The 86,802-nt window shown below is 46.0% G+C and carries 67 protein-coding genes, 1 tRNA gene and 1 pseudogene (1 of these 69 cut by a window edge); 31 read left to right on the top strand and 38 right to left on the bottom strand.

Annotated features, from left to right (window positions below; genetic code table 11):
• Window positions 1-912 carry the 3' portion of a tRNA (N6-isopentenyl adenosine(37)-C2)-methylthiotransferase MiaB gene (gene miaB / locus ACLHG7_RS07585; RefSeq protein ID WP_410210450.1) on the top strand. 540 nt of this gene lie to the left of the window's left edge, so the window shows 912 of its 1,452 coding nt (coding positions 541-1,452); its start codon lies off the left edge, out of view; the stop codon is at window positions 910-912.
• 121 nt (window positions 913-1,033) lie between these two features.
• Here the strand turns inward: miaB and ACLHG7_RS07590 are convergent, their stop codons facing one another.
• Both ACLHG7_RS07590 and ACLHG7_RS07595 read right to left on the bottom strand, forming a co-directional pair.
• Window positions 1,034-1,909 carry a pirin family protein gene (locus ACLHG7_RS07590; RefSeq protein ID WP_410210451.1) on the bottom strand — a complete coding sequence of 292 codons (876 nt, stop codon included), beginning with the start codon at window positions 1,907-1,909 and terminating at the stop codon, window positions 1,034-1,036.
• Between the two features lie 175 nt (window positions 1,910-2,084).
• Window positions 2,085-2,843, bottom strand: coding sequence for an alpha/beta hydrolase (locus tag ACLHG7_RS07595; RefSeq protein ID WP_410210452.1), 759 nt, complete (start codon window positions 2,841-2,843; stop codon window positions 2,085-2,087).
• 290 nt (window positions 2,844-3,133) lie between these two features.
• Between ACLHG7_RS07595 and ACLHG7_RS07600 the strand changes: the two genes are divergently transcribed.
• Both ACLHG7_RS07600 and ybeY read left to right on the top strand, forming a co-directional pair.
• The gene (locus tag ACLHG7_RS07600) at window positions 3,134-4,231 is read left to right on the top strand and encodes a PhoH family protein (protein ID WP_410210508.1); all 1,098 of its coding nucleotides are present in this window, start codon (window positions 3,134-3,136) and stop codon (window positions 4,229-4,231) included.
• A 63-nt stretch (window positions 4,232-4,294) separates the two neighbouring features.
• Window positions 4,295-4,837, top strand: coding sequence for an rRNA maturation RNase YbeY (gene ybeY / locus ACLHG7_RS07605; protein ID WP_410210453.1), 543 nt, complete (start codon window positions 4,295-4,297; stop codon window positions 4,835-4,837).
• A 54-nt stretch (window positions 4,838-4,891) separates the two neighbouring features.
• On the opposite strand, the gene ACLHG7_RS07610 is transcribed toward ybeY, so the two are convergent.
• A complete protein-coding gene (locus ACLHG7_RS07610) occupies window positions 4,892-5,845 on the bottom strand; it encodes an energy transducer TonB (RefSeq protein WP_410210454.1) in 954 nt (317 codons plus the stop codon).
• Between the two features lie 226 nt (window positions 5,846-6,071).
• Here ACLHG7_RS07610 and ACLHG7_RS07615 point away from each other — a divergent pair, with 226 nt between their 5' ends.
• The gene (locus ACLHG7_RS07615; RefSeq protein WP_410210455.1) at window positions 6,072-6,788 is read left to right on the top strand and encodes a hypothetical protein; all 717 of its coding nucleotides are present in this window, start codon (window positions 6,072-6,074) and stop codon (window positions 6,786-6,788) included.
• A gap of 51 nt (window positions 6,789-6,839) precedes the next feature.
• Here the strand turns inward: ACLHG7_RS07615 and ACLHG7_RS07620 are convergent, their stop codons facing one another.
• Together ACLHG7_RS07620 and ACLHG7_RS07625 are read right to left on the bottom strand one after the other, a co-directional pair.
• Window positions 6,840-8,114: an MFS transporter gene (locus tag ACLHG7_RS07620; RefSeq protein ID WP_410210456.1), complete on the bottom strand. Its 1,275-nt coding sequence runs from the start codon at window positions 8,112-8,114 to the stop codon at window positions 6,840-6,842.
• 184 nt (window positions 8,115-8,298) lie between these two features.
• Window positions 8,299-9,129, bottom strand: a complete 831-nt coding sequence (locus tag ACLHG7_RS07625) for an SDR family NAD(P)-dependent oxidoreductase (protein WP_410210457.1) — start codon at window positions 9,127-9,129, stop codon at window positions 8,299-8,301.
• A 143-nt stretch (window positions 9,130-9,272) separates the two neighbouring features.
• Here ACLHG7_RS07625 and ACLHG7_RS07630 point away from each other — a divergent pair, with 143 nt between their 5' ends.
• Window positions 9,273-9,935, top strand: a complete 663-nt coding sequence (locus ACLHG7_RS07630) for an SOS response-associated peptidase family protein (RefSeq protein WP_410210458.1) — start codon at window positions 9,273-9,275, stop codon at window positions 9,933-9,935.
• A 45-nt stretch (window positions 9,936-9,980) separates the two neighbouring features.
• Here ACLHG7_RS07630 and ACLHG7_RS07635 read toward each other — a convergent pair whose 3' ends face one another.
• Complete coding sequence (locus ACLHG7_RS07635; RefSeq protein ID WP_410210459.1) at window positions 9,981-11,189, bottom strand: iron-containing alcohol dehydrogenase; 1,209 nt, start codon at window positions 11,187-11,189, stop codon at window positions 9,981-9,983.
• Between the two features lie 415 nt (window positions 11,190-11,604).
• On the opposite strand from ACLHG7_RS07635, the gene ACLHG7_RS07640 reads away from it, so the two are divergent.
• Window positions 11,605-11,988 (top strand): hypothetical protein, encoded by a 384-nt coding sequence (locus ACLHG7_RS07640; RefSeq protein ID WP_410210460.1) that lies wholly within the window; start codon window positions 11,605-11,607, stop codon window positions 11,986-11,988.
• A 558-nt stretch (window positions 11,989-12,546) separates the two neighbouring features.
• On the opposite strand, the gene ACLHG7_RS07645 is transcribed toward ACLHG7_RS07640, so the two are convergent.
• Both ACLHG7_RS07645 and ACLHG7_RS07650 read right to left on the bottom strand, forming a co-directional pair.
• Entirely contained in the window at window positions 12,547-13,287 is a 741-nt protein-coding gene (locus ACLHG7_RS07645) for a hypothetical protein (protein WP_410210461.1), read from the bottom strand.
• 985 nt (window positions 13,288-14,272) lie between these two features.
• A complete protein-coding gene (locus ACLHG7_RS07650; RefSeq protein ID WP_410210462.1) occupies window positions 14,273-15,214 on the bottom strand; it encodes a Dyp-type peroxidase in 942 nt (313 codons plus the stop codon).
• A gap of 338 nt (window positions 15,215-15,552) precedes the next feature.
• Here ACLHG7_RS07650 and brnQ point away from each other — a divergent pair, with 338 nt between their 5' ends.
• Window positions 15,553-16,845, top strand: coding sequence for a branched-chain amino acid transport system II carrier protein (brnQ, locus tag ACLHG7_RS07655; RefSeq protein WP_410210463.1), 1,293 nt, complete (start codon window positions 15,553-15,555; stop codon window positions 16,843-16,845).
• Between the two features lie 512 nt (window positions 16,846-17,357).
• Here the strand turns inward: brnQ and ACLHG7_RS07660 are convergent.
• Window positions 17,358-17,444: transfer RNA gene (locus ACLHG7_RS07660), tRNA-Leu, on the bottom strand.
• A gap of 120 nt (window positions 17,445-17,564) precedes the next feature.
• Between ACLHG7_RS07660 and queA the strand changes: the two genes are divergently transcribed.
• Both queA and tgt read left to right on the top strand, forming a co-directional pair.
• On the top strand, window positions 17,565-18,602 hold the full coding sequence (gene queA, locus ACLHG7_RS07665; protein WP_410210464.1) for a tRNA preQ1(34) S-adenosylmethionine ribosyltransferase-isomerase QueA: 1,038 nt from the start codon (window positions 17,565-17,567) through the stop codon (window positions 18,600-18,602).
• A gap of 118 nt (window positions 18,603-18,720) precedes the next feature.
• On the top strand, window positions 18,721-19,884 hold the full coding sequence (gene tgt / locus ACLHG7_RS07670) for a tRNA guanosine(34) transglycosylase Tgt (protein WP_410210465.1): 1,164 nt from the start codon (window positions 18,721-18,723) through the stop codon (window positions 19,882-19,884).
• A gap of 73 nt (window positions 19,885-19,957) precedes the next feature.
• Here tgt and ACLHG7_RS07675 read toward each other — a convergent pair whose 3' ends face one another.
• The 4 genes from ACLHG7_RS07675 to ACLHG7_RS07690 all read right to left on the bottom strand — a co-directional run bounded on the left by ACLHG7_RS07675 (window position 19,958) and on the right by ACLHG7_RS07690 (window position 25,425).
• On the bottom strand, window positions 19,958-22,672 hold the full coding sequence (locus ACLHG7_RS07675; RefSeq protein ID WP_410210466.1) for a M1 family metallopeptidase: 2,715 nt from the start codon (window positions 22,670-22,672) through the stop codon (window positions 19,958-19,960).
• Window positions 22,673-22,951: 279 nt separating this feature from the next.
• Window positions 22,952-23,716: an ABC transporter substrate-binding protein gene (locus ACLHG7_RS07680; protein ID WP_410210467.1), complete on the bottom strand. Its 765-nt coding sequence runs from the start codon at window positions 23,714-23,716 to the stop codon at window positions 22,952-22,954.
• A 113-nt stretch (window positions 23,717-23,829) separates the two neighbouring features.
• Complete coding sequence (locus tag ACLHG7_RS07685; protein ID WP_410210468.1) at window positions 23,830-24,021, bottom strand: hypothetical protein; 192 nt, start codon at window positions 24,019-24,021, stop codon at window positions 23,830-23,832.
• Window positions 24,022-24,147: 126 nt separating this feature from the next.
• Complete coding sequence (locus ACLHG7_RS07690) at window positions 24,148-25,425, bottom strand: MFS transporter (protein WP_410210469.1); 1,278 nt, start codon at window positions 25,423-25,425, stop codon at window positions 24,148-24,150.
• A 99-nt stretch (window positions 25,426-25,524) separates the two neighbouring features.
• On the opposite strand from ACLHG7_RS07690, the gene ACLHG7_RS07695 reads away from it, so the two are divergent.
• A complete protein-coding gene (locus ACLHG7_RS07695; protein WP_410210470.1) occupies window positions 25,525-26,415 on the top strand; it encodes a LysR family transcriptional regulator in 891 nt (296 codons plus the stop codon).
• Between the two features lie 7 nt (window positions 26,416-26,422).
• Here ACLHG7_RS07695 and arsB read toward each other — a convergent pair whose 3' ends face one another.
• From arsB to ACLHG7_RS07710, 3 genes are all read right to left on the bottom strand, one after another.
• The gene (arsB, locus tag ACLHG7_RS07700; RefSeq protein ID WP_410210509.1) at window positions 26,423-27,448 is read right to left on the bottom strand and encodes an ACR3 family arsenite efflux transporter; all 1,026 of its coding nucleotides are present in this window, start codon (window positions 27,446-27,448) and stop codon (window positions 26,423-26,425) included.
• A gap of 95 nt (window positions 27,449-27,543) precedes the next feature.
• Window positions 27,544-28,044 (bottom strand): arsenate reductase ArsC, encoded by a 501-nt coding sequence (locus ACLHG7_RS07705; protein ID WP_410210471.1) that lies wholly within the window; start codon window positions 28,042-28,044, stop codon window positions 27,544-27,546.
• A gap of 26 nt (window positions 28,045-28,070) precedes the next feature.
• Window positions 28,071-28,421, bottom strand: coding sequence for an ArsR/SmtB family transcription factor (locus ACLHG7_RS07710; protein WP_410210472.1), 351 nt, complete (start codon window positions 28,419-28,421; stop codon window positions 28,071-28,073).
• Window positions 28,422-28,909: 488 nt separating this feature from the next.
• On the opposite strand from ACLHG7_RS07710, the gene ACLHG7_RS07715 reads away from it, so the two are divergent.
• From ACLHG7_RS07715 to secF, 5 genes are all read left to right on the top strand, one after another.
• Window positions 28,910-30,304, top strand: a complete 1,395-nt coding sequence (locus ACLHG7_RS07715; RefSeq protein ID WP_410210473.1) for a cytochrome ubiquinol oxidase subunit I — start codon at window positions 28,910-28,912, stop codon at window positions 30,302-30,304.
• Window positions 30,301-31,296, top strand: coding sequence for a cytochrome d ubiquinol oxidase subunit II (locus tag ACLHG7_RS07720; protein ID WP_410210474.1), 996 nt, complete (start codon window positions 30,301-30,303; stop codon window positions 31,294-31,296). Before ACLHG7_RS07715 ends, ACLHG7_RS07720 begins: the two co-directional genes overlap by 4 nt.
• Window positions 31,297-31,694: 398 nt before the next feature.
• Window positions 31,695-32,027 (top strand): preprotein translocase subunit YajC, encoded by a 333-nt coding sequence (gene yajC / locus ACLHG7_RS07725; protein WP_410210475.1) that lies wholly within the window; start codon window positions 31,695-31,697, stop codon window positions 32,025-32,027.
• Window positions 32,028-32,244: 217 nt separating this feature from the next.
• Complete coding sequence (secD, locus tag ACLHG7_RS07730) at window positions 32,245-34,116, top strand: protein translocase subunit SecD (RefSeq protein WP_410210476.1); 1,872 nt, start codon at window positions 32,245-32,247, stop codon at window positions 34,114-34,116.
• A 107-nt stretch (window positions 34,117-34,223) separates the two neighbouring features.
• A complete protein-coding gene (gene secF / locus ACLHG7_RS07735; protein WP_410210510.1) occupies window positions 34,224-35,147 on the top strand; it encodes a protein translocase subunit SecF in 924 nt (307 codons plus the stop codon).
• Between the two features lie 74 nt (window positions 35,148-35,221).
• On the opposite strand, the gene ACLHG7_RS07740 is transcribed toward secF, so the two are convergent.
• Window positions 35,222-35,455: a DUF2789 domain-containing protein gene (locus ACLHG7_RS07740; protein ID WP_410210477.1), complete on the bottom strand. Its 234-nt coding sequence runs from the start codon at window positions 35,453-35,455 to the stop codon at window positions 35,222-35,224.
• Window positions 35,456-35,719: 264 nt separating this feature from the next.
• Here ACLHG7_RS07740 and htpX point away from each other — a divergent pair, with 264 nt between their 5' ends.
• Entirely contained in the window at window positions 35,720-36,613 is an 894-nt protein-coding gene (htpX, locus tag ACLHG7_RS07745; protein WP_114899441.1) for a protease HtpX, read from the top strand.
• 73 nt (window positions 36,614-36,686) lie between these two features.
• Here the strand turns inward: htpX and ACLHG7_RS07750 are convergent, their stop codons facing one another.
• From ACLHG7_RS07750 to ACLHG7_RS07760, 3 genes are all read right to left on the bottom strand, one after another.
• Complete coding sequence (locus tag ACLHG7_RS07750; RefSeq protein ID WP_410210511.1) at window positions 36,687-38,849, bottom strand: TonB-dependent siderophore receptor; 2,163 nt, start codon at window positions 38,847-38,849, stop codon at window positions 36,687-36,689.
• A 36-nt stretch (window positions 38,850-38,885) separates the two neighbouring features.
• Window positions 38,886-41,021 carry a TonB-dependent siderophore receptor gene (locus tag ACLHG7_RS07755; RefSeq protein ID WP_410210478.1) on the bottom strand — a complete coding sequence of 712 codons (2,136 nt, stop codon included), beginning with the start codon at window positions 41,019-41,021 and terminating at the stop codon, window positions 38,886-38,888.
• A gap of 527 nt (window positions 41,022-41,548) precedes the next feature.
• On the bottom strand, window positions 41,549-42,379 hold the full coding sequence (locus ACLHG7_RS07760) for an rRNA pseudouridine synthase (protein WP_410210479.1): 831 nt from the start codon (window positions 42,377-42,379) through the stop codon (window positions 41,549-41,551).
• A gap of 413 nt (window positions 42,380-42,792) precedes the next feature.
• On the opposite strand from ACLHG7_RS07760, the gene ACLHG7_RS07765 reads away from it, so the two are divergent.
• From ACLHG7_RS07765 to ACLHG7_RS07785, 5 genes are all read left to right on the top strand, one after another.
• On the top strand, window positions 42,793-43,995 hold the full coding sequence (locus tag ACLHG7_RS07765; protein WP_410210512.1) for an SfnB family sulfur acquisition oxidoreductase: 1,203 nt from the start codon (window positions 42,793-42,795) through the stop codon (window positions 43,993-43,995).
• A 100-nt stretch (window positions 43,996-44,095) separates the two neighbouring features.
• Entirely contained in the window at window positions 44,096-45,304 is a 1,209-nt protein-coding gene (locus tag ACLHG7_RS07770) for an SfnB family sulfur acquisition oxidoreductase (RefSeq protein ID WP_410210480.1), read from the top strand.
• The gene (locus tag ACLHG7_RS07775) at window positions 45,304-46,722 is read left to right on the top strand and encodes an LLM class flavin-dependent oxidoreductase (RefSeq protein ID WP_410210481.1); all 1,419 of its coding nucleotides are present in this window, start codon (window positions 45,304-45,306) and stop codon (window positions 46,720-46,722) included. Before ACLHG7_RS07770 ends, ACLHG7_RS07775 begins: the two co-directional genes overlap by 1 nt.
• A gap of 74 nt (window positions 46,723-46,796) precedes the next feature.
• A complete protein-coding gene (locus ACLHG7_RS07780; RefSeq protein ID WP_410210482.1) occupies window positions 46,797-47,636 on the top strand; it encodes a MetQ/NlpA family ABC transporter substrate-binding protein in 840 nt (279 codons plus the stop codon).
• Window positions 47,637-47,695: 59 nt separating this feature from the next.
• The gene (locus ACLHG7_RS07785; protein ID WP_410210483.1) at window positions 47,696-48,346 is read left to right on the top strand and encodes a methionine ABC transporter permease; all 651 of its coding nucleotides are present in this window, start codon (window positions 47,696-47,698) and stop codon (window positions 48,344-48,346) included.
• Window positions 48,347-48,452: 106 nt separating this feature from the next.
• On the opposite strand, the gene ACLHG7_RS07790 is transcribed toward ACLHG7_RS07785, so the two are convergent.
• Together ACLHG7_RS07790 and ACLHG7_RS07795 are read right to left on the bottom strand one after the other, a co-directional pair.
• The gene (locus ACLHG7_RS07790) at window positions 48,453-48,815 is read right to left on the bottom strand and encodes a hypothetical protein (RefSeq protein ID WP_410210484.1); all 363 of its coding nucleotides are present in this window, start codon (window positions 48,813-48,815) and stop codon (window positions 48,453-48,455) included.
• Window positions 48,816-49,063: 248 nt separating this feature from the next.
• Window positions 49,064-50,044 (bottom strand): malate dehydrogenase, encoded by a 981-nt coding sequence (locus ACLHG7_RS07795; protein WP_410210485.1) that lies wholly within the window; start codon window positions 50,042-50,044, stop codon window positions 49,064-49,066.
• 167 nt (window positions 50,045-50,211) lie between these two features.
• Between ACLHG7_RS07795 and ACLHG7_RS07800 the strand changes: the two genes are divergently transcribed.
• From ACLHG7_RS07800 to recQ, 3 genes are all read left to right on the top strand, one after another.
• Window positions 50,212-51,156 carry a DUF1853 family protein gene (locus ACLHG7_RS07800; protein ID WP_410210486.1) on the top strand — a complete coding sequence of 315 codons (945 nt, stop codon included), beginning with the start codon at window positions 50,212-50,214 and terminating at the stop codon, window positions 51,154-51,156.
• 165 nt (window positions 51,157-51,321) lie between these two features.
• Window positions 51,322-51,462 carry an entericidin A/B family lipoprotein gene (locus ACLHG7_RS07805; RefSeq protein WP_114899455.1) on the top strand — a complete coding sequence of 47 codons (141 nt, stop codon included), beginning with the start codon at window positions 51,322-51,324 and terminating at the stop codon, window positions 51,460-51,462.
• Window positions 51,463-51,642: 180 nt separating this feature from the next.
• Window positions 51,643-53,817, top strand: coding sequence for a DNA helicase RecQ (gene recQ / locus ACLHG7_RS07810; protein WP_410210487.1), 2,175 nt, complete (start codon window positions 51,643-51,645; stop codon window positions 53,815-53,817).
• Between the two features lie 91 nt (window positions 53,818-53,908).
• Here recQ and ACLHG7_RS07815 read toward each other — a convergent pair whose 3' ends face one another.
• The gene (locus ACLHG7_RS07815; RefSeq protein WP_410210488.1) at window positions 53,909-54,901 is read right to left on the bottom strand and encodes a putative solute-binding protein; all 993 of its coding nucleotides are present in this window, start codon (window positions 54,899-54,901) and stop codon (window positions 53,909-53,911) included.
• A gap of 242 nt (window positions 54,902-55,143) precedes the next feature.
• On the opposite strand from ACLHG7_RS07815, the gene ybcJ reads away from it, so the two are divergent.
• The 3 genes from ybcJ to dapE all read left to right on the top strand — a co-directional run bounded on the left by ybcJ (window position 55,144) and on the right by dapE (window position 57,216).
• On the top strand, window positions 55,144-55,356 hold the full coding sequence (ybcJ, locus tag ACLHG7_RS07820; protein ID WP_410210489.1) for a ribosome-associated protein YbcJ: 213 nt from the start codon (window positions 55,144-55,146) through the stop codon (window positions 55,354-55,356).
• 78 nt (window positions 55,357-55,434) lie between these two features.
• Window positions 55,435-56,058, top strand: a complete 624-nt coding sequence (locus ACLHG7_RS07825) for a hypothetical protein (RefSeq protein ID WP_410210490.1) — start codon at window positions 55,435-55,437, stop codon at window positions 56,056-56,058.
• 30 nt (window positions 56,059-56,088) lie between these two features.
• Window positions 56,089-57,216 (top strand): succinyl-diaminopimelate desuccinylase, encoded by a 1,128-nt coding sequence (gene dapE, locus ACLHG7_RS07830; RefSeq protein ID WP_410210491.1) that lies wholly within the window; start codon window positions 56,089-56,091, stop codon window positions 57,214-57,216.
• Between the two features lie 82 nt (window positions 57,217-57,298).
• On the opposite strand, the gene ACLHG7_RS07835 is transcribed toward dapE, so the two are convergent.
• From ACLHG7_RS07835 to pilG, 9 genes are all read right to left on the bottom strand, one after another.
• Window positions 57,299-57,793 (bottom strand): hypothetical protein, encoded by a 495-nt coding sequence (locus ACLHG7_RS07835; RefSeq protein WP_410210492.1) that lies wholly within the window; start codon window positions 57,791-57,793, stop codon window positions 57,299-57,301.
• Between the two features lie 29 nt (window positions 57,794-57,822).
• The gene (locus ACLHG7_RS07840) at window positions 57,823-59,022 is read right to left on the bottom strand and encodes a chemotaxis protein CheB (RefSeq protein ID WP_410210493.1); all 1,200 of its coding nucleotides are present in this window, start codon (window positions 59,020-59,022) and stop codon (window positions 57,823-57,825) included.
• Window positions 59,023-59,036: 14 nt separating this feature from the next.
• Window positions 59,037-66,311, bottom strand: a complete 7,275-nt coding sequence (locus ACLHG7_RS07845) for an Hpt domain-containing protein (RefSeq protein WP_410210494.1) — start codon at window positions 66,309-66,311, stop codon at window positions 59,037-59,039.
• Window positions 66,308-66,595: a hypothetical protein gene (locus ACLHG7_RS07850; protein WP_410210495.1), complete on the bottom strand. Its 288-nt coding sequence runs from the start codon at window positions 66,593-66,595 to the stop codon at window positions 66,308-66,310. Before ACLHG7_RS07850 ends, ACLHG7_RS07845 begins: the two co-directional genes overlap by 4 nt.
• On the bottom strand, window positions 66,579-67,463 hold the full coding sequence (locus ACLHG7_RS07855) for a CheR family methyltransferase (protein ID WP_410210513.1): 885 nt from the start codon (window positions 67,461-67,463) through the stop codon (window positions 66,579-66,581). The genes ACLHG7_RS07850 and ACLHG7_RS07855 overlap by 17 nt, the downstream gene beginning before the upstream one ends.
• A 28-nt stretch (window positions 67,464-67,491) precedes the next feature.
• Window positions 67,492-69,639 (bottom strand): methyl-accepting chemotaxis protein, encoded by a 2,148-nt coding sequence (locus ACLHG7_RS07860; RefSeq protein WP_410210496.1) that lies wholly within the window; start codon window positions 69,637-69,639, stop codon window positions 67,492-67,494.
• A gap of 209 nt (window positions 69,640-69,848) precedes the next feature.
• Entirely contained in the window at window positions 69,849-70,373 is a 525-nt protein-coding gene (locus ACLHG7_RS07865) for a chemotaxis protein CheW (RefSeq protein WP_410210497.1), read from the bottom strand.
• Between the two features lie 70 nt (window positions 70,374-70,443).
• Window positions 70,444-70,809, bottom strand: coding sequence for a PleD family two-component system response regulator (locus ACLHG7_RS07870; RefSeq protein ID WP_114899468.1), 366 nt, complete (start codon window positions 70,807-70,809; stop codon window positions 70,444-70,446).
• A gap of 21 nt (window positions 70,810-70,830) precedes the next feature.
• Window positions 70,831-71,223, bottom strand: coding sequence for a twitching motility response regulator PilG (pilG, locus tag ACLHG7_RS07875; RefSeq protein ID WP_410210498.1), 393 nt, complete (start codon window positions 71,221-71,223; stop codon window positions 70,831-70,833).
• Window positions 71,224-71,709: 486 nt separating this feature from the next.
• Between pilG and ACLHG7_RS07880 the strand changes: the two genes are divergently transcribed.
• From ACLHG7_RS07880 to ACLHG7_RS07895, 4 genes are all read left to right on the top strand, one after another.
• Complete coding sequence (locus ACLHG7_RS07880) at window positions 71,710-72,345, top strand: hypothetical protein (protein WP_410210499.1); 636 nt, start codon at window positions 71,710-71,712, stop codon at window positions 72,343-72,345.
• Between the two features lie 283 nt (window positions 72,346-72,628).
• A complete protein-coding gene (trxB, locus tag ACLHG7_RS07885; RefSeq protein ID WP_410210500.1) occupies window positions 72,629-73,588 on the top strand; it encodes a thioredoxin-disulfide reductase in 960 nt (319 codons plus the stop codon).
• Window positions 73,589-73,641: 53 nt separating this feature from the next.
• On the top strand, window positions 73,642-74,403 hold the full coding sequence (gene aat, locus ACLHG7_RS07890; protein ID WP_410210514.1) for a leucyl/phenylalanyl-tRNA--protein transferase: 762 nt from the start codon (window positions 73,642-73,644) through the stop codon (window positions 74,401-74,403).
• 84 nt (window positions 74,404-74,487) lie between these two features.
• On the top strand, window positions 74,488-75,282 hold the full coding sequence (locus ACLHG7_RS07895) for an arginyltransferase (protein WP_410210501.1): 795 nt from the start codon (window positions 74,488-74,490) through the stop codon (window positions 75,280-75,282).
• A gap of 11 nt (window positions 75,283-75,293) precedes the next feature.
• Here the strand turns inward: ACLHG7_RS07895 and rimI are convergent, their stop codons facing one another.
• The 6 genes and pseudogenes from rimI to ACLHG7_RS07925 form a co-directional block, all read right to left on the bottom strand.
• Window positions 75,294-75,767, bottom strand: coding sequence for a ribosomal protein S18-alanine N-acetyltransferase (gene rimI / locus ACLHG7_RS07900; protein WP_410210502.1), 474 nt, complete (start codon window positions 75,765-75,767; stop codon window positions 75,294-75,296).
• Between the two features lie 185 nt (window positions 75,768-75,952).
• Window positions 75,953-80,179: a DNA-directed RNA polymerase subunit beta' gene (gene rpoC / locus ACLHG7_RS07905; RefSeq protein ID WP_114899474.1), complete on the bottom strand. Its 4,227-nt coding sequence runs from the start codon at window positions 80,177-80,179 to the stop codon at window positions 75,953-75,955.
• A gap of 188 nt (window positions 80,180-80,367) precedes the next feature.
• Window positions 80,368-84,459 (bottom strand): DNA-directed RNA polymerase subunit beta, encoded by a 4,092-nt coding sequence (rpoB, locus tag ACLHG7_RS07910; RefSeq protein WP_410210503.1) that lies wholly within the window; start codon window positions 84,457-84,459, stop codon window positions 80,368-80,370.
• 823 nt (window positions 84,460-85,282) lie between these two features.
• Window positions 85,283-85,654, bottom strand: coding sequence for a 50S ribosomal protein L7/L12 (rplL, locus tag ACLHG7_RS07915; protein WP_410210504.1), 372 nt, complete (start codon window positions 85,652-85,654; stop codon window positions 85,283-85,285).
• Window positions 85,655-85,699: 45 nt separating this feature from the next.
• A complete protein-coding gene (rplJ, locus tag ACLHG7_RS07920; RefSeq protein WP_410210505.1) occupies window positions 85,700-86,206 on the bottom strand; it encodes a 50S ribosomal protein L10 in 507 nt (168 codons plus the stop codon).
• A gap of 344 nt (window positions 86,207-86,550) precedes the next feature.
• Window positions 86,551-86,802: pseudogene (locus tag ACLHG7_RS07925) on the bottom strand (50S ribosomal protein L1); the annotation flags it as partial.

Raw genomic sequence — 86,802 nt, forward strand, 5'->3', positions numbered from 1 at the left:
AAAGTGGAAGGCTTCAAAGCCTTTGTATCGATTATGGAAGGCTGCTCAAAATATTGCTCTTTCTGCGTTGTTCCGTACACCCGCGGTGAAGAAGTCTCTCGCCCGCTGGATGATGTGATTGCAGAAATCGTTAGCCTCACCTCACAAGGTGTGCGTGAAGTAACGCTGCTGGGTCAAAATGTGAATGGCTATCGCGGTGAGATGCATGATGGCGGCGTCTGTAATTTTGCTGACTTGCTGCGCTTGGTTGCAAAAATCGAAGGTATTGGTCGTATCCGCTATACCACCAGTCACCCGCTGGAGTTCTCCGACGAACTCATCAATGTCTATGCGGAATTGCCACAATTGGTCTCACATCTGCATTTGCCAGTACAAAGCGGTTCAAACCCCGTTTTGGCCGCGATGAAGCGTAACCATACGATTGATGTCTATATTGAGAAAATCAAAAAACTGCGTGCAGTACGTCCAGATATTCATCTCTCCAGTGATTTTATCATTGGCTTCCCCAATGAAGGCGATGCTGAATTTGAAGATACGCTGCAATTCATCCGTGATTTAGACTTCGATCACTCTTATAGCTTTATTTACTCAAAACGTCCGGGCACACCAGCCGCGGAACTGCCTGATCACACCCCAGAAGATGTCAAAAAAGAGCGTCTGGCGCGTGTAAAAACCGTGATTAAAGCCTCTACCGTTGCCAAAACCGACGCGATGCTGGGTCAGACCTTAAAGGTGCTGGTTGAAAAGACTTCTGATCGTGAAGAAGGGGCATTGATCGCCAGTGCAGACAATACCCGTCTCGTGCAATTTGTTGGTGATGCTTCACTGATTGGCCAGTTTGCTGAGGTCAAAGTCACTGGTATTCGCAGTATGAATTTGGTGCAGGCGGACTTGGTTGCGGTGCTGGGTTAAGTCAGGGCTAGAAATATAACCCTGAATAGAAACAGTAAGAAAGAGAATCACAAGAAGTGTTCAATTAAACGAGGTGTATATGGAAGCGATACACCTCATTTAGGAAATAACAGTAAGCGCTTTAGATCACGCCCATCCGTCCAGCATGATAGTCTTGGAATGCCTGCTCAAGTTCTGAGCGGGTATTCATCACAAATGGACCATAACGGACAATCGGTGCATCCAGCGGATCGCCACCGATCAGCAAAAGCTCTGCAATGCCTTCAGGATTGATGACATGAAGTGCATCTCCACTTGCCAATGTCGCAATTTGCCCAGCCTCAATGAATGGTCCAGACTCTCCGATCTGTACCCTGCCCGTCATCACATAAAGTGCGAGTTCAGAGGCTTGAGGAGTCGGGATCGTAAATTGCCCCTCTCCCAGAAAGCTTGTATGGGCAACAACAGGATGACCATTTGACCGCACTGGGCCAGTCAGGCCAGCAACTTGTCCAGCAACAACACGCGTCTTACTCTTTCCATCCTCGCTGACAAAGACAGGAATGACATCCGCACGATAGTGTTGGTACTCTGGCGCATCATGCTTTTTACCTTTGGGCATATTGAACCAGAGTTGTACGCCATGATTCCGCCCACCCGTTTTTAGAAGCTCTGGGTCTGGACTTTCATCATGAATGATTCCTGCACCCGCGCGCATCCACTGGACTTCACCTGGGCGCATACTGCTCGTATTGCCCATGCTGTCCTTATGGACAGAACTGCCTTCTAAAAGAAGAGTCAATGTCTCAATCCCCGCATGAGGATGAGCTGACGCCCCTTTTGCTTCACCAGCCTTAAATTCGATAGGTCCAAAATGATCCAAAAAGATCACAGGACCGACAGACTCTTTGGTCTGCGATGGGATTGCGCGTAGTACATCAAAACCATCTCCTTCGATAGTTTTGAACGCATCAGTAATTTGCGCGATTGATGTCATTTTTTGAACAATATTAGTCATCATCATCTCCTAAAAATGAACCTGCCTATAGTGATAGATTCATTGCTTATGAAGCATGATACTCGCTAAAGATCATAAACATGGATAGGGTAACTGCAACGCGTCGTTGCAGTTTTAATCCCTTTTAAAAATAAAACACATGACTTTCAACAAATTTAGAACAACAACAATAGCGTTAATGCGTCTTCAACCACTCCGCCGCATACCCTGCCACATCCTGCCACCCCTTTTCATGCAAGACTGAATGCGTATGATCTTCGAAGACCTTATAAGCCGCGTTATATTTCTTAGCGATATGACGTACAACTGACTCAGGGACAATGCGATCAAGCCCTCCTGCGATCACAAGGACCGGACACGTCACTGCGCTTGTTTCTACGGAAGATGCTTTATTGCGATCCGCAATCCAGAATGCAATTTCAAATGCCGCCTGACCTGACTCAAAGGAATACTTGTCATAGGTTGCACGTTGCTCTTCTGGCGACAAGAGCGCCAAAATCCCATATTGGGCTTCTTCAAAGGTAATACGCATCGGCTTACGCCAAAATCCCCATTTCGTCAGGACAGACAGGAATGTTTTGGTTGACGATGGACGCAGTGCCAAGATACCTGCCGGTGGGGCGCTGGTCAGGAGTACCAATGACTCAGCCAATCCGCGGCTCGCCAAAATCTGAGCCAGCAAGCCACCCATCGAGTGCCCCATCAGAATCGGTTTTTCGTCCAGTGCGCGAATCTGAGCTTCTAAATCTGCGACATAATCCAGCAAGCTCAGGGTGCCTAAGGCTTCTGGTGCAACCGTACGATACTGCTCTTCATGGAAGCGTAACGTCGGCGTAATCACGCGATAGCCTTGTGCTTCAAAGAAGGGCTTGTAATGATCCCAGACGTGTCCCCCACCCCACATGCCATGAATCATAAAAATTGTTTTAGCCATTGCGCGATTCCCTTTTCTTAAAATAATCGACTGAAAAATCAGCCCATGATAGATGCACGATAAAGTAAATCTAGATTGCCGTCTAGCAATGGATAATGAATGATCAGTTCGCCAAAAATATTTCCTTGTCAATCCAATCGTTGCTAATTTTATGCATAATATTATCGCGAAAACCACAAAAAAGACGCGCTGACCATGCTATAACATGCATGAATGTTGCATCATAAAAGATGTCACCAGATGCAATGATTGTGATCTTCCTCATCACTCATTTAGTAAAAGGAAATGCCTTGGTCGCATCCATCAGTCGTACCGTCGAATTCTCTGGCATTACGCTAGAACGCCTCAAAGCCATGGTTGGTGGGTACAACGCCCACCTTAAACTCATCGAACAACGTATAAACGTCAAAATATCCCATCGTGGTAGTTTGTTCGTCGTTGAAGGCGAATTAGACGCGGTGGAACGAGCGGAAAGCTTACTCGAACGGCTGTATCAAGAAACTGAAGAAACCCGAAATCTGACGCCTGAGCACTTGCACCTCCTGATTCAAGGCAGTCAGACGGATCGGACTTCACACGTCGATGAAGATGACGACGATGAAGATCCAGAGGTTTTCCTCAACACGCGTAAAGGTAAGATTCTGCCGCGCGGTGCAAACCAGCGTCGCTATGTACAGCGTATCTTAGAAAGTGACATTTCTTTCGGTATAGGTCCAGCAGGAACGGGGAAAACCTATCTTGCTGTGGCTTGCGCCGTTGATATGTTGGAGCGTAATGAAATCCAGCGCATTCTTTTGGTGCGACCCGCCGTTGAGGCAGGTGAAAAACTGGGTTTCTTGCCAGGCGATCTTTCACAAAAGATTGATCCTTACTTACGCCCGCTTTATGACGCGCTTTATGACATGCTGGGCTCTGAGAAAGTCGCAAAGCTGATTGAGCGACAGGTGATTGAAGTCGCTCCGCTCGCCTACATGCGCGGTCGCACATTGAGCCATTCATTTGTGATCTTGGATGAAGCACAAAACACTACGCCCGAACAGATGAAAATGTTCCTGACGCGGATTGGTTTTGGTTCACGTGCCGTAATCACTGGCGACATTACTCAGGTCGATTTGCCACGTGGACAAATGTCAGGTTTAGCGCATACGTTAAAGGTCATTGAAAACATCGAAGAGATTCATATCACCCGTTTCCACTCACGCGATGTGGTCCGTCATTACCTCGTACAGAAAATCGTTGAGGCCTATGAAGACCACGACCTGAATGAAATGGGCGAAAAAATCTCTGCACGACGCGAGCGTTTGGCACTGCAAAAAGCAGCGATTGATGCCAATGACAAAGCCAGCGATGCACAATACCAAGAGCTCCTTGAAGAGCCCGTGGTATGAACTGAAGGCGCCGTCCTGTGTCATAATGCAAGACGGCACCTTTATGCAACGAGCGCTTAATCGATGAAAGCAAAACGTAAAGACGTCAGCACGAAAGACCGTGCCTCTAAACGTCGAAACAAAAAACTCAATATCTTACTGCAACGGGTATGCGAATCCCCTGCGCTAACTGTGCGCAAGCGTGATTTACAAACTTGGATATGGGAAACGTTGTCTGTCGTCGGCATCAAGAAAAAGCGCAAATGCGAAGTGGCCATTCGTATTGTGGATACGGCTGAAAGTCAGCAATTAAACTTCGCTTACCGTGAAAAAGACAAACCCACCAATGTCCTCTCCTTTCCCTCAGACCTTCCTGAAGAAATTTTACTGATCCTGCCCAATAAGCCACTGGGGGATCTGGTGATCTGCTTACCTGTGGTACTGAGTGAAGCGGATGAACAAGGCAAGACCCCGAAAGAACATCTGGCTCACCTCGTAGTGCATGGTGTCTTACATCTACTCGGTTATGACCATGAAACCAGTGAAAAAGATGCGGCAGAAATGGAGACGCTTGAAATTAAAATCATGCATCACCTGCACTTCCCTGACCCATACGCAGATCGCTAAATAAAAAATATCAATCGACATCAAGAATGGGTAAGTTATTCCCCATTTTGATCATCAAGTACCTACATCAAGCTCATTTTCATCAGAAAAGCGCCATGTGCGAATAATATGCAACTGGCTATAACCTTTCATGGCATCATCAAAACGACCGTAGGGTGCGCCTTCTCGTACCGAAGCTTTAGCGGCTTCATCAAGGATGTGGTAACCCGAAGTCTGCATTAAGCGAATCGCCCGAATTGAGCCATCACGCTCCAGAACCACCATCAAGCGGACATCACCTTTGATTCCCTTGTTTCGCGCTTCAAGCGGATAATTATGGTTACCAATTTTTTCAACTTTCCGGCGAAATTGGTTGAGATAGACCGCGCTGGGATCCCCTTTAGTCGAGACACTGTCAACGGTATGGATCGAACTGATCTTGCTGTATTCTTGCTTCTGGGTCGCATATTGCGCCTCAAGAGTAGCAATCATTGACGCTGTAGACGACGATGATTCTTTTTGCTTTTGCGCTTTACGCATGCGGCGATTTTTCTCTTCCTGAGTCTCTGCTTTCCAGCTTGCTGCCGTTGTTACAGTACGTTCTCCCGCTGCACTGGGGGTTAATTCTTCTTGTTCTTCTTTGATGATCTGAATCGTTACGTTTTGCGCTTGAATCGACTGATTCTGATTTTGAACCTGCGCGGGACTGGTGAGACGATGTGCAGAGCGTAATACGCCAGAACCTTCCTGATTTGCTTGTGCAAGATAATCAGCATCAGGATTATCTTTTTTTGAGTCAGTCACTGCCAGCGCAATATCCTGCATCACCGCTTGGTCATCATGCGGGGCAGAAAAGGTAATGGCAAAAATAAAGAAAACATGCACAGCAACAGCCGCAAGAACGGATATCGTTAAAATGCGATCAGTACGGCCCTTTTCGATCATTTGAGACATCAGTTCAGAACACCATTGCCCCATGATCTGGATTGGCTTTGATGAATAAAAACGCTTTAACTGCAGCTCAACCATGATCTGCCCTTCCAATTGGCTATTTACTGAATCGATTTAATCAGAGTGAATTAATTTGGCACTAATATAGGCGATTTCTGAATGAATCTACACTCACAAATGCATCCTAATGTGTAAAATCGTCCTAAGTGAGTTCAATTTCACCTTTTTCAGACACTTGATTATGCTAAATTCATATACAGTTTAACCAACCACGGAAAGAAACAAGATTGATGAAGAGCGTGCTATGTTAAATTTTCTGCAGAAACTGGTTGATGGTGTGAAAGACATCTACCAGAAAGCTGAAGACATTCTTGAGGAAGAGCGCGAACTTCCGCTTTCTCAAAAACTACTCAATGATACCATTGAGCGCTATGTCACCAATAATGTTGATCAGATTCAAGACCTTCATGCTGAGATTTATGATGGTTGGCTACGCCTTTTTGCGACGATTCATGTCAAGGGTGTGAGCGCTCAGCTCTATGTGGACCTCTACCTTGCCCAACTGCAACTCAATAGAAATATTCAACAACTCGTTTTTGAACAAAAAAGTGAAACCCATGTGGTCCGTGTCGATTTTGATAAAGTACTCAAAAAAGTCGCCTTCCAAATGGTGGTTTTATATTACAAGTTTAAAGGCACTGACCCACTCGGAGATATCCTCAGCAGGCTCGGGATTATCACGGTACATAACGGACTGCTTTATTTAGATCTGGGCAAATATCTGGCGGATAATCAAAAGGTCATGCGTGTACTCCGTCGCGTTGAAATCAATCGTGCTGAATTACGCGAGAATTTATTTGTCCTGCAAGCAAACTTAAATTTACGCGCATTGTTCGGCAGGAATGCTGAACGGCTCATTGATGAATTCACGAATGATGGTGATGATCAAGAGGAAGTGGACATCACCATCATTGAAGGGCAAGTACGAACTATTCATCCTGAAGACACCGATTTAAAATAACCCTCACCAACAAACATACCAACCCCATGCCTATTGGTGAGGTCATAGGCATTAATCCTCATTCTTAACCACATGTGCCTTCGCTGAAGCTACATCGACAGCGAGCAAGTCTCGTGTCCGCCACCAAGTCAGAGCTAGAATAATCATCGTCAGTGAACCGCCAAAAATCACCGATGGAATGGTTCCCATGAGGCGTGCCATCACGCCGGATTCAAAAGCACCGAGCTCATTACTCGACGACACAAACATGCCATTCACCGCAGCGACACGACCGCGTAAGTTTTCCGGAGGGAATACTTGCAAAATCGTCTGACGAATCACGACGCTGATGCTGTCAAATGCGCCAATCAATGCCAGTGCGGTCAACGACAACCACATGACTTTGGACAATGCAAAGACCAGAGTAAATACGCCAAAACCAGCGACAGCAAGAAGCATATTACGCCAGGCATGATGGGTGGGTGGATAACGGGTCAAGACCACCATCATCAGCAATGCACCCACGGAAGGTGCCGCGCGCAGTAGCCCTAAGCCTTCTGCCCCCACCTTCAAAATATCATCCGCAAAAATCGGCAATAACGCGACAGCCCCGCCAAAAAGTACCGAGACCAAATCCAATGAAATCGACCAGAAAATGATTTTAGTTTTAAATACAAAATCAAAACCTTCTTTTAAATTGAGCAAAATACTGTCGTGATGCACCGTTGGAAACGTTCTCTTCTTAAGCACCACCAAGACCGCAGAGCAGAGAAGCAATAAGATAAAAACCAGATATAAGGTATCGTGTAAACCAAATGCCGCATATAAGAAGCCTGCGCTGACAGGGCCCAATACAACGCCTGCATTCCAGGCCACCGTGGTCCATGTTGCGGCATTGGTGTAAATCTCACGAGGCACAAGGAAAGGCTTCAAAGAGCGCGATGCAGGGCTATAGAATCCTTGCACCATGCCGAGGATAAAAATCACCCCATAAGATGACCAAACCAATTGAGCTTGACTGAGTAGGCCCGCTTCATGCGCTGTAAATAATCGACTAAAAATCAGCGGCAACGGCAAGGTCAACACCAGACAGATTTGCATGACCCGCTGACGGTTAAACTTGTCCGCAACGTAGCCACCCCACAACGACAAAAGGATAAATGGGATGGCCTCTGCCAATCCAATCATCCCCAGCGTCAAAGGATCATGAGTGAGTTTATAGAGTGAATATGCCACCACGATTTCCTGAATCAAAATCGCAACAGCCATACAAAATTGATTGATCGTCACCAAGGTAAAATCACGATGACGTAATGCGGCAAACGCATCATGTTGCTGAGTAGACATGCGGTGAGTCAACAAAATAGCGGATGGTAAGACTATCAATTATCGACTAGAAAGTCATGATTAACGACAATGTGTATTTTGCAGTTAAACAGAAAAGCATATGAAGAAATGCTGTAAAAAAGCCCACAACAATGTGGGCTTTTTAAGATTCAAATCACTAAAACTTGGAACTCGGCTATCCGAATTAGATTGAAAATTTACTGCCGAGAGTGAACAAGCGCTGATACGCTGTAGGGAATAAACGCTGCAAGCCATCCACCGCATACGCTTCGGGTCCAATCAAGACACGACGCTTATTCGCTTTGACACCATCCAGGATAATCTGTGCAGCTTTAGATGCAGGTATGCGCATCACTTTATCCGCCATGGCTTTTGATTTTTGGGTATTGATTCCCAGTGACGCCACGTTCTCACTCATCTCGGCAGTATGAGCAATATTGGTTTTAATACCACCCGGATGAACACAAGTCGCACTGACGCCAAATTTGCCCATATCGAGTTCTTGACGAAGCGATTCGGTAAAACCACGGACAGCGAATTTACTGGCGTTATAGGCACTTTGCGTCGGCTGTGCAGTAAGACCAAAAATACTGGAGGTATTGATGATATGTCCATCACCGCTTTCTTTTAAGTAAGGTAAGAATGCTTTGGTGCCGTAAACCACGCCCCAGAAATTCACGGCCATCATACGCTCATAGTCGTCTATGCTATGCCCTTCAACCGTATTGGACATGGCGATCCCGGCGTTATTAAAGATTAGATTTACTTTACCATGTTCTTTTTTGACTTTATCCGCCCATGCATACACGGCATCTTGTTTAGCCGTGTTCACTACATCAACAGTGACTTTGACCTTATATGGCTTGAGGAGTTCTACTGTCTGCTCTAAACCAGTTTTGTTGATATCACTGATTGCAACATCGCAGCCAGCTTTAGCCAGTAGTACAGCCAACTGCTGCCCCATACCAGAACCCGCACCCGTAATTGCCGCAACTTTATTTTTAAACGTTTTCATATGGGTCTCATTTTGAATTTGTCATGCTGATACTACATTTGACAATATATATTGTCAAATTATACTCATCTGTTATTTGTGTTTTTTCCGATGAACCGTTAAAGTCTTTTTACCCCCCTCGTATCAGACCTAAAGCCAAATCGATGTGCGCTAATTACAAACCACCAAGCTCTCCGCAACTTTCCCTATTCGATTCACCATCTCCCACTTTTGATTCCGTGAGTGAGGCATTTCCAGGTGATATTTGCCCGATCTTGGTTTCAGGATCAGACCATGACTTTGCATGGCAGCAAGCGGTGTTTGGTTTAGTACCCGAGTGGGCTGATGATTTAAAGTTCTCAAAGCATACCTATAATGCACGTATGGAAACCGTGGCAACAAAACCAAGCTATCGTAGCGCTTGGCGTAACAACCAATTTGCACTGATTCCGATGCAATCTTTTTTCGAACCCTGCTATGAGTCCGGCAAAGCAGTACGACATAAGATTGAGAGACAGGACCTAGAGCCCTTTACCGTGGCTGCGATCTGGGAGCTTTGGTCTGATCATCTGGATCGCGTACATTCATTTTCTATGCTGACCATCAATGCAGATCACCACCCTTTCATGAAAAGGTTCCATAAACCTCAAGATGAGAAACGCTCACTGATCATCGTTCCACCGGATTTACGCAAGGACTGGATCAATGCGAATCACCGAACGGCTCAAGAGCTGATTTTTGAGATGTCTGCAGAACAGTTTCAGACCTCTCCTTTTCCTATCCCTATAAGACCCAAGCCCAGCTCATCGAACTGGGAGCTCTTCTAAAGTATTGATCTCTGCTTAACCGTCTCGTTGACACTGATGACATCATCATGACTTTAGCGCATGCAGGATTTTCTCCGCATCCAGAGTAGTCATGTACTTAGGCACCGCATAAATCCCATGTGCTTCTGCAAAAGCACCCTTGATGATGGCTGGAAAATCCTTACTGTCGATACGCGGTATACGACTATCAATTTCTAACTCATGCAGGAGGCTTTTTACCCGTTGAATAAAAAGATCCGTCGCCTGAGCTGAGCTGAAGTGACCAATAACGACACCTGCTCGCTCAGCAAGTAGCGCTAAACGTTTTTCAGATGCTTGGCGGTTAAACTCAAGGATGTGTGGCATAACTATTGAATTTGCCCGACCATGCGGAACGCCATAATAAGCACCCAATTGATGAGCGATAGCATGGATATAGCCCAATGCAGTCTGATTCATCGCAAGGCCAGCATAGTGGGAAGCTAATGCCATCGCTTCCCGTGCGGCAAGGTTACGGCCATCCGCCCATGCCGTAGGCAAATTCTCAAAAATCAACCGTACTGCCGCACCCGCATAGAAATCAGACTCTGATGAGGCAAATTCGCTCATCCACGCCTCAAGGGCATGTGTTAGGGCATCCAGACCTGTATCTGCTGTCACGCTCTTTGGCATACCTTGCATAATGACCGGATCAAGGGCTGTAGCAAGAGGCACAAGTTTGGTATCCAGCACCAAGCCCTTTTGATGCGTTTGATCATCAGAGACCACGGCCCCCGCTGATACTTCTGAGCCAGTTCCCGCAGTCGTGGGAATCACAAATAGTGGCAATGACGCTTTACGAGCTTTGAGTATGCCGACCAATTGCTGAGGTGTTTTTTGATTGGATGCAGACAATGCAATCACTTTTGCGGCGTCAATCGCTGATCCACCGCCAATCGCAAGGACGCTATCGCACCCTGATGATTTGAGCAGCACCAATCCTGCCTCAACCACACTAAAAGTAGGATCAGGAGTGACTCCCGAATAGATGGTCGTATTAATGCCATGCTGTTGCAGTTCAGTTTCGATAGGTTGAATCACGCCAAGCTGATACAAAACCGCATCCGTCACTACCAGAACACGCTTCACACCCAATTGGGCAATGGTTGCGCATAATTGCAGGGATGAATCAGCCCCGACCAAGACCAGCGGTCTGGGCGCAGGCATGACACGCATAATGACTTTAATAGCAGCAAGCTGTGCTTTTGCTTTAACGCGTGTGGTGATATCTGACATGATCCCAAGGCCCATTGAACTGATAAATGAAGATTGATTCTACCAAGAAGAACATTCACAACAATGTCTGATTTGATCAACGCTATTGACGTTTTTGACCTACGGCTCATTAAGCCTCTTATAAAAGATAGGCAACCGTTTATCTAAATTGTTTTATCCATTTGGTATAAAAATGATAACCTGTTCGCATATTTTGAGTGATTGAGTTAGGTTGTGAAAAGTAGCTGGTTTATTTTTGTCGTCTTACTACTGTTGTTCGTCGGATTGTTTTTTCTGTTCTCATTATCCGCAGACTTGTTTGTAAAGGGTTTATGAAATATAAGACTGCTTAGTCAATAAAAATACACAGTTATCTATTTGCTTTACAGTAACTTTCTGGCATTCTAAAATCTTTATATAACTAGGTTTTCAAGGAATGAAAAAGCTACTTATTGTCGTCCTTTTATCTTTGACGTCTTTAGCGCAAGCGGAAAAAATTACGGCTGCGCCAACATCGATTCCCGCTGCACCAAGCCAAACGGCCTCAAAAGCAGTCTATCTGATGAGTGTGGCCAATTACTTCAAAGCACTCACAAAGCAGCGTAAGTGCGGCATTTTGAACTTCGGTCAATACAATACAACCAACAAGCGACTTGAAAATGTGCGTGTGCGTTTAGTTGCACAATATGGCGAAGAGCTTTTCCCTGCCAACGCGCAAGTCACGACACCAATCAGAGGGGATGAGTGCGACCAAGGCACTTTAAACTCGTATACCACGCATGTTGAGGATGTCGAAAAGCTCTTAAACAGTGCAAGCTAATCCTTAAAGATTGGGCTTCCCCTTATATTTCGTCTCCCAAGAGTTAGGTATCAAGCAGCCAACTGTTGCTGATCTTGCGCTTTGAGCCTGTGATTAAGGTACTGCCTAGGTGATCTATACTCGTGTCCAATGCAATCGTTTACGGTTATAAAACACCTTATATATTCAAAGTATGCCGAGTTCATCGCAGCATGGGTTTTATAGCACCCCTTAAAGCTATTGAACTCCCCCCCTGCCAGCACGTTTGACATCTGCTTGCAGAGCTTGAATTGCGGCACTGTCAAACAATTGCGATGTGGCCACCAAGCACGGTAGCCGCTGATACTCACAGCTAAGGTATGAAAGGACTGCATCATTGATGCCGAGCTCATTGTCCGTGGCAGAGGGATTGACCATCTTTAGCACGCTGAGCGGTCAATTCCTTGAACTCTTGCGTACAGACTTGTCTAAAGATTTTTGCATATTGCTTCCTCCAAACTAGTATTAAGTTTAGCGTCCTTTGGAAGACTAAATTTCGGAGGAAGCTCACCTTCAAGATACTATAAAAACTCAGCCCAACTACTGGTAAACCTGACGTGTTATCCCGATTGAGAATGAGTTTCCAGCCAGTCCTTGGCACCAGCCCCCATATGCCTGGATATAATTCCATGAAGCATCACTATTTGGAGCCACCGTTAGATTCGCCTCCCTAGTTTGGCCAGCATGTTGAGCATCAGAGGCAGTACATGTCTTCGTCATTGTCACGTTGACTGTCCGAGGACAGGAGTTATGGTAGATCCAGGTATTAGTTGAGCCAGTCATGGTCTGCTTAACGCAGCCATCTGCGCTTTGCTGCGCTGGTACAGTTTGAGGTCTCACAGAATTTGACGGTGCTGGTACAAGCACAGGTTGAGGTCTCACAGGATTTGACTGTACTGGAGATGGGGGCATATCTGGAGGTGGCGGTGGAAAGCTATCAAAATCCCGTAAGTCTAGTTTTTGGTGAATATTCTTAACGACCCTACCAGCCAGTGCAGGACACTTTGCACTGCCTGCCGACTCCGCACCTACAAGCTTAATAGCATATTGATCAGCTTCGCTATACACTGTCAAGGAACCTAAACGATACCCCTTTGCACAAGCCACGAAAGTACTGCCTTGATTGCCTACAGTACGGCAATAATCCGATAAACCGTCACCATCCCTATCCGCATAAAAAGCCGAATTATCATATCCACAGTCAAAACGGCCGAGCATGTGAGCTTCGGACAAACCAGGACTTAGCCCTAAAATTAATGCCAATAGACTATTTTTTTTCATTTTTATCCCCTTTATTTATATTATGAGTTACGTCACGTAACACGAAAAAAAAATCGGCTTCGTTTACAGCCATGCAGTTTTCCGTAACTGATTGGCTAGTTTGTATCTATGCTTAAAGAGGCAAGTTAACTCCGCCAAATACGCCAAATACGCCAAATACGCCAAATACGCCAAATACGCCAAATTTGTCGCATTTTTTTGACTTTATCAAGTTCAATTGACACTTTCAATCACTGATGCAATGCTGCTACTGGTAATGCAAAATTTTTCTCTGGGTTTGGTCGCTTTGGTTGTGGATATGACTTTCGGACAAAAGAAATACCATCATGAAAACCACCGTGCTCTCTGCATCACACGTATCAAATCCTCGACTGCCTCTCCTCCTTTACTATTACTCGGGATCACCAAGCAAAACCTGCAGAGCCTTGCACAATCGCCTGAAATCGCCACGCAGCTAAACACTAGGATGTACAGTGGGGTCGTTCCAAGCGCAAACCAACCTATACTCCTGTGTTTGAGTAACCAGTTAAGCACTGTAGAATGACCTTATAAGTCGTAGTGTTTAGCGGCTTCGATATAAGTCATTTCACCGCGTTCAATTTAACGGATGACGCTTGATTTACAAGAAATCGCGCTGGGTGCGCTTAACTTATGGTCCCATTCGACACTCCTGAGCTAAGGCTCTTTTTGTTTCAACCTATTCTAGGACGGCACAACATAAAGAAAAAAGCTACTTTAACGCGGTTTTTTTTCGGGAGATTGTTATCTCTCTGAGTTATATTTAGCAATATTATTTAGAATGACAAAAACCAATTACAAACAATCCAAATTACTGTTTATATTTTATATTTAATTTGCCATTTGGTTAAATTAAGTGAATACCTTACTTTCCCCATGTATACATAAGACTTGCTTACCTTCTCCATCGGGGGTAAGAGCCTTTGCCCACGCTTGTTATGGTGGGCTTTTTTTTACTATCAGACAATCATTCCAGATCATCCAAAAAGTCGTAAGTCGGCACAAAAAATAAGGTCCCGCTTATCGGCGTACTAAAGTCGAGTAGTCTATCGACATAGCCTTCTTTACTACCCAAGAACATATGCTCAAGCATCTGTCGGGTTGTCTTAAAAGAACGCGCATAGCCGATAAAAAATGTCCCATACTCCCCTTTCGCTGGATTAGAAAACGGCATGTTTCCTCTGACAATCTTTAACTCGTTGCCGTCCTCATCAAAGGCTTTGCTCACCACATTATGCGCATTTAATGGCTTAACATCGTCTTCAAGCTCCACGTCATTAAACTTTCTTCTTCCGATCACTTTCTCTTGTTGCTCAGTCGTCAGGCCTGCCCATTTATCCATATTGTGCAGATACTTTTGGATAAACGCATAGCTGCCCCCTGTAAACTCAGCATCCTCACTTCCAACATAAGCATAACCTTGTGCAATCACGGCTTCAGGATTCTCCGTACCATCAACAAATCCAAGAATCGCTCGGCCATCAAAGTATCGGAATCCACTGGTTTCGCTGATACAGTAAGTCACCTCTTTAAGCTTGGCATTGATGATTGAAGCCAGTTCATAGCAAATCGCCACTTTATTAGCGCGAATATGAAAAAACAAATCACCTTCGGTTGATACCGCAGTATGCTTTTCACCTTTGATTTCTTGAAATTCAGTCAACTCTTTAGGCTTTGGTTGATTGGGAAACAACTGATCCCAAGCTTTAGAGCCGAACCCAAAAACAGCACCGAAATTTCCATCAGGGAATCGATTATTTAGACTTCGAGCCAAGGCGGAGAAATTCGCACAGAATTCTTTTATGGTTTCTAAAGACGTTTCACCACTGTTAATCCCTAACACGATGAATAAGGCATTTTCACTGGAGAGATTATGAATGACTGGCTGTAATCTTAATGGAGTTGTCATAAGCGTTACGTTCCTTCTAAAACAAAGTTCTAGATCAAAATAAGTTGGGATCGACTAATTACTGTTTGTATTTGATCACATTTCAATGGGTTCTATTTTTATGCCTATTCTCAATCTGAGTAAAGTAAAAAGACGTTGTCATTTATAAAAAGTTGTATTTCGATATAAACCAACACTCTTCTTAAAGTGATTAGGTCAACTAGGGTCGATGTAACAATGTGTCCCTTACTGGCTCATAGCATCTATAGTATGCGTCAGTAAAATCATCTCTAAGCTTAAAGCTTTGCAACCCTGTACATTTACATTAAAATTCGCCGTTTTACGACAACCTCCAGAATATGACCCATCTTCCTCGTCGAGATATTATTGCTTTAGGGCTTATGACTTTCGCTCTTTTTATCGGGGCAGGTAACATTATCTTTCCGCCTATTATCGCTCAACAAGCTGGTGAGCAAATATGGCTAGCGGCGGCGGGATTTCTGATTACGGCGGTTGGCCTACCCGTCATCACCATCATGGCCTTGTCTAGAATGCAAGGGTCTATTGAAAATATCAGCAGGCCATTAGGTCATGTAACAAGTCTATTATTTACTGTGGTTTGTTATCTCTCTGTAGGCCCTTTATTTGCGACACCACGTACAGCGACAATCTCCTATGAAATTGGTTTTTCATCCTATTTTGGCACGTCATCAAGTCATTTATTTATTTATAGTGCACTCTATTTTTTTGTAGTGGCATGGGTTTCGCTCTATCCCAATAAACTACTCGATAGTGTGGGACACATACTTGCACCCTTGAAAATTGTCTTACTTGCTATTTTAGGACTTTCAGCTGTCATTGTGCCAAGAGAATTGTTTGCACCTGCAATAGGTCATTATATCGATCACCCCGTTTCCGAAGGCTTTATATCAGGCTATCTGACAATGGATACTTTAGGTGCTTTGGTCTTCGGGATTGTTATTGTTCAAGCCATTCAATCTCGTGGTGTTTCTGACCCCAAACTCATTACCAAATATGCCGTTATTGCCAGTTTAATTTCTGGTGTCGGACTGACTTTACTTTACGTCAGCCTATTTAAACTAGGCATGCTGAGTCATGATATTGCACCAAATGCAGTAAATGGCGCGGTCATTTTACATGCTTATGTACAGCATGTTTTTGGCAATTTAGGGGGCCTACTTTTAAGCTCGCTTATTTTCTTAGCTTGCATGGTGACTGCAATCGGCTTGACCTGTTCTTGTGCTGAGTATTTTTCACAACTCACTAAAATATCATACAAATTATTAGTCATTGTTTTAATAATATTTTCATTTCTTATTTCAAATTTAGGTTTGACTAAGCTTATTACTGTTTCTGTCCCTGTACTCAGCACAATTTATCCACCCAGTATTGTCATTATTATATTAAGTTTTTTTTGGACTTTCTGGAATAAGCCTCAACATGTTGTTATTCCTGTCACGATCGTTGCTTTTATCTTTGGTGTTATTGATGGCTTTAAAGTAGCAGGATTCTCTAAACTATTGCCGGATTTTATTCAGCACTTACCGCTAAGTGAACAAAATCTAGCTTGGTTAATACCTTCGTTTAGTGCCCTGATCATATGTATAATTATTGATAGATATAACGATTAAACGAACGGATGAGCCTGAAAAGTAAATCTGACGGTCTAGAAAGGCAATTTTAAAAAAAATGAGACCGTCTAAAACGAACAAACCTAAAAATGAGCTTTATTTTCTGAAAAAAGGACAATATTCAACCGAATGAAATAATAAAATACAACTATGGTATAGTCATTGCTTAACCATTTGGTAAATATTCTTCGAATGAGTAAAGCTGATAATGGGCACATTCTTAGGGTTTATCTGTCAGTCTTGTGATGCAATGCAACCGGAATCTTTTGAATATCCGGCAGACTATCACCGGTTACATAGCACGTCCTGTACAGAATGCGGGCATATGATTTCGGTACGGGTCAAACAAAGTCAAATCAAAGATTATGAATACTCACAGTTACAGATTTTCTTTTCTGAAAGTTCTAGTAAGAAGAGTCTTAGTGATGGATGGGTATTTATTCCTTAAATTTCGAGCATAAAAAAACCCAACATAACGATGTTGGGTTTTTTTAAGCCCTAAGGCTAAATCTTGGTGCCGAGGGTCGGACTCGAACCGACACGTCATCTCTGACAGTGGATTTTGAGTCCACCGCGTCTACCAATTTCACCACCCCGGCAAGAATGATGTTGCAGGCGCACATCATACCTTCAAAGAATTTTGTGTCAACCCCTTCTTCGGTTTAGTTGTATTATTTGTTATCATATGGCGCCTTTCTTGAACTGATTGCTTATTTCGTATGCAACTTGCTGATTTTCACTACTTCCTCCCCGATGAACTGATTGCCCGTTACCCACTTGCTGGTCGTAGTGATTCACGTTTGCTGTGCCTCTCCCATCAAGGAGAGATCAGTGACCGCCAGATTGTCGACCTGCCCGACCTGCTGAACGCTGGTGACTTACTCGTACTCAATGACACCCGCGTGATCAAAGCGCGTCTGCATGGCGTACGCCCTAGTGGCGGCGCAGTCGAGGTGTTGGTAGAGCGCATCACGGATACGTATCATGGTCTGGCTCATGTCCGAGCCAGTAACTCGCCTAAATCTAGTGCAGTACTGACGCTTGCAGAGGGTCAAGTCAAAGCAACGGTAAAGGGTCGTAAAGACAATCTCTATATTCTCGAGTTTGATCAGCCTGTGCTGGAAGCGCTTGAGCAATATGGTGCACTTCCCATCCCACCCTACTTTAATCGTCCTGCAGAAGAGTCTGATGAGACGCGATATCAAACTGTGTTTCACGATCCAGAAAAATCCGCCAGTGTGGCCGCGCCAACTGCTGGCTTGCATATTGATGAAGCGCTGCTAGAACGTCTGCATGCCAAAGGCATCAAAACCGCCTTCGTAACACTGCATGTTGGTGCAGGGACTTTTCAGCCAGTACGTACGGAAAACATCAAAGACCACGTGATGCATGCGGAATGGGGTGAAGTGCCACAAGAAACCGTTGATGCCGTGCGTGCAACTCAAGCGCAAGGCGGAAAAGTGATTGCAGTTGGAACCACTGCTACACGGGCGCTAGAGAGCGCAGCACGCGCTCATGGCGGGTCGTTACAAGCATGGTCAGGTGAGACTGATATCTTTATCTATCCTGGTTATCAGTTTGCGGTTATTGATCGTTTGATGACAAACTTTCATTTGCCTGAATCGACACTACTTATGCTTGTATCTGCACTGACTGGACGCGACAAGATTATGTCTGCCTATCAGCATGCAATCGCTCAGAAATATCGCTTTTTCAGCTATGGAGATGCCATGCTGATTGATCGAGCAAACCCTTAAATTCCAGTAAACAAGACATCATCCTCTGTCAACTTCTCACGCTTTAAAGTTGGCAGATACATTGCACGGCATTCCCATTAAAACAATTGTTTTAAGCCTATTTATTGAAGGAAACCCCATGACCGCTGCTACACCCGCTCAGCCAGTGTTAAACGCGACTGACAAGCCGTTAATTTTTGAAAAACTCGCTCAGGATGGCTTGGCTCGTCGTGGTCGTGTGACACTGGCACATGGCGTCGTAGAAACACCTGCTTTTATGCCTGTAGGAACTTACGGCACGGTCAAAGGCATGCTGCCACGTGATGTCGAGGAAATCGGTGCGCATATCGTATTGGGTAATACCTTCCACTTGTACTTACGTCCGGGTCTGGAAGTGATTGCTGAGCATGGCGGTTTGCACAATTTCATGCAGTGGAATAAACCGATTCTGACTGACTCTGGTGGCTTTCAGGTTTTTAGCTTAGGTGCAAAAATTAAAGAAGAGGGCGTGACGTTCCGCTCGCCGATTGATGGCTCAAAAGTATTTCTGTCTCCTGAAAAATCCATGGAGATTCAGAAAACCTTAAACTCCGATATCGTCATGATTTTTGATGAATGTACGCCCTACCCAGCAACATACAGCCAAGCACGGATGTCCTTACAGCTTTCTCTGCGCTGGGCTAAACGCTGTAAGGTCGCCCATGAAGGCAACCCTAATGCCTTGTTTGGTATCGTCCAAGGTGGGATGTATCCTGAACTGCGTGATGAATCTTTAGAAGGTTTAACCGATATCGGCTTTGATGGTTATGCCATTGGTGGTTTGTCGGTTGGCGAGCCCAAAGAAGAAATGATCAAAATTCTGGATTATCTGCCGCGTAAGCTGCCAGCAGATAAACCACGTTACTTGATGGGTGTTGGTAAGCCTGAAGATATCGTTGAAGCAGTGCGCCGTGGGGTCGATATGTTTGACTGCGTAATGCCAACTCGTAATGCACGTAATGGTCATTATTTTATCAGCACTGGCATCGTACGGATTCGCAATAGCCAGTATCGTCATGATATGCGCCCACTGGATGCCAATTGCAATTGCTATACATGCCAGAACTTTACCCGCTCATACCTTTATCATTTGGACAAGACTGGTGAAATGCTGGGTGCGATGCTCGGCACGATCCACAACCTCGCCTACTATCAAACCTTGATGCAAGGGCTGCGCGCTGCCATTGAACAAGGTCAATTAGAAAGCTTTGTGCAAGCATTCTATGCCGCACGTGAAATGGAGGTCCCTGCTTTCGCAGGATAAGACGTCATACAGGCATAAAAAATGGCGTGTTACATGACACGCCATTTTTTTTAACTCTATTCAGGACTTAATCTTATTTAAGGATCGCAGCCGAAGGCTGTTTATCCACCAGTGCTTTACACAGCAATGCGTTTTCACGCGTCTGCTTAAAGCTACGCTCAGTGCCGACCAGTTCTTTAACACGTGGCTCAAAGAATGCTGCCAATTGATCTGCATCCTCTTGTGAACAGCCATTACCTCCAACTAGACCTGGGATGCGTCCGCTGGTATGGCTACCAGTACGTTTAAGTACTTTGTCATGATTACGTACAAACCAATCCCACGTTGCGGCACGGCCTTCACCGTACAGACGGCTTGAGTTCAATAGATAACGCATCTCACCCACTTTCACACGCTCGTCTATGGCGACATTACGGGCAACTTCCGCATCTTCTTTTTGGCTTGCAGCTCCTATCGCCGCAAGGAGCGAAAGACGCTGAGCAGGATCGCCATTACGTCCTAGCTCTTGGATCAACTGATCCAATACCTTGCGACCTTGCTCCTGCACAGCGACGCTTAAAATATCACCAAGCAGCTCAGCATTAACTACCTGTAAATTCAGCGTGCCTTTGGCGTTTGGTTTAAGTGTTTTTTCACTTTGTGACAGTAATGCACTGCGGACTTCTGGCAATTTAATGTCAAGTGCCAAGAAGTCAGTCAGAGTCGCACGGAGTAAACCGGCATCTTCTGACTCGCCATCATGACGCTCATAACCTAAAGCTTGCAAACGTGCCAAATACAAATCACGTGCAACCGCCGTAATCTGAGCGTGTTCCGCTGGGGTCTTTGCCAGATATTTATTCAACCAAGTCAGCGTCGGGATCAGCGCAGTAGCGACTTCACGTGTTTTTGAGGTTGCCAATTGCTTCGCCGCGGTCAATACCACTGACGCATCAATATCCCCATGCTGGAATGCTGAATCAATGGCATCGGCATAAGCCAACTGCTCGGCATCGGACAAGGTGGTCACTTGTGCATTCAAGCGCGCCCAATCATTATTGCTTAAACTAAAACGATAGTAGCCTGCTGCATCGGCATTGGGGATATACCAAGAAGATGCGGTAGCACCTTTAAGCACTATATCGCCTTCAGGTTGCTCGAGCAGCTCACACTGTACTTTACTATCTGCAATCGCAGCGGTTGGCTCGCCATAGCGTACGCAAACAGGGATACCCCATTGCTGGTTAACACTGCCTGTCGAACCATACGGCAGATAACGTTGTTGTTTAACATGCAATACGGTTTTGCCGTCTTTATTGCTTAAACTCGTTTCAACGAGTGGTACACCCGGTTGATCAAGGAAGCTCTGCATTGCTTTAACAAAATGCTCTCCTTGACCTGAGGTTTTAGCGAGTGTCGCAATCAGATCATCAGCGGTCGCATTACCGAACTGGTGCTGTTGCACATGGGCTTGAATGCCTTTACGGAACGTGTCGGCGCCGAGATAACGCTCAAACATGTTCAGCACGGCTGCACCTTTTTGATAAGTAATTCCATCAAATGCACTGTCGATATCACCATTATTAATAATAGGCTGACGAATACGACGCACACTGACCAAACTGTCGCTCTGCATCGCACCATTCGCGCCTTCAATCACTTCAAGATCGGCACGATATTCAGGATGGAGCTTCTGGGTGACTTTCTTTTGCATCCATGTGGCAAAGGCTTCATTCAACCAGATGTCATCCCACCACGGCATAGTGACGGTATCCCCAAACCATTGATGTGATATTTCATGTGCATTGACATTAAAGGAGGTCTGCACCAGCGATACCGGTGAGTCCTTGTCGAGTAACATATAGTAATCGCGGAAGGTCACCAGTCCCGGATTCTCCATCGCCCCTGCGGCAAAGTCTGGTGCGCCCAAGATATCCAGCTTGTCAAAGGGATAGCCAAATCCAAAATACTCTTCCAGTGTATGGACAATCGCTGGTGTCTCAGACAGTGCATGCTGCATTTTTTGGCCTGTGCCATGCGGCGAGATACCACGAAGTGGGGTGACATGATCACGCCATGCAGTTGGAGCAATATCAGGACCTTTGGTCACGTCCCAAGGACCCACAGCAAAAGCAACAAGATAAGTGGGTAATGGTTTAGTTGGTGCAAACTTCACAGTGCGCCAGCCGTCTTTCGTCTTTTGATCACTGACCTGTCGGGTATTGGCTACTGCAACCAGATCCTTCGGAACCGTTAGAGTCAACTCAAAGGGCGTTTTAAAACGCGGCTCATCAAAGCCGGGAAAACCATAACGGGCACTGATCGCTTCCATTTGCGTCATGACATAGGGTTGCCCTTGAAAAGACACCTTATAGACGCCTTGCAACTGCTGATTAAACTTCGTCTTGAACGACAGCTTCACTTGATAATGACCCGCTGGCAGTACCTGACCAAAGTTCAACACCGCCACGCCTTCTTTTTCTGCAGCGATAGCATATTTGGCCTTGATGGTTTTAGTCGGTGTCGTTTTTTGACCTACAGTCGCGACCTGAGCTTGGGTCACGGTCAGTTCTTCACCATGCAGCCAAATATGATCTGCTGGTTGTTTGAGTTCAATATCAATCAACGATATACCTGTGTAATCCTGTTTACTCGGATCAACACGAAAATCCAAATGGTAGGATAAAGGTTGCACCCAATCCGGAAGTTTACCTAATGGTGCAGAATCATCTGGGGTTAGAGCATGTGCAGTCAAGGGTAAACAGCTCATGGCAAGAGCGGTTAAAATGAAGCGGGGTATCGTACGCATTTCGGATTTAATCCTAACAAAATTAAATAAATAGCCAACACTGGATCGCAATGTGGTATTGAACTCAGCCCATGATTTAGCCTAAGTCATTCGGCAGACTGACTGATTTTTTCAATGAATCAGTGCGGTCTCTAGAGACGAATCAGGATAGCTTAAGCAAGGATTAAGCCATAAGCAGAATTAATGCAATACCTATCTGTAAAAAAGATAAGAAAAAAGCAGATGGTCAATTTGACCATCTGCTTTTTATGTAAAGCGATGTATTAAACCATTTGATGATTATTTACAGCGTACATCCTCAGCCGTGTATTTTTCAGAGATTTTTTTATAGGTTCCATCTGCCATCACTTCAGCCAAAGCCTTGTTATAGGCATTCGCGAGACTCAAATTATCTTTCTTTACAGCTACTGCCAGTTTTTCAACCAGTACAAAGCCACCGATTTTCAGCCCCGCTTGCGGCATGCTATTGACCGCTGCTTTGGCAGAGAAACGATCGCTGACCCATGCATCCACGCGCCCAGCCAGCAGTGCAGAGATAGCATCCGCATCTTTCGGGTAGTTTTTGATTTCTTTCACATTAGGAATCGCGCGTAAATTGGGTAAATAGGTTGTGCCCGTCTGCACCGCAATCACTTTATTTTTAAGCGTTGCAATAGAATTTACCTGTGGGTCCTTAGAGACAATGACCGCACCACTACAATACTCAGGATTGGCAAACGTCACCGCTTTGGCACGCGTTGGCGTGATGCCAATCGATGATACCGCCATATCCCAGCGATTCTGTGCTAAGCCCACGAGAAGGACATCGAAGGATAAGACCTGCCACTCAACTTTCACACCCATCTTTTTGGCTACCGCTTCCATGAGCTCAACATCCAGCCCTGTTCGCACGCCATTTTGAGTATAAGTAAATGGTGGATACGCAGTCTCTGTCGCGACAATTAACTTACCACTGGCTTTTACTTCCTCTATCGTTCGAGCTTCTGTAACGAGAGATATAGCCAAACTCGCACATAGAATGGAGAAACGAATCAGAGAGTTCATACGTGGTCCAACTAAAGAAGGGGAGAATTAAAATCAAGACATCGGTTTATGACCATAGGATCATATTGTATAAAAAAACCCGCCGGAGCGGGTCTTTTTGAATACGATAAAACTTAGCTTTTTGCAGCCATCGGCATGGACATTGCCATAGGCTTAGCTGCTGGAGCAGCATTCGCCACACATTTCCCACCTTTATGGTGTGCACCAGTACCGCCTTCCATATGCTGACCTTTAGGACATGCATTTGCAGCACCAGCACTTAAAGCAAAAACAACTGCAGTTGTCGCGATTAATAGCTTTTTCATAACATCCCATTCCTTCGATTAAATGAACTTGCAACCCGATAAATCAACCGCCTCTGTAAATTATGCCTGCTATCAGAATCTGTCAATAGCTTATATTGTAAACAGATAAGGGACTTAAAAATGTTACTAAATGGTTGATGCTTGCGTGAATCTGCGCATCACGATCGCCGCAACCAATGCCAGCATCAGTAGCACGCCTGTGAACTCAACCACAGATATCCAGGCGCCATGATCCCAAAACCAGCCACCGAAAGCCCCCATGACACTGGCACCCATGTAGTACGCCAATAAATACAATGACGTTGCGTGCCCTTTAGTTCCTATCGCCATGCGACCCACCCAAGAACTCGCAATAGAATGAGTGGTAAAAAAACCGATTGTCATCACGATGATTCCTATGACGATCAAAACTAAGACATGAGAAAGCGTGAGTCCAACTCCTAAAGCAGTCAGCAAGATACCCAAAATCAACACCGGATAGCGCCCAAATCGGTCAGCAACCTCGCCTGCTAATGATGAGGCGATGGCACCGAAGATATAGGCCATAAAAATAAAGCCGACTTGGGTTGCCGACAAATTAAAAGGCGAAGCCAATAAACGGAATCCCGCATAGTTATAGACAGTGACAAAGGCACCCATCATCAAGAAGCCGACGGCAAATAGCACCACCAGCTCAGGACGTAACAGATGACTGCGAAAGGCATTAATATGAAATGCCATTTTGAATTCAGTTTGACGTTTAAATTTTTTCGATGCCGGTAGCAATGCCTTAAAGACCAGTGCCAGCACTAAGCAGAGTCCACCCATCACCCCCATGGCGACTCGCCATGAACTGACTTCAGCCAGATAGCCTGTTGTCACCCGTGCCACCATACCGCCAATCGCATTGCCTCCGACATACAGCCCCATCGCAAGACCTAGGCCTTTCGGGTGGATTTCCTCAGCCAAATAAGCCATCGCTACAGCGGGTACACCGCCAAGCATAATGCCTTCAAGCGCACGCAACACCAATAGAATATGCCAGTTCGGTGCAAAAGCGGCCAATAAATTCAATACTGCTGCACCCAGCATCGACATGGACATCAGCTCTTTACGCCCAAAATTCTCAGATGCGGTGCCAAGCAGCACTATCGACAAGGCAACAAAACCCGTTGTCAATGACAACGCTAAGGCGCTCTCTGCCGCACTGACATGAAAAGTATGCGCAAACAAAGGCAGGATCGCCTGCACACCATACATTAACGAAAAGGTACAAAATCCTGCGGCAAATAAGGCAATATTGATGCGTCGGTATGCAGCAGATCCTTTGACGATACCGTGATCTTTGGACTGCGTTTTTTTAATCTGGGAAGTGGCAGGACTGATTGCAACGGGAGATGGCTGTACGCCAGCTTGAGCACGCATAATGATCTCTAAAATTAAATCATGGATGCATTTTAAAACTCACTGACCAAACAGTCTAATATATAATACTAGTCTTCTTCATCGCTTTTATATATACCTATGGACATACGCCATATTCGCTACTTTCTTGCTGTCGCCGAAGAACAGAACTTTACGCGCGCGGCAGCAAAGATGGGCATCGGACAACCGCCTCTCAGCCAGCAAATCAAGGATCTGGAGCATGAGATCGGCGCGCCTTTGTTTCATCGCTTAGCGCATGGTGCTGAACTGACTGAAGTCGGCAAGGCTTTTCAGCAAGAAGCTGTTCACGTGATCACCCAAGTTGAGCGTGCCAAAAGTGCAGCACAACGCGCAGCACGTGGGATTACCGGGCGATTACGAGTCGGATTTTCAGCATCAGCCATTTTTAATGCCATTGTTCCTACAGCAATTAGGGCGTTTCAACAGACTTATCCCGAAGTGAATCTCTCTTTAAACGAGAGCAATACTTCGCAGCTCCTCACAAAACTTGCCAATGAAGAACTCGATGTCGTTTTTATTCGTCCTGGATCGATCAAACTGGATAGTGTAGACTTTCAATTACTCGACGAAGAGCCCATGAAGATCGTTTTGCCCCATGAGCACCCGCTTGCGACTCACAGCGCACTGCCGCTGACTGCACTGCGAGATGAACCCTTTGTGATGTTCCCGCGCACAGTCGGTTTTAGCTTATACGATGAGATTATTATGACGTGTCGGCGAGTAGGGTTTGAACCCAAAATTGGACAGGTCGTCCCGCAAATTTCTTCAGTTGTAACGTTGGTAGCTGCGGGACTTGGGGTTTCCATCGTTCCAGGCTCTATCGCACAAGTCAAAATTCATGGCATTGAATACTTAGACATCGAAGGCGATGCACCCGTTGCTCGCTTGGCCATTGCATCTAGACGCCATGAGCACTCGATCATCGTGCAGCACTTTAAGACACTGACATTGTCTAGACTGGAATCATAAAACGGAATTAAGCGGAAGTTCCTTCATACCAGCCCTTGGATCGGTTCACGACTGACACAACCAGCAACATGATCGGTACTTCGATCAATACGCCAACCACGGTCGCCAGCGCTGCTCCTGAATGAAAACCAAATAGACTAATCGCAGCTGCCACCGCCAATTCAAAGAAATTGGATGCACCGATCAATGCCGACGGACAGGCAATGTTGTGCTTCTCTCCCACTGCCCGATTAAGCCAATAGGCCAGTGATGAATTGAGTATCACTTGAATCAAAATGGGTACGGCTAGCAAAGCAATGACCAGAGGCTGCTTAATGATCGCTTGCCCTTGAAAGGCGAACAACAGAACCAGCGTTACAAGTAACGCTGTTATCGACCATGGACCAATCTTTGCCATGACCGCATCAAATGCAGCCTGTCCCTTTGCAAGCAAAGCCTTACGCAAAAACTGGGCAATGATGACCGGAATCACAATATAGAGCACAACAGAGGTAACGAGAGTCGCCCAAGGTACGGTAATCGCCGAAATGCCGAGTAGTAATGCAACCAATGGTGCAAATGCTACAACCATGATGCTGTCATTTAACGCCACTTGGGACAGGGTAAAAAGTGGATCGCCATTGGTCAGGCGACTCCAAACAAACACCATCGCCGTACATGGCGCAGCGGCCAATAAAATCAGCCCTGCAATATAACTATCCAATTGATCCGCAGGTAAATAAGGGGCGAAAATCTGGCGAATGAACAACCACCCTAGAAAAGCCATCGAAAACGGTTTCACCAGCCAATTCACAAACAGGGTGACACCGATCCCTTTGACATGCTGACGAACTTCATGCAGTGCGGAAAAATCAACTTTGATCAGCATCGGAATAATCATAATCCAGATCAGCAAACCGACCGGTAGATTCACCTGCGCGATTTCCATATGGCCGATGGCTTGAAAGATATTCGGAAACAATTGTCCTAAACCTATACCAACAACGATACAGATAAAAACCCATACCGTGAGAAAACGCTCAAACACACTCATCGACTGGGTGGTATCTTTTACATAGCCATCTAAGGGGTTAGACAAAGGTAAAGCTCCTTATCATTTTTATCATACATAAGGTAAGCGTAAGTCTCTTAGACGGGCAAATCGCCGATAGCTTGCAACTCAGCTTCAAGCTCAGTACTGCTCAAGGTATCGATAGGTAGATTGACCAAGAGATTCACTTTGCCACGTATCTGAGCAAAGGTCTTAGTAAATGCAGCACGCTTATCCTCATCACTGCCATCGACATACGATGGATCTTCAAAGCCCCAATGAACCTTAATTGGACTACCGCGCCAGAGTGGGCAAGACTCCCCTGCCGCGCTACCACAGACGGTAATCACGATATCCATTTTTGGGGAGTCAGGTTGTGAGAATTCATCCCAGCTTTTGCTTCTGACATTCACCGTGTCATAGCCAATCGAATGTGCCTGCTCAACCGCAAAAGGATTTACGCGACCACTCGGTTGACTCCCCGCGCTATAGGCTAAAAAGCGGCCTTCTCCAAGAACATTGATGAGTGCTTCACTCATGATGCTGCGTGCTGAATTACCTGTACAAAGAACCAGTACCTTTGCAGCTTGATCAGACATATTGCTCTCCGGATGTGTCGTATCAATTAATGATTGGAACGTTCGCAACCCACGTCACCAACAGCACACGCCAGACTCTCCGGCATACACGGCTCACCCTGACAACAATTCTCAGTCAAAAAGGTAATCAGCGTATTCATCGTGCAGAAGTTGGCAGCGTAAATGACGAAGCGACCCTCCTGACGAGAAGTCACCATACTGGCGTGACTCATTTCCTTCAGATGAAAGGATAGCGATGACGGCGCAATCCCCGTTACTTCGCTGATCTTTCCTGCGGGTAGCCCTGTAGGACCGGCCTGTACCAACAAACGAAAGATGGTGAGACGGGACTCTTGGGCCAATGCGGCTAAAGCCGATACAATCGATTTAATTTCCATATTTCAATTATTATTGAAGTATGGAAATTATGCAAATACTTTATGTTGATCCACTTTGATAACCAATACTTATCAAACCTTCCAAGTAAATGATTAGACTGGCTGAGATCGCTTAGAGTATGTTGCTCTGAACAATGAATAAAACCAATAATTGATATAAAGATGATGCATCAGCCAGAACTTGCACAGCTGACATAAATCTGAAAAAACATGAAATAGAAATGCACCATATCAGTCTTAAGCATAAGCCAATTCGGAATTACCCATGCCTTTTCGCCTCAAAACTGTGCAAAAACCGAGTCTGCATGCACAAAATCGAAATGAAAAGGCGTATGATTAAGACCAAGCGGTAAAACCCTACATCATGTGACGTATGACACGATAAGTTGCTGTTGAAAACACTGCATAAATATAAAAGCAATAAAATCCCGCAGTCTTTGAAAACAGTACTTTGTGAATGAATTCTTAGCCTTGTAGAGGACGTTGTAATGGATGCTCTAATCTTGAGTCGAATCCAGTTTGCACTGAATATGAGCTTTCATATTCTGTTTCCCACCATTTCCATTGCCCTATGTTGGGTACTACTCTTTTTTCGTCACCGCTGGGTGAAAACCCGTGAACAATCATGGCTCACGGCCTATCGCTTCTGGACCAAAGTTTTCGCTCTGACCTTCGCTTTGGGCGTGGTCAGCGGCATTACTATGAGCTTTCAGTTCGGCACCAACTGGCCTGGTTATATGGAGCGCGTTGGTAACATCGCAGGTCCCTTGCTCGGTTATGAAGTGCTGACTGCTTTCTTCCTTGAAGCAACCTTCTTGGGTGTGATGCTGTTTGGGCACAATCGTGTGAGTGAGCGGGTTCATCTCTTTGCAACCTTTATGGTGGCTTTCGGTACCACACTTTCTGCTTTCTGGATTCTAGCTCTGAACTCATGGATGCAAACACCGCAAGGCTATTGGGTCGACCCACAAGGCATCTACCATGTCGCCAGCTGGATTGAGGTGATTTTTAACCCCTCCTTCCCGTACCGTTTTGTACATATGGTCACTGCATCATTCCTGACCGTGGCCTTCTTACTGTGTGGCCTGAGTGCTTGGCAAGTCATCAAAAAAACGGCCGATGAAGCAACACCTAAAGTGCTCAAAACCGGCTTGATCTTGGCAGCAATTCTGATCCCTATTCAAATCTTTGTTGGTGATCAGCACGGTTTGAATACGCTGCATCATCAACCAGAAAAGATCGCCGCAATTGAAGGCATTTGGCATACAGAGAAAGGTGCTCCGCTGCTGGCTTTTGCATGGCCGAATAAAGACACGCAAACCAATGACTATGCCATTGAGATCCCCAAAGGCGCTTCATTGATTCTCACTCATGAGCTCAATGGCGAACTCAAAGGATTGAATGAATTTGAGGTACACCCTCCTGTTGCACCATTGTTCTTTGGCTTTCGCATCATGGTGGCGGTAGGTATGTTAATGCTTGCTGCAAGCTGGTTTGGCGTGTATCAGCTACGCCGCACCAAAGGTGATGTATTGAAGTTCCCTCGTTATTTCCTCTATGGCCTAGCCAGTATGACCTTTGCGGGATGGCTAGCGACACTTGCAGGCTGGTATGTCACTGAAATTGGTCGTCAGCCTTGGATTGTCCATGGGTTGATTAAACTCAGTGAAATTGTGACCCACACCCCGCCTGCCAATATTGCATTCACACTGACGATGTATGTCGTGGTCTACGTGGTGCTCATCATTTCTTATGTGGGTGTACTGAAGTATATGGCGGAGCATCCTAAAAAAACCGAAGCCGAACCCACTGCTGGATCAGGTGAAGCGATTGCGATCGTAGCGAACGAAGCCATTGATTCAACTTCAGGAGAACAAAAATGAGCTGGGCACAAATTATTCCCCTGATCTTTATGGGCTTGCTGGGTTTTGCATTATTCGTTTATGTGGTCTTAGATGGATTTGATTTGGGTGTCGGGATGCTGATGCATCGTGCCAACACCGAGGAACGCAATACTATGGTTGCCTCCATCGGTCCCTTCTGGGATGCCAATGAAACGTGGTTAGTGCTGGGAATCGGAATTTTGCTGATTGCCTTCCCTAAAGCCAACAGCATCATTTTAGGCAATCTTTATATTCCTGTGGCTTTTATGCTGATTGGTTTGATCATGCGCGGCGTGGCCTTTGACTTTCGTGTCAAGGCACGTCTAGAGCACCAGTTAGGCTGGAACTATGTGTTTATTATTGGTTCAGGTTTAGCCTCCGCAACCCAAGGCTGGATGCTGGGTCGCTATGTCACCGGCTTTGCTGAAGGTTGGCAATTTACTTTGTTTGCATTGGCGATTGCACTGGCTGTCCCTGCGACCTACACCCTGCTTGGCGCTTGCTGGTTACTGCTGAAAACCGAAGGCGAACTGCAAGCAAAAGCAACACGCTGGGCAAAAATCGCATGGGTGCCTGTGGTACTCGGCATGATCTTGATTTCACTGGCTACGCCATGGGTCAGTACTGTGGTGCGTGATCGCTGGTTTGCCCTGCCTCAACTCATTGGTTTACTGCCGATTCCTCTTGCGACTGGTGCAGCATTAATCGCGTTACGCTGGATACTCAATAGCCCGCGTGTTCGTGCTGATTTGTGCTGGTTGCCCTTTGTACTCTTAATTGGCTCACTGGTTATGGGCGCTCTCGGTCTGGCCTATAGCTTGTACCCTTATGCCGTGATTGGACAAATGACCGTTTGGGATGCAGCAAGCTCAACGGAGGCACTCAATGTCATTTTGATTGGTGCCGCTGTTGCGATTCCTGCGATCTTTGGCTATACCATTTTTGCGTTCTGGGTCTTTAGGGGCAAGGTACGCGAACTCACCTATGGCTGATGGGTGTCATTGATGAAAAACTTGCGCTAATTCCGATGGATTAGCCTTGAAAGATCGAAAGATAGCCTCATGGAAGTCCTGATGAACGCTTAATCACCGATTAGGCATTTCATCAGGACATTTTTTATGGCTGTTCATGGATGGCGTAAGCCATCTGCATGCAACAGTGCGCGTTAAGGGAACTTCTTTTCGCTTGATAAAACTTTTACCGAATTCTTTATAGAATCTTACACAGCAGATGATCTGCGGTTTGATTCGTCATGGATAAAAAGGTACATTGCTACCCTAGTTTTTTATGAATGCGCTATAAATCTAATTGCGCTGCATTTCTTTAGGGTTTGCCCCATATAAAGATGCCGTAGATTAGAAAATATTTTTTATTTTTAGGAATTTGCATCATGAGTTTGTTTATTGCTTCCGCTTACGCCGCGCCAGCAGCTGCCGCAGGTCCTCAATCGGCTTTACCATCTATTTTGATGATGGTCGGCTTTGTGGCTATTTTTTACTTCCTTATCTGGCGTCCACAATCTAAACGTACCAAAGAACATCGCAACATGATTGAAAGCGTAGCGGTGGGTAGCGAAGTGGTTTTTGCGGGCGGACTCATGGGCCGTATCAAAAAAGTTGAAGGGGAATATGCTGTAATCGTGATTGGTACTGGCGTTGATGTCAAAGTCCAAAAATCATCGATTGTTGCTGTATTACCTGAAGGCACACTGGCAGGGCTTTAAGTCCGGCCTGATGGGAGGTGGCAGCATCTCCGTCAAACCACAACACAGTGAATGTCGTCGTGGTTCTTGCTTGATCAAAAACATGTGACAGGGCACGTCACATGTTTTTATCATATTCATGGTTTGAGTTTTAGAAACTTTTCAAAGAAGCTTTTTCAAAGAATCTATTGGCGAAAAATCTAAGTTTAAAGATCTCTATATTTAAAGAAGAGCACAGATGCGTTATCCAGCATGGAAATATGTGGTAATCCTACTGGTTTTGGTAATTAGTACACTGTATGCGCTACCAAACCTTTATCCTGATGAACCCGCGATTCAGATCACAGGCGCTAAAGCAGGCTCGCAAATTGATCAAAGCGTGCTCACTCAAGCCGAATCTGCACTAAAAGCAGCGAACATCACCTCTCATGGTGATAGTTTCGACGGCAAGACGGCCCTGCTCCGCGTACGGACCAGCGATGAACAACTTAAAGCACAAGACGTGGTTCGTCGCGCACTGGGTGATAACTTCGTTGTCGCCTTGAACCTTGCACAAACCACACCAAACTGGTTACGTTCAATTGGTGCAGCGCCTATGAAATTGGGTCTGGACTTACGCGGTGGTGTGCACTTCTTGCTTGAAGTCGACATGTCCAAAGCCATCGAACAGCGCCTTGATACAGCGACTACGGATATTCGCCGTGAACTGCGCAGTGAAAACCTCATTTTCCGCACTGTGCAACAAAGCGCAAATGGCATTAATGTGGTCTTCGATCAATCTGCGGATCGTGATGCGGCGACCAATGTTTTACGTCGTAAATTCCCCGACTTTAGCATTCAGCAATTGGCTGTGGGCGACGGCTTCGTCGATGCACTGACCTATACCCCTGCCAAGATTCAAGAAATCAACCAATACGCTGTTGGTCAGAACTTAACAACTCTGCGTAACCGGATTAATGAATTGGGTGTGGCTGAAGCACTGGTCCAAACCCAAGGTAGTAACCGCATCGTTGTGGACTTGCCTGGCGTACAAGATACCGCCGAAGCTAAACGTGTTCTAGGCCGTACCGCCAATCTTGAATTCCGTATGGTTGCTGACGAAGCAGCCGGCTATAACGGTGGCCCAGTGCCAGCGGGTGCAGAAAGCTTCCCATTTGAAAAATTGGATGGCCCACCTGTACTGCTGAAACGCCAGCGTATCCTGACTGGTGAGCGTGTCCAAAATGCTCAATCTGGTTTTGATCAAAATGGCTCTGCATCCGTCAATATCACACTGGATAATGCTGGCGGTAAGCTGATGAACGATGCCACACGTTCTTCTGTTGGAAAACAAATGGCGGTATTGTTTATTGAAAATAAACAACGCATCAGCTATACCACAGATCCTGCTACGGGCAAGTCGGTTGAAACTCGTACACCATACACTGAAAAAGTCGTCATCAACCGCGCAACGGTTCAGTCAGTGCTCGGTTCACAGTTCCAAATCACTGGCATAGGCAGCCCGCAAGAATCTGCTGAGCTTGCCCTACTCCTCCGCTCCGGTGCCTTGGCTGCGCCGATGTACTTTGTTGAAGAGCGCACGGTCGGTCCATCACTGGGTCAGGCCAACATTGATAAAGGGATCTTGTCGACCCAAGTCGGTTTTGCTGCTGTTGCACTGTTTATGCTGGTGTTCTACCGCCTATTCGGTTTGATCGCAAACTTTGCATTGTTCGTGAACTTAGCCATGATCCTTGCAATTATGTCTGCGATTGGCGCTGCGCTCAGCTTACCGGGTATTGCGGGTATCGTGTTGACCATCGGGATCGCGGTTGACGCCAACGTCTTGATCTGTGAACGGATACGAGAGGAGCTACGTCACGGTGCCAAGCCCATTACCGCCATTGTGCTCGGTTATGATCGCGCATTTAGCACCATTATCGATGCGCACGTCACGACTCTTATCGTTGCGGTGATTCTATTTGCCGTGGGTAGTGGTCCAATCAAAGGCTTTGCCGTCACGCTGTCTATCGGGATTATCTGCTCGCTATTTACCGCGATCACCGTAACCCGTGGTGCTGTTCAATTGATCTATGGTAACCGTCGCCATGTTACAAAACTCAGTATTTAAGGGGAATCATCATGGCTAATCAAACACCATTAAATCAACAGGCTGCCAATACAGATCCAACAGAAACGATTGAGCAATACCAGCACGATGAGCTTGTGATTCGCTTTATGCGGTTCCGTAAACCGCTAGCGCTCCTCTCTATGCTGCTAGTGATCATTGCTCTTGGGTCTATTATGACCAAAGGTCTGCATCTGGGTCTCGACTTCACCGGCGGTATTGCGGCTGAAGTTAACTATACCCAAGCCGTACAACAGACAGACGTCCAAGCTGCGCTGACCAAAGCAGGTTTTCATGATCCTGTAGTCCAGTACTTAGGGACTCAACGTGACTTGCTCGTGCGTATGCCTGCACAAGAGAAACCACCAGCGGATGTTTCAGCGTATATCCTACAAGCGGTGCAATTGCTGAATAACAGCGCTACCGTACAAAAAGTGGATGTGGTCGGCTCACAAGTCGGTAGCGACTTATACCTCCACTCTTTAGGTGCAATCGGTTTGTCACTGCTACTGATGATGACTTATGTTGCGATCCGCTTTCAGTTTAAGTTTGCGGTTGGTGCTGTTATTTCATTGTTGCATGTGACGATACTGACTGTAGGTGCTTTCTCTGTGTTCAACTGGCCCTTTGACCTCACTGTTTTGGCGGCAGTTTTAGCCTTGATCGGTTACTCACTGAATGACACAATCGTGGTTTTTGACCGTATTCGTGAAAACTTCCGCAAGATTCGTGGGGCTACGGCCATTGAGATTGTCGATATCTCCTTGACTGAGACATTCCGTCGTACCGTAATGACCGTTGCAACCGTTGCTTTGGTTGCACTGGCGATGCTGTTCTTGGGCGGTGATGGCCTGTATTGGTTCTCTGTCGCATTGCTCATTGGATTGGTCGTGGGTACCTACTCGTCCGTCTATATTGCGACTGGCTATGCCATCTTTATGGGTTTAAGCCGTCAGGACTTTATTGTCAATGTTAAACCTGAGTTTGAAGAAGAAGTCGTGGTCTTCAACGATCCCAAAGCGCGCAGCAAATAACGCGCTCTGATGAAAAAAAATCCCATCGCATGATGGGATTTTTTTATGGCATTATTTTTGTGATTGATAACCCATTACTCATGCAGCAGTGCATTCAACTCATCAACAACCTCAGCCCAATCCGCATCTTCATCCAGTGACTCTTGAATGAATTGCAACTGTCCTTCATTCCAAAAGGGCGCATCAGCGATCTGCACATCCGCGGATAAGTGATGGCTCTTAATAAACGCACTAATCGCTTCTGGGGTGTTTGCCAATCCCAACTGGGCAAACAAATTTTCGATGGTGTAGCTGTCTAATATATCCATGTCCACTCTCCTGCGGTTTACTTAAAAAATCTGATCAATCCAGCAGACTCGACGAACAAGCCCGATGCTTTTGATTGTATGCTTTTCTAAATATTGTACAAATGCCTTCATGTATTTTTTCATTAAACAATCAATCTATCACCTTGTATCAACACGTTGCAAATTGCATCTATTTACTCATCTCTCCTTGAAAACCCTTAACTCATCGCTATTATGAATTGATCGGGTCAATTCTGACCTCGACTTATTAAAGAGGAATTTTCCATGTTGCGGATTGGTCTTTTTTTATTGACTAACCTCGCGGTGATGGTTGTGGTCGGCATCGTGCTTTCCATATTAGGCGTGGGAGCTACGCACACAGCGGGCGGATTAAATTTAGGCAACCTATTGGTCCTGTGTTTTGTATACGGGATGGTTGGTTCTGCCATTTCTCTATTTCTGTCTAAGCCATTAGCGAAATGGAGCACCAAAACACAGATTATTGAGCAACCTTCTAACCAAGCAGAAGCATGGTTATTGCAAACAGTGAATGAATTGTCACAGCGTGCAGGCATCAAAATGCCTGAAGTGGGTATATTCCCTAGTTATCAATCCAATGCTTTTGCAACAGGTTGGAATAAGAACGCTGCACTTGTCGCAGTATCGACGGGTTTACTTGAGCGCATGAATCAGGATGAATTGCGTGCCGTATTGGCTCACGAGATTGGTCACGTTGCCAATGGCGACATGGTGACCTTGGCATTGGTACAAGGTGTGGTCAACGCCTTCGTGATGTTCTTTGCACGCATCATCGGTAACTTTGTTGACCGGACCGTGTTCAAGAATGAAAGTGACAGCCCAGGCATTGCCTACTTTGTCACCAGCCTTGTGATGGATATTGTCCTTGGCATTGCAGCATCAGCAATCGTCATGTGGTTCTCACGTCTACGTGAGTATCGTGCCGATGAAGCCGGTGCACGTCTGGCCGGTAAATCTGCCATGATCAATGCACTACTGCGCCTGCGTCAGGAACAAGAACTCCCTGATCAGATGCCGGCTGAGATGAAGGCTTTTGCCATCAGCTCTGGCCGTGAAGAAAGCTTTAGTATTGCGGCCTTGTTCCACTCTCACCCGAGTATCGAACAGCGCGTTGAAGCTTTGCAAAAACTCAATGTCTAATCCTTGCTGCAATAAAAAAGCCCGATAATTCGGGCTTTTTTTTGGTCTAAGTCATCATATCAAATCATGTTCCTTAGTATTTAAAGGTCATCCCTACCGTGTAATTGGCAGGTGCACCATAGAAGCCTTCCCCATCTGGGAAGCTGTTTAAATACTTCTTATTGGTGATATTGTTGCCATTCAGTTGTACAGCAATATGATTATTGACCTCATAACTCGCCATCACGTTAACTAAAGCATAGCTGGACTGGCGAATCGTTCCTGAGAATGGGACTGCCTCGCCGCCCACATAGGCCGTACTGACAATATCCTGATAGGTTTTATCTTGCCATGTCAGGCCTGCTCCCACTTTTAGAGCTGGTAATACAGGCACTTGATAGGTCGCTAAGACATTGAAGATTCGGGATGGTAAGTAGGTACGCGCCTTGTCTCCGGAGGTATCATCTTTCATACTGATCTGAGTAAAGCCAAAAATCAGATTTATGTTTTCAGTTACCCTACCAGCTAAATCAACTTCATAGCCCTTGGTATTGAGATCCCCAACACTGTATCTTTTGATAATGGATGCAGAGTCAGAAGCCCTGAGTGGATAGTTGTTTTGCTTGGTGCTAAAGAGTGCTATTGAACCAGTCAAACGATCTTTCAGCCAGCTGCCTTTCAGACCTACTTCATAGGCATTACCCTCTACAGGTGCAAGCGCATTGCCACTGGTATCAAGCCCGGACTGTGGTCTAAAGATCGTGCTATAACTCGCATATGCCGTGGAATTCGGGGTGAGATTGTAGGTGACCCCGACATAAGGCATGGTCTTAGACTGATCATAGTCGGTCTTGCTACCATAATTGTTCCCTGCATTAGACGCTTGGGTATAATTCACACCCAGCAATAGCCGCAAATCTTCGTTTAAATGTAAGCGCGTCGCGGCATAGGCTGTTTTCATTTCCTGCACATAATCCGCTGTCGAGCTGTCTGCATTGTTAGGAATAAAATGAGGCTGGGCAAACTGACCATTCCATGTATACCAGTTAAACTCTGGAATACTATCCGCGTCAGCAGAAGCCTGCTTCTCTTTGTTCTTCGACCAGCTTGCGCCTACGACTAGCTCATGGCTATACCCGAGAAGAGGGAAACTGCCTTTGAGGTTAATATCTGCAAGTTGCTGAGTTTGATGATCGGTATAGGCAGAAGGGAGTATCGACACGCCCTTGCCACTTTGATCAGGTGCCCCGTAGTAGTAGACCAGCGCACTGTTCTCATCGCTTTTGATATAGTTATAGGTGACATTCAACACCCAATCATCTGCCAGCTTCTGCTTGAGTTCAATAAAGCTATTTTTAGTGGTTTTATCCCACTTCGCCCACTCTGGAACGGGATTATAAGAACGGGCATAACTCAATTGCTGACCATCGGTATTCAGCAATGGTAATGCTCCCCAATTATTGCCTTTCGGCTGATTGCGCTGCTCATAGTGCCCTACGGTCAAGAGCGTATTGTCTGTCAAATCTGCCTCAAGTACTCCTGAAAAGATATTCTTTTTCGATGAATAATGATCGAGATAAGAGTCGCCTTGCTGACCCGCTGCGACTAAGCGACCACGGACGGTTCCCGCATCATTTAGCGTACCCGAAATATCGCCTTCTATACGCTTGGTATCCCAAGAGCCGTCACTGATGCCTGCCGACGCTTGAAACTCTTTAGTCGGACGCTTGCGAATAAAGTTCACTGTCGCTCCCGGATCACCGAGTGAAGCGGTTAATCCATTGGCGCCTTTGATGACTTCAACCCGATCATAGATAGAGGTATCAATGTCTCCATTTTGATAGTTATAGCCATCGTATGGCATCCCTAAGCCATCCACTTGAAAACTAGAGATTTCTGAACCACGTGAGCTATAGCTGGTACGGTCAGTTTCCTGATTTTGCACAATGATGCCGGGTGTTGCTGCCAGTGCAGCTTTGGCATTATTTAAGCCAAAGTCTTCCATTTGTTGACTGGTAATCACGTTGATTGTTTGTGGCGTTTCTTTTGTCGAAATATCGAGCTTGGTCGCACTTGAGCTTTTTTTAACGATATAAGACTTACTTTTTTCCGTAGTGCTTTCTTCACGTGTAGCCGTCACCGTAATGGTATTTAAGGTTTGTTCTGATGACGCAGAATCTGCAGCGTAGAGCTGCTGGGTCACACACGCGGCCAGCGTGGTGAGGGTGAAACCTAAAAGACGCATATCTACTCCTATTACTCAACAAATCTCATCTATGACTAAACCGAACGACTACCAGCGATAGCTCACTGAACCCACCAGACTTCTGCGTGTGCCCAACCAACAATCACCGCGACCTAAACAGGTCGCGACATACTCTTTATCAAAGAGATTTTTGGCATTCAGTGAAAATGACCATTTATCTTGGGTATAAGACGCGAGTGCATCGACCAATGTAGTCGCAGGCACATCGATCACAGCGCCTTCCCCCCAATTTCGCCCGAGATAGCGGACTCCTGAACCGACACTAAATCCAGAAATATCAGCTAAAGCAAAGCTATATTTCGCCCAAAGTGAGGCAGAATGCTTAGGGATTGATTCAAGCTGAGTGCCTTTAACTGGACCTGTGGTATCTCGTGCGTTGGTATAGGTATAGCTGCCCAAAACCTCAAGATTCTGATAGCGAGCATTCCCCTCAAGCTCAAAGCCTTTCACCGTGACTTCACCAAGTTGAAGCTGGTTTTGAGGATTATTAGGGTCAGTGGATAGACGGTTTTTTTCTTTAAGCTGGAAAGTGGCGATAGACAGCATGTAGGGCTTGCCTATAGGAGACCATTTCACGCCGGCTTCATATTGCTCACCGCGTTTGGGCTTAAAGGTCTGTCCATAAAAGTCGGTGCCCGCTAGCGCTTCAAACGATTGGCTATAACTGAGATAGGGTGCAAGTCCATGATCGGCCAAATACACTAAGCCAAAGCGTCTCGACCATGCACTCTCATCCACCCCTACACTCGCTGAATCATCAACCGTCACCTTGGCATGGTCATGACGCAGACCGGCAACAAATACCCAGCGATGATCAAACTTGATTTGATCTTGTACACTGATCCCCACTTGTGTCGTACGCGTCGGCGAAATCACACCAAAATCCGCAACGGGTTCAGCAAAGCGACCATAGACTGGAGCATATAAATCGAAGGGCGTTGGATCAAGACCGCTCACGCTAGGATTGGTGCTCCGCTCCTGTGCTGAGTCAACACCAAAGAACAGCGTATGTTCGAATCGAGCAAAGTTCAGCTTTCCCTCAAGCTGTAAATCTGCAGAAGTCACATCGGAAGTCGGCTGACCCGCATACCACACACGATTGACGGTACGATCACTCGGGCGGGGACCCATCCAGCCACAGCAGTCGGCATACATCGTGGTGTAGTGACCATTGGCATTATCGTGACGCAGGTTCTGGCGTAGCGTCCAATCATCACTGAGCTTGCGTTCAAAGCTATAGCCGATACGCGTACGCTGTCCACCATAACTGTCCCAGTCTGGCTCGCCGATAAACAAACGACTTGAAATCTTCGGGTAACCACCTGGCGCATCTAGACGTGTACCTGCCCATGGCAGGAAGGCATTGGTGTTACCGCTTTCATCTTTTTGATATTGACCATAAATCGTCAGCTTTGTTTTGCTGTCAGGCAACCATGTCAGCGACGGCGCAATATAATCGCGTCTGACCTTGGCATACTCGACTTGTCTGCCACTGTTATTGGTCAAACCCACAAATCGATACAGCAGCGTGCCGTCTTGATCAAGAGGCCCGGTAAAGTCCACGGCGACTTGACGATGATCATTGTTACCGCCTTGGATCGCAATCTCATGTTGCGCGGTTTTTTGGGGTTGCTTGGATACCAGATTGACGAGGCCTCCAGGCGGGTTCTGCCCATAGGTCACAGCTGAAGGCCCTCGAATCACCTCCACACGCTCAAAAGCATAAGGCTCATCATGCACACTGCCCCATGAGCCTATCAGCGGTAAGCGTAAACCGTCTAAAACCACTGATCCCGAGCTTCCCCCACGGAGTGCATAATAGTCTCCGCGGTTATCTACCCCATACGGCTCGGCGGTTACGCCAGCGCTATAGCGCAGAGCCTCCGAAATGCTCTGGGCATTTTGATCTTTGATTTGATCTGCAGTAATCACCGAAATAGACTGCGGAATTTCAAGCAATGCGGTATCTGTTTTAGTACCTGCGCTACTCCGCTTCGCAACATAGCCTTTCACCGCACTGGATGCGGTTTCCTTAGTTCCAATCACCGTAATGGTTTGTAAGGTCTGTTCACGGCCCGTTTCTGTCGTGTCTTCCTCCGCCTGCAAATACGGTGATGTCGCCAAAGCCAGTGTTGTTAACGTGAATAATTGTGCAGCGCGCATGGCACCTCCCCATGGTTAGGATAAAAAGAGTGATCCAAAATCTTGATGGCAACTTCTTAACTGCATAAACCCATGGCCTGTAATGCATGGATAGGCAATCAAATACTCACCAGAAACATATCGACTCGACAACCATTAAATGATAACGATTATCGATATCATTATCAACATATCTTTACACTGCATTTATATTTTCTTACCGGGCACAATACTTTTATGATTAGAAAGGAATAGAATAAATACAGAGAGAAAGAAATCTAAAAAAGGATAACTAATAGCTTAAATTTTCTTAAAAGATATCAAGACGACAACTCAGTCAAAGACTCAAGAATAATGAAGAGAAAGAGGCCCAATACAGACCCTAAACATCGCAGATCGCATGCGTTTTGGCTAAGCAAATATATGGGGAAATATCATAATTGTCGGAAAATGGAATTATCAAAACCTAGAACGCAGGACAAAAAAAGCCAACTTGAGAACTCATCTCTCAAAGTTGGCTTTCAATGTTTTAACTGTTTGAGAAACTCTTAGAATCGCTCATATCCTAAAAGATAGCGCCACTCACCGACCGCTAATTTTGACATGGAAATACGCCCGATACGGATACGCTTCATGGCAAGTACTTTTAACCCAACGCCTTGGCACATTTGTTCGATCTGATCGATTTGCACATTTTTAAGCGCAAAGCGTAGATTATTTTCGTTTTGCCAGCTCACCTTTGCTGCTGGCATCAGCACACCTTTGTGATAAAAGCCTTGATTTAAACGTTTTAAATCCTGCTCAGACAACACTCCCTCGACTTGAACAATAAATTCCTGCTCGACCCGACTTGCATCGTCAATCAGCTTACGAGCCACACTACGATCTTGAGTATAAATCACCAAGCCACTCGCCGCACTTTCCAGCGGTAACGTCGGGGTCAATTTATGAAAGTGCGAATGCAGGGGACGAATGCCAGTACGGTCGCCCTTCTCCTGTGTCTCTAATGTCAGAAATTGCAATGCATCGTATTTAATCAGATCCGCTTTGGTTTCCTCATCAATTTCAGCAACCGCTGCTTGAGTACTATCAGTCTTGACTCGACGCTTGGTCGTATTGAGTTGATGTGTGAGGCCAAAATCATAACCCGCTGGCTTATGCAACAGAATCGTAACCGGTGCAGGTGGCTTAAGATTAGCTTGCTCATGCAAAGTTACGACCTGATCTTGAACCATAAAATTGGGTTGTTCGACCACTCGTCCATCCACCAAAACCCAGCCGCCTGCGATATAGGTTTCCGCATCACGGCGTGAACACGCCATTAAATCACTGACCCGCTTTGCGAGACGTACAGGTTCTTGTTTGGGGACTAATGTCATAACCACTACCATTTTTTCATAAAATTAAGGCTAAAAACGGGGATATTGAATATCACTCACGTCAATTGTGTAGTGTAGTCGAGTTCACGCCTGATTGGTGCGATCTTTGACATTATCCCCTCAATGACAATCTGTTTTGAAAGAGTGATTTGAGATGAACATGCACGCAGACCACCACCCATACTGTTGATAGAGCAACACCCATTCAACACTTCTGCCAAATTACACGCAACACTAAATGTCATTAAATATTTTACCATTTGGTTTTGTTGATGTTTTTAAATGGCATGCACCTTGCAAACTTGCTGGCACTGATGATTTTCATTACCCATGACAGTCATTCCATTTAAGCATTTGAATGCACAAGGTAACCCACTATGTCCATCCATGCCGAGCTATCACCAAAATCTGATATCGCACCAAAACTATTAAAAACCCGCATCATTACTACTGATCAAGAAGCACTGGACGCCGCACAAGAAGTTGCAGAGTTCGCCAAACTTGATGCCCAGCAGAATGACCTAAATCGAGTCCTTCCTTGGAAAGCCGTCGAGAAATTTACCACGCTTGGACTCGGCGGCATTCGAATCCCTAAGCAATATGGCGGTGCACGTGTCTCCCACAAAACATTGGCAGATGTCTTTAGGATCATCAGTAAAGCAGACCCGTCAGTGGGTCAAATCCCGCAAAATCAAATCAGCCTACTCAATGGTATCGAGATCATGGGGACGGAGGAACAAAAGCGGCTCATTTTCGCAGGAATTCTACAAGGTAAGCGCCTATCCAATGGCGGGCCTGAACGGAATACCAAGACATCACTTCTTATCGATACTCAACTTGAACAGCAGGGTGACCTCTATACAGTCACGGGTAAGAAATTCTATTCTACTGGGGCTCTCTTCGCCCATTGGGTCGCTATTAAAGCCATGAACAAGGCGGGTGAAGTCGTGCTCACTGTCGTTGAACGCGGTACGCATGGCCTGCAGATCATTGACGACTGGAACGGTTTTGGTCAGCGTACAACTGCCAGTGGAACCGTCACGCTCAATCACACCCCCGTGATTGATGGGTTCATTTTTAATGAACATATATTAGGTCAGATTCCCAGCATTCGCGGAGCGTTTTCTCAACTCATCCAAGTCGCTATCGATGTCGGCATTGCCGAGGCTGCGTTAGAAGATACGCTCGGTTTTATCCGCACGCGCGCTCGACCTTGGATGGATGCTCAAGTAGATCAGGCTGCGCTTGAACCTTACCTCATCGCAGAAGTGGGACGTCTAAAACTTAAACTCAATGCTGCAATCAGTGTATTGGACGATGCTGCTTCCCTACTTGATGCATTTGACCGATTAGATGCGGTTACCGAAACCCAAGCTGCTGAGGCATCAATCGCAGTCGCAGAAGCTAAAGTGCTTGCCAACAATATCTGCTTGCTTGCCAGTGAAAAACTCTTTGAGCTGTCAGGCAGCCGCGCGACATTAGCGGAATTCAATCTGGATCGACACTGGCGTAATGCCCGTGTACACACCCTGCACGATCCCGTGCGCTGGAAGATTCACGCCATTGGTGACTATTACTTGAATAATCACCTACCTGCTCGTCATGTCTGGATCTAAGCAGATTACATAGCGCATCCACTGTTGCAACCAGCGTCATTGAACATTTATTCGCGCCCATCGAATCGATTGAGGTCGCACCGAAAAATCAGGTTTTGTTATGACCCATTTAATTGAAAATGCCCATCCCAGCGTCGATGTGATCAAAGATGATCAGCAAGCAATCAACGTTGCAACTCGCTTGGCGGAACAGTTCGCTTTAAGTTCCGCAGAACGGGATATTGAACGCATCCTTCCTTTTGTAGAGCTAGATTTGCTCAGTCATTCTGGACTGCTGGCCATTACAGTGCCCAAGCGTTTTGGTGGTGCTGAAGTTTCCGCACAGACCCTTGCCACAGTCATCGCCTTATTAAGCGCGGCTGACGGTTCAATCGGACAGATTCCACAGAATCACTTTTATGCGCTGGAAGTTCTGCGCGTCAATGGTACCGATACTCAGCAAAAGAAGCTCTATGCTGAAGTCCTTGCAGGACAGCGCTTTGGCAATGCCTTAGCAGAATTCCACACCAAGGCAGCAAATCTACGTACATCCCGCCTCGTTTTTGATGGCGCGAACTACTCCATCACGGGTCAGAAGTTTTATTGCACGGGTGCACTTTACGCCCATCGCATTCCGACACTGGTGAGTGATGAACATGGTCAAGATTTTTTAGTCTTTGTTGATCATCGCGCAGAAGGGGTCAAAATTATTGATGACTGGTCGGGCTTTGGCCAACGGACAACCGGCAGTGGTTCAGTCTATTTTGATCAGGTCAAAGTTGATCCAATAGACATCGTCCCTTTTAATACCGCTTTTGAACGCCCGACGACCGTCGGCCCTTTTGCCCAGTTGATGCACGCGGCAATTGATACCGGTATCGCCCAAGCCGCCTTGCATGAAAGTATCGAATTTATTCGTACCCGTGCACGGGCTTGGATTGATGCACACGTCGAGCAAGCCCAACATGATCCATTAACCATCTATGAGATTGGCAACTTGTCTGTTGAGGTTCGCGCCACCCAAAGTCTACTTAATCGTGCTGCGCGGCGGGTGCAAATCGCGCAGCAGAACCCAACCATTCAGACGATTGCAGACGCCTCTATCGCCGTCGCCGAAGCACGTGCGCAAAGTACCGAAGTGTCACTGCTCGTAGGATCCAAACTCATTGAACTGGGCGGCAGCCGCGCCAGTCAACGTAGCGATAATCTCGATCGATTCTGGCGTAATGCCCGCGTGCATACCTTGCACGATCCCGTACGCTGGAAATACCACGCGATTGGCAATTACTATCTCAACAATGTCCTTCCACCGCGCCGAGGAACATTGTAATGAGTGACGTAAAAACACCCAAACAGATCATCATGAATGCCTTCGACATGAACTGTGTCGGGCATATCAATCATGGTCTATGGACGCATCCGCGTGATCGCTCTACAGAATTTAACCAGATACAGCATTGGACTGAACAAGCACAATTGCTCGAAAAAGGACTGTTCGATGGTTTATTTCTGGCGGATATCGTCGGTGTCTATGATGTCTATCAAAATAATATTGATCTTACTCTCAAAGAGTCCATACAGCTTCCCAGCCATGATCCTTTGCTGCTGATTTCTGCTATGGCGGCAACAACTCAACATCTGGGCTTTGGCGTTACAGTGAATTTAAGCTACGAATCGCCATATTTACTCGCACGCCGTTTTTCAACGCTTGACCACCTCACGCAAGGACGGATCGGCTGGAATATCGTCACGGGTTATTTGGATAGTGCTGCCAAAGCGATGGGTTTTACGGAGTTACTTGCCCATGACCTCCGTTATGACCAAGCCGAGGAATTTCTTGATGTCGCCTATCAGCTGTGGGAGTCCAGCTGGGAAGACGATGCCGTGCTAATCGACAAGACCCAGCGCATTTACGCCCAGCCTGCTAAGGTCCACAAGATTAAACACCAAGGACCCTATTATCAGGTTGAAGGTTATCACTTAAGCGCCCCTTCTCCGCAGCGCACACCGCTACTCTTTCAAGCAGGTGCATCCAGTCGCGGTACTGCATTTGCAGCGCAACATGCCGAATGTATTTTTATCAGTGGCAATGAAAAACACATTACTAAACAGCAAGTGGATAGCATTCGTGCTCAAGTCCAGACCACAGGACGAGATCCTGATCAAGTCAAAATTCTGATGGGCATCAATGTCATCGTGGCCGAGACCGAAAGTCAGGCGCATGAGAAGTATCAAGAGTATTTGCGCTACTCAAGTCCCGAAGCTGGACTCGCCCACTTCTCAAGCTCCACAGGTATCGACTTTGCCCAATATGGTCTAGACGAAGCCATTCCCTACCGCAGTAGTAATGCCATTGCCTCGGTCAATGATCGCTTTAAGCACGAAACCATTACCCCGCGAGACCTCCTTGAACAACATAAATTAGGCGGCCGATATCGTCTGATTATCGGTTCCGCCAGCCAAGTGGCTGAAGAACTGATTGATTGGATTGATCAGACAGGCATTGATGGCTTCAACCTTGCGCGCATTGTCACTCCGGAAAGTTATGCCGACTTTATCAAATGGGTCGTACCTGAATTGCAACAGCGCAAGCGCTATAAGACCGCCTATGAATCAGGAGTCTGGCGAGAAAAGATCTTTAATACTCAAGCGCCTTATCTCAATGCACCACATCCAGCAAGCGCATGGCGGACGCGAAATAAGGATGTTCATCAATTGCCAGCAACTCAAGAGAGTGAGCTCATTTAAAGCGAGTTCAACTTCACTATCGCTAAATATTTATCCAACTTAAGACTTAGAAAACCAAATACGGGGAGTTATTTATGAGCAACAGTTCCAGTCAAAGTACAAAGCGAAAAAAAGTCATTATCTATGGTGCCATCGTCGTCGTGATTTTAATCGTCGCTGGTGCATTCTATAAAATTCATCATCAATCTCATCAAGTCTTGAAAATTGGTATTACCTCCTCTTTTGCACATCAATTTGAAGTTGCTGCTGAAGAAGCCAAAAAGCAAGGAATCAATGTTGAAATTGTTGAATTTTCCGATTGGAATACCCCCAATTTGACGCTTGAACACGGTGATATCGATGTCAACTATTTCCAGCATCAACCCTTCCTCACCAATGCAATCAAAGAAGGTCATCTGCACCTGAAGCCTTATGCGATTGGCAACGTCTCGAACGTTGGCTTATATTCCAAAAAATATGACCGTTTAGATGCGCTGCCTGCACACGCAACCATTGCCATCCCAAATGATCCGGTCAATCAGGGACGCGCATTGTTGTTATTACAGCAAGGACAACTGATTAAGTTGAATCCTGATGCCGGTTATCTTGCAGGTTTGCACGACATCACAGACAACCCCAAGCAATTCAAATTCGTCGAAGTGGAAGGCGTGCAACTGGCGCGCGCGCTCAGCGATGTTGATTTAGCTTTTGGCTATCCGCACTACCTCGTTGTGTCTAAAGCTTTTGATCCCAATAAGGCACTGTTATTTGATGATATTAAAAACAGTAACTTATATGCCATTCAGTTTGTGGTAAATGACCAATTTAACGATGATGGCCGTTTAAAAAAATTTGTTGAGATTTATCGGACGTCCCCTGTCGTTAAGGCCGCTTTAGATCATGACTTTGGCAAACTTTATCACCCAGCGTGGTAAAGCTCTGTTTATGAATGCTTAACTCACACCAGCCTTAAGATAAAGCGAGTCTATACATCATGCTGTCCTATAAAATTGATCTCCTTTTACAAAGTACTATTGATACCTTGGCGATGGTGGGGGTCTCTGCGTTATTCGTTTTCATCTTCGGATTAATTCTCGCGCTGATCCTCGTGACCACAGATCGCCAGGGCATCTTCGCTGCTCCTAAAGTGAATGCTCTGCTGGGCTTTGTGATTAATACCACCCGCTCCATTCCATTCTTGATTCTGATGGTCGCTCTCATTCCCTTAACGCGATTGATTGTCGGGACCAGTTATGGGATCTGGGCAGCGGTTGTTCCTTTAACCATCGCCGCGATTCCCTTCTTCGCGCGAATAGCAGAGGTGAGTCTCCGTGAAGTGGATTCAACGATCATTGAAGCCGCTCAGTCTCTCGGTAGCAACCGTCCACGTGTGATCTGGCATGTCCTAATCCCTGAAGCATTGCCGGGGCTAGTCGCTGGTTTTACCGTTACCATTGTCACGATGATTAATTCTTCGGCGATTGCGGGCGCTATAGGCGCTGGAGGACTTGGTGACTTGGCTTATCGCTATGGGTATCAGCGCTTTGATGGCCAAATGATGCTGGCAGTGATTGTAGTGCTGGTGATTATTGTGATGGTGGTGCAGTTTTTAGGGGATATGCTGGCGCGGAGTTTAAGTCATTGAGTGTTTGAGGGGATTCGTCAGAATAATCATTTTATGATTCCTCAAAATAAAAACAGACCTGAAGGTCTGTTTTTATTGCTTTTCATTTTGCTAAGTAAATAACGCGTTAACCCTTGAATTTATTAAACAGGTCAGTTGCGGCTTTTTTGGCATCTTCCAGCTTATGGGCAGCTTCCGCTTTTAAATCATCAAATTTTGCACTTGCCTCATCGGTAAACTCAGCAACTTTACCTTTGGCTTCTTCAAACTTTTGCGAAGCATCGGTTTTAAGCTGGTCGAGTTTATCTTCAGCTTGTTGCAATGCACTTTGAGCATCGGTTTTTAGCTGCTGAGTCGTTGACTGTGCTTCTGATTTCAGTTCATCCAGTTTTGCTTGACCACCGGCTTTAAGATCAGCAGCTTTTTGTTTTGCATCATCAAGTGCGGCATTGGCTTGCTCTTTTAATGCATCAATTTTGTTATCTGACATCATCTATCTCCAGTTTTGTATTAATAGCAATGATATTGAATGAGAAAAGCTTAAGCCTTTTGAGCTTACCTAAAGAGACTACGCCACCTTAGGCAGTTTTCAAACGCATTTTTTGTATGATGTTTATACTTATAACTTAATTGGTCGTTGACTTCAGATAATTCTTGTCAGGATGTGTGTATTTGAATATGCCATAAAAAAAACAGACCCGAAGGTCTGTTTTTTACTGATCCAAATTGCCTAAGCAATTATGGGAGTAAGTGCTTAACACCATCACGCTCTTCAGCCAGCTCTTTTTCCGTAGCTGTCATTTTTTCGCGTGAGAAGTCAGAGATTGGTAAACCTTGAACGATTGACCAGTCACCATCTTTAGTGGTTACAGGGAATGAGTAGATCAGACCTTGTTCGATGCCGTATGAGCCATCGCTGTATACGCCCATAGAAACCCAATCACCCTCTTCAGTACCGAGAGCCCAAGTACGCATATGATCGATTGCAGCGTTTGCAGCAGAAGCAGCAGAAGATGCACCACGTGCTTTGATGATTGCAGCACCACGTTGTTGAACAACAGGAATGAATGTACCTTCGTACCATTGACGCTCAACCAGTCCTTCAGCAGCAGCACCTTTAACAGTAGCTTGTGAAATGTCTGGATATTGAGTCGCTGAGTGATTACCCCAGATGGTCATTTTTTTCACGTCGTTTACAGTTGTGCCAGTTTGCGCGGCAAGCTGGGCAATCGCACGGTTATGATCCAAACGGGTCATTGCTGTGAATTGACGTGGGTTGATGCTTGGCGCATTGCGCTGAGCAATCAAAGAGTTGGTGTTTGCTGGGTTACCAACAACCAATACTTTGATGCCGCGGCTTGCGTTGTCATTGATCGCTTTACCTTGTACAGAGAAGATCGCAGCGTTAGCTTCAAGCAGATCTTTACGTTCCATACCTGGGCCACGTGGACGTGCACCAACGAGCAATGCATAGTCTGCATCTTTGAATGCAACATTCGGATCATCAGTTTGTACGATGCCAGCCAACAATGGGAATGCACAATCATCCAATTCCATCGCCACGCCTTTTAACGCTTCGAGTGCTGGGGTGATTTCAAGCAATTGTAAAATGATCGGCTGATCTTTACCCAACATATCACCAGATGCGATACGGAACAGTAATGAATAGCTGATTTGACCAGCAGCACCAGTAATGGCAACGCGGACGGGTTGCTTCATCGTTTTTCTCCAGATTGGGCAAAGATTGGTTTTTTAAATATCAAGTCTCAGGCGCACCACTTTTAGCAGTGGTTCGTAGTGAGCGGACATATTGTACTTGAAGCTGCGAACTTGTGCGAGTAAGCTGATCACTGCGTAAGGTGGGTATTTACAATAGAGTACAAAATATGACGGTTTTAGAACCGCCCCAATCGACCTTTGAATGGCTTAATTTCAAACAACCTGCAGTTCGTGACCTCGCATTTGCGCTTGCTAGCCCACCACTTCTGGCACATTGGCCAGAAATGCTGGCACCAACACAAAGCATTGACTTGCCCAACTTCACCTTTTGGCAAGAGCATTACCACCGTTATCTTCCACGTTTACAAAAGCTTGATAATGACCCATCTGTATTAAATCAAGTCCTGACTGATCTTCCCAGCACCAGACTCGGTATCCGCTTTGAAGCCCTGTTAAGTTTCTGGTTAAAAGATCAATCGGACCCTTGGCATGATTTCGAACTTCTTGCACAAAACATTCAATTAAAAGACCATAAACGTACAATCGGTGAAATTGATTTTTTAATTAAAAATAAATTAACTGGTGAAATCGAACACTGGGAGCTCAGCCTCAAATTTTATTTGGGTGAAGGTCATCTTGAGCCTTTTGAATGGCGTGGACTGAATGATCGGGATACCTTTGGCCGTAAAATCAAGCATACCGTCGAACGGCAGTTTAACGTAAACGAAATTGAGCACGATGTGCTGGGCAAACTACTGATTCAGAAAAGACGTGCGGTCTTTAAAGGTCGTCTGTTTTATCCTGATACGGCTCTAAATTCAGGTGTAGCAACGCAGAACCATCTTGACTGGCTCCATCCTGCACATCTGCGTGGTAGTTGGGGCTATCAACTACCACACAATATCAATTGGCGACGTGCCGCGCGACGTGAATGGCTCACCCCAGAAGCCCAAGACCGTGATGACATGAGACCCCGTTTCTTAACACACGGACTTTATCTCGGTTATCCATTGGATTTGACGAATTCCAGCCTTACGATGATTCCTATTGAAAGAATGATTCGGCTGCCCATACGAAGAATTCCTTACCTTACTTCACTTTATAAACATTGATGCTATGAACTTTGAATCGAATCTTCACTCATCTAAAAAAGAGATTACTAAATTACATTCGCTTACTTCGCGTTACGTTGCAGCAACGCCACTACACTTGTGAGATAAGAACCCTTGTTATAATCTGGCTTTACACATTACAGTGTCATTTATTGGAGAATATCAATGATTAAAGTTATCGCTGCTGCTGCTTTGGCAACTATGCTACTGACTGGCTGTAACACCATGAAAGGTGTGGGGCAAGATGTTTCTTCAGCTGGACAAGCAGTAACTGGCTCCGCAGAAAAAACCCAAGACAAACTTTAATCCGTTGTCTTAAATAATAAGAACTCGCCTTAGTGCGAGTTTTTTTATGGCAAAAATAAGTGACCGTATAATATCAACAACATACTTAAGACATCATGATTGTGAGATGTTCAGTCCCTTACAATCAGCGTTATACTGAATCATCGCTAAATAGCATCTCATGACCCTTTATAAACGACTATGCCACAGCCCGACTTATCACAAACTTCCGCATTACAGATACTCTCTCAGACTTTCGGCTATGATCATTTTCGCGGTCAACAAGCCCAGATTATCGAAACTGCTGTGCAAGGTAAAAATGCCTTAGTTTTGATGCCCACTGGCGGTGGCAAAAGTGTGTGTTATCAGATTCCAGCGCTACTACGTACAGGCATTACCATAGTCGTATCCCCGCTCATCGCATTGATGAAAGATCAAGTGGATACTTTACGGGAACTGGGCATCCGCGCAGCGTACTTAAATAGTTCTCTGTCCATGAGTGAGCAACGAGATGTCGAGTCTGCACTCCAGCACGGTAATCTGGATTTACTCTATGTCGCTCCCGAGCGACTATTAAGTGAAAGTTTTTTAAACCGCCTTGATCAAACGCAACTGGCTCTATTTGCCATTGATGAAGCGCACTGTGTCAGTCAATGGGGACACGATTTTCGCCCCGAATATCAGCAACTGGGGTTGCTTGCGACACGCTACCCTCACATCCCGCGCATGGCGCTCACCGCAACGGCCGATGAGCGCACCAGAACAGACATTATTCAGGTCTTAAGCCTGCAAAATGCCCCTGTTTTCCTCTCCAGTTTCGATCGTCCCAATATTCGCTATAGCATTGTTGAAAAAGACAATGGACGCAAACAACTGATCGATTTTATCCAGCAGCAGCCCGAAGGCGCGGCAGGCATTGTCTATTGTCTTTCCCGCAAACGCGTTGAGGAAACTGCAGAGTTCTTACAAAGTAAGAACCTTCCTGCCCTTGCCTATCATGCGGGCTTACCTCAAGCCGAACGCGTCAGAGTGCAAGATGAGTTCTTGCTTGAAGAAGGGCGAATTGTTTGCGCGACGGTTGCTTTTGGTATGGGGATTGATAAGCCCAATGTGCGTTTTGTCGCACATTTAGACTTGCCGAAATCCCTTGAAGGCTATTATCAAGAAACGGGTCGTGCCGGACGTGATGGATTACCTTCAGAAGCCTGGATGGCGTATGGACTCGGTGATGTTGTGTCTGTACGCCGTATGCTGGCGATGTCCGATGCACCGCCTGAAGTGAAGCGTATTGAAGCCGGAAAGCTGGATGCGCTCTTGGCTTACTGTGAAACGGCCAGTTGCCGTCGCCAAGTCTTACTCACCTATTTTGGCGAAACAGGTTCACAGCCCTGTGGCAATTGTGATATTTGTCAGAATCCACCCAGCACTTGGAATGCTACGGTTGCCGCTCAAAAAGTCTTGTCTGCCGCAATTCGCACAGGAAATCGCTTTGGCGCGGCTCACCTCGTTGATGTGCTACTGGGCTCAGAGACTGACAAAGTCAAACAGTTTGGACATCATGAATTACCCACCTTTGGTATTGGACAAGACTTGTCCGAAGCAACATGGCGCAATGTGATTAGACAGCTCGTCGCTTTAGGTTATCTGTTGCCGGATTTGGAAGGCTTTGGCGGCTTGATGAGCAGTGAGAAAGCCCGTGACCTACTCAAAGGCAAAGAAACGCTCTGGTTACGGGAACTCCCCGCAGTGAAAGTCAAAGCCTCTCGCCAAGATCGGACATCGCCTAAAGCGGGTGATCTCCCTACTGATGCACAACTCCGCTTTGATGCATTGCGTGCCTTGCGCTTATCCTTTGCGCAAGCTCAGAAAGTCCCTCCCTATATTATTTTTAATGATGCGACCTTGCGCGAGATGGCACTCCTCGACCCAGATACCGCAGAGAAACTTAGACAGATTAGCGGGGTTGGTGAACAGAAACTGGCGCGCTATGGACAAGGTTTTCTGGATCGTTTAAGCGAAGTCCGCTCAGCCCCTACAGATCAACCGATGAACTACCCAGAGCCCGCGCAAGAAAAAGTCGATACATTGACTGCAACCCTTGAACTGGTGAATCGCGGTATGGATCGCGCTCAAATTGCAGAGCACAGAGGTCTTTCTGTTGATACGATCGGCGGGCACTTGCTCAAGCTGTATCATGCCAGCAAGGTGACAAAGCATGAGATTTTGTTTTTAGAATCACATGAGCTCCTTGAGATTCAAAAGACCGCCCAAGAACTTAACCTTAAACCCAAGCAGACTGCCACCAAAGCATTGAAAGAAGCCCTTAATCACCAATATGGGTATGCGGATTTAAATGTGGCACTGTGGTTGTGGTAAAGGTCATACGCTTCTCAACAAAAAGGCCAGAATAAATCTGACCTTTTTGTTGAATTTATTTGAGAGGACCTTAAAAGTCATTCATCAAAGATCACTCATCATTTAATGAACATTCAAAATTGGTTGGCTCCTGTCCACAACGAATTTTTTTCAAAATACTCATCATTTTCTTATTATAGATATCATCACGCGCAAGGCTTAAACGCGCTTCTCTTAAAATTTTGATATAGCCCAATTTGTCATTTGCAGGAAGATCCATCCAATAACGCGCATCGATGCTCTTTTCCACGCGCGCAACTGTTGCCATCTGACGGTCTAACTGTTCAGCAACCCATGTACGACTTTTTTGGCCATAGCCATCAGGAAATTTAGAGGGACGAATCAGAATATCACTGGTCACGTGTGCAACTGGGAAACGTACAATCGCCCCTTTAGTACCAATGCCTTTACTCAGTTCTAACGGTTTAAACGCCATCGCAGGAACAGCAACCACATCCACTTGCCCGTTATTAAACTTCCCACCGATGGAGGTTAAATCAACAGAAACAGGTTGGGCACCAACCTTTTGCACCAGAATATCTTCTGCCTTGTCGTAGTCTAAAACACCAAATCGCTTGCCCATGATTTTAAGCAACGAATTAATGCTCCGATCATTCACGACGATATACGCAGATCCTAGTGTAGAAACCCCTACGACCTCATAACCCTTATTCAGCATATAAGGTGCGACTTTAGGACTCGCCATTAATGCAATGACCGATCTTGCTGCATTATTATTTGGCAAGCCACCAGCCGCATCAATGGAACCCGTAAAGTTATTGAATTGACGCGCGCGTACACCTGTGATCGAAACACCATCACACTGCCCCGCTTTAAAATCTTCTGCTGCAATACGCTCATCGGTGTACGGTTTCAACGTAATATCTGCACCCCACTGTTTTGCAGCAAGCGCATAATCCTTCATCATGGAGTAAATATCGCCTTGCGTTCCGAGCGGATCAAAAACACAGACCTTTTGTGCATATGAGGAAGTTGCGAGGGTCAACAATGCCGCACCGGCAAAAAACTTGAATGGAGCCGTCATGAAAAATTCCTTTTATAAAAATCGCATATCTTCGAACAATCCTTGCCCGATAATAGATGCATCATCGTTTTTGCATCATGCAAACTATCAATACACATCATAAAACAACTCGGGGGTGTAGGAACAGAACTAGATGATCTTTTTTATAGATATCGGCCATATCAATTTAAAGCGGATAATTTCGCATAAATTGGCGGAACTGCTCTAAAATAAGCTAGACCGTTTAATTTAAAACTTATTTTATGAATACTTTTCACCTCGAAGGACGCTCACACGTCACCCTCAGCAATCTTTTGAAAATTGAAGGCTGGTGTGAAAGTGGCGCTGCTGCAAAACATGCCATTGACGAAGGCCGAGTCACGGTTGATGGACAAGTCGAACTGCGCAAACGTAATAAGATTGTCGCTAATCAAGTCGTCCGCTTTGCTGGTAACACAATTAAAGTTGTTGAATAATTTTTTTGATTGACGCCTTACTCGGCATAGAATAGTGTAGCCCTACAATTCCAGTGCGTACGTCGGTACGCCACTCTTATGTCCTATCGCTATATTGTTTCAAAAAAATCCTTCTTTTCTACCCTTACTAATGCCGCAGGAATGCTTGATAGCTTAGGAAGATTTTCTTCTCCTCAGCCTTTTACTAATCGATATCGGCTTTATACTATTCGAAGCTATAGCAAAGCTAATCCAGAGTTGTGGTTTAAGCAAACCTACATTCCTGACATTGCCGACTGGATGATCGGTTTAGAAAACGATCCATATACTGATTTAAAACCCGAATTTAGACTTACAAAATCAGACGTGTCGATATCCATTCGATCGGATCGCTTTATCAATGCCGAATCTTTTATCAAAACACAATTGAATACAGGACTTATTAAATTAGTGCCTGAAGCGGACCAGCGAGAGCGGTTCGAACACTCTAATGCGCTTGTTGCATGGAAAGTCTCTGACCAACTGATGTTCATGAGCGATGAGTGGAAATGGAATCTTCCAGCATGGTATATTTCGCTGAAAACGGCACGCTATGAATCACATATCATGTGCATCGCGATGAAATTCGGTTTAGTTTTTATAGACTTTTACTACCCAACAGCCAATCATACGCTCAATAAAGAAAGTCCTCGTGCACAGATTAATGTTACCCATTTACACTAAAATATAGCATCCTCAGAAAAGAAAATACTTATGTCCGCAACTTTAGATTTAACTCTTGACCTTATCCGCCGTCCTTCCGTCACGCCAATCGATGCAGACTGTCAAACCATCATGGCCGAGCGGCTTGCCAAGATTGGCTTTCATATAGAAAAGATGCGTTTTGGTGATGTCGATAATCTATGGGCAAGACGTGGAACGGAAGGACCGCTATTTTGCTTTGCAGGACATACTGATGTTGTGCCCACAGGTGACTTAGGGAAATGGTCATCTGCACCATTTCTGCCTGAAATTCGTGATGGACAGTTGTATGGTCGCGGTACTGCTGATATGAAAAGTGCGTTGGCAGCGATGGTCGTTGCCTGTGAACGCTTTGTTGAAGCACACCCAACACACGACGGCTCCATAGCCTTCTTGATCACCAGCGATGAAGAAGGCCCTTCAATCAACGGTACGGTCAAAGTGATTGAAACACTGGAAGCACGTCAGGAAAAGATCACATGGTGCCTCGTCGGTGAGCCGTCTAGTACGAAAACACTGGGTGACGTCATCAAAAATGGTCGTCGCGGCTCATTGAATGGCATTTTGACGATTCATGGCAAGCAAGGTCATGTCGCCTACCCTCACCTTGCCGATAATCCCATCCACCGTGCAGCACCTGCCATCACAGATTTAAGCCGTGAGGTTTGGGATCAGGGTAATGCCTTCTTTCCAGCAACTACCTTTCAGATTTCAAATATTGCAGCGGGCACGGGCGCCAATAATGTGATTCCCGCGGATATTGAAATTGTCTTTAACTTCCGTTTTTCAACCGAAGTCACCGCAGAGCAGCTCAAGGCCCGTACGCATTCGATTCTCGATCAGCATGGCTTAAAGTACACCTTGAACTGGTCGCTATCAGGATTGCCTTTCCTAACCGCAGAAGGTGAGCTCGTTGCCGCCGCACAAACGGCGATTCGCGATATCGCAGGGGTAGAAACAGAGCTGTCAACCAGTGGCGGTACCAGCGATGGTCGTTTTATTGCACCGACCGGTGCTCAAGTTTTAGAACTAGGTGTATTGAATGCAACAATCCATCAAATTGATGAACGCGTCGATGTCGCGTCCCTAGAACCCTTAACGGATATTTATCAGCGTATCTTAGTTGAACTGCTCACTTAGGCCATTTAAAGATATAAAAAAAGCCGGATGATTATTCGGCTTTTTTTTATATAAGAACATTCAGCATCATTGAATATATGGCTTAAACAGTTATCCCTTCTTTGAGCCCGCGCTCAATTAACTCTAAATCGGGAATCAACCACACTTGGTCTTCGTGCTGTACATACTGATAAACGACATGATTGGCCGCATGTTTCGCTAGAGCATCACTCACCGAATCAATATCTTTCATCGCGGAAATTCGGATCTTGCGCGCTTCAGGTGCAGCGGTCAGTGCAAAGGCATATTGCAAGTGATCCTCCATACCTTCAATAACCAATGCATGTGTTTTTTTCGCAGTAGATACAGAAACGAGAGGGATGTTTTTTCCCTGCCAGACCAGATGCTTTTGATTCGCCTGGGCAACGTCAAGCTCAATAATTTCAAGAACCAATGACTGGGGTAATACGCAGAGAATTCCGTCATCAAGTGCAAGCACATAAAGTTCAAGCGTGCCCGAAGTGGTAATCAAACTCATGGTTTGATTAAAATTCTGCCCTTGCGCTGATTTACTTCCAGCGGATTTCATCTCATTCATTATCGACTTCCTTGATAAACCACTCCAATTCAATCAATGGAAATGGATTGCTCACTAATAAACTGTTGTAAATGCTCGGCTAAAATTTCTGGTGTCCCATTAAAACTGACTTTGCCAGAGGCGCGTACATGATCGGGCTGGCTTGCACAAACACAAGATGATGCTGTTTGTGCCCAGATTACGCCGTGCACACTTTGAACGTCATCTACCGCATCACTGCCATCATCTCCCATGCCACTAAAGACGATCGTCATTAACCGTGAACCAAACGCTTCCGCAGCACGTCGCATGACCTCGTTAATCGATGGCTGATAATGCCCAGGCCACGGTTCATATTTCACGGGATCAGACTCAATTTGCTCAAAAGCGAATACTTCACCATTGGCCCCAAAATCAATTTGACGCGCTGCTGGTACTAAAAGTACGTGGCCCGCCTTCAGAAATAAACTCGGCTGCAATGATCCACTTTGCTCAGTAAAACTTTGCTCAGTATCAAACTGCCATGCATTATGACGACTTAAAACACGGGGTAATACTGACTGCATATTCGGATCGATATGCTGCACAAGGATAAAAGTCACGGGTACACTAACCGGTACGCGGTCAAGAAAACGCTTCACTGCCTCAGGTCCACCCATTGAGGCGGCTAAAATACAGACATATTGCCAGTCTGTTGATCCAGTATGATTCAGTTCACCTGTAGAATCACTGGCATGAGCATGCCCCTGATTTTTGGAATGACTGGGTACATGGACCTGTCCATGACTATTCATATGACGTGAAGGGCGGTCTTCCGCTCCCTCCATGATTACGAGTTGCGGCTCAACCTCACGCGATAATTCAACGATTCTTTGCTGTACGATCTCAGCCTCAGGCTCAAGTTCAATAATTTCTGTCAGTAAAGGCGGTGCATCACCCAAAAACTTAATGACCTTTTCACTTAGGGTTTTAACCCAATGTGCATAAGCTTTTTGATGGACGGGTGAAGGTGCTCGAGTAATTCCGATCATCAGCGGCGCATCGTCACCAATCATATCTAAAACGTAATCATCATGCTCCACATCCAAAAGCCATAAGCTAGGGAGTAGATGACAGTGTTCAGGCTTTAGGCGATTGGAATGAATATTATGGAGTACATCAAACCCACACTGCATCATAGCATCAGCCAAAGCAATTCGTTGTAGCGGATTGTCCGCTACAATAAAAAGCTGTGGTGAATCCGCATGCATCTTCAATACTCCAACTAAGCTATCGTATGAACTGACTGTGACTCAGCCAAAAGCTCAGCGATGTTCTCAAGCAGAATCTGCTCTTGGAACGGTTTGCCCATATAGCCATTCACACCCGCACTAAAAGCACGCTCACGGTGTTTTTCTCCCGTCCGTGACGTGATCATGATGATGGGCAGCTCCGACAACCGTGGATTATGACGAACTAGGTTTGCCACTTCAAAACCATCCATACGTGGCATTTCAATATCTAGCAGCATCAGATCTGGATGGACTTCTTCAAGCTTACTAATCGCATCGACGCCATCTTTGGCTTGTACGACTTGATAGCCCTGGCGTTCAAGCAGACGTGTTGTAACCTTACGCACAGTCACAGAATCATCGACAACCATAATGACTTTCTTCTGTTGCACAGAGGCCGACGACGTTTCAACCACTTCACGAGTTGTTGTGGTATTCATGCGGGGCTGGCTGGCAGCAATACGCGCAAGCGCGGCAAGATCAAGAATAATAACGACTGAACCATCACCCAGAATCGTCGCACCAGAGATACTGCTGACACTCGCGAGTTGTAAACCAACGGGCTTAATCACAATCTCTTCACGTGATCCCACTAATTGGTCGACTTGAATCGCAACTTGCTGACCTTCGTATTTCACAATCAATAACGGTAATGGAAGAATCTGCCCATACAAGGTCGGTGATGCCTGACCACCGATCAACTCACCCAGATAACGCAAGCGATAAGGCTTACCTGAAAAATCAAATAGCTCTTGTTGAGAACCATAGAATTTTGCCAGTTCATCTGGACTTACACGGACAATACGTTCAATTTGCGACAAGGAAATAGCAAAGATACGATCGCCAACGCGTACACGCAGTGCATCAGTCACAGCAACGGTTAAAGGTAAACGTAACGTAAATGTCGTTCCCTGCCCTTCAACGGAGTCAACAGTCACTACACCACCCAACTGACGGATCTCGCTTTGGACGACATCCATGCCCACACCGCGACCCGAAATTTGAGTCACCTGCTTGGCTGTGGAAAGACCGGCATGGAAAATTAACTGCATGATTTCATGTTCAGTCAATTCAGCTGAAGCATTAATAATGCCACGTTCAATCGCCCGATTTCGTACTGCCTCAACGTGAATCCCTGCGCCATCGTCTTGTAGCGTTAGAATGACCTCACTGCCTTCACGTTGTACTGACAACGTAATGGTGCCTTTCTCTGACTTTTTCTGTTTGATCCGGTCATCCGCAGATTCCAAACCATGATCAACCGCATTACGCAACATGTGTTCCAGAGGCGCAATCATCCGCTCCAGTACACTACGGTCCAGCTCACCTTCCGCATTTTGGATAACCAGATTAACTGACTTACCCAGCTCAGTTGCGGTCTGACGTACAACACGCTGCAATCGAGGAACCAGACGTGAGAAAGGTACCAGACGTGAGCTCATTAAGCCTTCCTGCAACTCTGATTGAATTCGAGATTGTTGCAGCAGTAAGCTTTCTGAATCCCGTGCTTTTTCAACAAGGGTATTTTTAAAATCAAGTAAGTCAGAAACCGATTCCGCCAACGACTTGGACAGCTGATTGATGGATGAGTATTGATCCATTTCCAGCGGGTCAAAGTCTTGATATTGACCACTGGAGAGCGATCCTAAATCTTCTTGGTGGCGCGCGATAATCTGAGACTCAAGCTCGCCATCCATCCGACGCAGTTGCTCAGCAATCCGCTTAATCGTGGCGCCCATTTCGTCAACGATCTGAGCGACTCCGGTGAGTCCCATTTCAATTCGCGCGCGGTTAATGGCATTTTCACCCACAAGATTGATCATCTTGTCCATTAGATTTGCGGAAACACGCACCATTTCTGATGACGAGACATCTAAGGTATCCAGTTTTGGAAAAGCCCCTTCGATTGGCGGTAAATCGGCTACTACACCACTATTCACTTTTGGTTCAGTAACAACGTGATCCGTCATGGATACTTTCAATGAAGCAACTGGCTCATCCGTGCGTACGTCAGCCTGAACATCATGGACATCGGCCTGAAGAACTTCAATCTTCGTACCAACCAGTGATGCTGGATTCTTACGGAATAAGCGTAACGCATCAATCAGTACTTGCGGGGTTTGAGGACGTTCACCACGGTCAAGGATCGTAACCGAATCCGCTAACCAGTCATGGCTTTGATTCAGAAGCTGGCCAATCTCAAGCGTGACTGGCGTCTTACCTAAAGCAAGATCCTCGTAAACAAACTCCATCTCGTGGGATAAGTCTCCGAGCGCAGTGACGCCCGCCATCCGCGCGCCGCCTTTAAACGTATGCAGATTACGCTGTAGCTCTTTCAACAATGACTTACTTTTTGGGTTGTCTTGTGCCTGACCCGACTCTGGGGACACGAGCGTAAGCCATTCAGTCAATTGCAGACTGGTCTGATTAATAATCTCTGCCGCTTCATCCAGAAAAATCTCGAGAACTTCTGGATCGGGTGCACTTCCTTCGTCCCATGCTTCTGCAAGCACTTGCATTTGACCCAAGCGTGGCGTCTCATCAACAGGCTTCATAACTGCCGGTACACTAGACGCTTTAGGGGCAGTTTTTGTAGAAGGTGTAACTTCAGGATTCGGTCTAACGACCGAGGCCACTTTTGATGCGACAGCAGAAACAACAGAAGCAACTATGGAGGGCTTTGCCGCAGTCGATTCAACCGGTTTCGGCGTTTCTTTTTCAGCAGCAGGCTCGTGCGATACAGCCACTTCTTGGACTTTAGATTCAGCTCCAGTGCTGTGGACTGGGATATCACTTGAAACTTCCTGCTTTTGAGTACCACCTAAACGGATCAATTCCAGCAGATCAAAATAGTCCTGTAAAACCTGCTCATTAGAGGACTTGATATATTCCTGTAATGTACGAGTTTCCGTCGGTGTAAAAAATGAATGCTGAAGCTGACTCAATTGGTCAACTTGTTGCGCCACCTGATCTTGTGCATGGCGTAAGAACTTCACAAGGATGTCCGAACTTTGAGTACGACCTTCAACCAAACGCTCATAAACCGTTTCAAGCTCGTGAGTGTAATCGCCCAAGCTCTGCACGCGTCCCATGCGCGCGCCACCTTTCAAGGTGTGCAAGTGACGTTGTAATGCTTTTAGTGGGGCGCTGTCACTTGGACTAGCAGCCCATAAGGAGAAACTTTCATCAATTTCCTGAATGAGCTCTTCAGCCTCTTCCATGAAAATCTCAAGCAATTCCGGATCATTTTCCTGATCAACGGGGTATTCTAAACTGGCAGCGACGCTAGATTGAGATTCTGTTGCAGCATCAGACAATACTTCCGTTGAAGCTTCAACAAGCTGATTCGGCTCAGGTAATTTAGGAAAATCTTGCGATTTTATCGCCTCTGCAGGCACATCCACTTTTCTTTGCCAATCGCGAAGCACATCAAGTACGTCAGACTCAGATTGCACCTCTTGACTTGCAGCAAGAGAGTCAAACATCCGTGTCAGAGTTCCATGCGCAGAAAGTAAATCATCAATCAATGCCTGAGGTGCGGCATCAACGATTGCAGGATAATCCTTTAAATGCTTGTAGGTCTGGTACAGCTCGATCACTAAGTCATTCAAAGGGGCAATGGGCACATGTACCACTGCTGAAGCCAAATGCTCTAACTGCTCATTCATAATGGCAATATAGGTGAGCGTATCGGGCTTTGAAAAATGATCTCTTAACGTCCACTCGGCATCCAGTACCTCATCGATTCCGATATCCATCAGCTCTGTGACTAGACCGGTGAAGACTGGGCTCGCCTCCCCAGCATGATCCTTTTGAGGACTCATCGCTTCAACATGATCAATAAAGGCGAGGCCCGTTGCATCGAGCTCAGGTATATGAGCAGATTTCAGCATCGACAACTGTGTATTGGTCAAACGAACCAACTCAATTAATGCATCGATATGATCATCATTAATCGGCAGATGCTCGCGCATCAAGCGCTTGCACTCATGCTCCATCACATGCGCAAGTTGATAAATGGATTCAATCCCTGTCATACCCGCACTGCCACGCAGCGTGTGTAATGCACGCAGCAACACATCACTCACCATGACTTGATCAGAATGTGCACTCATGGCTTGCATCGCAAACTGCTGAATATCGTGCAGATAGCCTTCGGCCTCCCCGACAAAGATCTCTAATAATTGTGGATCTAACTCATCAATAGAGATCTCTTCCGCCACAATGGCCGATGGAGTCACCTGTGCAGGAGGAGTTTGTAATGGGACTTCCGACTGAGCTTCAGAATCACTTAACAAGGCAGCCATTTGATCAAAGTCAGTACTCGTCGCAGTATCATCATCCAGCTCATCTGCCGATTGATCAACAGCATTTAAAACTGCAGATTGAACTTGTCCTGAACTTAAGGCGTGGCCATCACGTAATAGCCATGCCGCCTGAACAATCGGCAGAACGTTGATGCTTGGTGCACGCTGTGCAGAGAAGTCTTTAACCAGGTCAGGAATCAGAGCAATCACTTCGCCTAATAGCATTACCATGCTTTGATTCGCAGTGACGGTATGCTCACGGACGGCATTCAAGAGGCGCTCTATGGACCAAGACAACTCCCCAATCACATGAGCACCAACCATACGCCCCGAGCCTTTCAGGGTATGAAAGCTACGACGGATAATTTCAAGTGCCGATTGATTATCAAAATTGACTGCCCATAAAGGAAATTGCTCGGCGACCTCCTGCAGAACTTCCTCAGCCTCTTCTAAGAAAATTTCACGAACGGCATCATCATCACCAAAATAACTCACCAGATCATCCCTTGGGATCACTTGCGGAGCATGGCTATTCAACAAGGCCAACGGCAACGCTTCTTTCTTAAAGCGTGCACTCGACTTGGATACTACATTCTGAGGCTCAGGCTCAGCAACGGGGGCTTGGATGGCTGGCGTATTCTCTTTAGATTGATCTTCTGACAAAGATTCATCTGTAGATAAACTCTCATCCAATAAGAACTCATCTTCATCAGCAACAATTGCTTTGACTTGTCCTTGACTTGGCACTTGACGCTGTGTCAACACCTCAGCAGTTTGTATAGCGCCTAAAACGTGATGAATGATTTCAGCACTATTCAAACGCTTATTCGTATAACTGGTCACCAAAACTGGTAGGGTTTTGTACACATCATCAATCAACTGTGTGGCTTGATGGGAAGGCTCAATACTGCCCTCCAGAATCCGATTAAGCAAATTCTCGATAGACCACGCCAACTCGCCAACTGTACGTGCTCCAACCATACGACCCGACCCTTTTAGGGTATGAAATGCACGGCGCACTTCTTTAAGGGCATTTTCATTTTTAAAATCAAGCTTCCATTTGGGATAATGGACCGCGATGCTATCCAACACTTCATGGGCTTCTTCAATGAAAATGCTGCGAATTTCATCATCTTGACCAAAATCATCCTTATATGGATTTGGAGGAATCATAGTTTCATTGGCGACATCGGCATGGATATCATCAAGGCCGAAATCCTGACCGCTAGACGTCGCAGCAAGATGATTTGCTGCAGCACCAATGTCCTCAAGAACAACATTTTTCTGCGCATCAGAAGTTAATCCGTTCTCTAATTCTGGATTAAAGAGCGTATCGCCTTGCTCCTCGACAAAACCCAGCATCGCAAGCGTGGTTTCATCGTGATACAACTTTGCACCACCAACGGGTACAGGTTCAGCCTGACCTTGAGGCTGTTTAAATTCCGCCAAAGTTTTCTCAGCGACGTCAAGAATGCTTTCATCTTGATAATGTCCTGCGAGTTGATCCAGATAATATTCAATGGAAGAAACCAGCTCCGCCAACAAATCAACCTGCCGCCAATGCGGTTTGTAACCTACGACCAAAACAGTGGTTTGTATTGCAGAAACTGACGCAGACAATAGATTTGCAGCACGGGACAGGCCCAGTATTTCAAAAGCCCCGCGAACCAGGCCAAGCAATTCAGGCACTGGTTCTAAAGCGTCAACATCACCGCGGCTCTGATGATAGATGGCCAGTACAGACTTGGTCTTTTCAAGAGCAGCTCGTGACTCACGAACAGCGGCATGGCGGGCATTGTCCACCAAACTCTCATCGGAAACCGGACTGGATAGCACGGTCAAATCAATCGTGCGCTGTAATTGATCTGCAAACGCGGTAAGGTCAAGTGCAAGACCCTTAATCACTGCCTCATCAGACACATATTTAGCCAGCAGTGCATCCAATTGTGTCTGTGCATCGAGTGCAAGACTGGTCCAACCAGAGACATGAAGCAAACGAATAGATTCGCGAAGCGCAATGGCTGCTGTATCTCGATTAACCGATAAGCCTTCACGTGCATTCACCACCTGTCTGAGAGCTGAATCTAACAACAGGTGAGATGTTCCCTGATCCGCAGGTAACTCCATACCATAGAGCTGACGCAACTGTTGCACTCGTGGATCGCTCACCTGCTTGGGATCAAGCGCTTGTAGCAAATCCCCTAAGAGCAACTCTTCATCTTCAGCATGGGTACGGTCAAGTGGGACTAATGATCGTTCGAGTCGGATAAGCAAAGACCGCAGTTCATCATGATTCTGCAACTGCCCTGCAACTATCGCCTGATGGAACACATCAGCAACTTGCCATAATGCCGCTTGCTGTTTAGTTTGGGCACTCTGTTGAAGTAAACCTGCGACACGAGCCAATCCTTGCAAAACAGGAACAGACTGATCTCCTGCCAGCCATAGACTGAGAAAATGTTGGTAGGCTTGTGTCAGTTTGGTTTGAATTTCTAGACTTTGTGGCTGGACTACAAACTGCTCATCTAACAGAGAAAAGTCAGGCTTAAATTTTGCGTGACTGACAAGTGACACCGCATCAGCCGAGCGATGAATCAACAGCTTATTGATACCATCTACTTGTGCGAAGAGCGCAACACTCCGACTACTCTTCGTCCGTTGTAAGTGATCAAGCTCTTCAGTGAGCAGCGCAACCGATTCATTCATGACAGATTGAATACTTAAAAAAGAAATGCGACCTGATATCGCACTATCCAGTGCCCTTTCCAAGGTTTCGGATAATAGTAATGTATCATCCAACTGAGCCATGTGCAGTGTTCCACTGACTTGATGCAGGCCATTAAATGCATCGATTAATGCCTGTGGCGTAGCATCACGTAACGCAGAATGCACTTGAGCTAACGTTTCATCAAGTGCATCTTTAACCCAATCGAGGGCGATATAAGGCTGCTGAAGACTCATAATGTTTTGCTCTTGATGCGATTCGCCGCTGATAACACCAAATCTACTGCCTGATTGCGCAGGGTTTCACGATGATCGAAACAATGATTAGATGGGTGATGAATAATAATATTAGTCACATTAAACATTGATTTTAATCTTTGTTTTATATAATTTTTCTGAGTATAAGCCGTATAAAAAATCGATCGCATATTGAGCATTATCGTTTGTAAAGTCATCAAGAGAATTCGCCCAACCCCCATGCCAGCATACATCATGCTGACATCCCTATTTAATTCGTTCATATGCCAACGTCCCTGCATGTTTAATTCTCATCATGGCCGGATGATCCCAATCCGCCATCTCCCCAGGTCCAAGTACCAGCAGCCCGCCAATCTCTAAACGTTGCACCAACGCATCCAAAATATCTCGACGATCAAACTGGCGAAAATAAATCAAAACATTCTGGCAAAAAATGACCTGCAAACGCCGAAAGGGTACATGCCCACTGTCCATCAAATTCAAGCGATGAAAAAAAACATGTTCCCGCAGTGCATTACTGACTTGCCAATCCTGCCGTGAAAGCGCAAATAAATGCGCGACCGTTGCCTGTGTCGACTCTGGTAACGCAACACAAAACTGACGATAAAGCGCAGGTATCCTTTCAGACTTACGCCAAGAGTAACGCCCAACTTGTGCTGTCGCGAGTGCCGCATCACTGATGTCACTTGCCATCACACTATAGCCCTGCGTGACATGTGCCTCGGCAAGCATCGCGAGTGACCATGTTTCCTCGCCTGTCGCACAGCCCACACTCCAAATATGCACAACCCCCTTAAACAAAGGCAGCCTCTGCTCAAGAAGTTCAAATGAAGGTAAATGGCGAAAGAAAGCTGTTTCATGAACCACTAAATCTTCCACTAAACGCTGCCACTCTACCGCACTGGTTTGAACATACTGATAATAAGATGCTGAACTGAGATCGCATATCCGCATACGATCCCCGACACGCAGCTCAAACAAACCCCGTTGAATATCAGGTAGAACCATGCCTATCCGTGACTCAATCAACGAGCGCCAGAGTGCGTATTGCTCATCATCAAACTTTTCCCGAGCAGACCCAACAGCATGGCTGGGCTGAATGCTGAGGTTGGTCATTGCTGGCGTCATCATTGTTTTCACAAGTTAAGCCATCCACACATCAATGCACAGTCAGTTCATCAGGCAATTTAAAGCCTGATACGGACTCACGGAGATTTGCTGCCATTTCAGCCAAGTTACCGACCGAACGTGCAGTCGCCATAGTCCCTGCTGTTGTTTGTGTCGTAATTTCTTGAATGACATTCATGGTGTTCGAAATATGACCTGCTGAAGCCGCCTGCTGACGCGCTGCTGAAGAAATATTTTGAATCAAGTCAGCCAACGTTCTGGAAACCTTCTGAACATCATCCAGCGCAATACCCGCGTCTTGGGCAAGACCCGCTCCGCGCACCACCTCCGAGGTTGTTTGCTCCATGGAGATAACCGCTTCATTGGTATCACTTTGAATGGCTTTGACCAAACCTTCAATCTGCTTGGTCGCCCCAGCTGAACGCTCAGCAAGACGCTGAACCTCATCCGCAACCACCGCAAAACCACGACCGGCCTCACCAGCCATCGATGCCTGAATCGCCGCATTCAACGCCAAAATGTTGGTTTGATCCGCAATGTCGTTAATCAACGAAACGATATCACCGATTTCCTGTGAAGATTCACCCAAACGTTTAATCCGTTTCGCAGTTTCTTGAATCTGGTCACGGATGATATTCATCCCTTCGATTGAGCGTTGAACAACATCGCCCCCATTCACAGCAATTTCCACTGAACGTTCCGCAACGGCAGCCGATTCAATCGCATTGGCAGAAACCTGATCAATAGAAACCGCAATTTCATTCACCGCAGCTGATGCGCCTGCAATTTCTTGCGCTTGATGTTCCGATGCTTCTGCCAAGTGCATAGCGGTTTGCTGGGTATCTTGTGAAGAGCCCGCAACTTGAAGTGCTGTGGTGTTAATTGCAGAAACCAGCAAACGTAACTGGTCGATCGCAAAGTTAACCGAATCCGCAATCGCCCCAGTAAAGTCTTCAGAAACTGTGGCATTTGCAGTCAAGTCACCATCCGCAAGGTCACCCAGCTCATCGAGCAAACGTAAAATCGCAGTCTGATTACGTTCACTTTCAGCTTGAATACTGCGCGCACGTTCTGCTTCTTTTTGCGCATCAGCCATCGCGCGCTCCTGATCAATCCGGCCACGCATCATAAACATTTTGATCAAGGCATAACCGAGCCCAATCAAACCAAATAACATCAAAGCACTAGGGAGAATGGTCGGATATTTCGTTTGCACAGATCCCGATAAGGTATCAAGACGTTTTAGAAGATCTGCAGATGCTGCGTATAGATTTTTAGCTGAATCACGAACCTGAGTAATCTGTGGTGAACTGATAAACATTTTTACGGCAGAAGGATTCAATACATCGGTATACGATTTTTCAACTGCGGCAAGTGCAGTCCGTGCGGTTGGATCGGTAATGGCTTGAATGCCTAGACTAGCATCCCCTTTTAACTGACCTTGTAGCACTTTACCAAAGGTTTGCGCATCATCTGAGAATCCTGAAGCTGAAGAAATTGCCGTGGTATCACCAGACAAAACCACTGTGATCGATTTCAAAATACGTTCGGATAATAAAACCTGATTACGCGCAAAAACGACCTGACTAGCAGGTGCGCCCGACTTCACCATCTGATCCGTAATCGTGTTGTAATTGGTTTGAATGAGAGGCACCACATCACGCGTTTGCACACCGACATCATGCAAATTATTCACGAGATCCTGATTCGTCAAAATATCATTAACCCCGAGCTCTGTGCCTTTCCAAGCGGCAAGCACAGCTTTCATATCATCATTGCTGGATCCATAATTAGAAATTAAGCTTTCCAAACGATCATGGAATTTCTTTTTGGATATCGCCAAGCGCTTAAAGGCCTCATCCGAACTCCCCGTCGAAGCTTCACTCGCATTCTTTGAAATCTGCTCGGAGAGCACGCGTAACTCACCGACGTCCCGAACCATCTTGTTACTTTTGGGGACGGTATACGCCAAGTAAATGAGCGAAAACAAAAATAGAATTAAAGATAAAATAGCGAGTAGCAATAAAGGTTTGACCTTTTTCGCATCACCAAAAGACCCTGCGATCTGATCAATATACTGTGTCAAACGTTGCTTCGCTGTTGAGGCTTGATGACTCAAAGCATTCGTATTTATTTTCTTTTTGACATTAGTACTTACATTCGAACGACGAAAACTCATTGTCACTACTCCATATTTATCGCGTTGAGTTTATATCCATGACCCAACCGACGTGAACGCTAGAGCGCCGCTACGAACTTGCATTCGTATGATCGACGACGAAAATTTCATTACAGTCTAAATACTTAGGCTGATAAACCCCAAACGACTAAACCCAACAAATTCAACAATAACAAACGATCAAATCTTTATCTCATGTGCAGAGCACACTACAGACTCGCACTTAAAAATCGCGGATCTGCTGCTAATCGACTAAGCATAAATACATGCCAATGCTGCCCAGTACGAAAAAAACCACCTTGCACATACGGCGAAACGCCTACAGCGACATCAGTCACCTCAGTCTCATATGATGCTTTACTAAAATGCTGAATACCAAGAACTTCATCAACGATTAAACCACTGAACAAATCACCATGATCAATGACCATGACTTTACTCTGCAGACTATCGCGTGCCGTTACCCCCGTGAAACCTGCCAAATCCGTCAAAGGCAGCAAACGACCACGTACATTGGCAAGACCAAGTAACCAGCGCTGTACACCATGAACAGGGGAATAATCGGGTACACGAAGAACTTCCGCCACCTCACCCAGAGGCGCGACAAATCGTTGGCCTGCAAGCATGAAGGCAACACCAGACCAACGGTCTGACTGGCTTTCTTGATCTTGTTGAATCCGACGACGGCCTTTTTCTGAAAGACGTAGGAGCTGAATAAATCCTTTAGCAGCCATATTTAATCATCCTAATGATCCACCAACGCTAAAAGCGATGATCAATAACATCCCTATAGAAAACTCTTCTTTATCGAGGTAGCAACCCATCTATCACTTGAATTAACATCGCCTCATCCACTGGCTTGGTTAAATAATCCTTCGCACCCTGACGTCTTCCCCAGACACGATCCGTTTCCTGATCTTTGGTACTGACAATCACGACAGGAATATGGCTGGTTTCCACACCACGAGAAATTTGTCGCGTCGCCTGAAATCCATTCATGCCCGGCATGACCACATCCATCAGTACAAGATCTGGTTTTTCAGCAAGTGTCAGTGCCACACCATCAGCACCATTTGTTGCCTCAAGTACATCGTGACCATTGCGCTGCAACATCTCACGAAAACGAAACGTCTCCGTTGGGGAATCATCTACCACTAAAATCTTTGCCATCACACCACCCTTAAATGTTTTTTATGCGACGCCTGCAACGACGTGCTGACGAATTGCACTAAACAACTCTTCCTTGCTGAACGGCTTAGTTAAATAATCATCCGCACCAACAATTCGTCCTTTTGCCTTATCAAACAATCCATCTTTTGAAGATAGCATGATGACAGGTGTTTTTTGATACGCAGGGTTGTTTTTGATTAAAGCGCAAGCCTGATAACCATCTAAGCGCGGCATCATGATATCGACAAAAATAATATCGGGGCGTGTATCGGCGATTTTTGCCAAGGCATCGAATCCATCGACTGCGGTATAAACCGTGCATCCTGCTTTTTGTAAAAGAGTTTCAGCTGTTCGACGAATCGTTTTGGAATCGTCAATCACCATCACTTTCAGTCCATCAAAACTTTCTTCCATTTTAGTCATCTTCCTGATAGTACGAAGTTGCAAACTAGTACTCACTAAATCGCTATTCCTGACGGATTATGGACGATTAAGAGTATTATTTTGTGTAGCATAAAACGTTCAGAGAGACTAAACCAGTGTTTAAGTTATTTTTATTTTCACTCGCGACCTATTCTCACCCACCCCAATATAACTTTTACTGCGATTCTTACCTAAATCATAAAGATGCCCTTATTTTTAGTCATACCATAATTTAAAGTTTGGCTGCATAATTGCATCTACCCGCAATGGAATTGCGATTTATGATATTACTTCAGGACGAGAGCTCGGCACATGCCCACCACCTATAGCCCCAGAATAAAAGCACATTGTATGCCAACCGTATTTTCTGCTCGAAAATTCTTTTTCAATATATTCAGTTTGTTGAAAAAGCATTCTCAGCGTTCTGTGCAAGGTTTGGCACAAATATTACAATTACCGTCAGTTATGGACAAAAGATTGCTGACATCATGTGTGCTATGCGGGCTAACGCTCTTGTCTTTTTCAGCACTTGCCACCACCACTGCACAGGCTCGCTGGTATCGCTATTATGACAATGGGATCCCGACATTAAGCTCTTCGGTCAGTGAACAACACATGTCACATGGCTATGATGTATTGGATAATCATATGCAGGTCATCAGGCATGTCCCGCCTTTTTCTACGCAGCGCTATGATCAGCAGAAGGCGCAACGTGAGCAAGCGATCGAAAAACAAATTGCAGATCGTCACTTGGTAGAAACTTACACCTCTTCTGACCGTGCAGCACTACAACGTGATCGAGAACTCAGTGAAATAGACAATCAAATTAAACGCGGAGAACAACAAAGTCAGGAACTCACTACCGCCCTCAACAACAGTATCTCCTTAGCAGCAAGCTATGAGCGGAATAACAAACCGATTCCTGTCACCATCAAAACCCAACTGGACAATAATCGACGCTTACTCACTCAATCCACAACCAATGTTGCCTCACTCAAAACCAAGCGTGAGCAAGCGGCGAGACAGTTTGCAAATGACATTATCCAGTTGAAACGCATTGAACGACAACGCATGACTCCGCAAGAGGGTGCAATAGAATCAAACCCGCAATAGTTTTTTCCGATCATGAATATCATTATTTCCACGCTGGAAAAATTGCAAAACACCCCATTGATAAGTGTAGGATTGCATCCTACTTTTATGAATCACTTATGAACGGCTCATTGAGCTAAATGGTACTGATGTACATCGTGTCACTCACGACCACATTGATCTTTTGAACGTTTGAAACTTTCTGGTTACATCCTGTCAATCTTGACCAAAAGAACACTCAAGCTACCGTATAATCGACATAAATGATGATGCACCATATTTAACACACTTTAGGATGATTCTAATGAACACCGCCGTCAAAACACGTCATGTCCGCTTACTCATTTTAGGCTCAGGACCTGCAGGCTATAGTGCAGCCGTGTATGCTGCACGCGCTAATCTAAACCCAGTTTTGGTTGCCGGTTTACAAATTGGCGGACAGTTAACGACCACCAATGAAGTAGACAACTGGCCAGGCGACCCGCATGGTTTAACGGGCAATGCGCTAATGGAGCGCATGCAGGAACATGCTGAGCGTTACGGCACAGAGATTGTCTATGACCATATCAATTCTGTTGATCTTTCCCAGCGCCCATTTCGCCTGACTGGTGATATGGAAGAGTTCACTTGTGATGCACTGATTATTGCGACGGGTGCAACCGCACAGTACTTGGGACTTGAGTCCGAGCAGGCATTTGCTGGTCGTGGAGTCAGTGCTTGCGCAACGTGTGATGGCTTTTTCTATAAAGATCAACCCGTCATGGTTGTTGGTGGTGGTAATACTGCGGTGGAAGAAGCGCTCTATTTGGCCAACATTGCGAGCCATGTCACTTTGGTTCATCGTCGTGACAAGGTTAAATCCGAGAAGATCCTGCAAGACCATTTATTTGAACGTGAAAAAGAAGGTAAAATTTCTATTCTTTGGAACAATCAAGTCGATGAAGTCCTTGGCAATGATGCTGGTGTCACTGGTGTACGCATCAAGAGTACAACCGATGGCAGCGCTCAAGATGTTGACGTGCAAGGTGTATTCATCGCGATTGGTCACAAACCCAATACCGGTTTGTTTGAAGGCCAACTAGAGCTGCATAATGGTTACTTGGTTGTGAAGAGCGGTACTCAAGGTAACGCGACTCAAACAAGCATCCCCGGTGTATTTGCTGCGGGTGACGTGGCCGACCATATCTACCGTCAGGCGATCACCTCAGCGGGTTCGGGTTGTATGGCCGCGCTTGATGCAGAACGCTTCTTAGATGGTCTGTAATTGCCTCTAATTACGGCAAGCTCGCCCCTACTGCATCACCACGAGTGTGTGTGATGCAGCCCACTCGATTACCGCCAAGCCTTTGGCAATTCCCCGACCCTACTCAGGCTGACCCAGAAGGCGAAGGCTTAGTCGCTGTTGGGGCAGATCTTGCACCTGAAACTATTCTTGCCGCGTATCACGCTGGCATTTTCCCTTGGTTTAATGAAGATGACCCCATTTGCTGGTGGAGCCCAGAACCGCGCTGTATCATTATCCCTCATACATTTAAACCCTCAAAAACACTGATTCGCGCGCTTAAAAAGAATCGATACACCCTGACCCTAGATCACAGCTTTTCAGCAGTGATGCGTGCTTGCGCCGGGGTCCGTGCTTATGCCGAAGGGACATGGATTAATGAAGAGATCATCTCAGGCTATTGCGGACTACATGCTGCTGGCTTGGCTCATAGTGTGGAGGTCTGGGAGCAAACGGAGCAAGGTGATGCGACGCTAGTTGGTGGATTGTATGGCGTCCAAATTGGACAAGCATTCTTTGGCGAATCGATGTTTAGCTTACGCACCGACGTCTCCAAAATGGCGTTCACCTTTTTGATGAAACTCTGTATGGCATCTAACTTCCCCTTTGTCGACTGCCAGCTACCTAACGACCATCTGATGAGTCTTGGTGCAACCACACAGCCTCGTGCACAATTTTTGCTTCAATTAAAACAAGTTCTCGCTGAATCTGCCCCAGATTGGCATTTGTTACAGAATCGTCACTTTAACTGCGCCGAACTGTTGACCCCGGAACTTTTTTCGGGCTTGATTAAGTAAAGGATCCAAACGTTTTGGAATGATGAGCATTAGCCTCACATTATTTTCAAATTTTATTCAAATGGCACCGGAGTATGTCGCCTCATGTCTAACATGAAAAACATTCGGTTTTACATCACACCGCCTCATCCGTGTAGCTATTTGGATGACCGTGCTGCACGCATGGTTTTTATTGATCCTGTTCGTGATCTTGATTTATCAACACTCTCTGAACTTTCACGGCAAGGATTCCGTCGCAGTGGCGATTTTATTTATAAACCGGAATGTCATCACTGTCGTCAGTGCCTGTCCTCACGTATCCCTGCAGAAGAATTTCAACCAGATAGTAGTCAACGTCGCGCCATTAACCGCAATAAAGATCTGCGGATGGCGATACGTTCAACGCGACACGCCACTGATATTCACTATCGCCTTTACGCACGCTATATCATCGAGCGCCATGCGGATGGCGATATGTTTCCCCCGACACGTGAGCAATTCGAGAAATTTTTGGTCACTGGAGGCGCCAATAGTTTCTTTATTGAATTCTGGCTGAATGATCGCCTCATGGTCGTGGCAACCTGCGACCCTCTAGATGACGGTATCTCAGCGGTTTATACCTTCTATGATCCCGATGAAAACAAGCGTAGCCTCGGCACCTTTGCCATCATGCAGCAAATTGAATGGGCACGTGCCAACCGCCTACCTTATGTTTACTTAGGCTATTGGGTGCCGCAATCAGAAAAAATGCGCTATAAATCCAACTTCCTACCGATTGAAGTGCTTCTGGATGGGCGCTGGCAACGCATTTCCCGTCCGATGACGATGACTGAAATGGATATTCTCGTCAAACGATTATCTCGGGATGAAAGTATTCAGGATTATAAACGCCTGCGCTAAACATCAAGCGGTTAAGCAAAGGGATTACCCCGCGTCAGAGCCATCAAGACTGCGTCTTCTTTGCCACTGGCAAATTGGGCACGATCGGCTAGATAATAATTTTTGCGTATGCCCATTTGATGAAATCCCGCCTTTTGATATAAGCCAATGGCCGCTTGATTGCTTTGCCGCACTTCAAGAAAGATCATCACGCAGCCTTCGCCCAAACGCTCAATCGACTCTTCAAGTAGTAAATAGCCCAATCCCTGCCCCTGTAGGGCTGGATCAATGGCCATTAATAGTAAATTAGCCTCGTCAAGGACAGGCTGCAAAATACAAAAACCGACCACCTGCTGGCCATTGGTAATGACCGTGCAACGTTGCCCTGCGTTTAAACTTTCTTGAAACTGGTTCGCTGTCCATGGATGATATTCCACTTGTTGCTCAATCGCTGCGACTGCGGAGACGTCTTGTGCCTGCATCACACGAATAGCATATTTCGACATAGTGACTCCAATGGATATTGAATTTTAAAGCCTTTAATAAGGATCATTATAACAGGTCAATTTTAAGGCTTTAATCAAACCGACACAGGCCGACCACTAAACTTAAAGAACATCCATAAAAAAAAGAGGCTCATTTGAGCCTCTTTTTTATTTGAATTGCCGATCTAAGTACTTCGTCGAAGCCTTTAGATTTGCTCTTCGTTCAATGCCTGACTGAACGCTTGATCCACTTCAGAGAAGTCGGTCGCCAGTGTTGATAGTTCAACTTCAGCTTCCAAAGCTTCTTGCTGACGGCGTGCCAAGTGATAGGCCAGACCCGTACCTGCAGGAATCAAACGACCCACAACCACGTTTTCTTTCAAGCCACGCAGATCATCTTCTTTGCCCGTTACTGCAGCCTCGGTCAGAACACGTGTTGTTTCTTGGAAAGACGCCGCAGAAATGAACGAGTCAGTTGACAACGATGCTTTGGTAATACCCATCAGGATACGCTCAAAACGTGCTGGGAACTTACCTTGGGCCAGTAATGCTTCATTCTCTTCAGAGACGCGCGCGTATTCTGCTTGCTCGCCTTTGATGAACGATGAATCACCGCCTTCGATGATGTCCACTTTACGCAACATCTGACGAATAATGACTTCGATGTGCTTGTCGTTGATTTTAACGCCCTGTAAGCGATAAACGTCTTGCACTTCGTTGACAATATAAGTCGCCAATTGCTCTTCGCCTTTCAGACGCAGAATGTCATGCGGGTTCTGTGGACCATCACTGATCACTTCACCTTTCTCAACGTGTTCACCTTCGAACACGTTGATTTGACGCCATTTTGGAATCAACTCTTCATGCACTTCACTGCCGTCTTCTGGAGTGATCAGCAAGCGATTCTTACCTTTGGTTTCTTTACCGAAAGTGATCACACCGCTGACTTCAGCCAGAATCGCAAACTCTTTTGGTTTACGCGCTTCGAACAAGTCGGCTACACGTGGCAGACCACCGGTAATATCACGAGTACGTGATGATTCTTGTGGTACACGACCAATCACATCACCCACACCGATCACATCACCATCACGCACTGTCAGAACAGTTTGTGCAGGCAAGAAGTATTGAACTTGTTGATCAGTTCCTTCAACCATCAATGGCTGATCGTTCGAATCAAACAATGCGACTGAAGGACGCAATTCTTTACCTGATGCTGGACGGTCTTTCGCTTGAAGAATCTCAATGGAAGACATCCCTGTCGCATCTTCGGTTTTGGTCGTTGCAGTCACACCTTCGGTGATTTGAACGAACTTAACACGACCTGCAACTTCGGTGATCAGTGGATGTGTATGCGGATCCCAGTTAACAATAATCTGACCTGCTTCAACAGCTTGGCCATCTTGTACACTGATCGACGCACCGTATGGCAAGCGATAACGTTCACGCTCACGACCAATATCATCCGCCACACCAATTTCAGCAGAACGAGACACCGCAACCAAATGACCTTTATGGTGATTTACGGTTTTGATGTTGTGGAAACGAATCGTCCCTTTGTTACGCACTTGGATGCTGCTCACCGCAGAAGCACGGCTTGCGGCACCACCCACGTGGAACGTACGCATGGTCAACTGAGTACCTGGTTCACCAATCGACTGTGCAGCCATAACGCCCACAGACTCACCGGCATTCACCAAGTGACCACGTGCTAGATCACGACCATAACACTTCGCACATACACCAAAGCGTGTGCGGCAGCTAATCACTGAGCGAACTTTAACTTCATCCACACCAGCGACTTCTAAGGTATCAACCCATTTCTCATCCAGCAGCGTACCAGCAGGAGCCAGCACTTCATCGCTACCTGGTGTCAACAAGTCAACAGCGACCACACGACCCAATACACGGTCACGTAGCGGCTCAATCACGTCACCACCTTGAATCAATGGGGTGATGTAAATACCGTCATCGGTACCGCAATCTGGCTCGGTGATCACCAAGTCTTGTGCCACGTCAACCAAACGACGGGTCAAGTAACCAGAGTTCGCAGTTTTCAACGCCGTATCCGCCAAACCTTTACGCGCACCGTGTGTCGAAATAAAGTACTGGAGAACGGTCAGACCTTCACGGAAGTTCGCCTTAATTGGCGTTTCAATGATTTCGCCTGATGGCTTGGCCATCAAACCACGCATACCGGCAAGCTGACGAATCTGCGCTGCAGATCCACGCGCACCAGAGTCAGACATAATGTAAATCGAGTTGAACGATTTCTGTCTTTCTTCATCGCCTTTCTTATTAATGACGACTTCAGTAGACAGGTTGTCCATCATCGCTTTCGCAACTTGTTCGTTGGTACGCGACCAGATGTCGACCACTTTGTTATAGCGTTCACCGGCAGTCACGAAGCCTTGCTCGAATTGATTTTCGATTTCGCGAACTTCAGTATCCGCTTTACCGATAATCTCTTCTTTGTTTGGCGGAATCAGCATGTCTTCCATACCGACAGATACACCGGAGTGAGTTGCTTGCGCAAATCCGAGGTACATCAATTGGTCAGCAAACAATACTGTCGCTTTCAGACCCAAAGTACGGTAAACCGAGTTAATCAGTTTAGACACGTTCTTTTTAGTCATGACTTGGTTAACTTGATCGAAGGTCATCCCTTCTGGCAAGATTTTCCAAAGCAAGCAACGACCTGGTGTGGTATCAACCAAGAATGTGGTTGTTACTTTTTCGCCATTTTCATCAAATACGGTCTGGTTCACACGCACTTTAATGCGGCTGTGTACAGTCACGAACTTGGTTGCCAATGCACGATCCACTTCTTGCGTATCGGCAAATACCATGCCTTCGCCAGGTGCATTGATCGTGTCACGGCTAATGTAGTACAGACCCAAAACAACGTCCTGTGACGGTACGATGATTGGTTCACCGTTCGCTGGAGACAAGATGTTGTTAGTAGACATCATCAACGCACGCGCTTCGAGCTGTGCTTCAATGGTCAACGGCACGTGAACCGCCATTTGGTCACCGTCGAAGTCGGCGTTGAACGCAGTACAAACGAGCGGATGCAACTGGATCGCTTTACCTTCAATCAGGGTCGGTTCAAACGCTTGCAGACCCAAACGGTGAAGGGTTGGCGCGCGGTTCAACATCACTGGATGTTCACGGATGACGTGTGCAAGAACGTCCCATACTTCTGGGGTTTCACGTTCAACCATTTTCTTCGCAGCTTTGATGGTTGTTGCCATGCCTGAAGATTGCAGTTTTGCAAAAATAAATGGCTTGAACAGTTCCAGCGCCATTTTTTTCGGCAGACCACATTGATGCAGACGTAGTGTTGGTCCAACCACGATCACTGAACGACCAGAGTAATCCACACGCTTACCGAGCAAGTTCTGACGGAAACGACCTTGTTTACCTTTGATCATATCGGCCAAAGATTTCAGCGGACGCTTATTGCTACCAGTAATAGCGCGACCACGACGACCGTTATCAAGTAGCGCATCAACCGCTTCTTGCAACATACGCTTTTCGTTACGCACAATAATGTCTGGAGCAGACAGTTCAAGCAAACGCTTCAAGCGGTTGTTACGGTTAATGACGCGACGATACAAATCGTTCAAGTCAGAAGTCGCGAAACGACCACCTTCAAGTGGGACCAATGGGCGCAAATCAGGCGGCAAAACTGGCAGAATGGTCATAACCATCCATTCAGGCTTGTTGTTTGAATCGCGGAATGCTTCCATCAATTTCAAGCGTTTTGAAGATTTTTTCAGCTTGGTTTCTGATGTCGTATTTGGAATTTCTTCACGCAGGCGTGCAATTTCTGATTCCAAGTCGATGTCACGTAATAAGTCCTGAATCGCTTCAGCACCCATTTTTGCAGTGAACTCATCGCCATGCTCTTCCAGTGCGTTGAAATACTCTTCATCGCCGAGCAATTGGAATTTTTCAAACGGTGTCATGCCAGGATCAGTCACGACATAGCTTTCGAAATAGAGCACGCGTTCGATATCACGCAAAGTCATATCGAGCAGCAAACCAATACGGCTTGGTAATGATTTCAAAAACCAGATATGGGCGACTGGTGATGCGAGATCAATATGACCCATGCGCTCACGACGAACTTTTGCAGTCGTCACTTCAACGCCACATTTTTCGCAGATCACGCCTTTATATTTCATACGCTTGTATTTACCGCACAAGCATTCGTAATCTTTGATCGGTCCAAAGATTTTGGCACAGAATAAACCATCACGTTCTGGCTTGAACGTACGATAGTTAATGGTTTCTGGCTTTTTCACTTCACCGTGTGACCATGACTTAATCATTTCTGGTGAAGCAAGACCAATCCGAATACGGTCAAAGTTCGCTAGAACTTCATCCGAACCCGGTTTTTTACGCATAATATCGAGTAAGTCTTTCAAGTCATTTCTCCGTTGTCCGAGGTGTGTTCACTCGGAAGGGGTCATTTGTATACTGTCTAATGCGCTAAGCTCACTTGTCATACGTATGCAAGTAAGCTTCGCGAAAATTTCACACTTTCCCAATCAACTCATTGATCTTAAACAACCCTAAATCGATATCAACATCGATTTAGGGCTTTGGAAAAGGCTTAATCTTCGCCTTTTAACTCAATATTAATACCCAAAGAACGAATCTCTTTGGTCAACACGTTGAAGGACTCAGGCATGCCCGGATCCATGTAGTGATTGCCATCCACGATGTTTTTGTAGATACGGGTACGACCTTCGACATCGTCTGACTTCACAGTGAGCATTTCTTGCAAGGTGTAAGTTGCACCGTATGCTTCCAGTGCCCACACTTCCATCTCCCCGAAACGCTGACCACCGAACTGCGCTTTACCACCGAGCGGTTGCTGAGTAACCAGTGAGTACGAACCGGTTGAACGCGCATGCATTTTGTCATCAACCAAGTGGTTGAGTTTGAGCATGTACATATAACCCACGGTCACAGGACGGTCAAACTTGTCACCTGTACGTCCGTCAAACAGCACTTGTTTACCGGTTTCTGACAAGTCAGCCAAAGTCAACAATTGCTTGATTTGGCTTTCTTCTGCACCGTCAAATACTGGCGTTGCGATAGGAACACCGCCGCGCAGATTTTTAGCCAATGCCAAGACTTCGTCATCAGTCAGGCTTGCCAGTTCTTCTTGCTCACCGCCGACTTGGTTGTAGATTTGGTCCATGAATTTACGCAGATCAGCAACTTTACGCTGTTCTTGCAACATACGATCAATCTTTTGACCCAAGCCTTTCGCTGCCCAGCCCATATGGGTTTCAAGAATCTGACCCACGTTCATACGGGATGGAACACCCAGTGGGTTCAGCACGATATCAACAGGTTCGCCGTTGATGTCATAAGGCATGTCTTCGACAGGCATAATGACCGAGACCACACCCTTGTTACCATGACGACCCGCCATCTTGTCACCCGGTTGGATGCGACGTTTGACAGCCAAGTAAACTTTAACCACTTTCAACACGCCATGAGCCAGCTCATCGCCTTGGTTGATTTTGCGTTTTTTCTCAACAAATTTCGCTTCGATCTCAAGATCTTTCTCTTTCAAGTACTCTTGGATCTGGCTTAAACGTGCTGCGATATCATCATCAGCCGGTTGGATTTCAAGCAGTTGCGTTGTTTCTAAACCATTGATGGTTTCTTCATCCAGCACTACACCACGCTTGATACCGCCACCACCATTGACTTTCTGACCATTCAACAAGCGTTCAACACGATTACGCGCCGCTTCTTCGAAAGTACGGAACTCTTCTTTCAAGTCTTTGCGGTAAGCATCAAGCTCAGCTTTATCAATTGCAATCGCACGTTCGTCTTTTTCAAGACCATCACGGGTGAAAACTTGAACGTCGATAACGGTTCCTTTAGTACCTGATGGTACGCGCAAGGAAGAGTCTTTAACATCCGCAGCTTTTTCACCAAAAATCGCACGCAGCAGTTTTTCTTCTGGCGTCAGCTGAGTCTCACCTTTAGGAGTGACCTTACCAACTAGAATATCGCCAGCGCTGACTTCTGCACCGATGTAAACAATCCCGGCAGCATCCAGTTTTGACAACGCGGCTTCGCCAACGTTTGGAATGTCGCCAGTGATCTCTTCAGTACCCAGTTTGGTATCACGTGCAACACATGACAATTCCTGGATATGGATCGACGTAAAGCGGTCTTCTTGTACAACGCGCTCAGACAGCAAGATCGAGTCTTCGAAGTTATAACCATTCCAAGGCATAAATGCCACGCGCATGTTTTGACCCAGAGCCAACTCACCGAGATCCGTTGATGGACCATCTGCAAGGATATCGCCACGTGCCACAACATCGCCACGATTAACGATCGCATCTTGGTTAATACAGGTGTTCTGGTTAGAACGGGTGTATTTGATCAAGTTGTAAATATCAACACCAGCTTCACCCGCATGCATTTCAGACTCATGCACGCGCACAACGATACGGCTAGCATCAACATAGTCAATCACGCCACCACGACCCGCGACCACACACACACCAGAGTCACGTGCAACGTGACGCTCCATGCCCGTACCCACGAGTGGCTTGTCAGAACGCAGTGTAGGCACCGCCTGACGTTGCATGTTAGAACCCATCAATGCACGGTTCGCGTCGTCATGCTCAAGGAACGGAATGAGCGATGCCGCTACCGAAACCACCTGACGTGGTGACACGTCCATGTGGGTGACCTTCTCAGGGGTCATGCGAATGAATTCGCCATGATGACGAACGGACACGAGGTCATCAGTCAACTCACCTTTCTTGTTCAGTGGTGAGTCTGCTTGTGCAATCACAGTATCGGTTTCTTCGATCGCTGACAGATATTCGATATGGTCTGTCACCACGCCATTTTCAACACGGCGATACGGTGTTTCCAAGAAACCGAATTCATTGGCTTTAGCATAAACCGCCAAGCTGTTGATCAAACCAATGTTTGGACCTTCAGGGGTTTCAATTGGACAGACACGACCATAATGGGTTTGATGAACGTCGCGAACTTCAAAGCCAGCGCGCTCACGGGTCAAACCACCAGGTCCAAGGGCTGAAACACGACGTTTGTGCGTGATTTCTGACAATGGATTGTTTTGATCCATGAACTGTGACAATTGGCTTGAACCAAAGAATTCTTTGATCGCTGCAGCCACTGGCTTAGCATTGATCAAGTCTTGCGGTGACAAACCTTCCGTTTCAGCTTGGTTCAAACGCTCTTTAACCGCGCGTTCAACACGAACCAGACCAACACGGAATTGGTTTTCAGTCATTTCGCCAACAGAACGCACACGACGGTTACCCAAGTGATCGATATCATCCACTTCGCCTTTACCGTTGCGGATATCAACCAGCATCTTGAGGACGTCAACCACGTCATCATTGGACAAAATGCCTTCGATTTCACGGGTGGCTTGGTCAGTACCGACTTCGTATGGGCGACCCAAACGACGGTTGAACTTCATACGACCGACAGGTGACAAATCGTAACGTTCTGAGCTGAAGAACAGGTTATTGAACAAGTTCTCTGCTGCATCTTTAGTCGGTGGCTCACCTGGACGCATCACTTTATAGATTTCGACCAGCGCTTCTTCACGGTTACGTGTCGTATCTGCACGTAAAGTATCCGCAACGAATGATCCACGATCGATGTCGTTGGTGAACAACATGTTGAATTCAACAACACCTGCCTCAACCAGCTTCACGAGAACTTCATGAACCAGCACAGTGTTTGCTTCAACGATCAGATCGCCTGCTTTGTTATAGACGTTGTGCGCGAGAATACGGCCATACAAGTATTCATCAGGTACTGGCAGCTTGGTCAGACCAGCTTCTTCCATCTGACGAACATGGCGTGCGTTGATACGTTTGCCTTGTTCAACAATGATTTTGTTGCCTTTACCAACGATATCAAACTGCGCCATTTCACCCCGTAGACGCTCAGGAATCAAGTCGATCTGATAACCACCGTCTGCCAAATAGACAGGCACTTTCTCGTAGTACATATCGAGAATTTGTTCAGTCGTGTAGTTCAAGGCACGCAGCATAATCGTGGCAAGGAGCTTACGACGACGGTCGATACGAACAAAAACCAAATCCTTCGCATCAAACTCAAAGTCCAACCATGAGCCACGGTAAGGAATGATACGCGCGGAATACAGTACTTTACCTGAGCTGTGGGTTTTACCCTTGTCATGATCAAAGAACACACCGGGTGAACGATGTAACTGACTCACGATCACACGCTCAGTACCGTTGATCACGAATGTCCCGTTGTCAGTCATCAGGGGCATTTCGCCCATGTACACTTCTTGCTCGCGTACGTCTTTGATCGACTTGGTTTCACGATCATAAATGATCAGGCGAATTTTGACGCGCATTGGCGCAGCATAAGTTGAACCACGTAAAATACATTCGCGTACGTCAAACTCAGGCTTACCTAAATGATATTCAACAAACTCAAGTGCAGCATTACCCGAGTAACTGACGATAGGAAACACCGAACGGAAGGCTGCTTGCAGACCGAAGTCTTCGCGTTGCTTCGCAGTTTTACCATCTTGTAAAAAAGCGCGATAAGAATCAACTTGGATGGAAAGCAGGTATGGCACTTCCATCACATTGGGCAATTTGCCGAAGTTCTTGCGAATCCGTTTCTTTTCGGTATAGGAGTATGCCATTGGAAGTCCTCAAAAAAGTAGGTGCAAGATAATGCTCGCTTCATAAAACAAAAGACAAAAGCATTCAATCAAAAACTTAAAACCAAAAAACTCTACAACTTAATCTGAACAGAAATACCCTACCCTTTAGACCCACAAAGATGAGACTTTGCATGAAGAGCAAAATAAAACTGTTTCAATCTACATAACCACACATCTCTATGTAAAAAATCATGCAGAACAGCGAAACCACATGAACTTTGAAAACCTGCTGTTAAATCAAGTTGCAACAGGACTTCCATTCATTTACCACATACGTCGACTCTAAAAAGTCCTCTACTCAGACCATCTTAGAACCAAGACAACAAAAACGACAAAACCACAAACGAGCAAAACACTCCAATTCAATAAACTGGAATGCATAAACTCGTTCATGGAAGAACGTTTAAATCTGCATTTTCGAACTAAACTTTTAATAAGACTCAAAAACAAAAACGACAACAATGCAGATTTAAAAATTCTTTTTCGCGTCTTAACTCTACGGACACCTCATCAATAAAAACCCCATTGAAAACTATCCTTAAAAGAGCAGACCATTACGATAAATGGACGCGCTGCACTGTGAAAATTGATCTCTTGCACGACTTTTATGACCCGGCCACTGCGCAATACACGCAAACGACCACAAAAACAAGAGCCGCATAGTATAATAAAAAACGGCGCACAAACGCAAGCGCTTGTCCACCGTTTTTTGAAACTAAATAAAGTCTTTTTCTAGAATCTAGAACTTTATCGAGATATTTAAGATTAAGCGGCCATTTGCAAGCAAATGACCCCTTCAGTCTTATTTGATTTCGACAGTTGCACCAGCTTCTTCGACTTTCTTTTTAAGCGCTTCAGCGTCATCTTTGCTCACGCCTTCTTTCAGCGGTTGCGGTGCGCCTTCAACGAGGTCTTTTGCTTCTTTCAAGCCAAGGCCAGTTACTTCGCGAACGATTTTAATAACTGCAACTTTGTTTGCGCCGAAACTGGTCAGAATTACGTTGAATTCTGTTTGTTCTTCAGCAGCAACAGCTGCACCAGCAGCAGGACCAGCAACTGCAACAGCAGCAGCAGAAACGTTGAATTTTTCTTCAAATGCAGAAATAAGTTCAACCAATTCAACAACTGATAATTCGCCAACGGCGTTCAGGATGTCTTCTTTTGACAGTGCCATGAGTAAAGCTCCAAAATGTGTATAGGTGGGTGAGGCAAGTTGCGATTAAGCAGCTTGTTCGTCCTGTTTGTCTTTGAGTGCTGTAAGTAAACGAGCAAACTTCGAAACAGGCGCTTGCAGAACTGACGCCAGCATCGTAAGAGCGGTGTGCAGATTCGGCAGATTTGCCAATACGTCGATTTGATCAGCAGCATAAAGCTTGCCGTCAAATGCAGCCGATTTAATGACCAGCTTGGCATTGTCTTTTGCAAAGTCTTTCAACAAACGAGCGGCAGCGCCCATGTCGTCTTCAGAAGTTGACAAAGCAATGATCGATGGGCCAGTCAGAGTGTCGTTCAATACTGCAAACGGCGTTCCTTCTAGCGCACGACGTGCGAGAGTGTTACGAATAACACGCACATACACACCTTGCTGACGGGCTTTGTTACGCAGACTTGTCATCTGAGCAACAGTTAAGCCACGATAATCGGCGACCACAGCAGAGAATGCACCAGACGCAGCTTCTGACACTGCGGCGACGATCTCTTTTTTGTCCTCTAGTCTTAGAGTCACTGTAACCTCCTTCGTGTATAGATGAACACAATGTCCATCACCATGATTTGCATACTAATTATTTCACTAATGCAAAATAATCAATCTACACGCGGAAAGTCTAAACCCTAAGATTTATCCCACCGCGTCTACGTAGGACGCATTAAGAAAGATTCATTAAAACAAACCTCTCGCCTACGGTCTTTGACGCTGGTTAGCATGCAAAACATATCTAACCACTTCAAAGCCCACTCAACCGATTCCTGTCCGCATCAGATTAAACTGACCACAAACAACAACCATCAAGATTTTTGTTTGCCAAATCACCGATCTCTCAATGATTCAGCAGAATTTTTTTATACCGATTAAGCAGAAACAGATGACACATCAATCGTTAAGCCAGGACCCATGGTCGATGACAAAGTGATTTTCTTGATGTAAATACCTTTTGAAGTTGCTGGTTTAGCACGCTTCAAATCAGATACCAAAGCTTCAACGTTTTGGCGGATCGCAGCAGCTTCAAAGCCAACTTGACCAACCGCAGCATGAATAATACCGCCTTTGTCAACGCGGTAGCGCGCTTGACCAGACTTAGCATTCTTAACCGCTGTGCCAAC

The sequence above is a fragment of the Aquirhabdus sp. genome (assembly GCF_046462495.1).
Classification (GTDB): Bacteria; Pseudomonadota; Gammaproteobacteria; order Pseudomonadales; family Moraxellaceae; genus Aquirhabdus.

What these genes read in the sequence shown, in the direction of transcription:
- recQ (WP_410210487.1), top strand. Translation starts at nt 51,643, where the DNA reads ATGCCACAGCCCGACTTATCACAAACTTCCGCATTACAGATACTCTCT.
- ACLHG7_RS07835 (WP_410210492.1), bottom strand. Translation starts at nt 57,793, where the DNA reads ATGAATGAGATGAAATCCGCTGGAAGTAAATCAGCGCAAGGGCAGAAT.
- ACLHG7_RS07695 (WP_410210470.1), top strand. Translation starts at nt 25,525, where the DNA reads ATGGACATACGCCATATTCGCTACTTTCTTGCTGTCGCCGAAGAACAG.
- ACLHG7_RS07865 (WP_410210497.1), bottom strand. Translation starts at nt 70,373, where the DNA reads ATGGCTGCTAAAGGATTTATTCAGCTCCTACGTCTTTCAGAAAAAGGC.
- ACLHG7_RS07650 (WP_410210462.1), bottom strand. Translation starts at nt 15,214, where the DNA reads ATGACAACTCCATTAAGATTACAGCCAGTCATTCATAATCTCTCCAGT.
- ACLHG7_RS07615 (WP_410210455.1), top strand. Translation starts at nt 6,072, where the DNA reads ATGTTAAATTTTCTGCAGAAACTGGTTGATGGTGTGAAAGACATCTAC.
- ACLHG7_RS07720 (WP_410210474.1), top strand. Translation starts at nt 30,301, where the DNA reads ATGAGCTGGGCACAAATTATTCCCCTGATCTTTATGGGCTTGCTGGGT.
- ACLHG7_RS07690 (WP_410210469.1), bottom strand. Translation starts at nt 25,425, where the DNA reads ATGCGTGCTCAAGCTGGCGTACAGCCATCTCCCGTTGCAATCAGTCCT.
- ACLHG7_RS07675 (WP_410210466.1), bottom strand. Translation starts at nt 22,672, where the DNA reads ATGCGTACGATACCCCGCTTCATTTTAACCGCTCTTGCCATGAGCTGT.
- ACLHG7_RS07640 (WP_410210460.1), top strand. Translation starts at nt 11,605, where the DNA reads ATGAAAAAGCTACTTATTGTCGTCCTTTTATCTTTGACGTCTTTAGCG.
- ACLHG7_RS07645 (WP_410210461.1), bottom strand. Translation starts at nt 13,287, where the DNA reads ATGAAAAAAAATAGTCTATTGGCATTAATTTTAGGGCTAAGTCCTGGT.
- ACLHG7_RS07860 (WP_410210496.1), bottom strand. Translation starts at nt 69,639, where the DNA reads ATGAGTTTTCGTCGTTCGAATGTAAGTACTAATGTCAAAAAGAAAATA.
- ACLHG7_RS07625 (WP_410210457.1), bottom strand. Translation starts at nt 9,129, where the DNA reads ATGAAAACGTTTAAAAATAAAGTTGCGGCAATTACGGGTGCGGGTTCT.
- ACLHG7_RS07825 (WP_410210490.1), top strand. Translation starts at nt 55,435, where the DNA reads ATGTCCTATCGCTATATTGTTTCAAAAAAATCCTTCTTTTCTACCCTT.
- ACLHG7_RS07595 (WP_410210452.1), bottom strand. Translation starts at nt 2,843, where the DNA reads ATGGCTAAAACAATTTTTATGATTCATGGCATGTGGGGTGGGGGACAC.
- secF (WP_410210510.1), top strand. Translation starts at nt 34,224, where the DNA reads ATGCGGTTCCGTAAACCGCTAGCGCTCCTCTCTATGCTGCTAGTGATC.
- ACLHG7_RS07610 (WP_410210454.1), bottom strand. Translation starts at nt 5,845, where the DNA reads ATGGTTGAGCTGCAGTTAAAGCGTTTTTATTCATCAAAGCCAATCCAG.
- ACLHG7_RS07620 (WP_410210456.1), bottom strand. Translation starts at nt 8,114, where the DNA reads ATGTCTACTCAGCAACATGATGCGTTTGCCGCATTACGTCATCGTGAT.
- ACLHG7_RS07800 (WP_410210486.1), top strand. Translation starts at nt 50,212, where the DNA reads ATGACGGTTTTAGAACCGCCCCAATCGACCTTTGAATGGCTTAATTTC.
- ybeY (WP_410210453.1), top strand. Translation starts at nt 4,295, where the DNA reads ATGAAAGCAAAACGTAAAGACGTCAGCACGAAAGACCGTGCCTCTAAA.
- ACLHG7_RS07760 (WP_410210479.1), bottom strand. Translation starts at nt 42,379, where the DNA reads ATGACATTAGTCCCCAAACAAGAACCTGTACGTCTCGCAAAGCGGGTC.
- ACLHG7_RS07740 (WP_410210477.1), bottom strand. Translation starts at nt 35,455, where the DNA reads ATGGATATATTAGACAGCTACACCATCGAAAATTTGTTTGCCCAGTTG.
- yajC (WP_410210475.1), top strand. Translation starts at nt 31,695, where the DNA reads ATGAGTTTGTTTATTGCTTCCGCTTACGCCGCGCCAGCAGCTGCCGCA.
- ACLHG7_RS07840 (WP_410210493.1), bottom strand. Translation starts at nt 59,022, where the DNA reads ATGCATGCGGATTCACCACAGCTTTTTATTGTAGCGGACAATCCGCTA.
- ACLHG7_RS07780 (WP_410210482.1), top strand. Translation starts at nt 46,797, where the DNA reads ATGAGCAACAGTTCCAGTCAAAGTACAAAGCGAAAAAAAGTCATTATC.
- ACLHG7_RS07790 (WP_410210484.1), bottom strand. Translation starts at nt 48,815, where the DNA reads ATGTCAGATAACAAAATTGATGCATTAAAAGAGCAAGCCAATGCCGCA.
- queA (WP_410210464.1), top strand. Translation starts at nt 17,565, where the DNA reads ATGCAACTTGCTGATTTTCACTACTTCCTCCCCGATGAACTGATTGCC.
- trxB (WP_410210500.1), top strand. Translation starts at nt 72,629, where the DNA reads ATGAACACCGCCGTCAAAACACGTCATGTCCGCTTACTCATTTTAGGC.
- ACLHG7_RS07635 (WP_410210459.1), bottom strand. Translation starts at nt 11,189, where the DNA reads ATGTCAGATATCACCACACGCGTTAAAGCAAAAGCACAGCTTGCTGCT.
- ACLHG7_RS07845 (WP_410210494.1), bottom strand. Translation starts at nt 66,311, where the DNA reads ATGAGTCTTCAGCAGCCTTATATCGCCCTCGATTGGGTTAAAGATGCA.
- ACLHG7_RS07770 (WP_410210480.1), top strand. Translation starts at nt 44,096, where the DNA reads ATGACCCATTTAATTGAAAATGCCCATCCCAGCGTCGATGTGATCAAA.
- ACLHG7_RS07850 (WP_410210495.1), bottom strand. Translation starts at nt 66,595, where the DNA reads ATGAACGAATTAAATAGGGATGTCAGCATGATGTATGCTGGCATGGGG.
- ACLHG7_RS07705 (WP_410210471.1), bottom strand. Translation starts at nt 28,044, where the DNA reads ATGTCTGATCAAGCTGCAAAGGTACTGGTTCTTTGTACAGGTAATTCA.
- ACLHG7_RS07680 (WP_410210467.1), bottom strand. Translation starts at nt 23,716, where the DNA reads ATGAACTCTCTGATTCGTTTCTCCATTCTATGTGCGAGTTTGGCTATA.
- ACLHG7_RS07715 (WP_410210473.1), top strand. Translation starts at nt 28,910, where the DNA reads ATGGATGCTCTAATCTTGAGTCGAATCCAGTTTGCACTGAATATGAGC.
- ybcJ (WP_410210489.1), top strand. Translation starts at nt 55,144, where the DNA reads ATGAATACTTTTCACCTCGAAGGACGCTCACACGTCACCCTCAGCAAT.
- ACLHG7_RS07590 (WP_410210451.1), bottom strand. Translation starts at nt 1,909, where the DNA reads ATGACTAATATTGTTCAAAAAATGACATCAATCGCGCAAATTACTGAT.
- ACLHG7_RS07710 (WP_410210472.1), bottom strand. Translation starts at nt 28,421, where the DNA reads ATGGAAATTAAATCGATTGTATCGGCTTTAGCCGCATTGGCCCAAGAG.
- htpX (WP_114899441.1), top strand. Translation starts at nt 35,720, where the DNA reads ATGTTGCGGATTGGTCTTTTTTTATTGACTAACCTCGCGGTGATGGTT.
- ACLHG7_RS07855 (WP_410210513.1), bottom strand. Translation starts at nt 67,463, where the DNA reads ATGATGACGCCAGCAATGACCAACCTCAGCATTCAGCCCAGCCATGCT.
- rpoB (WP_410210503.1), bottom strand. Translation starts at nt 84,459, where the DNA reads ATGGCATACTCCTATACCGAAAAGAAACGGATTCGCAAGAACTTCGGC.
- ACLHG7_RS07815 (WP_410210488.1), bottom strand. Translation starts at nt 54,901, where the DNA reads ATGACGGCTCCATTCAAGTTTTTTGCCGGTGCGGCATTGTTGACCCTC.
- arsB (WP_410210509.1), bottom strand. Translation starts at nt 27,448, where the DNA reads ATGAGTGTGTTTGAGCGTTTTCTCACGGTATGGGTTTTTATCTGTATC.
- aat (WP_410210514.1), top strand. Translation starts at nt 73,642, where the DNA reads ATGCAGCCCACTCGATTACCGCCAAGCCTTTGGCAATTCCCCGACCCT.
- brnQ (WP_410210463.1), top strand. Translation starts at nt 15,553, where the DNA reads ATGACCCATCTTCCTCGTCGAGATATTATTGCTTTAGGGCTTATGACT.
- ACLHG7_RS07630 (WP_410210458.1), top strand. Translation starts at nt 9,273, where the DNA reads ATGTGCGCTAATTACAAACCACCAAGCTCTCCGCAACTTTCCCTATTC.
- ACLHG7_RS07685 (WP_410210468.1), bottom strand. Translation starts at nt 24,021, where the DNA reads ATGAAAAAGCTATTAATCGCGACAACTGCAGTTGTTTTTGCTTTAAGT.
- secD (WP_410210476.1), top strand. Translation starts at nt 32,245, where the DNA reads ATGCGTTATCCAGCATGGAAATATGTGGTAATCCTACTGGTTTTGGTA.
- ACLHG7_RS07785 (WP_410210483.1), top strand. Translation starts at nt 47,696, where the DNA reads ATGCTGTCCTATAAAATTGATCTCCTTTTACAAAGTACTATTGATACC.
- ACLHG7_RS07755 (WP_410210478.1), bottom strand. Translation starts at nt 41,021, where the DNA reads ATGCGCGCTGCACAATTATTCACGTTAACAACACTGGCTTTGGCGACA.
- pilG (WP_410210498.1), bottom strand. Translation starts at nt 71,223, where the DNA reads ATGGAAGAAAGTTTTGATGGACTGAAAGTGATGGTGATTGACGATTCC.
- ACLHG7_RS07775 (WP_410210481.1), top strand. Translation starts at nt 45,304, where the DNA reads ATGAGTGACGTAAAAACACCCAAACAGATCATCATGAATGCCTTCGAC.
- ACLHG7_RS07895 (WP_410210501.1), top strand. Translation starts at nt 74,488, where the DNA reads ATGTCTAACATGAAAAACATTCGGTTTTACATCACACCGCCTCATCCG.
- tgt (WP_410210465.1), top strand. Translation starts at nt 18,721, where the DNA reads ATGACCGCTGCTACACCCGCTCAGCCAGTGTTAAACGCGACTGACAAG.
- ACLHG7_RS07795 (WP_410210485.1), bottom strand. Translation starts at nt 50,044, where the DNA reads ATGAAGCAACCCGTCCGCGTTGCCATTACTGGTGCTGCTGGTCAAATC.
- rplL (WP_410210504.1), bottom strand. Translation starts at nt 85,654, where the DNA reads ATGGCACTGTCAAAAGAAGACATCCTGAACGCCGTTGGCGAATTATCA.
- ACLHG7_RS07805 (WP_114899455.1), top strand. Translation starts at nt 51,322, where the DNA reads ATGATTAAAGTTATCGCTGCTGCTGCTTTGGCAACTATGCTACTGACT.
- rimI (WP_410210502.1), bottom strand. Translation starts at nt 75,767, where the DNA reads ATGTCGAAATATGCTATTCGTGTGATGCAGGCACAAGACGTCTCCGCA.
- dapE (WP_410210491.1), top strand. Translation starts at nt 56,089, where the DNA reads ATGTCCGCAACTTTAGATTTAACTCTTGACCTTATCCGCCGTCCTTCC.
- ACLHG7_RS07870 (WP_114899468.1), bottom strand. Translation starts at nt 70,809, where the DNA reads ATGGCAAAGATTTTAGTGGTAGATGATTCCCCAACGGAGACGTTTCGT.